Source organism: Sphingomonas sp. PAMC 26621 (genome assembly GCF_000251145.1).
GTDB lineage: Bacteria > Pseudomonadota > Alphaproteobacteria > Sphingomonadales > Sphingomonadaceae > Sphingomonas.
Genome location: NZ_AIDW01000004.1, coordinates 55400 through 166637, shown reverse-complemented (window position 1 = coordinate 166637; position 111238 = coordinate 55400). Strand labels below are relative to the sequence as shown.

Genomic DNA, 111238 nt, shown 5'->3' with positions numbered 1-111238 from the left:
GCCGGATGCCCAAGCCGTGGGTGTCCTTCAATCTCGAGACCGGCGAGCTCGTCACCGCCGACCGCGTCGAAGTCGGCAAGCCTGCGCCGGGCAAGTTCGCGGTGCCGGTGGCGGTGTGGGTCACGCCCAAGGGCTGATTCGCGCACCGGTCATGGCATCAGGACGCATCTCGCGGTAAGGGCCGGCGATGTTGCGCATTACCGAACTGGCCCTTCCGCTCCATCATCCCGATGAGGCGCTCCCCGCTGCGATCTGCAAGCGGCTCAAGATCAGCCCACGCGACCTGATCCGCTTCAAGATCGCGCGCCGTGCGCATGATGCGCGCGACAAGCTGGCGATCCTGCTGGTTTATTCGCTCGACGTCGCAGTGAAGAACGAGGCGACCGTGCTCGCCAAGTTCCGCAAGGACCGCACCGTCGGCACCACCCCCGACACGCGCTACAAGTTCACCGCGCAGGCACCCGCCACCCCGAGCGAGATCCGCCCGGTCGTAATCGGCGCGGGGCCATGCGGGCTGTTCGCCGGGTTGATCCTCGCGCAGATGGGGTTCCGCCCGATCATCCTCGATCGCGGCAAGGTCGTGCGCGAACGGACCAAGGACACCTGGGGGCTGTGGCGCAAGAGCGTGCTCAACCCCGAATCGAACGTCCAGTTCGGCGAGGGGGGTGCTGGCACCTTTTCCGACGGCAAGCTCTACAGCCGGATCAAGGATGCGCGACACCTCGACCGCAAGGTGCTGACCGAGTTCGTCAAGGCGGGTGCGCCCGCGGAAATCCTGACCGAGGCGCATCCGCACATCGGCACGTTCCGGCTCGTCACGATGGTCGAGAGCATGCGCGAAAGCGTCGAGGCGCTCGGCGGCGAATATCGCTTCCAGCAGCGCGTCGAGGGGATCGACATCGAGACGCGCGGCGACGGCACGCGGCATGTGCGCGGGCTCCACATCCACGACGGCAGCTATCTGCGCGCGGACCATGTCGTGCTCGCGATCGGGCACAGCGCGCGCGATACCTTCGCGATGCTTCATGAGGCGGGGGTCTATGTCGAGGCCAAGCCCTTCTCGCTCGGGGTGCGGATCGAGCATCCGCAATCGTGGATCGACACCGCGCGCTTCGGGCCGAGTGCTGGCAACCCGATCCTCGGCGCGGCGGATTACAGCCTGTCGCATCACTGCAAGAACGGGCGGACGGTTTACAGTTTCTGCATGTGCCCGGGCGGCACCGTCGTCGCCGCGACCTCCGAGGAAGGGCGCGTCGCGACCAACGGCATGAGCCAATATTCGCGCAACGAGCGCAACGCCAATTCGGGGCTGGTCGTGGGCATCGACCCCGAACGCGACTATCCGGGCGACCCGCTCGCGGGGATCGCATTCCAGCGGCACTGGGAATCGCTCGCCTATGTCGCGGGCGGATCGAGCTACAAGGCCCCCGCGCAGCGATTGGGCGACCTGCTCGAGGGCAAGCCGTCTTCCGCGCTGGGGCAAGTCGTCCCGTCCTATCGCCCCGGCGTGACGATGGGCGACCTGTCCGAATGCCTCCCCGAATTCGCGATCACCGCGATGCGCGAGGCGCTCCCGGTGTTCGGGCGGCAGATCCCGGGATACGACCACCCCGACGTGCTGCTGACCGGGGTCGAGACGCGCACCTCCTCACCGGTCCGCTTCAAGCGCGGCGACGATCTGCAAAGCCTCAACACACGCGGACTGTATCCGGCGGGCGAGGGGGCAGGCTATGCGGGCGGGATCCTGTCGGCAGCGGTCGACGGGATCAAGATCGCCGAAGCGGTCGCCGCGAGCCTGACGCAGACCGCGGTGCCGCTACCGGAGTGAACCGATCGCGTCCTTTTATGTTGTGCACTGCAACATCGATGGAGATTACGCATGGCCAGTGCGGCAAAGCCTTTCACCGCCGAACGTGCGATCCTGCTCCTCGGCTGGATCGCGACCGCGACCGCGGTGATGATGTACGTCTCGTACCTCTCGCAGATCCAGCTCAACCTCACCGGGCACAAGGGCTCGATGGTTCAGCCGCTCGCGACCGCGGTCAACTGCACCCTGTGGGTTGCCTACGGGCTGCTCAAGCCGCAGCGCGACTGGCCGGTCGCGCTGGCGAACGCGCCCGGTGTCGTGCTCGGCGCGATCACCTTCGCGACGGCGTTATGACCCCGCGACCACCCCGGGCACGGCGGCGGTTATTTGCGCGGTAGAAGCTGCCACACCTTGATCCGCCCGGTCGGATGCGGCGTGCCGTCGAGCCGGACCGCGCGTATGATCGAGACCGGGCGACGCAGCGTCTCGCCCTTCATCGGCCCCTCGCCGCCCTGACTGGTGGGCATCGCGAGAATCCGGCGGACGACGTCCATCCCTGCGACGACTCGCCCGAACACCGCGTAACCGGGCGAGCCCGGACGCGCGTCCATGTTGGGGAACGGTCCCGACATCAGCGAGAAATTGGCGGTTCCCGAATCCAGCGCGTCGTAGCGCGCCATCGAGATCACGCCGTCGACATGCCGCAGCCCGGTCCTGCTGGTCGGCTCGAGCGGCAGGGTGCCGAGCCGGCGGCGCGCATCGGTCCCGATCCCGCCCTCGATGAAGCCGAGTCCGGGCTTGCCCGGCCGCCGCGAGGCGCGGAAGAAGGCTGTGCCGTCGAGCCGCTGGTCATCGACATAGGCGAGGAAGTTGGTCGCGGTCCGGGGCGCATGCCGCGTATCGAGCGCGACCGTGATCGGCCCGGCCGACGTCTCCAGCCGCACCCGCACCAGCGGCGGTTCGGCAGGTGCCGCCCCCGTCAGCAGCGCAAGCGCCATCAGTCCCAGTAAACGCCGCATGCAGTGCTTCTCCGATCACCCGTCCCGTCCCCTAGGGGCAGTCGCGATGAAACGGAACATTTCCCCGGCAAACGGGGCCTGTGGCATGCCGAGCCGAGCCGAGCCGACGGCGGCGCGAGCGCGTGGCGGCGTCGGTTGCGCAAGGGCGGTTGCGCCGGAGCAGCCGCTAGCTTCTCCCCCGATTGCGACCGGCGGGCATGCGGCGCGTCTATAACGATCCAACGCCTGGCCGATGGGAGAAGCGCGTGCCGCCAGTTGCCGCCGTATCGTTCCTGTCCGCTCCGACCGCAACGCCGCTCGCCGCGGAGCCTGTGGGGGGCGACGGGTTTCAGGCCGCCCTCGCCGCAACCACAACCGAAAGCCCCGTCGCGAGCGGGTTGGCCGGAATTGTGCCGGCACCCGCACCCACCCCGAACACGCCCGGGCCAGTTGCAGCCGCGCCTGCCCTTCCCGCCGACACCTCATCGATCCGTCTTGGGCCAGACTCCCGTCACTCCACGTCGACGCCCATGCCATCCGATACGGTCGTGGCGCAGCCCGCGGCGGACGGCGCGATGCCCGTGCAAGCTGCGGGCGCCGGTCCGCAGCCCGCGAAGGCCCCACCCCGTCCAGATGCCACGACAGCGCCTGCGGGCCTCCCGAGCGCCGTCGGCGCGATATCCCCCCCGGGGTCGGCGGACGCGGTCGCGCGTCTTGCTGCGACCCCGCCAGCGCCGACGCGAACGCTCGCCAGGATCCCGAGCCGTTTCGCAACGCCTGACAAGGCGGTCTCGGCAGGGGACCCGACCGTGTTGCAAGCGGCGGGGGTGCCCGCCCTTTCTCCGGTCGCTTCTACCATACCGCCGGTCATGCCGGCGGGGGTCGTCGCGACTCAGGCACCGATCGCAACCAGCCAGTTGAGCGCCACGGCCTCTTCCGAAGCGCCGGCGGCCAATGGCACAGGGTCCGCGAAAGGGGCATCAACCACCGCGAACGGGCCGAGCCTTGCCGAAACGCCGACGCCCCCCGCGACGGCTGCGGCAGACGCCTCCGCTACATCCGGGCCAGCGGTCCTTCCGGCACCGCTCCCGGATGAAACGCGGCATGCGGTCGAAACGCCGTTACCCAATGCCGCGCTGCCGCCCGCACCGCTCTTGTCCCAGCAGCCCGCCACCGCCGCCCGCGCCGTTCCTGCCGGGCAGCGCGCGATCGATGCGGGATCGGCGCGCGCGGCGATGATCGGGCGGGATGTCGGGCTCGCGATCGCGCGCCACGTCGATCGCGGCGGTGCGAGCACCGTCACGATCCGGCTCGACCCGGTCGAACTGGGGCGAGTCGAGGTGCGGCTGCAGATCGATCCTGCGGGCAAGCTCCTCGCCGCGATCGCCGCGGATCAGCCGGCCGCGCTCGACCTGTTGCGCCGCGACTCCGCGATGCTCGCGCAGACCCTGTCGCAGGCCGGAGTCCAAGCCGACGTCGGCAGCTTCAGCTTCGATACGCGCTCGGGCGGCGGCGGGCGGGGCGGGACATTCCCGGCTCCCGCCCGGAACCCGGTCGACACCGCGGACGACCCCCCATCCGGACCGCAAACCCCTAAGCCCGGCACGTTGCACGCCAGCGGCCGCATCAATCTCGTTGCCTGAGGACCACCCGCATGACCTCGATCACCGCCCCCGCCACGGCCGCTTCCGCCGTCGCTCCGGCGTCCGCCACGTCCGGCGCGCTGGCGAAACTGAGCAGCGACTCGAACACCTTCCTCAAGCTGCTGACGACGCAGATGCAGAACCAGGATCCGCTCAAGCCGATGGATACCTCCGAATACACGCAGCAGCTCGTCCAATTCTCGCAGGTCGAGCAGTCGATCCAGCAGAACCAATCGCTGAAGAACATCCTCGCCAAACTGTCGTCCAACGACCTGTCGAACGCCGCCGCGCTGATCGGCAAGACCGCCAGCTTCGACAGCAGCATCGCCGGACTTCAGCCGACCGGTGGCAGCAGTTGGCGCTACACGCTCGACCGCCCCGCGCAGTCGCTCGTCGCGACCGTCAGCGACGCCGCGGGCAACACGGTCACGACACGCGCGGTCGATCCGGCAGGCGGCCGCTTCGACTGGGACGGGACCGACGATCAGGGCAAACGCGCTGCTCCCGGAACCTACACGCTGTCGCTTGCCGCGGTCGATGCGGGCGGATCGACCGTCCCCGCCAAGATCGCCGCGCAGGGCATGGTCGCCGAAGTCTCGGTCGATCAAGGGCAACTGACATTGCTGGCAAACGGACAAAGATATGGCGCCGCAAGCTTGCTTCAGCTCGGAAGCAATATGGCGAACCAGTAGCAATTCAGATATTGATGCTTCTCTGCCAAATTTTGAGATACTACTGACGCTGTTTCGTAGAATTAATTATACCGAAAAACTGCCATACACCTTCGATTGAGGCTATACGGCGCTTATGTTTACCAATTGTCACTCCATATAATTTAGAGATGTGACGGTAATCTTTATATTACATCCATACCGGATGAAATAACGCCGCAGGAAATTGAAAAGTCCATCGTGTTGCGGCGCGTCACCAAGAACATGACTGCTGGCTGGTGGGGCACGGGCCTTTTTGTAAAATCCGAAATGGTTTCAACGATCATCCCAATTAACGACATAACGTATTGGTATGGGGTATAGTGTTTAAACAATAAATTAACGAGACAGATCATAGGCAGAGGCCTGCTTGGGGTATAAGCAATGCCGTTTTCTCGAACCATCCCGAAAAATGATCAGCCGCTGGTCGTCGCCAAGATCCTGCACTTCCGGCGGCAGGCTCCGTGGATGTACGCCTTGCTGTCGATCAACGCGGCTGCGCTTGCTTACAGCCACATCGGCTACGCCCCGCGGATTCTTACGCATGCTATCCCGGCGATGCTGGTCCTGCTTGCGCTCTGGCGGGTCATTGCCTGGGTTCTTCCTCCGGGTGCGGCCATGCTGACGGAAGCGGGCGCGGCGCGGAAAATCCGCCAGACCACAGTGCTCGGCGCTTTCTTCGCGATCGCCTTCGTTACCTGGGCCTTGTGTCTCGCGCGCTATGGCGGGCCGTACCAACAGGGGCACGTCGTCGTCTTCATCGGGACGACGGTGCTGGGTTGTCTGTTTTGCCTGACTCACCTTCCCGCCGCGGCAACCGCGGTCGGGGTGCTCGTGAACGTCCCCTTCCTCCTGTACTCCGCGCTCAACGGCAACACCGTCTTCACCGCGGTCGCGCTCAACATCGCGCTCGTCACGGCGGTTTTTCTGATCGTGCTGAGAGACGCGCATCAGATCTTCGAAAACCTGGTGGCATCGCGCAATGCGCTGGTCGCGGAACGCCAGCAGGCGCAACGGCTGAGCGACGAGAATCGCGCGCTTGCGCATACCGATTCGCTGACCGGCCTGCCCAACCGCCGCTATTTCTTCGGCGCGCTCGAAACGTTGCTGGCGTCGCGCCAGGGTGCCGCGTCACCCGTGCCGCCCGCGCCGTTTTGCGTCGGCGTGCTCGATCTCGACCGGTTCAAGGCGATCAACGACACCTACGGCCATGTCTGCGGCGATCGCCTGCTCGGCGCGATCGGCGCGCGGCTCGCCGCCGATACGCACGCGCCGATGACCGTCGCCCGGCTTGGCGGGGACGAATTCGGCGTCCTGTACGACGGCCCCCCGGAGCAGGCCGAGCCTGCGATCCGCCACCTGTGCGAATCGATCCACCGCCCGATCGCGATCGACGGGCTGGAGGTCACGCTCGGCTGTTCCGCCGGGATCGCGGTCTACCCCGAGGCGGGAACCACCGCGCATGCTCTGTTCGACCGGTCGGATTATGCGCTGTACCACGTCAAGGCGCACCAGCGCGGCGGCTGCGCGGTGTTCTCGCACGAACAGGAGGCGCTGATCCGGGTCGAGCAGCGCGTCGAGGCGGCGCTTCAGGTCGCCTGCCTCGAGCGGGAACTGGAGGTCCATTTCCAGCCGATCTTCGACACGCGGACGATGACGGTGAGCAGCGTCGAGGCGCTGGCGCGGTGGAAGTCGCCGGTCTTGGGCGAAGTCCCGCCCGAAACGATGATCGCCGCGGCGGAACGGCTCGGGATCATCAACGCGGTCACGCTGACGCTGTTCGCGCGTGCGCTCGAAAGCCTGGCGGTGTTGCCCGACCCGATCTCGCTGTCGTTCAACCTGTCCGCGCAGGACCTGATGTCGCGTACGACGATGCGCGAGATCGTCCGGATGATCCTGGCGACCAACATCTCTCCCAAGCGGATCATCTTCGAAGTCACCGAGACATCGCTCGTCACCGACATGGCCACCGCGCGCGAGGCGCTCGAGCGCGTGCGCAGCGTCGGCGTACGGACCGCGCTCGACGATTTCGGGACTGGCTATTCCAGCCTAGGGTCGCTCCAGGAACTGCCGCTCGACATCCTCAAGATCGACCGCACCTTCGTCAACGGCATGGCGACGGGAACCGGGCGCAGCATGGTCGCGGCGATCCGCAACCTCGCGCAATCGCTGTCGCTCGATTGCACGATGGAAGGGATCGAGACGGAGAGCCAGTTGATCGAGGTCTCGCTGGCCGGCTATCGCTACGCCCAGGGGTATCTGCTCGGCCGCCCGATGCCGATCGACGCGCTGCTGATGACGCTGCGCGACCATCATGTGCAACTGCCCGATCCCGCCCCGCGGAGCCTGAGCGCAGTTCGGATCGGCTGACCGGTCGCGGTGCGCATTACGTAGAGACGTCCGCGCCCATCGCCGTCATCCCCACCCGCATGCCACGGAACCGATCGTCGGCAGCGTGGATCATGCCGGGCCGTGCGCGACCCGCAAGGGGAGACCGGACGTGCCGTTCAAGACCATGATGGTGCATGTCGCCGCGAGCGACGGCAATGCCGCGCTGCTCGCGCTCACCGCAGCGCTGGCCGCGCAACAGGACGCCCGCGTCATCGGTATCGCGGCATGCGAGCCCGTGCAGATCGGTTATGTCGACGGCGATTTCACAGGCGCGCTCGCGGTGGCCGAGCAGCAGATCGTCGATGATACGCTGACGGCCGCTGGTGTCGAGTTTCGCGCCTGCGCGGCGCTGCAGCCCTACGTTTTGGAATGGCGCGCGATCGCGACGCTCGAACCGATCGCGCATGTTGTCGCGACCGCGGCACGTTGTGCCGATCTCGTCATCACGGGACTGTCGACCGGCGCGCTCGACACGTCGCGCCGTGCCGATACCGGCGAACTGGTGATCCACGCGGGCCGCCCGGTGCTGGTGATCCCGCCGCGCGCGGTGTCCGCTGCGTTCGAGACGGTACTGGTGGCATGGAACGACACGCCCGAATGTCGTCGCGCGACCAGCGATGCGCTGCCATTCCTGGCGCGCGCGGACCGCGTGATCCTGGCCGGAGTCGGCAGCGATCTGGACGCAGCGCGCGCGCAGATCACCGATGTGGTCGCGTGGCTGCACCGGCATGGGATCGACGCCGACATCATCGTCACGCACGCACCTTCGGGCAACGCCCAGGCGCTCGCCAGGATTGCCGAGGACCATGTGGTCGACCTCATCGTCGCCGGTGCCTATGGGCACAACCGCCTCGCCGAATGGGCGTTCGGCGGCGTGACGCGCGCGCTGTTGCTCGAGGGAAACCATTGTGCGCTGCTCGCGCACTGAGCGGAAGGCGTCCCGATGAACCGACGGCAGCTGCTGATCGGCGGCAGTGCGGCGGCGGTGGCGGTCGGTGGTGCGACCTGGGCCGGGGTGGATCAGCTGGGGTCGATGACTCGCTACGTCGCCGCGGTGGCGGAATCGCGCGCGGCGCTCTCGGCCAACCCCGGGTTCGCCGAGCTCGTTCGGTTCGCGACGCTCGCCCCCAACGGGCACAATACGCAACCCTGGCGCTTCCGCATCACGCCCGGCGGCATCGGCATCCTCCCCGATTTCACGCGGCGCACGCCCGTGGTCGATCCGGACGATCATCACCTCTGGGTCAGCCTGGGCTGCGCGGTGGAGAACCTCGCGCTCGCGGCGGCGGCGACCGGTCATGTCGGCGAACCGCGATACGCGGTCGCCGAGACCGGGGCGATCGAGCTTGCGCTGCGGCCCGGTCGCGCCGTCGACAGCGCGCTGTTCGCCGCGATCCCGCAGCGCCAGTCGACCCGCGGCGATTATGACGGCAGCCCGCTCGAGACGGCCGACCTCCACCGGCTCGCGGTGGCGGCCGAAGTGCCGGGGGTCGAGACGGTCCTGATCACCGACCGCGCGGCGATCACGCGTGTCCGCGATCTCGTGATCGTGGGCAACAGCGCGCAGATGGGAGACGCGGCGTTCGTGCGCGAACTCAAGCTGTGGCTGCGGTTCAACCCGCACGATGCGCTGAGGACGCGCGACGGGCTGTTCAGCGTTGCAAGCGGGAGCCCGGCGGTACCGTCGTTCGCGGGGCCGTGGCTGTTCGACCGGATGATGACCGCCACGTCGGAACATGCGCGGTATGCCCGCCAGCTCGATACGTCGAGCGGCGTCGCGGTGTTCGTCGGCGCGGCGGCGACCCCGGACCATTGGGTCGCGGTCGGGCGCGCGTGCCAGCGCTTCGCGTTGCAGGCGACCGTGCTCGGGCTCAAATGCGCGTTCGTCAACCAGCCGGTCGAGGTGGCGGGTCTTCGCCCCGAGCTCGCGGCGCTGGTGGGAATGGCGGGACAGCGGCCTGATCTGGTGCTGCGGTTCGGGCGCGGCGCGGCGTTGCCCTATTCGGCGCGGTGGCCGGTTGCGGCGGTGCTGGCATAAGCGGCGCGCGCCAGCCGCCGGTCCGGCTTAGCCAAGCAGCGCGGCGACATGCCGCGCGATCTGCGCATTCTCCTGCGACGGCACGACCCGCATCGGCACGTCGCCCGCCCAGCGCAACGCGCCGAGGATGGCATCGCGGACGAGCGCGTCATGCTCGCCGATCCCCCCGGTGAAGACGATCAGGTCCGCACCGCCCAGTGTCACCAGCATTCCAGCGATCTGCTTGGCGACCGAGCGGCAGAAGATACGGATCGCGAGCGCGGCCGCGGGCGCGTCGGCGGCATGCAATACGCGCAGGTCCGCCGAAAGCCCGGACAGCCCGAGCAACCCCGAGCGCCGGTCGACCAGCGTTTCGACCGCGTCCGCGTCCATCCCATGTTCGCGCATCAGGTACAGCAACACCCCGGGATCGATGTCCCCGGTGCGTGTCCCCATCACGACCCCGCCCGCCGGGGTCAGCCCCATGCTGGTATCGACTGACCGCCCGCCGCGCACCGCAGTGACGCTCGCGCCATTGCCGAGGTGCGCGATGATCAGCCGGTCTGGCAACGCCTCGCCCAATTGCGCGAGGATCGATTCGCACGACAGGCCGTGGAACCCGTAGCGCCGCACCCCGTCGGCGCGGAACGCGGCAGGGATCGGCAGCGTCGCGGCGATCGCGGGCATGTCCGCGTGAAAGCCGGTATCGAAACACGCCACCTGCACCGCGTCCGGAAAGCGCGCCTGCGCCAGCGCGATCATCGCGAGCGCGGCGGGGCCGTGGAGCGGCGCGAACGCCGCCGCGTGGCGCAATTGCGCGATCACGGCGGGATCGATCACCACCGGCGCGAACAGCGCCGCCCCGCCGTGGACGATCCGGTGGCCGATCGCATCGGGCACGATCGCGCCGATCGTCTCGAACAGCGCGGTGTCCGCGCCGGCATGCTCGACGTCGCCCGAGGCGGTCTCGCGTACCGCGTTGCCCTTCTGGACATAGACCCCGTATTTGACCGAGGACGACCCGCCGTTGAGCGTCAGGATCGTGTGCGTCACCGCGACCAGCGCCAGTCGCGGATCTCGGGCAGGTCTTCGCCATGCTCGGCGATGTAGAGCTTGTGGCGCTCCATCGTCGCCCAATAGCGCTGCGTCTCGGCCTCAACCCGGTCGCGCAACCGCGGAATCCGGACGATCGCGTCGAGCGCGAGCCGGAAGCGGTCGAGATCGTTGAGCACGACCATGTCGAACGGGGTGGTGGTGGTGCCTTCCTCCTTGAACCCGCGGACATGGAAATTGGTGTGGTTGGGCTGGCGATACGCGAGCCGGTGGATCAGCGCGGGATAGCCGTGGAACGCGAAGATCACTGGGACGTCGGCAGTGAACAGCGCGGTAAAGGCGCGGTCGTCGAGACCGTGCGGATGCTCCGATTGCGGCTGGAGCACCATCAGGTCGACCACGTTGACCACCCGGATACGAATGTCGGGGATATATTCGCGGAGCAACTGCACCGCCGCGAGCGTCTCGAGCGTCGGCACGTCGCCCGCGCACGCCATCACCACGTCGGGCGTTGCATCAGGGTCGCTCGCCCACTCCCAGATCCCCGCGCCTGCGGTGCAATGCCGCACCGCCGCGTCGATCCCGAGCCACTGCGCCTCGGGCTGCTTCCCCGCGACGATCACGTTCACATACTGCCGGCTGCGCAGGCAGTGATCCGCCACCGACAACAGGCAGTTCGCGTCGGGCGGCAGATAGATCCGCGCGACGCTCGCGGTCTTGTTCGCGACATGGTCGAGGAAGCCGGGGTCCTGGTGCGACAGGCCATTATGGTCCTGCCGCCAGACATGCGAGGTCAGCAGGTAATTGAGCGAGGCGATTGGCCGCCGCCACGCGATCCGCGACGAGACCTTGAGCCATTTGGCATGCTGGTTGACCATTGAATCGACGATGTGGACGAACGCTTCATAGCAACTGAACAGCCCGTGCCGCCCGGTCAGCAGATACCCCTCGAGCCACCCCTGACAGAGATGTTCGCTCAGCACCTCCATCACCCGCCCGTCGCGGTCGAGATTGGTGTCGACCGGCTCGATCTCCGCCATCCACGCCTTGCCCGACACCTCATAGACCGCCTGCAGGCGGTTCGATGCGGTCTCGTCCGGGCCGAACAGGCGGAAGTTGGTCGACGTCAGGTTGAGCGCCATCACGTCGCGCAGATACCCGCCGAGCACCGCGGTCGCCGCCGCGGTCACCGCGCCCGGCGCGGGCACCGCGACCGCGGACGCGCGGAAATCGGGAAGCGCGAGCGGAACGAGCAGCTCGCCGCCATTGGCGTGCGGGTTCGACCCCATCCGGCGATGCCCGGTCGGCGCGAGCGAGGCGTACTCCTCGCGGAACTTGCCGTTCGCGTCGAACAGCGCGTGCGCGTCATAGCTTTGCAGCCACGTGTCGAGCTGGACGAGATGCTCGGGATTCTTGAAATCCGCGATCGGCACCTGATGCGCGCGCCAGGTTCCCTCGACCGGCTTGCCGTCGACCTCCTTCGGCCCGGTCCAGCCCTTGGGCGTCTTGAGCACGATCATCGGCCAGCGCGGACGCCCGGCGTCGTCCGCTCCGCTGCGCGCGATCCGCTGGATCTCCGCGATCCGCGCCAGCACCGCATCCAGCGTGGCGGCGAGCAACTGGTGGACCGTCTCGGGGTCATCGCCCTCGACGAACCACGGTTCGTGGCCATAGCCGTGCAGCAGATCGGTCAGCTCGTCGCGCCCGATCCGTGCGAGCACGGTCGGGTTGGCGATCTTGAAGCCGTTGAGATGGAGGATCGGCAGCACCGCACCATCGCGCGCGGGATTGAGGAACTTGTTGCTGTGCCAGCTCGTCGCCAGCGCGCCCGTCTCCGCCTCGCCGTCGCCGACGACGCAGGCGACGATCAGGTCCGGATTATCGAACGCCGCGCCATAAGCGTGCGCGAGCGAATAGCCGAGCTCGCCGCCTTCGTGGATCGACCCCGGCGTCTCGGGCGCGACATGGCTCGGAATGCCGCCCGGCCAGGAGAATTGGCGGAACAACCGGTCCATCCCGCCACGGCTCCGCTCGATCGCGGGATAGCGCTCGGTGTACGAGCCTTCGAGATAGGTATTGGCGACGATCCCGGGGCCGCCGTGTCCGGGGCCGACGATCAGGATCATGTCGAGATCGCGCTCCACGATCACGCGGTTGAGATGGACGTAGAGCAGGTTGAGCCCCGGCGTGGTCCCCCAATGCCCGAGCAGCCGCGTCTTCACGTCAGCGAGCGTAAGCGGCGTGTCGAGCAACGGATTCGCGCGCAGGTAGATCTGCCCGACCGATAGGTAGTTCGCGGCGCGCCAATAGCCGTGCATCCGGCGCAGCAGATCGGGTGACAACGGCGCATCGGCCGACGGGACCGGAGCGATGGGATCGGTCATACGGGTTCCTGTCGATGGCTGTCCCGATGCCATGCGCGCTTCCGCGACGCGGCGTCACTTGAGGAAAGTACGTAGCCGCGCCGCGCATTCCCTTCGTGCACGCGCTGCCCTAGGGACTGGAAATGCCCGCGCAATTCCCCTGGCAATTCGGCTCCGTGCTGCCGTGGCTCGACCTGTTCGGGATCGCCGTCTTCGCGATCACCGGCGCGCTCGCCGCGATCCGGCACCGGCAGACGCTCGTCACCGCGACCTTCTTCGCGCTCATTACCGGGACCGGCGGCGGATCGGTGCGCGACCTGCTGATCGGCGCGCCGGTGTTCTGGGTGCACGACCGGCTCGTCGCGGGGACGTGCCTCGCGGTCGCGGTGCTGGTGTGGACGACCCCGCAACGCTGGTGGAAGGGCACCGCGCTCGACTGGCTCGATGCGGTCGGGCTGGCGGCCTATGCGGTGTTCGGCGCGGCGAAGGCGCTCGCGTTCGGCATTCCACCGGTGCCCGCCGCCTTGATGGGCGTGGTGACGGCGTGCGTCGGCGGGATCATCCGCGACGTCCTTGCGGGCGAACCGTCGATCCTGATGCGGCCGGAATTGTATGTGACGGCAGCGGCGTTGGCGGCGGGATCATATGTGGTGCTGGTGACGCTCGGGGTCTCCCCCAACCTCGCCGCGCCCGTCGCGGCGGCGTGCGGCTTCGCGCTGCGGGCCGCGGCGATCCAGTTCAAACTGGCGTTGCCCGCCTACGGCAAGGCCCGCGAATAAACCCCGATCGTCCGGGCGGAGGGACAAGGGAACCCTCGTAACCGGCCGCGCGCTTACCTATTTCCCTATCTGGCGCTTCCATCAGAACAGAAGTAGAACTCGCTCTTATGCTGACTCATATTTCCGTGCGCGGCGCGCGCGAGCACAATCTCAAGGACGTGTCGGTCGATATCCCGCGCGATACGCTGACGGTCATCACCGGCCTGTCGGGGAGCGGCAAGTCGAGCCTCGCGTTCGACACGATCTACGCCGAGGGCCAGCGCCGCTACGTCGAATCGCTCAGCGCCTACGCCCGCCAGTTCCTCGAACTGATGCAGAAGCCCGACGTCGATCATATCGAGGGCCTGTCGCCTGCGATCAGCATCGAGCAGAAGACCACCAGCCGCAACCCGCGCTCGACCGTCGCGACCGTCACCGAGATCTACGATTACATGCGCCTGCTGTGGGCGCGCGTCGGCATCCCCTATTCCCCCGCGACCGGCGAGCCGATCGCCGCGCAAACCGTCAGCCAGATGGTCGACCGCGTGATGGCGCTCCCAGAAGGAACGCGGCTCTATCTGCTCGCCCCCGTCGTACGCGGGCGCAAGGGCGAGTATAAGAAGGAGCTGCTCGAATGGCAGAAAGCGGGCTTCACCCGCGTCCGCATCGACGGCGAGATTTACGAGATCGACGAAGCCCCCGCGATCGACAAGAAGTTCAAGCACGACCTCGAGGTCGTGGTCGACCGCCTCGTCATCGGTCCCGACATCTCGACGCGCCTCGCCGAAAGCTTCGAGGCCGCGCTGAAGCTCGCCGACGGGCTCGCTTATGTCGACCCCGCCGATCCGGTCGAGGTCCATACCCCCAAGCAGGAAGTGCTCGGCGACAACGCGCCCCCCGGCCGCATCGTGTTCAGCGAGAAGTTCGCCTGCCCGATCTCGGGCTTCACGATCGCCGAGATCGAACCGCGGCTGTTCTCGTTCAACGCCCCCCAGGGCGCCTGCCCCGCGTGCGACGGGCTCGGCGAGAAACTGCTGTTCGACGAGGATCTCGTCGTCCCCAACCATGCGCTCAGCATCAAGAAGGGCGCCGTCGTCCCCTGGGCCAAGTCCAACCCCCCGTCGCCCTATTACATGCAGGTCCTCGGCAGCCTCGCGCGCGAATTCGACTTCAGCCTCGAAACCCCCTGGGAAGACCTGCCGGACGAGGCGCAGCGCACGATCCTGCACGGCACCAAGGGCAAGCCCGTCACGCTGACCTTCATCGACGGCAAGAAGTCGTACGACGTCAAGAAGCCGTTCGAAGGCGTCATCGGCAACCTCAACCGCCGCATGCTCTCGACCGAGAGCGCGTGGATGCGCGAGGAACTGAACAAGTACCAGAGCGCCGCCCCGTGCGAGGTCTGCCACGGCGGCCGCCTCAAGCCCGAGGCGCTCGCGGTCAAGATCGGGATGCGCGACATCTCGAGCGTCACGCGCCTGTCGGTCGTCGATGCGCTCACATGGTTCGAGCAGGTCCCCGCCTCGCTCAGCGACCAGCAGCGCGCGATCGCCGAGCGGATTCTCAAGGAAATCCTCGAGCGCCTCGGCTTCCTCAACAACGTCGGGCTCGACTATCTCAACCTCGATCGCACCTCGGGCACGCTGTCGGGCGGCGAGTCACAGCGCATCCGCCTCGCGTCGCAGATCGGCAGCGGGCTGTCGGGCGTGCTCTACGTGCTCGATGAGCCGTCGATCGGGCTTCACCAGCGCGACAACGACATGCTGCTCAAGACGCTGCGCCGCCTGCGCGATCTCGGCAACACCGTGCTGGTGGTCGAGCATGACGAGGATGCGATCCGCACCGCCGATTATGTGATCGACATGGGGCCGGGCGCGGGCGTGCGCGGCGGGCATATCGTCGCGCAAGGCACGTTCGAGGAAGTCCTCGCCAACGAGAACAGCATCACCGCGGATTATCTGTCGGGCCGGCGCGAGGTCGCGGTGCCCAAGACCCGCCGCAAGGGCAATGGCAAGAAGATCACCGTCCACAACGCCACCGCCAACAACCTCAAGGGCGTCACGGCAAGCCTCCCGCTCGGAACCTTCACCTGCATCACCGGGGTCAGCGGCAGCGGCAAGTCGAGCTTCACGATCGACACGCTGTTCGCCGCCGCATCGCGCACCTTGAACGGCGCGCGGATCGTCCAGGGCAAGCACGACAAGATCACGGGCTTGCAATATCTCGACAAGGTCATCGACATCGACCAGTCGCCGATCGGCCGCACCCCGCGCTCCAACCCCGCGACCTATACCGGCAGCTTCACCCAGATCCGCGACTGGTTCGCCGGGCTCCCGGAATCGCTCGCGCGCGGCTACAAGCCCGGGCGGTTCAGCTTCAACGTCAAGGGCGGGCGCTGCGAGGCGTGCCAGGGCGACGGGCTGCTCAAGATCGAGATGCACTTCCTCCCCGACGTCTATGTGACGTGCGACGTCTGCCACGGCGAACGCTACAATCGCGAGACGCTCGAGGTGAAGTTCAAGGGCAAGAGCATCGCCGACGTGCTCGACATGACGGTCGAGGATGCGGTCGACTTCTTCAAGGCGGTCCCGCCGATCCGCGACAAGATGGCGATGCTCGAGGAAGTGGGCCTCGGCTACGTCAAGGTCGGCCAGCAGGCGACGACGCTGTCGGGCGGCGAGGCGCAGCGCGTCAAGCTCGCCAAGGAACTGTCGCGCCGCGCGACGGGGCAGACGCTGTACATCCTCGACGAACCGACGACGGGGCTGCATTTCGAGGACGTGCGCAAGCTCCTCGAAGTGCTCCACCAGTTGGTCGAGCAGGGGAATACGGTCGTCGTGATCGAGCACAATCTCGACGTGATCAAGACCGCGGACTGGGTGCTGGATCTTGGGCCTGAGGGCGGGGTCAAGGGCGGCGAGATCGTCGCGCAGGGGACGCCGGAGGTTGTGGCTAAGGCTAAGGGGAGCTTTACTGGGAAGTATCTGGCGCCGTTGTTGGGGAAAGTACGCTCATAATTATTTGCGGCATGTGTCAATTTATATCTGAAATGGAACATCGATAAGGCTTTAGCTGATTATGGAGCATCAAATTCGTTTTCATTGATTGATAACGGTTGAACGTTACCAGCGGGAACGGTGTAAAGAGTGTATGATATATGCATTCTCTTTATAATCGTTTCGAGATAATTGCTTTCTGTGATCGTTTGCAGCTGTTCTTGGTCAGGAAACTCCCCCGCCGCAGATAGTTCAACAAACGATTTGCAGCTTTTTGCAAGGTCGCCCCCAAGTGCGTACTGAATTCTAAATCGCCCATCTGGTATACCAAGCATTACCGCCTGATCGTTCTTGCCTATGAACATTGAAGCAAAGAGTTTACCGGAGAGCGCGTTTCGCACGTTCACGATAGCGCCACCACCGGAACCATTATCAATAGTCAAAGTGTGACCTTTACGGCGCAGGCGACTAGCCCCAATCAGAATTTTACCATTTTGTGGCATTCTTTTACACAATTGCGCGGGCTTCGGCACCATAGCAACGGAGGTGTCTTTAGTTGTTCCTAACGATGGTGGAACAACCTCGGTGGGCAAAGCACTGTAAAGTGGGGCTGACGATGAAGTAATCGGTAGGCTGCTACTGCTATGAATATCTTTGTTGTATATAAAGAATGTTAGGGTCAGAATTGCAGGAACAACAGATAACGCCCCCAGCTTTAGGCTAATCGCTGAAGGTTTTAGCACCCAAGGGTTCTTGAGTTTGACAGATGGCTTGAATCCTGCCGCCATCAGTACGCTCGCTAGATTAATCGCATCAGAGCGAACCGCCTCGTTTGGTGATTTGGCTAGCCGTTCTGTTAAGCCGTACGAAATAGCAATACTTCCAATTGCAGCAAATGCTTGAGCGTTATGCCAGAGAAGCGTATCTTCCACTTTACGGTCATAATGCCCTCCGAAGGCATCTTTTACTCCCTCAACCACGGTTAGAATTGGGCCCCACGGCAGACCTCACCACCCTAACGCGGCGGTATATAGACATGCACGCAGACTTTCCTTTTCCGCGCAAGAATAACAAAATACTTTCTGAATAGGAGTTCTTTTAGTTACTAGGATAAAACTAGAAACTTTCCAGAATGTTATATGCCTTGGTTGAGCCGTGATTTGGCAACATACTTCGCATTTTGATGGCTTAAGGCTTTTAGCGTTTGGCTTCGGATTTTCGCTATTTTTATCAAAGTTTTGCTCAACATTTACGTTTTGACGATCATAATGCGCTCGCTTTTGGAAATCACGTAAGACATTGTACGCTTCAGATATTTTTCTGAAATTATCCCCTCCATCCGTTTTCGAATTAACATCCGGATGGCTGCGCTTTTCCAAGTGACGAAAGGCTGCTCTTATTTCATCTGCAGATGCTGTATGGTTTAATCCTAACGCAGCATAATATCCGCTTCTATCCATAACCATGCTCGTCACCCCCGTATTCGAGCTAAAAACGGCCATTGCTAGATATTGTTACGGACAGTCAAGCTATCACCCTTGGGCCGAGATAACCCTGCGCCGCGTGGATAACCGCCCCGCCGCGTCGGCGACACGATCGCCATCCGCTTTCCGACGTTGACGCTTCCCCGGCGCAGGCCGGGGCCCAGTCGAGGAACGATTGGGGCATTGCACAGCGCCCGACTTCCGAACCCTGCGCGACTGGGCCCCGGCCTGCGCCGGGGAAGGGCTAAGAGGAGCAGGGTGAGGAGCGGGCCAGCGCCTCGCGCTCAGTAGACAAGCACCCGGTCCCGATCGATCTCGGCCTGCATCCTTGCCGAGCGCGCAGGCTCGACGACCAGATCGACCTTCGCGTCGAGCATCCGCGACACCTGCTCGCCCAACGCAGCGAAGCGAAACAGGTCGAACCCTGCCGCCGCATCCAGGGTCACCGCCAGATCGACATCGGACGCCTCGGACGCCTCGTCCCGCGCGACCGATCCGAGCAGCGAGACATGCTGCACCCCCAGGGCGGTCAGCCCGGCCTCGTTGCGCTTCACCCGGCTGATGATCGTCGCGCGGTTCATGGCTGGTTCGCCGAGCAGGACAGCGCGGCCCGGACGTCCGCCTTGACCAGATAGTGGAAATCCTCGAGGACCTCCGCCGTGCCCACGCCACCCGCGAGCATTTCGAGCACATCGGTCCCGCGCACGCGCGTTCCCGCGATGATGGGTCGCCCGCCGCAAGGGGCAGGGTCCACGATGATACGGGGAAAGCCGGGTAGCTTCATCCGCCAAGGGTGCGATCATAACGCCGGACGGTCAAGATCGCCGACGCCCCTTCCCCGCAACAGCGATCGTGCGCCCCGCTGTCCTACAGGCCCCCGAAAGCCTAAGCTCCCGCCCGCTCTTTGACAGCACCGCACCCCAAGGTTTCGCCCGACCCGCCGGGCGATCCGCACCCCGCGTCCGCCCGACGCCCTACCCTTCCGAAGCGCCCGCCGCCCCCGTCGCCAGCAGCGACCGCCGCCGCGAATAGCCGAAGTACAGCGCCGCCGCCCCGCCCAGCCACACCGCGAACAGCAGATACGTGTCCTTCGGCAACCCCGCGATCAGATACAGGCAGAAGGCGGCGCTCGCGATCGGCAGAACAGGGTATAAGGGCACGCGGTAGCCGCGCGGCAGGTCCGGGCGGCTGCGGCGGAGCAGGATCACGCCGATCGATACCGAGGCGAAGGCGATCAGCGTCCCCATGCTCGTCAAATTGACCAGCACGTCGAGCGGCACCAGCGCGGCGAGCAGCGCGACCCCGCCCGCGACCACCCAGGTGTTCTGCCGCGGCACCTGCCGCACCGGGTCGACCCGGCGGAAGAAGGCGGGGAGCAGCCCGTCGCGGCTCATCGCATACAGGATCCGCGTCTGGCCGTAGAGCACCACTAGGGTCACGCTGAAGATCGACGCGATCGCGCCGAGCGACAGCGCGAGCGCGGGCCACGCCGCCCCGGTCAGCGTGTGGAGGATCACCGCGAGCCCCGCCTCCTGGCCCTTGAACGCGGTCCACGGCTGCGCGCCGACCGCGGCGACCGCGACGAGGATATAGGCGGCGGTGACGATCAGCAGCGACAGGATGATCGCGAGCGGCAGGTTGCGGCGCGGATTGTCGACCTCCTCGCCCGCGGTCGAGACCGCGTCGATCCCGATGTAGGAGAAGAAGATCGACGACGCCGCCGAGCCGATCCCGATCAGCCCCTTCGGCGCGAACGGATGGAGATTATCGGTATTGAAATGCGCGAAAGCGACGCAGACGAACAGCAAAAGCACCGCAAGCTTGAGCAGAACCAGCACCGCATTGACGCTGGTCGACTCCTTTGCGCCGCGCAGCAGCAGCGTCAGGCACAGGCCGACGAGCACGACCGCGGGCAGGTTGACCACCCCGCCCGCCCCCGGCGGCCGCGCGATCGCATCGGGAATTCGCCAGCCGGTGGTGAGGCTTAGCGCCTCGTTGAGATACTGCCCCCACCCCACCGCGATCGCCGAGGCCGACACGCCATATTCGAGCAACAGGCACGCGCCGATCAGGAAGGCGGCCAATTCTCCCATGGTTGCATAGGCATAAGAGTAAGAAGACCCCGCCACCGGCACCGCCGACGCCAGTTCGGCATAGCACAGCGCGGTCAGCGCTGCGGTGATCCCGGCGATGACGAACGACACGCTCACCGCCGGCCCCGCCTCGGGCACCGCAGTGGTGAGCGCGACGAAGATCCCGGTGCCTATGGTGGCGCCGACGCCTAGCATGGTCAGCTGAAACAACCCGAACTTGCGCCCGAGGCCGTGGCTATGCCCTTCTCCGGCCACGACGAAGTCGGCGACGGGCTTGCAGCGGAACAGCGTCGTCCACAGGGTCGGTCTGGTCGTCAAGGCGGCGGTCCTTCCTGGCCGGGTCATGGGCCCAAGCCGCTCGCATAGGGCCGTTTCCCCCGCCGCGAAAGCACGCGACCACCCGTCCCACAGAAGCGCTTCCCCGGCGAAGGCCGGGGCCCAGGAGCGAGACGCCGAAGGTGAGGACCGCGCTTCGTTACCTCGGCCATCCCGACTGGGCCCCGGCCTCCGCCGGGGAAGCGGTTTCTGGATCGAAGCGCTTCCCCTCGCTACCCCCGCTTCGCCGCGATATAGCGGTTCACCGCTCATCCAGCACGTCGAGCGGTAGCGACCCCTGGCTCAGCACCGCCTCGTGGAAATCGCGAATATCGAACCGCGGCCCAAGCGCCTTCTCCGCACGTTTGCGCAGTTCGGTGATCTTGAGCTGCCCGACCATGTAGCTGGTCGCCTGCCCGGGCCAGTTGAAATAGCGGTCGACCTCGCGCGCGATGTCCTTGTCCGACACCGAACTGTTCGCCTTGAAATAGGCGATCGCCTGCTCGCGGGTCCAGTGCTTGGAATGGATGCCGGTATCGAGCACCAGCCGGATCGCGCGCCATACCTGCAGCGACAGCATCCCGAAGCGGGAATACGGATCCTTATAAACCCCCATCTCGTCCGCGAGCCGTTCCGAATACAAGCCCCAGCCCTCGCCGTAAGCCCCATAGAAGCCGAACTTGCGGAACTTGGGCAGGTCGGTCAGCGCCTGCTGCCGCGCGAGCTGGAAATGGTGGCCGGGCGCGCCCTCATGCGCGGCGATACCGGCGACCTGGACCTTTTGCGTCTGGTTCATGTCGACCAGGTTGACGTAATAGATGCCGGGGCGCGATCCATCCGCCGAGGGCGGGTTGTAGAAGGCGGTCGACGCGGTCCCCTCGCGCCATTTCTCGACCGCGCGCACCTCGAGCGGGATCTTGGGCAACACCCGGAAATAGCGCGGCGCGGCGACCATCACCGACGCGATCACCGCGCGCGCATCGCCCAGATAGGCATCGCGCCCCGCCTGCGTGTTGGGATATTTGAACTGCGGGTCGGTGCGGATCTTGGTGAAGAACTGTTCGAGCGTGCCGGTGAAGCCGACCTGGCGCTTGATCGCTTCCATCTCCTGCCGGATCGACGCGACCTGCCGCAGCCCGAGGTCATGGACCTGGTCGGGCGTGAGGGTGGTGGTCGTCGCGTTCTTGAGCTGGTCGGCATAATAAGCCGCGCCGTCGGGCAGGTGCCACGCGCCGTAATTGCCCGTCGACAACGGCTCGACCGCGTCGAGCGCGGCGAACAACGTGCCATAGCCGCGGCGGAACGGGCCGGTGAGCGCCGCCTGGGCGTCCGCCACCAACGTCGCCTTGGTCGCGGCGGGCGCGTCGAGCGCGCCGACCTTCTTGCGGAAGTCCGCGAGCAACGACGAATCCGCCCCGCCGTCGAACGGCGCACCGGTGATGACCGCGTGCGCATCGGCGCGCGCGGGGGCGAAATTGACCTTGTTGGGGATAATGCCGGCCGCCGCCTGCGACCGCATCGTCGCGGCGACCTCGGTCATCACCCGCTCGGTATCGCGCAGCCGCGCGATATAGGCGCGCGCGTCGGCGACCGTGTCGATCTTGTGGTTGTTGATCAGCATCACCGGAATATCGCCCGCCGGGCTTCCGTTGGTCGAAACCGGAAAGCGCAACGTGCGAAACCGGAACGAGTCCCGGTCGCGCGCAACGCGATCCTCGAACAATCGGTAGCTGACCCGCGCATTCTCGCCGAGTTGCTCGGGGCGGAACCGCGCGTGCAGCGCCTTCAGCTGTTGTTCTTCGAGCGCCTGTGCACGCACCGTCGCCGCATCGGTATAATCGTCGAGCCGGTCATAGTCGGTCTTGAGCCCGAGCTCGGTCTGCCGTTCCGGGCTGAGCGCGACCTGCGCGTCAAACGCGCGATCGAGAAATTGCAGCAGGGCCGCGTCCTGCGAAGGGGCCTGCGCCGTCTGGAGCGGGACCGGGGCATTTGCCTGGAGGAGGGGCACGACCGGCAACACGATCAGGGCGAAGGCAAGACGCATCGAATTCTCCTTGGAAAGCCCGCTTGTCGCGCGCACGCTGAAACAACGCAATCGCGCCCGGCAAATTCGCAGTCCGTCGTGCGATGGGCATCCAAGTCGATGGCGGATTGCAACCACTTCTCCCGCCTGTTTCGTGCCGGGGTCGAACCGTCGAAATCACGAATGTGCTTGCACCCGCGTGCATGCTGCCAGACGACCGCGAGGTGTCGACGATACAAACGTTCGCACACCCTATATACAGCGGGTCCGGACATTCGGTGCGCATCGTTCGAGGTTGGATTGTTCCAGAAACTGTTTCGTCGCGTCTCCGCCAACATCGCCCCCCGCGACTTCTCGGGCCCCGAAGGCCAGCGCGTCTATGCCGTCGGCGATATCCACGGGCGGCTGGATCTGCTCGAGGATCTGCTTGCGCAGATTGCGGACGATATCGCGCACCATCCCGTCGAAACGATCGGACTGGTGTTCCTCGGCGACCTGATCGACCGCGGCGCGGATTCGGCGGGCGTCATCGAACGGCTGCGCACCCTTCAGCATTTTCCGGCGAAAGCGCTGTTCCTGCTCGGCAATCACGAAGAGATCCTGTTGCGCGTGCTCGCGGGTGAGCCGGGGCTGGCCTATGACTGGCTCGGTTTTGGCGGCGATGCCTGTGCCGAAAGCTATGGCGTCTCCCCCTCGGCGTTGACCGGGATGAGCGAGGCGCAGATCGCCGAAGTGCTGACCGCCGCGATTCCGCCCGAGCATGTGACGTTCCTGAAGACGTTCGGAGACACCTTCCGCTTCGGCGATTACCTGTTCGTCCATGCCGGGATCCGCCCCGGCGTGCCGATCGAGGCGCAGCAACCGCGGGACCTGCGCTGGATCCGCGCCCCGTTCCTGACCGACGCGAACGACCACGGATTCCTCGTGGTGCACGGCCACACGATCAGCGACGGGGTCGAACGGCGCGCCAACCGGATCGGGATCGATACCGGTGCGTATCGCACCGACGTGTTGACCGCGATCGTCGTCGAGCAAAGCATGATCCGCTTCCTGCAGACGAGCTGATGCCTTTTCCCGCGGCGATCCAGATACGCCTCCCCAAGCGATAGTCTGCGGGTCCTCGCGCCAACTATCGGGCGCAGGCACGTCCTCAAGCACACGCACACCGACACTGTAGCGATTGTCGAGATATCATCCGCCCACCATCGCGCTTGCCGATCCACCCCGTCCTTCTCTACGAGGCGGCACCAACAGGAGTGATCGCATGCGGATTCTCGTCACCGGTGTCGCCGGATTCATCGGCTGCCACGTCGCGCGCGTCCTGCTGGCGCGCGGTGATACCGTGTTCGGGATCGACAACCTCAACGCTTATTACGACGTCTCGCTGAAACACGCCCGCCTTGCGCTGCTCGCGGAGGCGGGCGACGCGTTCACCTTCGCACAGGTCGATTTCTCCGACCATGAGGCGCTCGACACCGCACTCGACGGTCAGGCGTTCGACCGGATCGTCCACCTCGGCGCGCAGGCGGGCGTCCGCTACTCGATCGAGAACCCGCGCGCCTATCTCCAGTCGAACCTCGCGGGGCATCTCAACCTGCTCGAGGTCGCGCGGCATCGTACGGTCGAGCATATGGTCTACGCCTCGTCGTCCTCGGTCTATGGCGGGAACGACACGCTGCCATTCCGCGTCGAGGATCGGGTCGATCACCCGCTGTCGCTGTATGCGGCGACCAAGAAAGCGGACGAACTGATGAGCGAGACCTACGCGCATCTGTTTCGCCTGCCGCAGACGGGTCTGCGCTTCTTTACCGTCTATGGCCCCTGGGGCCGCCCCGACATGGCGATGTGGCTGTTCACCAAGGCGATCTACGAAGGTCGCCCGATCAATGTCTTCGGCGAGGGGCGGATGCGCCGCGACTTCACCTATATCGACGACATCGTTGCCGGGATCATCGCCTGCCTCGATTCGCCGCCCGCTGACGACGGGACGGTCAAGGCCGGCGGCAGCATCAGCCCGCACCGGATCTACAATATCGGCAACAGTCGCTCGGAAGACCTCGGCGAGATGATCGCATTGATCGAGCAGGCGTGCGGAAAGACGGCGACGCGCAACCTCCTGCCGATGCAACCGGGCGACGTGCGTGACACCTTTGCCGACATCAGCGCGATCCACCGCGATCTGGGCTACGAACCCCGCACCACCATTGCGGAAGGCGTCCCCCGCTTTGTCGACTGGTATCGCGACTATCACGGGCTTTGACCGGCCCGGAACTGGTCCCGCGCTGCGCCATGGTCTGCACGGAACCCGGCCCGACGTTCGGCAGTAACAGCTCCATCGTCCGCAAGACGAAAACCGGAACGCACGCGTTGTATCGCTCCAGTGGCGCGACCTGCGCAAGAGCGGCCAGCACCGCGTGCCCACCACAATTCCAGGACGGTTTGGTCGGCCAGGGTCGACAAGCCACGGCCCCCTTCGCTAGCGTCCGCCCATCCCGAAAGGACTGAACATGCGTCGTACGTTCCTGCTTGCCACTGTTGCCGCCGTGATCGGCACTGCTCCTGCCGAGGCCGCCAATCCGTTCGCGCAACGCAGCACCCTGCCCTATCAGGCGCCGCCGTTCGACAAGATCCAGGATGGCGATTATCAGCCGGCGATCGAGCAGGGGATCGCCGAAAGCCTCGCCGAAGTGCGCGCCATCGCCGATAATCCCGCGGCGCCGACCTTCGACAACACGATCCTCGCGATGGAACGCCAGGGGCAAATGCTGGCGCGCGCCCAATCGGCCTTCGGGCAGGTGACGCAGGCGAACACCAATCCGGCGCTGCAAGCCGCGCAGGCGGCGCTCGCCCCCAAGCTCGCAGCCTATGGCGACACGATCTACCTCGACCCGAAGCTGTTTGCGCGCGTGAAAACGCTGTACGATCGCAAGGCGTCGTTGAAGCTGGATGCCGAACAGGCGATGCTGGTCGAGGACTATTACAAGACGTTCGTCCGCGCCGGCGCGCAACTTTCCGCTGCCGACCAGACTACGCTGCGCGACCTCAACAAGCAGATTTCGACCGCCGGCATCGCCTTCCGCCAGCGGCTGCTTGCCGCCACCAAGGCGGGGGCGCTGGTGCTTGACGATCCGGCGAAGCTGGCCGGAATGTCGGCAGGCGAGGTCCAGTCCGCCGCGCGCGACGCCGCCGACCGCAAGCTGCCGGGCAAGTATCTGCTGTCGCTCCAGAACACGACCGGCCAGCCGGCGCTCGAGTCCCTCACCGACCGCACGACGCGCAAGGCGCTGTTCGACCAGAGCTGGACGCGCGCAGAAAAGGGCGACGCTACTGATACCCGCGCGGCGATCCTGCAACTCATCGCGCTGCGGACCCGCAAGGCCAATCTGCTCGGCTTCAAGACCTGGGCGGACTATTCGCTGGCGGAGCAGATGGCCAAGACCGCCGACACCGCGCGCGGCTTCCTCAACGCGCTCGACGCCCCCGTCGCCGCCGCGCAGGCGGTGCAGGTCGGCGAGCTTCAGCAGGCGATCGATGCGGACAAGGGCGGTTTCAAGCTCGAACCCTGGGATTGGGCGTTGTACGCGGAAAAGGTCCGCAAGGCGAAGTTCGACCTCCATCTCAACGAGACCAAGCCATATCTCGAGATCTGGAACGTGCTCGAGAACGGCGTCTTCTATGCCGCCACGCAACTGTACGGGGTAACGTTCAAGCGGCGGACCGACATCCCGACCTATCATCCCGACATTCGTGTGTACGAGGTGTTCGAGGAAAGCGGGAAGCCGCTGGGGCTCGCCTATTTCGACTATTGGAAGCGCGACAACAAGTCGGGCGGCGCGTGGATGAACATCTTCGTCCGCCAGGCGAAGATCTTCGGGACCAGGCCGGTCATCTCCAACACCGCCAATTTTACCAAGCCCGCGGACGGCCAGCCCGGGCTGGTGACGTTCTCGGACGTGCGGACGATGTTCCATGAATTCGGCCACGGCTTGCACGGTTTGTTCGCAAACCAGACCTATCCGACGCTGTCGGGCACCGCTGTGGCGCGCGATTTCGTCGAATTCCCGTCGCAGTTCAACGAGCATTGGGCGCTCGAACCGCGCGTGCTCGCGCATTACGCGCATCATTATCAGACCGGCGCAGCGATGCCGCAGGTGCTGGTCGACAAGATCAAGCGCGCCGAGACGTTCAACCAGGGATACAGCTTCGGCGAGACGCTCGCGGCGGCGCAACTCGACATGGCGTGGCACTCGGTCCCGGCAGCCGCGGTGCCGACCGACGTCGACGCGTTCGAGGCGAAGGCGCTGAGCGAGACCGGGCTGGATGCCGCGCACGTCCCGCCACGCTACCGCACGAGCTACTTCGCGCACATCTGGGGCTCGGGCTATGCCGCGGGCTATTACGCCTATCTATGGACCGACATGATCCAGCAGAACGTCTACGACTGGTTCGAGCAGCACGGCGGGATGACACGCGCGAACGGGCAGCGCTTCCGCGACCTGATCCTGTCGCGCGGGCATACCCAGGATTACACCGTCATGTTCCGCGCCATGACCGGCCACGACCCGCAAGTCGCCCCGCTCCTGCGCAAGCACGGACTGAACCCGGCGAAATCGTAACGGAGCGGCACGGCACCGCGCGCAACCCGCGCAGTGCCGTGCCGTGCCGTGCCGCTTAGAAGCGCGTCGAGATTCCCGTATAGAGCTGCAGCCCGGGGGTTTCGCGGTTGAGGCCGATATAGGCCGAGGCGTCCAGCTGGAGCGTCTTGGTAAGCTGGTAGGCCGCTGCGAAATCCACCGAATATTGCTGCGTATTCATGCGCGGCTCGAAGCTCTCCTTGGTCCACAGTTCGGCGTAGACCGTCGCTTTCTTGCCGACCGGGTGCGCCAGGTTGATCAGGTTGGCGAGTTCGACATGATTGCCATTCCCCATCGACTGGTCAGCGGAAATGTCGAGTTCCGGACTGGTGGTCAGCGTGAAGTCGAAGGGGAGCGGGATGTTCACCGGGACGACCGCCCCACCCTCCCAATGCCCGTTGCCGCGTGTCGACCCGGCGGTCGGCGCCTTGACGAATCCGACCAGCGCGACCTGGGTCTTCGACTTGTCGACGGTCAGTTTCTGTTTCGCGCGGAGATACAGGTCCCCGATCCCGCGATCGGTGGTGACCGAACCGTCGTCCATCCGCATGCGCACCGATTCATACGGGACGAAGTTGACTTCGACGTCGGTGTGCCTGCCTACGCCGTATTTCAGCGTGGGGTTCGTGAACAGGACGGTATCGGTCCGCACGCCGTCCGAGGTCTCGCGCGTCCAGTTGACGAGGTCGGTCTCGATCTGAACCGCTCCGGCGGGAACCGTGCAGGTCGTCGTCGCCTTGCTCGGCCGGTCGGTACAGATCGGCGTGGGGTCGGGCGCGACATTCGGCGGCAACGGCCCCGTGCCCTGCGCCGGATCGCCTTTGGCGGCTTCCTGCGCGAGCGCGGGGGCGGCCGATGCCACAAGCATCGTCGCGGCCAGCAAGGCGATTCGTTTCGGTGCAGCATATTTCATGCGCCCGCCCTGCAAAAACCAGCGGCTTCGAGCAAGCACCGACTGCTTGATGCAAATCGGCAGGCCATTGCCGCCGAGCGTCAGGGACTTGCGGAAATGGGCGGAGTTCAGGTCGGACTTTGCCAGAGGTCGCTTCAACCGGAGACCTCAAGCGGCCAACCGTACGGCGTTGCTCTGGGCCGAAGAGCCGATGGCGGAGACGGAGAGATTCGAACTCTCGGTACGGTTTCCCGTACGACGCTTTAGCAAAGCGTTGGTTTCAGCCACTCACCCACGTCTCCAGGTCACGGCGAGGTGGCTCTATAGCCGTGCTGTTCGCTGTGATCAACAGCCGGTTTGCGCATCAACCACCGTGAATTCGACTCGGACTGGCGCGGCGTTCATTGGCGCGTCATATGATCCGGCGCTAGAGATGCGGGACGTTGGGGAGAATGACGATGCGCGTGGGTTGGTTTGCGGTCCCGAAGGCAGGGGCCATGCTCGCTGTCATGCTGGCAACAGCCCCGCTCGCGGCGCAGGTGCGAACGATCGATCCGAACCAGTCGATCGATTCGGATCTCGCACCGGCACAGCCCGCGCGCTCGACCTCGCAGAACCCATCACCACGAGCCCAGTCCCGGCCCGCCCCCGTCCAGGGCGCAACGGAGCCGGTCCAAAACGCCTATCCGCCCAGTTCGGATTCCCCCCCGCCCTACCCGCAGGATACGGAATCGCCAGCCCCGGCTGCAGCGCCGACAGGCTCGCCACGCTATCCCGATCCCCCTGCGAACGATCCCACGACGCCGCCCCAGCAAAGCCCCGCCGACATCGCCGCGCAGGATGGCGCGCGCGCCGGCGCAGATGCCGCCGCGGCACAAGGCGAGACCTTCAAGCAAAGCGAAATCCTCGTCGCCGCCGAGGGCACGTTCGGCAAGGGCGCATCCGGGCTCGCGGGGATCCTCGAGCGCACGCTCAAGGAACAGGGCCAGCCGAACGCCTATATCTCGGGGCGCGAGGCGTCGGGCGCGATCGTCGTCGGGTTGCGCTACGGCAAGGGCACGATGTTCCACAAGGTCGAGGGCCAGCAGCCGGTCTATTGGACCGGCCCGTCGGTCGGCTTCGATCTTGGCGGGGATGCCAACAAGGTGTTCGTGCTGGTCTACAACCTGTATGACTCGGCCGAACTGTTCCACCGTTTCCCGGCAGCCGAGGGCCGCGTCTATTTCGTCGGCGGGTTTGCCGCGACCTATCTACGCCGCGGCAACACCGTGCTGATCCCGATCCGGCTGGGCGTCGGCTGGCGGCAGGGGGTCAATCTCGGCTACATGAAGTTCAACAAGACCTCGAAGTGGTTCCCGTTCTGACGGCGGACCAGGGTCCGTCCAGCGCGCTGCTAACCCGGCAGGTCCTGCGCGCGATCCTGGCGGTGGCGTATCTTGCGGCGGGTGTGCTGCACGTTGCGATCCCCGCGCCGTTCCTGGGAATCACCCCCGCGTGGGTCCCCTTCGCGCCACAGGTGATTCAGGCAACCGGCCTGTGCGAAATCGCGGGTGCGATCGCGTTGTTCGTGCCGCGGCTACGCTGGTGGGCGGGGGTGATGCTCGCGCTCTATGCAGTGTGCGTCTACCCCGCGAACATCAAGCACGCTGCCGATTACATCGCGCACGGCACCGGCGGGCTCAGCCTGTGGTACCATATCCCGCGTCTGGCGTTTCAACCGGTGATCGTCTGGTGGGCGCTGTTCGCCGGGCGAGTGATCGACTGGCCCTTTACCGCTCGAAAGCCCCGCGCATGACCGAACCGACCGACGAGATCCTGATCGACACCCCCGATGGCCCAATGACTTTTGCGGAGTGGAAGAAGAAGCACCCGGTCCAGGTCCCCTCGCGCCGTACCAAGGGCAAGGACCTGCCGGTTAAGGTCAAGCGCTTCACCGACAAGTAGTACGCGCGATCGTTTTTTTGATGGCACCAGCGCGCGTTTCAACCGTTGCGCTTCCGAACCATGCCCTGACGGCGTGGCCATGGATGAAAGGAACACTGTGATGAACGAGACCTCCCTCAAGGGCGATGCCCAGAATGTCACCGGTTCGCTCAAGGAAGCAGCGGGCAATCTGACCGGCAGCTCGAAGCTGCAGGGCGAAGGCATCGCGGATCAGGTTACCGGCACGGTCAACAAGGCCATCGGCGGCGTCCAGGACGCGATCGCGACCGGCCCGGGCCCGCTCGTCCAGCAGGCGCGCGATTTCGCCCGTGCCAAGCCATGGGCGACCGCAGCGCTCGTCGGCACGATCGGCCTCGCGCTGATCAACACGCTGCGCGGCAAGAAGTAAGTCGAGACGGGTGGAGCGGTTCGCCGGTCCACCCGCTTCACTCGATCAACCGAATTCGATCGCCTCGAACCGGATCGGTTCGCCGATCGCGGCCTCGGCCAGCGTATTCTCCCACATCACCCGGTGACCGCGTACGATCGTGCCGACCGGCTTCCCCGTCACGGTCATCCCGGTGAACGGCGACCAGCCGCAGCGCGACGCGAGCCACTCCTGCTCGATCGTCCAGCGCGCCTTCAGATCGACCACGGTGAAATCGGCGTCGTAGCCGACCGCGATCCGCCCCTTGCCGACAAGTCCGAACACCCGCTGCGGCCCTGCGCTGGTCAGATCGATCACGCGCTGCAACGTCGTGCGCCCCTCCGCGACATGGTTGAGCATCAGCGGCAGCAGCGTCTGCACCCCCGGCATTCCGCTCGGGCTGTCGGGATACGGTTTGCCCTTTTCCTCGAGCGTATGCGGCGCATGGTCCGACCCGAGGATGTCGACGACTCCTTGCTGCAACCAGTGCCACAAGCCGTCGCGGTGCACGCCCGAGCGGATTGGCGGGTTCATCTGCGCGAGCGTGCCCAGCCGCGGATACGCCTCTTCCCCAGCCAGCGTGAGATGCTGCGGAGTCACCTCGCAACTCGCAATGTCCTTGTTCTGCCCGAGCAATTCGAGTTCGGCCGGGGTCGTCACGTGCAACACGTGGATCCGCCGCCGTGCGGCGCGCGCGAGCCCCAGAATCCGGCGGGTCGCCAGCAGCGCGCTCTCGTCGTCGCGCCACACCGGATGCGACGATGCGTCCCCGGGAATCCGCTCCCCCGCGCGCGCATTCATCCGTGCCTCGTCCTCGGCATGGATCGCGACGCGGCGGTGCCCCGATGCCAGCACCTCGGCGAGCCGCGCGTCCTCTGACACGAGCAGGTCGCCGGTCGAGGCACCCATGAAGATCTTGACCCCCGCGGTCCCCGGCAAGCGCTCCAGCTCGGCGAGATCGGCGGCATTATGGTTGGTCGCGCCGACGTAGAAGGCGTGGTCGCACCACATCCGGTGATGCGCGCGCGCAAGCTTGTCGCCGATCGCTTCCGCCGAATCGGTGTTCGGCTTGGTGTTGGGCATCTCGAACACCGCGGTCACCCCGCCAAGCACCGCCGCGCGCGCCCCGCTCTCGAGGTCTTCCTTGTGGACGAGCCCGGGCTCGCGGAAATGGACCTGCGTGTCGATCACGCCCGGCATCACGTCGAGCCCGGTGCAGTCGATCGTCTCGCCCGCCTCGCTTGCCGCAAAGCTGCCGAGCGCGACGATCCGTCCGCCGGTTACCGCCACGTCGGTGCGCGCCGGGCCACTCGGCAAATGCACCGTGCCATTCTTCAGGATCAGATCGTACGCTGCCATCACTGCCTCTTATGCAAAGCCTCACGGCGTCCTATCTCGTCGGGATGACCGAAACCACCCTTCCCGCGTCCACCGGCACGATGCTCGCGGATCGCGCGCTGCTCCGCGTCGCCGGCGACGATCCCCGCGGCTTCCTCCAGGGGCTGATCACGCAGGATGTCGCGACGCTCGACGCCGCCGCGCCACGCTGGGCGGGATTGCTGACGCCGCAGGGCAAGGCGCTGTTCGATTTCCTGCTGTGGGCGGACGATACCGCAATCCTGATCGATTGCGAGGCAAGCGCGGCGGAGGCGCTCGCCAAGCGTCTGTCGATGTACCGGCTACGGCGCGCGATCACGATCGAACCGGTCGCGGGCGCGGTCCATTGGTCGCGCGAGTCGGGCCAGGGTGTCGCGGACCCTCGCCTTGCGGATCTGGGACACCGCTGGCTTGGCGAACCCGCCGAACCGACGGACGGCTGGCACGCGCACCGCCTGTCGCTCGGCGTCACCGAGGGCCAGCAGGAACTCGGCACCGACCAGACCCTGTGGCTCGAGGCGAACGCGCGCGAGCTCAACGGCGTCAGCTTTACCAAGGGCTGCTACACCGGCCAGGAAAACACCGCGCGGATGCATCACCGCGCCAAGGTCAACCGGCGGCTCGTCGTCGCGCCGCTGGCCGAACCCGGCGAGCGGACCCGTGCAACCTATCCGGACCTCGGCCTGATGGTCGAGCTCAGGCGCGTCGAGGCGCTGGGCGATGCACGCGTCCCGGCATGGCTCGCGACGGCGCTCGCCATGCCAGAACCCGTCTGACCCGTCAGCGACCGATCGAGCTGTAGGCGAACCCCGCCTTTTCGACGTCGACAGCGGGATAGACGTTGCGCAGGTCGACCATCACCTTGTCCGCCATGATCGTCCCCAATCGCTTGATGTCGAGCGCGCGGTAGGTATCCCATTCGGTCACGATCACGACGACATCCGCCCCCGTCGCCGCCTCATAGGCATCACGGCAATAGGTGATCGCGGGCATCATCGCCTTTGCGCTCTCCATCCCCTCGGGGTCGTGCGCACGGACCGTCGCGCCCGCATCGAGCAGGCTCTGGACGATCGCCAGGCTCGGCGCGTCGCGCATGTCGTCGGTGTTGGGCTTGAACGTGAGCCCGAGGATCGCGACGGTCTTGCCCTTGGCGTCGCCGCCGAGCGCCTTGATGACCTTGCGCCCCATCGCGCGCTTCCGGTTGTCGTTCACCTGCACGACCGCCTCGACGATCCGGACGGGCGTCTCGTAATCCTCGGCGGTCTTGAGCAGCGCGAGCGTGTCCTTGGGGAAGCACGAGCCGCCATAACCCGGGCCGGCGTGGAGAAACTTCGACCCGATCCGGTTGTCGAGCCCGATCCCGCGCGACACGTCCTGGACGTTCGCTCCGACCGCTTCGCACAGATCGGCGATTTCGTTGATGAACGTGATCTTGGTCGCGAGAAACGCGTTCGCGGCATATTTGATCAGCTCGGACGTCCGCCGCCCGGTGAACAGGATCGGGCTCTCGTTGAGGTAGAGCGGGCGATACACTTCGCGCATCACGCCCTTGGCGCGCTCGTCCTCGGTGCCGATCACGATCCGGTCGGGGCGCTTGAAGTCGCCGATCGCGGCGCCCTCGCGCAGGAACTCGGGGTTGGAGACGACCGCGATCGGGAAATCACCCGCCAGCTCGTGCAGGATCTCCTCGACCTTGTCGCCGGTGCCTACGGGCACGGTCGACTTGGTCACGACCACCACCGGACCGTCGATCGCCTCCGCGATCTCGCGCGTCGCGGCGAAGACATAGGTCAGGTCGGCATGGCCGTCGCCCCGCCGCGATGGGGTGCCGACCGCGATGAACACCGCGTCCGCGCCGCGGACCGCGGCCTGCAGGTCGGTCGTGAAACGCAGCCGGCCTGCCGCGACGTTGGTCGCGACCAGCGTATCGAGCCCAGGCTCAAAGATCGGCATCCGCCCCGCCTCGAGCGCGGCGATCTTGGTTTCGTCCTTGTCGACGCAAATCACTTCATGGCCGAAATCCGAGAAGCATGCCCCGGACACCAGGCCAACATAGCCCGACCCGATCATCGTAATCCGCATCGCGTATCCCCTGAACCCATCGCGCCGGCATGGCGGCTTCCGTGATGCCACCTATTCGCGGACATCGTGCAAACCCTCGTTTAGCCGATGCAAGCATAATTGCCAGCCACCGGGCGATGAAGCGACGTGGTTGGACCGCTCATCTTCGGCAGACAAAGAAAAAGGGAGACCGGCCGTGGCCGATCTCCCCAATTTCCGTGCCCAAAGGCCTCGAGCTTAGTTGCCCGAACCCGGACCGTACGTGACTTCCACGCGACGGTTCTGGACTTCGCGAACGCCATCGGCGGTCTCGACGCGCGGACGGCTCTCACCGAACGCTTCCGAGGTGATCACGCCAGCCGGGATCGAATGCGCGGTCAGGTAAGCCTGGACCGAGTCATCGCGACGCTGCGACAGACCAACGTTGTACGATGCCGCGCCCGAACGGTCGGTGTGACCTGCGAGCATAACACGTGCGTTACCGCAGTTCTGGTACTGGGCGATCGCGTTGTCGAGAATGCCGGCTGCCTCAGGCGTAACGTCCGACTTGTCCCATTCGAAGAACACGATGAACGGACCAGGCGAGCAAACGGGTGCCGGCGGGGGCGGCGGAGCTGCGGGTTCCGGCGGCGGCGGCGGAGCAGCGGGCTCCGGCGGCGGCGGGGGAGCTGCAGGCTCACCGAAGTTGTACGTCAGACCTGCGAGCAGGCTGTGCGTACGGAACTTGCTCTCGAACTGACGACCCGAGATGTCGACCAGCTTGACCTTGTCGGCGGTGAAGAAGCGATACTTCAACGACGCGTCGATGTGGCTGGTGATCGGCGCACGAACGCCGGCCAGACCCTGGTAAGCGAAGACCGTGTCGCTGTCGTTCAGGAACTGCGAGTTCGCAGCGATCTCGTAACGACCCTTGACGCGTGCTGCGCCGACACCGCCGCCAACGAAGCCCTGGATGCCGTCATCGTCACCGAAGTCGAGCAGGCCGTTGACCATGAAGCTGAGCGCCGAGGTACGGCCGGTTGCACCGTTGAAGTTGCCCGGAGCAAAGCTGCCATTGGCAACGCCCGACGGGGTGGTGACCGACGTACGGTACGCATCGACTGCTGCCGACTTGTAGCCGACCTCTGCTTCAACACGGAACATGCCGAGGTCGTAGCCGATCGTGCCATCGACGTCGTAGCCGTAATGGTGATCAACCGTGCCGGCGTTGTTCGCGCCAGCGATATCAAACTTAACGTCTTCCACGATCATGCCGCCACCCTCGACGCCGACGTACCACGAATTATCGCGGGCGAGGGCAGGTGTGGCGAGAGCAGTGGTCGCAAGCGCCATGGCAACGGCTAGCTTCCGCATAAAAAAACCCCTTCTTCTGGTTGTCACTCGGACAGCGCAAACTCCCTACCCAACAGAAGGTTTCCGCGCAAGCGAACAAATCGCCGGATCTGTTGCCGATATGCCACAGAAAGGGCCTCATCGTATCACGTTTCAATCAGGCCATGCTGTTGCAAAGTCGTGATAATATTCGTGATAGCGCGGCGCGCCAGAATGTCGATCACAGTGCCGCCGAACACCGGTGCGATCGCTGGCTGACGCGCCGTGATGACCCGTATCCCGTTGATAAGCACCTGCTGCGCACGGACTGAGCCGACTTCCCAATGCCCCTGAAGATAGCGCGCAACCGTCGTATCGGCGCGGGACCACACAGCCATTCCCTCGATCGCCGCCAGAAACCGCCAGCCGCCGCTCGTCCATGCCGCAAGTGCGTTGTCGCGACCGGTCCACGCGCCAGTCGCGGCAGTCCCGACGACCCAGCACTGCCCGGGCGTGGCAGCGGCGGGGGGCGCCGTCAGGCCAATCGTCTCGACAATTGGTTGCACTGCAACATCAAGCAGCGCCAAGGCCTCGTTGTGCGTCAGCTCTTTCTGCGCCTGGCCCGTCTGCAAAAACGGCAGCGCCAGGCGCGGGGTGGTATCGTCGCTCATCGTGATGCTCCTTCAGGCGGTCCAGGCAGGGATGTGGATCTCGGCGGCGCGTGACTCTCCGTTGGCACCCGTTTGCCGCACCGCAACATTCGTTCCCCCCCGCCGGTCATCGACGGCGAGCACGATGCCGGGTTCGAAAACCACAATGTCGCGTGGGGTATTGCCCCCCGCCCCGAGCGTGACGCGATACGCCTCGCGCTCCTCGGCGATCAGCGCATCGACAGCGTCGACCCAGTGCCATCCCGTACGGCTGCGGCGCACCCAGGTCACCGCCACCGACCCATCGCCGGTCTCGCGCGACCGCAGCAGGACCGGGGACGGCGGCACGACCGACGTCCCGCCGACCAGCACGGCCGCCGTCGCCGGTCCGGCGACGTCGCCCGGGCCCGTCGCAAGGATCTGGACGGTGGTGCCAAGCGCCGATGGCGGCAGGTCGATCGTGCTCGCGGTTTCCGGGGTCAGCAGCACGAAGCGGTCCCCCGGTCGCTGCGTGCCGATCGCTGCTTCGGTTGCCCGCCGCCCCCGCCACAAACGCGAAAGCCGCCAGCGCGTCGCCCCGATCTGGTCCGCGCTCCCAAACTGCAGAAGCTCGTCGCCGACCAGCGCGAGGTTCACCCCGCCCCCCAGCGCGGCGGCATCCGCCCCCGACAGCGCCATTTCGGCATGCGCAAGATCCACCTCGAACCCGTCGCCGCGATCGAGGAGCGCGGCGTTCGCCGCCGCAGGAGGCGTTACCACCCGACCGATCACGCCCGGCAGCGCGGTCGTCCCCGCAGCCTGCCAGCGCGCGCCGCCATCGGTGCTGTACAATAGCGCCGCACGCCGCCAGCCCGGCGCGGTCCCCGCCGCGACGATCGTCAGGCGTGGCGCGGCCAGGAGCGTATCGTCGAACGGCAGCGCTTCGAAGACGCTCAGCAGCGTGGTCCCCACCGCCATATCGGGGGCCGGAAGCACGCGTCCGGGGCTCGCGGTCGCCGCGGCGGTGCGCGCGGCAAGCCGCACGCATTCCAGCGTCGCCACCTCGCGCTCGAACGCCCAGCGCGTGACTCGCCATACGCCGGCCACGTCCTGCATCGTCACGCGCGTCCCCGGCAGGATGCCCAGCGCGGCGCGCCCGAACGTCACGGTCCGTCGTTCCCGGCCCGCCTCCGCCTGCGCCAGCACCTGTTCGGCGACCGTTTTCGCAGGTCCGGCGGCAATCGTCGCGGCGAGTTCGAGCTGGTCGTCGCGCGTGCCGGGGCCGGGTCGGCGTGCACGCTGCATGCCGATCTGGAAATCGCGCGCCGGATCGTAATGCGACATGCTGACCTGCCGCGCGACCGTTTCGAGCGCAGCGATGCTCCGTCCACTCGCCCCCTGCGTGGTGCCCGGGCCGACGGTGTCGCCCTGCGCGACGACCCGCTCGGGAACGCTCCCGCCGCGCAGGATCAAGCCGTCGTCCGACAGTCCAGGTGCCGGCGCGAACCACCCCCCGCTCGCCTGTGCCAGCGGTTCGATCACGCTGCGGACGCTGTCACCGTACGCCGCAAACCCGGTCAGCAGGAGCGTATCGCCTTCGGGCATGACCACGCCGTCCGAGAGTTCCGTCGCGATTCTCCCGACCGTTACCGGTGCCGCGTCCGCGATCACCTCGAAGGTCAACTGGGGAATCCGGTTGCCGTAATCCGCGAGCTGGAAATGCTCGAACACCACATAGGCAAGGCCACGATGCGCCGGAGTCAGCGCGACGCCCTCCGCCGCCGCGAGCAACGGATCCACCGGCTGGTCCTCGCTTCCGTCATGCAGGCGGAAGCCGGTCGCGCTCTTGAACACGCCGTCCGTGCCGCGCAGCAGCTTGCCGTCCGCCCAGATCCGCCCCACCCCGCCGATCCGTCGCGCTGACAGCGCCACCGCGAACGACACCGAATAGCTGTAGGTGGTCGTGCTCGGCTGCCCCTTGCCCCCGCCGCTCTTGCCGGTGCTCTCGATCAGCTCGGTCGACCAGATCACGCAGCCGCCGATCCGCATCGTCCCGAACAGGCGCTGCAGGGGCGTGCCATAGCTCGACGTCTGCACCTGTAACGCGGACAGCCGCGGTCCGTTGCGCCCCTTCGCCGGGAACAACACCGTGTGGTCGATCGCATTGCCGATCACCGCGCCGATCGCGCCGCCGACCGGGCCACCGATCGCCGTCCCGACCGCCGAGAGTATGAGGGTCGCCATCGATCATTCCTCCTGAACACCGGACAGATGCCAGCATCCCAGCATCGGCCACGGCGCCGCCCCCGGCCGTTCGACCACGCGCCGCAGCATCGCATCGGCATGGACGATCCCGCCCGGCACGATCACCGCGAGATGCACCTGCCCGACCCCGCTATCGAACAGCGCGATGCCACCCGGCTGCGCCCCCGCGCCACGGACGAACCCCGCCGCCGCGAACTGCGCACCGATCCGCGCGGCATCGCCCCCGCGCAGCGCATAATCGCCAGGAACCGCGCCCGAATAACCCGCCCCGCGCGCCGCCACCGCCGCCAGCCCGACGCAATCCAGCCCATAGGCCGGGTCGCGTCCATGCAACCGGAACCGCACGCCGATCGCCCCGCGCGCTGTCGCGACCACGGCACGGTCCTCGCGCGTCATGCGCCGGGGTAGCGCGTGAGCAGGTCGATCCCCGGCAGATACGGTTCCCCGCGAAAGTTCACGGCATTGCCAAACCGTGCCGCGCAAGTGGCGATACTCTTGTCGCATCCCTCGATCAGCTCGACCAGATCGCCGACCAGCACCGGCAAGGCCGGCTCGCGTCGCAACGTCACGCGCGCGCCGTCCGACGCCGCGATCGCCCCCTGCAACCCGCTGTTCGCGCCGCCGATCCAGCGTAGCAGGCCACCGCCATACGCATTGCCGGTCGGCTCGAGCGCATCCACCGTAATATCCTGCCCCTCCGCCGCCACCACCCGCACCATCCGCCGCCGCCCCGCCAGCGCGACGCGACACCGCGCGTCGCCGAGGTCCGCGCGACATTCCGCCGACGTCAGCTCGACCACCGGTCGATCGAGCCCGGCGCTCGCCCCGCGCAATTCGGCGGTGAAGCCGTCTTGGCGCGTCTCGACCGCACCGATCGTCCCCGCGCCCAATGGTACCAGGGTCGGATCCGCCCCGCTCCAGTCCGCCGCGAACAGCACGACCCGCGCGCCGTCCCAACGCCCCGCCACCAGATCCGCCGCGGTGATCGCGCTGCTCGTCAGCGCACCCGCGATATCCATCGTGTCGACGTCGAGCCCGTCGCTCCGCCGGATCGCCGACGGCCGCATGCCCGGCGCGGCGCGGTGGACGAGGCCGTCGATCAGCAGATCGCGGTCATGGTCGGTCAATCCGATCGCGATCCCGTCGCATCGCTCGACCCGCCAGCACAGCGCCATCGTCGTCAGCGTGCCCTCGAGGAAACTCACGCCGGGTCCTCGCGCACTTCGATCAGCGACACGCTCGCCGCCGTGCCCGCCAGGAAGGTCGCGCGCGACACGCTCAGCCGGTCTTCGGCGAAACGCACCGGCACGTCGAACTGGAACCCCGCGGTCACCACCACGCCCGCCGCCGGCGCGGTGTCGAGCGTCACCCATCCCCCCGCCTGGACCGAGAACGCGCTCGTCTCAACATTGCCGACCGCGACCCGGACGCTGCCAGCCACCGGCCGCGTGATCCGCCGCAGCGCATCGCCATAGCGCTTGGTCAGCGCGAACCGCACCGTGACTCCGTCCCCTATTCCAATCCGCTGGTCGAGCGGGGTCGGCGTGGCCGCACCCGACGTCGCATCGAACGGATCGCGCAGCCGGAACCCGCGCGCCGGGCCCATCCGCGCGCGGAAAAACCCGAGCAGTACCGCGATATCGGCTTCGGAGCGCACGCCGGGCCCGACATCGTAGCGAGTCCGCGATTCCGCCCAGCTCGCGTTGCGCGATTCAAACCCGCCCCCGCTCGTCACGATCGCGGTCGAGAATTCGGGGCTGACCTCCGCCTCCTGCCCGAGCGCGAGCGGGAACAGCACGTCGTCGAACGCGTCCATATCGTCTTCCCCCTGGTCGACCCCCTGGTCGAACTGCACGAACCCGTCACGCAACACCTGCGGCAGCGCCCAGACGAAGGTCCGCGCAGTCCCCCGCGCGCGTGCCGCCGCCGCTGCCGCGGCGATCTCGCGCCAGTCCGCCGCCTGGTCCGGGCGCAGCACGAAGCCCGCGAAATAGTGCGTTTCGCCCGTCGCATAGCCGAGCCGCGCCTGCATCGCGGCAACCCCGCGCGTGGTCGCCGCGGCATTGCCCGCCACGACGAAATCATAATCCTCGAGCTGGAGCACGTCGAACGCGGGCCGCGCCCAGCCGGGCGGCACGTTCGCGCGCTTCGCCTCGGGCATCGCGCCCGCGAGCACGGTCGGCATATATACCAGCAGATGCGTCTGCACCGCGGGCGCAACGCCCCGCACCGCCGCGACCAGCGCCGCGGTCGACGCCGCCAGCAATACCCCCGCGGCATCGAGCAATGCGCGCTCCGCCGGCAACGTCACATTCGCAAGGGTCGCGATCTGCACCGGCGCACCACCGAGCGCGGCCTTCGCCGCCGCATCGTACAGGCACGGGCGACCATCCGGCATGACCCACCACCACGGCTCGCCGACCTGGAACTTGGGGGCCAGCCCGGCGTCCAGCGCGATCTGGACGAACGCCCCCGCCACCGCGCGGAGATACGCCATCGCCCCGGCATGCGCGGGCGACAACAGGGTCGATGGCGGCGACCATCCGGTCAGCGCGGGCGATCCGTCCCATGCGCGCTGCTTCCAGTCGCCCCAGCAATAAGCGTCGAACAGTTCGTAACTGAGCGACCAGATCACGTCATAACCGAGCGCCCTGGCCCTGGCCGCGAAATCCCGGTGCCACGCCGCCGCCGCGACGTTGAGCACCCCGCCCGACAGGCTGGCATAATAGCCGCCGCCATTCGCCTCGAGCCGCATGTAATGGCTCATCCCGACATAATGGACGATGCTCCCGCGATACCCGAGCAGCAGCGCGTTGCGGAGCAACCGCGCGGGCGTCAGATTGTAACTGTCGTCATAGCCGCTCGCGATCCCGAGGCCGTGCTCGGGGACGATCGCATCGCCGATCGCGAGCATCGCGCCCGACCCGTCGCAGCGGACATCGCTCAACGCGACCCACGCCTCGACCGGGGCCGCCAGGGCACCGCCGCCTGCGACATAGCCTGGCGGGACGAGCGAGACGAACATCCGGTCGACATCCCCCGCCCACACCGGGTCCGCCTCCCCCGGCAGCACGAACCCGCCATCGAGCGCCACGAAGTCGAGCGTGACGGTCGCGTCGTCCGGCGACCCTTCCGCATAATTCCATAGCCGCACATACCACGCCCGCGCCACGCCGCTCGCGTCGCGCCCCTCGATCGTCAGCACCGGTCCGTTGATCGCGTCGAGCGCGATGACGCCGGACGACTGCCACCGGAACGACAGCTGGCACCCGCGAAAATCGCGCGCGGTCGCGTAGCGCAGCAGTGGATGATCGTGCGTGTCCTCCGCCTCCCAGATCAGCCCCGCCAGATCGCCGCGCGTATGGAACACCGCATCGACGCGCAGCGCATCGGGCGCGGTGGTCGTCACCGCCGCCATCATCGGGCGCGGGAAATTGACGGTCCAGAAGCGCGGATCGAACCGCGCGATCACGCCGCGCTCCTGCACCGTCCGTTCGGTCGCGAGCCAATAGGCCATTGTGGTCCTCCCTGGGCCTCTCCGTGCGCTTCGAGCGAGGAGGCCGGTCATCCGCAAATTCGCTTGAGCACCGTCACCCTGAACGCGTTTCAGGGTCCACCGCGCCGCAAATCCGGTCCGAGCCCGTTACGCGGTGGATGCTGAAACGAGTTCAGCATGACGGCAGTGAATGGTGGGCGGTGCTCCTAAACACCCCCCCTCACTCCGCGCTCAACGCTGCCTTAACCGCGCGCGCGACCTGTCGGCTCGACGCAGCCAGCGTTTGCGGCGCATCGCTTCCGCCCTGCACGGTGATCGACACGCGAACATCGCGCGCCCCGCCCCCGCCACCCGCCGCAACGATGCTCCCGCTCGCGGTCGGCACGAACAGTTCCGGCCCACGCTCGCCGACCCAATAGGGTCGCGTCGGCGAGACCGGCCCACCCGTGGCACGCCCCGGCGCCCCGCCGAACAGACTGCCGAGAGCAGACAGCAGCCCAACCGGATCGGTGCCACCCCCCCCACTGCAGCCGCAGCCCGCCGGATTGGTTCGCGGCAGTAGCGACGTTCCGGCACTTCCCCCGCCGAACACCGCGTTCAGCCCGCTGCGCAGCGCCGCTGCGGCGATGTCGTCGAGCACTGACAGCGCCACCTTGCGCAGATCCTCGAACCCGAGCGACCCCGACCGCACCGCCTTGACCAGCGCTGTCTCGATCCCGCGACCGGCGCGCTCCGCCCCGCTCACCAGCGACCCGTCGAGCGACGCGCGCATCGCCTCCACGTCGCGCGAAAACCCCGCGGTATCCGCGCGCACGCCCACCACCAGCCGTTCGATTTCATCCGCCATCGGGAAACGCCTCCTGCATCCGCGCGATCGTCGCCGCATCGGGCGGCACGACCGCATCGCCCCCACCCGTCAACACCGCCACCACCGCGCCCAGTTCGGCCGGAGTAGCGTGCCAGAACACCTCCGGCCCCCACCCCAGCACCGCCCCCGCCAGCCCGGCGAGCCGCACGCTCGCCTCGGCGAACCGCTCCATCACCGCCCGGCCAGGATCTGCCCGAGCAGCACGCGCAACACCGGAGTCGCCGCCGCCAGCCCCGCGCGCACGACGCTGTCCCCCAGCCGCTCGCGCGTGATCGCCTCGGGCGGATCGACGCGGCAATGCCAGAACAGCGCGACCATCTCGCTGAGCGCGAGCGACCCCGCCGCCGCGCGTTCCACCAGCGCGAACAGCGGCCCGAGTTCGCGCTCCGCCGCGCACAAAGCGGTGAAGCTCGGGCGTAACACCAGCCGCTCGCCCGCGACGCGGAGTTCCGCCTCGCCGCGCTCCGGGTTGGCGCTCATGCCGCCACCACCGCGCCCGAACTTTCCAGGCTGATCGTGTAGCTCCGCTCCCCGTTGTAATCCCCGGCATAATCGAGCCGTGCGACGAGGAACTTGCCGCTCAGCGTATCCCCGCCCTCGAAGCTCAGCCGATAATCGTCGAGCACCCCCGACAGCGCGCTCGCCTTGATCCGCAGCTCCGCCGCCGACCCGACGAACACCCCCGCCGCCGAAACGGAGACGCTGCGCACCCCCGCCCCCGACAGCAGGTCACGCCACCCGCCCGAATCCTTCGACGTTACCGCGACCAAAGCGCCGTTGATGCTGAGCTGTGTCGTGCGCAGCCCCGCGACCGTCTGATAGACGAGCGGCGACGCCCCATTCCCCACCTTCAGCAAGAAGGCACTGCCCCGTTCCACGCTCATAAAGCCTCCATCATGCGAATCCGGTAATCCATGCTCGCGCTCCACTGGCCGGGGCTGGTGCCCCAGCTCCGGCTGCGCACGAGCAGCACGCTTGCGACCCGCCAGCCGGTCAGGTCGCGCGGCACGGTTTCGATCGCCGCGCCGACGCTTGCCGTGAGCGTAGCCAGCCGCACCGCCGTCTCGCCGGCGTCGCGCAGCGTCACCAGCACGCGCAACTCGCGCCCGGCACGATCCTTCGCCCCCCAGTCGACCGCGATCGTCTCGCCCAGCTCGGCAAAGGGCGGCGTCGCGCGCACCGGGGGACCGAAATACACGCCGTTCAAGCCCGATACCGCGCGCAGTTTCGCCAGCACCGCCGCCTGCAGCACGCTCTCCGCGCTCATCGCAGCACGCTCCCGATCCAGCGAAGCCGCGGGTCGTCGGGCGTGATCCGCCCGGTCAGCACGACGTCGTCGCCGACCACATCCACCGCCACGTCCGGAAGCGTTTCACGCATGGTGGCGGCAACCCGCCCCCGCACGCGCGCCGCCGCTGCCTCGCCGATCGCGCGCGCGCGTTCCTCCAGCGTGTCCATCATGGATGCTCTCCCGCAAGAAGCGCGATCCGCCGGAACGGCCGCCACAGCGCGGTCACCGCGAGCGGCGGCGGCGTGTCCTGCGCACGCGCGTCGAACAGATGCGCGGCGAGCAGCACGACGCCTTGCCGGATCGGCCCCGGCACCCCCGCCCAGTCGCTCGCCATCCCGCTGTCGAACACGACGACGCGGATGCCGCTCCCGCCATCGCTCACGCGGACCCAGCCTTCGCCGTGCGCATCGATGTCGATCGCATAGGCCGTCGTCGCCAGCGCAACCCCCGCGGTCGTCTCGACCCGCGTGATCGCGCGGACCGGTGCCGCGCCGATCCGCTGCCACCCGCCCGTCGCCGTAAAACTCTCGCGCATCGTCCGGATGAGCGTCACCCGCCCCAGGAACCGCTCGGCCAGCCCCAGAGCGGTCTCGACGAACGCGGCGATCAAATCGTCCTCGTCCGCGCTCGCCACGCGCAGCACCGCCTTGACCGCCGCCACCGCCAGCGCACGATCCCCCGTGCCGAGCGTCACCACGCCCGGTCCATTACCCTCGATCATGTCGATCCCTCCGCCAGACAATCGCGGCGGCCGGCGCGCGATCCATTCCAACCCTGCCCCGGCCGCCGCCCCCGACTGCTGCTGGCGCTCAGGACACCGCGAACTTCATCAGCTTGATCGCCTCGCTGTTCGACACGCAGCCGCCGATCCGCTTGGTTGCGTAGAAATTGACGAACGGCTTGTTGGTGTAAGGATCGCGCAGGATCACGGTCTCGCGCCGCTCCGCGATCAGATAGCCCGCCTTGAAGTTGCCGAATGCGATCGACAGGCTGTTCGCCGCGATATCGGGCATGTCCTCGCTCTCGATCACCGGATAGCCGAGCAGCGTCCCCGGCGTCGCGCCGCTGAGGCTAGGGCTCCACAGGAACTGGCCGTCGCTGGTCTTGAACTTGCGGATCCGCGCGAGCGTCGTAGCGTTCATCAGGAACACCGCGCCCTGCCGATACGGCGCGCGCAGTGCTTGGACGAGGTCGATCAGCCGGTCCTGCGGCGTCGTTGGGAAGTCGCCCGCCACCCCGCTCGCCAGATATTGCAGCGTCCCGAACGCGCGCGACGCATCGGTGGTCGCGGCGGTCGTCGCCTGGAGGAACCCCTTGGGGCGGCTCACGCCGGTGCCGTTTATGAACGCGCTCCCCTCCGCCTTGGCGAATTCGAGCGCGATCTCGTTCGCCAGCCACGCCTCGACGTCGAACGCGGCATCGTCGAGCATCGCCTGGCTCGCGCTCGGGTTGGCGTAGAGTTCGCCCATCGGCGGCGCGATTTCGGTGAACACCGGGCTCGCGGTGGTTGGCCGCGCGTCGGTCTCCGCCGCCCAGCCCGACGGCGTGCCCCCGGTCGTCACCAGCTTGCGATAGCCCGCAGTGCCGACCTGTACGACGTTGGCGATCGCGCGCATCGGCGAGATCGCCTTCAGCGTCGCGTCGATCACGCTGTCGATCTCCTTGGGGATCGCATAGCCGCCCGCATCACCGGTCACCCCGGTAAACGCCTTCATCTCGACGCTCGCCCCACTGCGCAGGAACCCCTCGAACCCGCCGCCCGCCGAAGCACCACCGCCGCCCGCAAGCACCGGCCGGACCACCGGCCCGCCGAGCGGCTGCGTCTCGAAACTCGCTTCCAGTGCATCCATCGTCTGATCGCTCATGTCATTCTCCCACGCCAAGACACCCGGACGACACCGCCGCCGGGCAAAGAAACCTGTGATGTTGAACGTCCCGTGTTCCTGCGAAGCCAGGAACCCAGGGCCACGCGCCATAACGCCTGAAGGCGTGCGCGACTCCCGGCCTCCCGCCTTCGCGAGAGGTCTGCAAAACAGGCCGTCATCCTGAACTTGTTTCAGGATCCAGCCCTCAGCGAGTCCGGACCGTCCTTGTCGCCCGGTGGATGCTGAAACGCGTTCAGCATGACGGCAGCTCTTGGGGCGAGCGGTGACGGCACGAGGGTGAAACCTCAGCCCTCGATCGCGTGCACCCGCGCGAGCGGCTGCATCGGCTGCGCCACCAGGCTTACCTCGACCAGATCGAGCGCGGTCAGCTCCCGCACCGCCGAGTCCGTACGCACCCCGGCCCGCACGCGATACCCGATCGAAAGCCCCGAAACGCCCCCGCCGCGCACCATCCCGGCCAGCGCCGCATCGTCGATCCGCCCGATCACCCGCAGCCCGCGCGCATCGGGCACGACTCGCTCGACCACCCCCACCGGCGCGCCCCGGTGATGCCACAGCAACGGCACGGAACCGGAAACATCGAACGCCCCAGCCCGGATCACGTCCCCGCCCCGATCTACCCGGTCGAACACCGCGGCATAGCCCGCGAACCGCAGGCTCACTTGACCCAGTCCCAGAACCCCGTCTTCACCGCGATCCCCGTCAGCACCAAGGCCCCCAGGATCCGCACGACCCACCCGAGCGCCGCCTTCCACACGCGCTTCTTCGCGTCGCGCCAGGCGCCGAGCAGTTCGCGCAGCTCCGCCATGTCCTTGGGCGCCGCGCCATCGTCGAGCCCTAGCCGCGCGAGCGCGCGCGTCGCCGCGACCTCGCCCGCTTCCTCCGCGATCGCGCGCAGCGTCGCCAGGTCCGCGCCCTCGCTCGACCCTTGCGCGATCAACTGCGCCAGCAATGCACCACTCATTACGCATCTCCCACACCAACCGGCGCGATGCCGAGCATCGCGCGTTTTTCCTCAGCACTCAGGAAGTCCGCCGCGCCGACCTGCGCCCACAGCCGCTCGCGATCCTCCGCCAGCGCAGTGATCCGATCGAGATCGACCGACAGCGCCGCGCCCTCGAACCACCCGCCGAGCGCCTGGGCCAGCGACGCGAGGATCGACCCCGCCAGCGGCAGGATCGCGAGCCGCCACAAAGCGCGGTTCGCCTCACGGTAATTCGCGTAGGTCGCGTCGCCCGGCAGCCCGAGCAGCATCGGCGGCACCCCGAATGCAGTCGCGATCTCGCGCGCCGCGGTCGCCTTCATCTGCGTGAAATCCATGTCGGCGGGCGTCAGGCTGAGCGGTTGCCACTTCAACCCGCCCTCGAGCAGCATCGGTCGCCCGGCGTTGCGGGCGCCCGCAAAGCCTGCGTCCATCTCGCCGCGCAACCGCTCGAACTGTTCGCGCGACAGGCTCGATCCGTCGCCCGGATCGTACACCAGCGCCCCCGAAGGCCGCGCGGCATTGTCGAGCAGCGCGGTGTTCCACGCCGACGCCGCATTGTGCAGCGCCATCGCCCCTGCGGCACTCGCCAGGCTGCCCAGCCCGTAATGATCGTCGAGCGGATGGAACGCCTTGATATGCACGACCTGCGGCCGCCCCGCCGGATCCTCCGCAACCAGCCGCACCGACCGCTCGCCCACCCCGTAGCGATAGGCGATCGGCCACCCCGCCGCATCGGGCTCGACCGTCACCCGTTCCGGCCGCAGCGCGAACAGCTCGACCACGTCGCCGCGCGCATCGGTCAGCAATTGCACATACGCATTGCCGTGGAGCAGCAGATGCGCCGCGACGCTCGCGCACAACGCCTGCCCGCCCGAGCGCGCCTGCACCAGCGCGACGATCTCGGGCGCGCCCAGCAACGGCGCATCCCCGATTCCGTCCGCGATCAACCGCACCGCCCGCTGCGCGATCGCATTGCCCAGATACAGCGCGCGCACCTGCGCCTCGTACGAGCGCGGCACTTCCCCGACGCCAAACCCGCTCGCAAAGCGCGAACGCGCACGATCGAGCGCCGGCCGCGACTCCTCGCGACCGGCGGCTTTCCAGCCGAACCATTTCATGATGTTCTCCTGTGAGGAGGCGGGACGTCGATCCGCACGCCATGATCGGCGCGCAGTATTTGACGCCGCCGATGCCTGTTCAATCCGTCATTCTTTTACGCGCGCTGGCCGGACCAGGCTCATCACCGCCATCCGTTCGGGCTGAGCGAAGTCGAAGCCCCACGCGCAGCGCTGGCCCTTCGACTGCGCTCAGGGCGAACGGATGATGAAATGCGAACTCAGGCGGCGTGGGGGGCAATCCCCGGCGTTACCCCGCCCCCTCACCCCCGAGTCGCGAACCAGATCACGTGCCGCGGCCCCTTGCCGTTCTGCCGCGCCTTGACCGCGACCTCGTCGACCAGGAACCCCGCCGCCTTCAGCCGCGTGACGAAGCGTGCGTCGGGCGCCGCCGACCAGATCGCCAGCACGCCCCCCGGCCGCAACGCCATCCGCGCCGCCGAAAGCCCGCGCGGCGCATAGAGGCGGTTGTTCTCCGCGCGCACCAGCCCGTCCGGCCCATTGTCGACATCGAGCAGGATCGCGTCATAGCCGCCCTCGGGCGCCAGAATCGCCTCGGCGACATCGCCCTCGAACACCCGCACGCGGGGATCATCGAGGCACCCGTCCGCCACCGCCGCCATCGGCCCGCGCGCCCAGGCGAGGATCTGCGGCACCAGTTCCGCCACCACCACGTCCGCGCGCGACCCGACGACACCCAGCACCGCACGGAGCGTGAACCCCATGCCATAGCCGCCGATCAGCACACGCGGCGCTGCGACGCCCGAAACACGCGCGCACGCGAGCGTGCCCAGCGCCTCTTCGGAGCCGTTCATCCGCGTGCTCATCAATTCATTGCGATCGACCACGATCATGAAGTCGGCACCGCGCCGGTACAGCGTCATTGCGTCCCCGCCGGGGATCTGCGCCGTGTCGATCAATTCGCGCGGTACCATCGGACGCTCCAACCCTGCCGTCATCCGCAGACCGGGACGGCGGCGGAGGGTTGCGTCCCTACCGACCGGCGCGACGAAAAGCCACGCCGGTCGGCGGTGGGGATCAGCGTGCGGCGAGCACCGGCGCACCCGCCAGCATGTGCCGCGCGACCTGGTGCGACCAGATCGAATCGCCGGTCCGCGTCTCGAGCATCACGTTGTCGAGCGTCAGCGCACGGCGATAGGCCGTCGCGGCATCCCCGGTCCGTCCGGCACGGACATAGGCGTTCGCCAGTTCGATCTGCGCGCCACCGTCGCGCGGATCGACCTGCGCGCTTGCTTCGGTCGCGTGCACCGCATCGGCCGATTGCGGCGCGGCAACCGCTACGCTCGAAAAGCTCGCCACTGCAACCAATCCCAAAGCCAAGGTCCTGATCATCGCTCCGTCTCCATTTTCTTCTGTTGCAGTTTGATGACACATATACGGCACTTTTGTGAAATGGTTTTTGCAAGCCAGACCTAGACAATTAGACGTGCTCGAAACGAAGGAGCGAATTGACGAGACCAAGCGTTGTGGCAGTATCGATTTCGTCCAGGCCAAGGCTCGGATATCAAAGGGGAATGTCATGCTCGCTACGCTGCTCGCCGCCGCCGCTGCCGCGACCACGCCGACAGTCCTGCCAAGCCGCGGAATCGACGCGCCCTACCCCAATGTCGCCGAAGGCATCGTCTACGTCCCGACTCCGACCAGCATCTCGGCGGACATCACGCATCACAACCGCATGGTCGCGCTCCGCACCGAAGCGCTCGACCTGCAGGCGCGCGACGGCGGCATGCTGACCGCCGAGCACAAGGCGCTGCTCCAGCACAAGCTCGATCGTATCCAGTTCCGCTTTGCCGAGATGCGCCGCCGCGCGGACATCTTCTCGGTCGACGCCACCGGGCAGGCGATGTACACCGCCTATACCCGCCCGAAGGTCATCTATCCGCCCAACACCGGGCGAACCGGCGTCGCGAATTAGGTCGAATTCTCATCAAACGGACTGACCGCTAACGCCCAATGTCGGTCATTAAGACAGAAATGGTTCACGAGTGTATGGGGTCGTTCTAGGGGGGGACGGGTCGCACCTGCTTGCGAACATCGCCGCCCGCTCAGCTTTTAATCGGAAATCTATCTCGTTCCGTTCGGCTCCTGAAAAGACCGCTAAAATGAAATACAAACCCTGCTTAGGCAGATTTCACTAAATTTAATGCGGAGCGATCATGGGCATCAGCACGGCCAGCAGCCTCTCCATAGGTGTCTCGGCACCCTTCGCCCTTACCAAGCCGTATTCTGTGTCGGAACGCAACGAAGAGGCAGCGGCCAAGTCCAAACAAATCGTCGCCGACTTTCAGAAGGAAGCCAAAAAAAGCCCTATCGACCGCATGATAGAGAGGATTTTGAAGAGCCACAAACTAACGAAAGAGCAGTTCGACGCACTGCCGCGTGAGCAAAAGGAGGCCATCTCGAAAGAGATACAAGATGCTATCGAGCAGGCGTCCAAGCGCAAAGGGGGGACAAGTGCTCCGGGCGACAAGGCAAATGTGCTCGTGTGATCTGACTGTCGCCTTCCCACCAATTTTCGCCGTTCAGCCTGACGTCGCGGCCGATTTTCTAAGGGTCACGGCCACCTCCTTCCGTCATCCCCGCGACGGCGGGGATCCATACTGGCTGACTGCGCAGGACTGGACGAACGGTGCTAATGGTTTCCCGCCCCGGCGGGAATGACGGACCGGTGGCAGGACATTCCGCTCCCCGCCGTCACCCCCGCGACGGGCCGCTGCCCACCGCTCCCCGCCGCTCTGCCGTCGCGCGCAAAACAATTCGGTCACAGGTTCACGACCCAGGTCACGTCGGTCTGATCTGTGCCGTCCGACGTTTCGCGAGCATCAGCTCCCCCAGCGCCCACACCAGCGCATCCGCGCGGTCGGGCGAGCGCCCCGGCCCCTGATAGCCGCCCCCGACGACCAGCCCGCACAGTTCGGTCTCGAGGTCGGCAAAGACGCCGACATGCGAGACCCGCCCGCGCTCGTACAGGATCGACACCGGCTCGGCGCGCGCGACTTTCCCGTCGCCGGCGTGAACCAGCCGCAGCGGCAGCCCCGCATCCGCCGCGAGCAACACGCTCTCGACCATCTTGCCGCCCTGGTTCTTCTCCGCGATCACCCGGTCCGCGCGGTGCCGTGCCGCGCACGCCGCCACCGCCTGCGCCCAGCCTTCGGGCGACAGTCCCGAAACGCTCGCATCCTCCAGCACATACCCACGCCCGTCACGCCCCAGCGCGACCGCGACGATCCCGCACGCATCGCCCTGCCCCGAGTCGGTCCCGGCGGGCGGATCGACCGCGACGATCGTCCGCACCAGCGCAGGTGCTTCCGCCACCCGGCACGCGTCGAAATGCGCGCGCCGCCAGAGCGCCCCCTCGGCTTCCGCGATCAGCTCGCCCGCGATCTCCTGCCGCGCGAGCCGAGTCCCGCCATACGCCTCCTCCAGCGCCGCGAGGAACGTGTCGGGCAAATGCGGATTGTCCTGCGTCCGCCCGACCGTCTCGACCAGCCCCTTGAGCGCCATCACCCGCCGCATCAGCGGAATCGGCCTGGGCGTCGTCGTCACCAGCACGCGCGGCGTATCGCCCAGCCGCATCCCCAGCATCAGATTGTCCCACGCCGCGTCGCCGTAGCGCCACTTGGCGAGCTCGTCGCACCACGCCGCATGATGTTCCGGCCCGCGCAGCGTCTCGGGACTCGCCGCCGAGAAGATCGCCGCGCGCGCCCCCGAGGCGAACACGATCTCGCCCGCGTCGCGCCGGTAATCGACCGGCTCGTCGAACCGCGCGACCGAGACCAGCCCGCTTTCCCCCTCGATCATCACGCGCCGCACGTCCTCGATCGTCGCGCCGACCAGCGCGATCCGCGCCCCCGGCATCGACCGCGCGATCTCGCTCACCCATTCCGCGCCCGCGCGCGTCTTGCCGAACCCGCGCCCCGCCCGGATCAGCCACATGCGCCAGTCGCCGGGCGGCATCCGCTGTCCGGAATGCGCCCATGTCCGCCAGTCGTCGTTGAGCGTCCGGCGCTGCGGTTTGGTCAGGCCCCGCAACAGTTCGGCACGCTCCTCGATCGACAGCGCCAGAATGCGGTCGAGATATCCGACCGGCAGTTCCAGCGACCCGGGCATCGGCTTTCCCGGACGGCGCTGGCGACGCGGACGTCCGCTCATGCCCCACCCCGGCGTTTCTCGATCGCGCTCAGCTTCTTGAGGATCGCGGCGGCGGTGTCCGCCAGTTCGGCGCGTTCCAGGGGTCGGCCGATCTTGCTCGACGGCTTTCCGACCGAGCCGCGATGCGCGGTCAGCAACCGCAGGGCGGTTTCGACATCGAGTTTCGGTGCATCATGAGCGGTTTCGATCGCATCGGTCCGCGATCCGCCGGACAGGACGTGCCCCAGCAACATCGTCTCGAGCAGTTGATAGCCACTCTCCAGCGCCCCTTGCCATTCGCGGGCGAATTCGGGGTCGCGGCGTCGCAACCCGTACAGCGACAGGGGACCGACCCCGATCGCAGCAGCCGACGCGGTGACATTGCAGCTCGCGGCGAGATGATCGAGGAACTCGGCCTTCATCTGCAAATTCCATCGAACGCGCTTGCCGCGCACGATCGTGGTGGCGCTGGTTGCCGTCAGCGCCGTTGCTGCGCCTGCGGCGCGCGGTCGGTAGTCCATCCCAGCCCTCCTGTTCGGTGCGCGCCAACGCAAACGGGCCGGAAAGCGTCTCCGCCCCGGCCCGTCCCCATCGCCGCCGTTTCAACCCGCGGCGGCGGTGCGCAATTCTTCATCGTTCCTGATATGTACCTGAGGAGCGCGACGATGTCAAGCATTTTGTACCAGGTGGGTTCGTCGACGGCGTCTGCGTTCGATCCGTATCGCAAAAATCTTCTTCATCCCGACGGAGCGTTCCGGCGGTCCGGGCGTTCGGCGGCTGGTATCTCAGGAGACGGATTATGGCGAAGACACTGGCAGGGTTTACGGTCAGCCGTTCAGGCGAAGACTATGTCATTACGATCGAAGAAGAAGGCGGCGAGACGCAGGAATATACGGCGACGTACGACCAGCTCGACCTGATCGCCGACACGGTCGGCGAGACGCTCGACTCGGACGAGGAAGACATGCTCGCGGTCGACGACGAGGGTGAATCCAAGGACTGACGCCCACCCCACCGGGACGGCAGCGTCACGACTCGAAAAGGCCGCGCGGAGCAATCCGCGCGGCCTTGTTGTGTTCTGGAGAACACGCCACCGCCCCTCCCTCTCCCGCCGTCATGCTGAACGCGTTTCAGCATCCACCGGGCAACAAACCCGGACCGGACTCGCCTCGCGGTGGACCCTGAAACACATTCAGGGTGACGCCGGTACTGGAAGTACCGTCCCCCACCCCCCAGTACAAAAAAGGCCGCGCAGGTCCCCCCGCGCGGCCTCCCCACACCCGGTGCCAACCGCTCAGCGGCAGCGGACCTGCGCGTTGTTCTGGTCGACCGACTTGCCGACCACGCCGCCCGCGATCGCGCCGAGGATCGTGCCGACCCCGCGCGAATGGCCGCCGTCGATCACGTTGCCGAGCACGCCGCCGCCGACCGCGCCCGCGATCAGCCCGGTCGTCCCGTCGTTGCGCTTGCAATAATAGCGACCGTCGTTCCCGGCATAGACCCGGTCGTCCGGCCCGAGCACGCGCTCCTGGTAGCGCGAGTCGTTGCGGTAATAGCGCGCCGGGTCATAATTGCCCTCGTCGCGATTATCGTACTCGGGATCGGCATAGCGCTGGTCGTCATAGCCACGCGGCGGCGGCGCGCGATAGCCGCGCGTGCGCGCCTGCTGATAGCGATCATATTCGGCGCGGAACGTGCGCCACTCGCCGTCGAACCGCTGCTGCGCCTGCTGGAAGCGCGCCTCGTCCGCCTGGCTTTGCGCCATGACGGGGGTCGCGATGGCAAGGCTCGAGCCGGCCAGCAGCATCGCGACACGAACAAACCGATTCATAGAAATCTTCTCCGCTCCACCTTTGGAAACCCCCATACGCGCCCACACCGATGAACGGGACATTTCCGCCTCAGCGCAAACCCGATCGCACCGCATCCCACGCCGCGATTTCGTCTTCATAGCGTCGGGTGACCGTCACCGGCCCCGCGGTCGCGCTGGCCAGATCGACATCGACCGTCCCCGCCCATTCGAACGTCGCATTGCCCGACAGCCGTACCATCCCCGCTTCGCTCGCCTCGGCGCGCACCAGCCCGCCACGGTTGCGCACGACGATCTCCGTATCATAGCCGCAGCGCCCGGTCAGGCACGCGGCGAAGGTCGACGCCGCCATCGCGCTGCCGCAGCTGTCGGTCAGCCCGATCCCGCGCTCGAACGTGCGGACGAACAGCGTATCCGCGCCCCGCACCTCGACGAAGGAGACGTTGGCGCGGTTGGGCAGCCAGTCGGGCGCCGCCTCGCACGCCGCCCCGAGCGCGACCAGCTCGGCCTCGTCGATCCCCTCGACGAAGCTGACGAGATGCGGATTGGGCATCGCGACCGCGGTGAACCGCCGGTCGCTCGCCAGCGGCGGCACCGGCGCCTCGACGATCCGCGCCACACCCGCGTGGAGCGGCCACTGCGTCACGTCGAGCCCGGCCGGCCCCGCGACCTCGCGCACCGTATAGACCCCCGCCGCTAGATCCGGGTCGCGCGACACGTCCGCCGCGGATTGCTTGAGCCCGACCCGCGCCGACTCGATCCCGAGCGCCGCGAACCCCGCGCGCGCGACGCAGCGCAACCCGTTCAGGCACGTCTCCGATTCGCTACCATCCGAATTAAGCATACGCATTTCAAAGGGATAGCCATCCTGCCGATTGGTCAGCAGCAGGATTCCGTCGCCCCCGACGGTCCCCGCCCGGTCCGCCAGCGCGATCGCGACGCGCGCCCAGTCGGCATCGGAGAGATCGATCGCGCGCGCGTCGATCAGCGGGAAATCATTGCCCGAGCCGTGGCATTTGAGAATATCGAAGTGCATCGCACCGCCATAGCGCCTTCCCCCCGTCCAAGCGAGCGCTCACCCAAGCCCATAATGGTCCGCGAGCCGGTCGAGCGCGAGCGTCAGCACCACGCGCCCGCTCCGCTGCGGCCAGCCGAGCGCGCGTTCGGCGTCGGGCAGCCCCTCGCCCGCGCACACCACCCGCCACAGCACGTCGCGCAACCCCCGCCCCGCGCCGTCGAGCGCGGCATCGAACCGGCGCTTCGCCGCGATCTGCGCGAGCGTCGGGTCGAGCGCGTCGCCACCGCCGCCATCGACCCGCGCCACCCAGCGCATCGTTACCGAGGGCGCCAGCGCCGCGCGCTCGTAATCCGCGCGCAGCCGCTCCCCCGCCTCGACCTGCCGCGCGTCGACCAGCCCACGCGAGCGCAACCACCCCAGCGGCGATTCGCCGAGATTGACCGTCACCCGCCGCCCGCGCCCGCCCGGTGCGTCCGACAGCACCCCGTGCGAATCGATCCCGCGTTCCACCAGTTCGCGCATCCCGTCTCTCCCGTTCGAGTCGCCGGCGGGATTGCCACGAAGGCGCGATTGTAGGACAGTGGCAAACCGATTTGGTTTTATCATCGGCAGGAAAACCACGTGATCACCGCGATTCGCGAAGTCCGCCGCGCCAAGGGCATGACGCTCGAGGATGTCGCGCGGGCGTGCGTCCCGCCCACCACCGCGCAGACGATCGGCCGGCTCGAGACGGGGACGCGGACCGTGTCGGTTGGCTGGCTCAACCGGATCGCCGATGCGCTGGGGGTGCAGGGCGCGGATCTCGTCCGCCTCCCCGACCGGCCCGACATCGCGGTCGCGGCGCTGCTCGATTCCACCGGCGCGCACGCGCCCAAGCGCCCCGCCACGGTCGCGCCGCCGGTCGCCACCCCCGATCATCTCGCGATTCGCGTCGTCGCAAGCATCGGGGACTATCGCGCGGGCGACGAGATCTGGTGCGACCGGCTCGCCCCCGCTGCCTTCGCCCGCGCGCTCAATCGCGACGTGCTCGTCCCCCGCCCCGCGGGGCGGTTCCTGTTCGGGCGGCTGATCGGCCGCGAGGACACCAGGCTTCTCCTGCTTCCGCTCGGCCCCGGCACGCGGCAGCAGGTCGTCACCGATCCGCCATGGATCGCAACCGCCGTTCGATTGGTTCGCACCTTATGATCCTGTCCATGCTCCTAGCTGCTCTTTCGGCACAAGCCGTGTCCGCGGCGCCACCCGCGCCCGCGCCGCTGCCGGTCACCAAGGCCGAAATCGTCGCGACCTATCCGCATGATCCGCGCGCCTTTACCGAAGGGCTGCTGATCGATCGGGGGACCTTGTACGAAAGCACCGGGCGCGAGGGACAGTCCGACATCCGCCGCGTCGATCTCAAGACCGGACGCGTCGTCGCGCGCGTCAAGCTCGCGCCGCAGCTGTTCGGCGAGGGGATCGTCGCGTGGCGCAACCAGTTGCTCAGCGTGACGTGGCACGGCGGGCAGGGGTTCAAGTGGAGCCTGCCCGGACTGAAGCGCACCGGCGGCTTCAGCTACACCGGCGAAGGCTGGGCGATGACCGACGACGGGCGCAACCTGATCCTGTCGGACGGGACGCCGGTGCTCCGCTTCCTCGATCCGGTCACGCAGAAAGTCGTGCGGCGGCTGACGGTTACCGCCAACGGACGCCCGGTCGAGCAGCTCAACGAGCTCGAATATGTCGACGGCCAGATCTACGCCAACATCTGGATGACGCCCTATATCGCGCGGATCGACCCGGCGAACGGTCGTGTCGTCGGGGTGATCGACGTCTCGCCGCTGATCGCCAAGGTGGCGCTGAGCGACCGCGATTCGGTGCCGAACGGGATCGCGTACGACCGCGTGGCGCACCGGCTGTACGTCACGGGGAAGAACTGGCCGAGCCTGTTCGAGATCAAGCGCCCGCGATAAGGACTCGGAGCCGTTCGCCTGGAGCCCGTTCCCCGGAAACACCTTAAGGGAAGCACTTCCCCGGCGAAGGCCGGGGCCCAAGAGTAGCGGCCAATGTACCGTCGCGCCGTCCTCAGCCCTCTTCTGTTCCGCGATTGGGCCCCGGCCTTCGCCGGGGAGGTGTCAAAATCTGGAAGTGGCGGGCTGCGAAATGCCCCCCCCAGACGCAAAAACCCCGGCTGTCGCGCAACGCAACCACCGGGGCAATTCGAGACCGCCCGTCGCGCAGGGGCTGTCCAGAGTGGAATGCGCGAGGGGAGGCCCGGTCGGCCCCGCCGCCCTGGATAGGGGGGCGGGCGACGGGACCGGTCGGTTTAGCCGAGCAGCTTCAGCACGCCCTGCTGCGACTGGTTCGCCTGCGCGAGCAGCGCGGTCGACGCTTGGCTGAGGATCTGCGCCTTGGCGAGGCTGGTCGTCTCGGTCGAGAAGTCGACGTCTTCGATACGGCTGCGCGCGTCGGTCAGGTTAGCAACGCTCGAGGTCAGCGTGTTGACGACCGAATTGAGGCGGCTCTGGCCCGCGCCGAGCGAAGCGCGTGCGGTGTTGACGGCCTTGAGCGCGGTATCGAGCGTCGTGAGTGCGGTGGTAGCATCCCCTGCCGTCGCAACCGAAACGCCGCCAGTGACCGAATCGCCAGGCTGGGCGGGAACGAAAATCTTGTCCTTATCCGCCAAGGTCTTCGTCGTACCGATATCGTCCGTCGTTGCTGCCGCTCCGCCGAACGTTGCTTTGTATGCGACGTCCTCGATCGTGACCGTGTGGCTCTTGCCGATACGGGCGTCCGGGGGGGTGGTTGACGCGTCGATGGTCGACAGACCCGCCGTAACGGCACCGCCGCTGGTTCCGCTCACGCCCGACAGGTCAAGCGCGCTGAGGGTCAGCTTCACGGTGTCGCTCGAGCCCGAACCGGTCTGGATGTTGATCGACTTGGCCGCCGTATCGAACAACTTCACGTTGTTGAACGTGCTGCCGGCGATGGTGGTCAGCTGCTTCTGCAATTCGGTGACTTCGGTCTGCAGGTTCTGGCGATCGGTGTCCTGATACGTTCCCGATGCGGACTGCACGGCAAGCTCGCGGACACGCTGCAGGATATTTGCGGCTTCGCCGAGCGCGCTGTCGGCGGTCTGGGCGAGCGCGATGCCGTCGTTGGCGTTGCGGATGCCCTGGTTCTGGCCCTTGATCTGCGACGTGAACGAGGTTGCGATCGCGAGACCGGCGGCGTCATCCTTCGCCGAGTTGATGCGCTTGCCGGTCGACAGGCGCTCGATGCTGGTCTGCAGCGCGGTGTTCGCGGCGTTCGACGAGTTGCTCGCTTTCAGCGCGGCGACGTTGGTTCCGATAACGGTCATTGATGGTCTCCGAAAAGGTCCGGCAATCCCGCCGCCCCCTATCGGAGAGCCGAGCCGCCAAGCATGGTAACGACCGTTTCGACCGGGCATTAAGCGTCCGCCCGCACTTTTTCGCCATTGTGTCGGTGCCGCCAACTTGCGGGCGGCAAAGCGGAAAATAATTGCCGGTTTCACGCCCGGTTTAACGCAGAATTTACTACGCGAGGCGCAATCCCCGAATCGACAAGGGGGTTTCCATGCGATCCATCGTTCCATCAGCGGCCATTCTGCGCCAGCATTACGCGCTGGTCTCGTGCCTGCGCGCGCAGGGCTTCGCGATCGGCTCGTATGAAGACGGCAAGCGCACGCCCGGCGAGTTCTACCTCGTCGCCGCGGGCGAGACCCCGCCGGTTTCGGCCCGCACCGTCGTCCTCGGTCACGAAGGCCGTACCATCGTGCCATCGCGTGACGGCAGCCCGGCCTATGTCTCCTATGACGAGACCGACGCCGCGGTCGGCGCGGGCTTCGTCCGCGCGCTGCTCGCCGAGCCCGAGATGCCGACCGCCGCCGACCCCGAGAGCCTCGCGCTCCACACGCTCGCCGAGCGCGTGGCGACCGCCGACATCACGGTGCTGATCAACGGCCCGACCGGCACCGGCAAGGAAGTGCTCGCGCGCTCGATCCACCTGAAATCCAACCGCGCCGCCAAGCCGTTCATCGCGATCAACTGTGCAGCCCTCCCCGAGACGATGCTCGAGGCGTTGCTGTTCGGCCACCAGAAGGGCGCCTTCACCGGCGCGTCGTCGGGCGGCGAAGGCTTCTTCCGCGCGGCCGACGGCGGCACGCTGCTGCTCGACGAGATCGCCGAGATGCCGCTGCTGCTCCAGTCGAAGCTGCTCCGCGCGTTGCAGGAGCGCGAGATCATCCCGATCGGCGCGACCACGCCGCAGCCGATCGACGTCCGCATCATCGCCAGCGCCAACCGCGACTTGCAGGACGAAGTCGCCGCGGGCCGTTTCCGCGCAGATCTCTATTATCGCCTGTCGGTCTTCCCGCTGACGACCAAGCCGCTTGCCGACCGCGTGCAGGACATCCCCGCACTCGTCGCGACGCTGATCCTGCGGCACGCGGGCAACCGCACCACAATCCCGTGGCCGTGCGCCGAGGCGATCGACCTGCTGTCGCAGCACGACTGGCCCGGCAACGTCCGCGAGCTCGAAAACGTCCTCCAGCGCGCTTTGCTGTTCGCCGGCGGCGACACGATCCTGCCCGAACACATCGTGTTCGACCGCCCGAGCGCGCGGGCCGCGATCGACGTGAACCCCGCGCCCGCCCCCGCGACGCTCGGCAACATCGTCCAGATGCACGAATTCCAGGCGATCCGCGAAACGCTCGCCGCGTGCAACGGCAGCCGGATCGAGACCGCCAGGCGGCTCGGCATCTCGGAACGCACCTTGCGTTACCGATTGGCCAAGGCACGCGAGCAGGGCGACGACATCATCCGCGCGCATGACCGCACGGCGGTGTCGGCATGAGCGGCATCGGCGGCATTGGCGGCGCGGGCGGGATCGACCGCGTCATGGCGCTCCGCGCGCAGATTCTCGAGCGCAACCAGGCGCTCGCCCGCGCCAGCGCGACGCCCGCCGCGGCCCCGGTCGCCGAGACGAAACCCGCGACCCCCGCAAGCTTCGCCACGACGATGCAAACCGCGCTGGAAAACGTCAATCAGGGCCAGGCGCAGGCGGCAAAGCTCAGCGAAAGCTATGAGCGCGGCGAGACCGTCGACATCGCCAAGGTGATGCTCGCGCGCCAGCAGGCGTCGGTCGGGTTCGAGGCGACGCTGCAGGTCCGCAACAAGTTACTGTCCGCCTACAAGGACATCATGAGCATGCCGGTCTGACATGAGCAACGCCCTCACCCCCTCGCCCCAGCCGCAGCTCCCGAACGGCGTCGCGTCGCTCGTCCCCGAGCGCTTCGCCAACCCGATCGCACAGGTCCAGGGCCTGCTCGCGCAACCTGCGGTGCGGCGCAGCCTGCCGATGGTGCTGCTGGTCGGCCTGCTCGCCACCGCGGCGATCGCGTGGATGATGCTCGCCACCCCGACGCAGAAGACGCTGTTCTCCGGGCTGTCCGATGCCGACAAGGGCTCGGTCACCGCTGCGCTGACCACCGCCAACATCAAGTCGCACATCGACGATTCGACCGGCGCGGTGACCGTCAACGAGGAAGACTTCTCGCGCGCGCGCATTTTGCTGGCGGGCCAGGGCCTGCCCAAGGCGGCGCCCGGCGGCTACCAGATCCTCGACAATCTCCCGATGGGCGTCTCGCGCGCGGTCGAGGGCGAACGCCTGCGCCAGGCGCGCGAAACCGAACTCGCCCGCTCGATCCAGGAGATCGACGCGATCGCGGAGGCGCGCGTCCACCTCGCCACGCCCGAAGCCTCGGTGTTCGTGCGCGACAATGCCGCGCCGTCCGCGTCGGTGATCGTCAAGCTCCAGCCCGGCCGGAGTCTGGGCGACGCGCAGGTCGCGTCGATCGTCAACCTCGTCGCCTCGTCGGTCCCGGGGATGAAGCCCGAGAACGTCACGATCGTCGACCAGATGGGCGGCCTGCTCACCAAGGGCGCGAACGAAAGCGCGACGAGTGCGGCGAGCGACGAGCGCATCGCGCTCCAGCGTCGCGTCGAGGAAAAGTATCGCGCGCAGATCGTCCAATTGCTGACCCCGTTGATCGGCGCGGGCAATTTCACGACCGAAGTCCAGGCTGACGTCGATCTCAACGAGACGCAGGCGACCAAGGAAAGCTACGACAAGGCGGGCGCGCTGCGCGTCGAGCAGGGCCAGTGGACCAGCAACGGCAAGGACGGCGGGCAGGCCCCCGGCGGCATCCCCGGCGCGCTGTCCAACACCCCGCCGCCCGCCTCGACGCTGAGCGCACCCCAGCCCGCGCCCACCCCCGGAGCGCCCGGTGCGCCCGGTGCTCCGGCAGCGGCTGCCCCCGGCGCGGCGACCGGTCCCGCCGCCGCAGCGGCTGGCGCGGTCAGCGATGCGCTCAAGGCCAGCGACCAATATTCGCGCGCCTACGATCTCGGCAAGGAAGTGTCGGTCAGCCGCACCGCGCCCGGTGCGATCACGCATCTCTCGGTCGCGGTGCTGTTGCGCGATCCCGAAACCGGCAAGCCGCGCGGCACGGTCGAGATCCAGCAGATCACCCAGCTCGTCCAGAGCGCGGTCGGCTACAACCAGCAGCGGGGCGACGTCGTCACCGTCATCAGCCGCAAGTTCGCGGGGGCCGCCGCGCTCGACGACAAGCAGCCGTGGTATGAGGCGGGCTGGCTCCCGGTCGTCGCGCGCAATCTCACCGCGATCGTCGTCGCGCTGCTGGTGCTGTTCCTCGGCGTCCGCCCGCTGGTCAAGGCGATCTCGAAGAAGAAGGGCGACACCCCCGCAGATGCGACCGGCCTGCCGCGCGACCTGCTCGGCGAAGCGCAGGGCGGCGGGCTTGCCGCGCCCCGGACCGGCGAGCCGGTCACGATCGACGCGCTCGAAGGCGCGCGCAGCTATGACGAGCGGATCGGGATGGTCCGGGGCTTCACCCGCGACAATCCCGCGCGCGCCGCGCTCGCGGTCCGCGACATGATCAAGTCATGAACGCGGTCGTCCGCAGCTATACCGGGGTCGAGCGTGCCGCGGTGCTGATGATGCTCGTCGGCGAGGAAGAGGCCGCGGCGATCCTGCAGAAGCTCGATCCCGAGGAAGTCCGCCAGCTCGGCAAGGCGATGTTCGCGGTCGCGGACGTGAGCGAGGCCGAAGTCGCCGACGTGCTCGACGATTTCGTCGGCCACGCGCGCGAGCGCACCGCGATCGGCTTCGACCCGCGCCCGCGGATCGAGGCGGTGATGACGCGCGCGCTGGGGCAGGAAAAGGCCGACAGCGTCCTCGCGCGGATCGTGCCCGCGGAAGACGCGTGCCAGCTCGACCTGCTCGACTGGCTCGACGCAGGAGAGATCGCATCGATGATCGACAAGGAACACCCCCAGATCGCCGCCGTCCTGATCGCCAATCTCGACCCGACGATCGGTGCGCAAGTCCTTGAGATGATGCCCGATGCGGTCCAGCCCGACATCCTCCACCGGCTCGCGCGACTGGGGCCGATCACGCCCGAGGCGGTCGAGACGCTCAAGACCATGCTCGCCAACCGCACCGGCAGCGGCAAGGCGCAGGCGGGCGTCACGCTCGGCGGGACGAAGGACGCCGCGAAGATCCTGTCGAGCGGGCGCAAGGCGACCGAGCTGCGCGTCATGCCCAAATTGTTCAAGATCGACCGCGACGTCGCCAAGGCGATCGAGGAAGCGATGTTCGTCTTCGACAACCTGCTCGAGCTCGACGACAAGAATCTCGGCACGCTAATCCGCAACATCGACAGCGACGTGCTGACGCGCGCCTTGAAGGGCGTCGACGAAAGCATTCGCGCGCGCTTCCTCGGCTGCATGTCGAGCCGCGCCGCCGACGGCATTCGCGACGAAATGGAATCGCGCGGGCCGATGAAGCTCAGCGAAGTGCTCGATGCGCAGAAGATCATCATCCAGATTGCGCGCAATCTTGCCAAGGACGGCACGATCCAGATGGGTGGCGGGGAGGACGATTATGTCTGAGTTCGTCGCCGGTTTCTCGCCGCGCAGCCAGGGCATCGCCGATGCGCTGAAGGCCGCCTTCGCGCCGCGCGTCGGGGGCTTCGCCGCCGCCGACCTGCGTGAACGCGCAGGCGGGCGTGCCGGCCCGGTCGTCTTCGCCCCCAAGCCCGAGGGGCCGCGCCACTTCTCGCCCGCCGACCGTGATGCCAACCCGACCGAGGGCTGGGACCCGTTCGATGCGGAGGCCGCACCGACGACACCGTTCGTCGACCCGGTCGTCGCGGCGCACGCCGCCGGTTACGCCGAGGGCATGGACGCCGCACTCGCCGAAGTCGCCGCCAACGTCGAGCGCGACCACCGCCTGCTCACCGAACTCGCCGCCGCGCTCCAGGCGGGCGAACGCTTCGACCGCGAGGCGACTGCGCGCCGGTTGCGCCAGACCGTGATGTTCCTCGTCACGCAGATCGTCGGCGACGTCGGCATTTCGCCCGAGCTGCTCGCACGCCGGATCGATTCCGCCGCGGACCTGCTCAGCGACGGCACCGAATCGGCGATGCTGCGCGTCAACCCGGCGGACGTAGCGCTGCTCGAGGGCAAGTTGCCCAAGCAGGTCTTCGCGATCGGCGATGCCGCGGTCACGCGCGGGTCGTTCATCCTCGAAAGCGCGTCGACGATCGTCGAGGACGGCCCGGAACTGTGGATCGAACAGCTCAGCGCGGCGATCGACCGCGTCGCGGTACCGATGCACTGATGGCCCGGTCTTCGTCAGGCCGTGTCGCACGCACTCCCAACCCGTTCGGGCTGAGCGAAGTCGAAGCCCCGCCTGCCCAAGGTCCCGCCGCATGCTGAACCGTTTCACCGGCGATTATCTCGACGCGCTCGTCGTCCCCGATTTCACGCCGCGCCCCAAAGTCTCCGGCCGCCTCGCCTCGTTCGACGGGCTGCTGATGGAAGCGGTCGGCCTCACCGTGCCCGTCGGCACCGTCTGCCAGGTCGGGGATCGCACCGCCGCGGTCGAGGCCGAGGTGATCGGCTTTCGCAACGGGCGCACGCTGTTGATGAACCTCGGCGGCCCTGCCGCGCTCCTGCCGCAGGCCCCGGTGCGTCCGCTCGGCGCGCCGGGCGAGGCGGAGGTCGGCGCGGCGCTGCTCGGGCGCGTGGTCGATGGCACCGGCAAGCCGATCGACGGGCTCGGCCCGATCCGCGGTGCCGGGCGCTGGCCGCTCGCGGGAAAGATGCAGTCGCCGCTCGATCGCGGGCGCGTGCTCGAGCCGCTCGACGTCGGCGTCCGCGCGATCAACGGGTTGCTCACCGTCGGCCAGGGCCAGCGGATCGGGATCATGGCGGGCTCGGGCGTCGGCAAATCGGTGCTGCTCGGGATGATCGTCCGCGCGGCGCAAGCAGATGTCGTCGTCATCGGGCTGATCGGCGAGCGCAGCCGCGAAGTCGCCGACTTCCTCGAAACCAAGGTGGCGGGCGCTGCCCGCGCGCGTTCGGTCGTCGTCGCGGTCCCCGCCAACCATTCGCCGGTGCTCCGCATCCGCGGCGCCTTGCGCACCCACGCGATCGCCGAGGCGTTCCGCGCCGAGGGCAAGAAGGTCCTGCTCATCATGGACTCGCTCACCCGCGTCGCGCACGCCGGGCGCGAGATCGGGCTTGCGCTGGGCGAGCCCGCCTCGGCGCGCGGCTATCCACCGTCCGCGATCGCGATGCTTCCCAATCTGATCGAGCGCGCGGGCGTCGACGTCCACAGCGGCGGGTCGATTACTGCGATCTACACCGTGCTGGCGGATGGCGACGACGGCAACGATCCGGTCGTCGACAGCGCGCGCTCGATCCTCGACGGGCATATCGTGCTGTCGCGGCAATTGGCGGAACGCGGCGTCTATCCCGCGATCGACCTTGGCCCGTCGGTCAGCCGCGTGATGACCGACATCGTCGACAAGCCGCACCAGCGCGCCGCGCGCGTGCTGCGCCGCCACCTCGCGACCTATGAGGAGAATCGCGATCTCGTGCTGATGGGCGCATATCGCTCGGGCGCGGACCCCGCGATCGACGCCGCGATCGCGTGCCATCCGGCGGTGCTCGAATATATCAAGCAGGATCCGGACGAGACCGTCTCGCTCGGCGATTCCGCGATCGAGCTGATCGGCGTGTTCGGCGATGCCTAAGTCCAAGCTCGACCGGCTGCTGCGCGTCCGCACGCTGCAACTCGGGCTCGTCCAGGCCGACGAAGCGCGCGCGCGCGACAAGGCGCACGCCGAGACGACGCTCCACGGCCGCATCGTCCAGCTGTCCGAAAACGTCGCACCGACGGTCGCCCCGATCGGCGCGTCCGCGATGGGGGCTGCCGCGCATTTCCGCGAACGCCTCCACCGCTCCGCCGAGGCCGCCGAGGGTCGCCTCCGCGCAGCGCAAGCGGTCGCCACCCGCGCCTCCGAAGCCACGCGCGAGGCGCGCCGCGACCAGAGCGCGATCGAGAAACTGATCGCGCGCGCGGATGCCGAGGCGGCGCTCAAGGAATTGCGCGAGATGGAGGCGATGCCGCCCGCGCGCGTGATCCGGCACGATCCTTGCTGAACCGCTGACGGGTGCCGCTTCCGGCCCCGCTGGATGCCTCCATGACCGACCTGACCACCCTGCTGTCCCCGACTGCTACCGCTGCATCGTCGCCAGCGCCTGCCGCGCCCGCGTCGGTGACGGGCGTGCCCGGTATGGCGGCGCAGTTCGCGCAGACGCTCGGCGACATGCTGGCAGGCACGCCAGCGGTCGCCGCGCCCGCCCCAACGCCGGTTGCGGTCGTCCCGCCCGGCGCCGCGCAACCGCTCCCCATCCTGGGTCTGGTCGGACCGCTGCCAAACGGCAAGCTGCTGGCAACCGGCATCATCGACCGGCAAGCGCTTGCCGACGACGGCAACGCGGTGCCTGCCGACCCTGCGGTCCAGTTCCTCGCCAACCCGGCGTGGCGCGCGAGCGTCGTCGTGCCGCCGCCGCCCCGCACGCCCGTACCCTTGCACACCGCGCTCGAGCGTGCCGCCGCGCAACTGGCGACACCTGCGCTGGCCAAGGCCGCTCGCGGAACGAGCGCGACCGCAGACGCCCCCGCCGAGGATGCGGACCCGATATCGGTCCTGTCCGACACGCCGAGCAACGATCCGGCGGTCCCGACCCCCGACCTGCCCGCCAGCGCCCCCGCGGCACAGCCTGCGCTGCTGCCGATCTCCCCCTTCGAATCCAACCACCCGACCGATGCCGACGCGGCGGAAGACTCGCCCGGTCCGGTCGTGACGACGTCGGTCGAGCCTGCGCCCGGCAACCCGGTCGCCGTCGCGGGACCCGTGGCGACGCCAGCAGCACCGACGCGCACAAGCCTGCCAGCGGTCGCCTCCGCAGAGCTGGACTCTGTGGTACCCACGCTCGCGCGCCCGGTCCGTGCTCTGGCAACGGTCGGTGCGACGACGCCTGTGCTGCAGGCGGAGACCACCGCCATCGCCGGTCCCGCCCCCGCCCCCGCGCGCACGGGGCGTGCGCTGCCGTCCGACCGGGCGATCCTCGCCGCACTCGGGGCGCTGCCGATTGCAGGGCGCGACGCCGGCATCGTCCAGAACGCGGCCCCTGCCGCACTGACGACGCCGGTGCAGAGCGCGCCACCAATCCCCACCGCAACCCCGCCAGCGCCGTCCGACGGGTCCCAATCGCGCGCCACCGACGTACCGCCGCCCTCGCGACCTGAGGCACCCACCGGCGTCCCGGCGGCAGCCGCCGCGCTGCCGCTTGCGACCGCGACGACGTCCGCCACCTTGGCCGGGCGGACCGCCGCCACCGCGCCCGACGCGGCCGGGCGCGGCGAAACCATGCCGGTCCGCGCCGACCGAAGCGTCGTCCCGCCAGTCGTGGTTTCCAGCACCCCGCAACCCGCCGGGCAGGTCTTCGCCGCCGCGCTCGCCACCGCGGCCAACTGGCGCGACCGCCCGGGCCCCGACCCTCTGGCGTCCGAGCGCCCCGATCCCGCCGCCCCTACCCCTCCGCTCGGCTTCGCCACCGCCGTCGCCCCCGGCAGCACCACGCCGGTCCAGCCGACCGGCGACGCGCAGCGCGCACCGCTCGACCTGACGCAGGACAGCGGCGTGCAGCGGATGATCGACCATATCGAAGTGCTTCGCGACGACGCCGATTCGCGCGACACGCGGATCCGGTTGGTCCCCGATGCGCTCGGCAGCGTCGACATCGCGGTGCGGCAGGTCGGCGAGCGGATCCACGTCAGCTTTACCGCCGAGCATGAAGCCACCCGCGCGCTGATCGCCGACGCGCAGCCGCGCCTGACCGAACTCGCTGCCGAGCGCGGTGTGCGGATCGTCGGGACCAGCGTCGCGACCGACGCCAATCCGGGCGCATCGCAGTCTCCTGCACAGGGACAGGCGCAAACCCAAGGCCAGGCCCAGTCCCAGGCCCAGTCTCAGTCCCAGTCGCACCCCCAGTCCCAGTCGCGCCCCAATGCCCCGCAGCAGCCGCCCCGCGCGTCCGCGCGGGCGCAGCGCGACACCGAAACCCCCGAGGACCAGCGCCTCGCCTAACCCCCAAGGAAGCAGAGTATGAGTGAGATCGTCGAAGAGAAGGCCAAGAAGAAAAAGGGCGGGATGATGAAGATCATCCTGATCGCCGTCGGGTTGCTGGCGCTGGTCGGCGGCGGCATCGGCGGCACACTGTTCGCGGTCAACGCCGGCTTTATCGGCGGTGGCGGCAAGCATGCCGAGCCCGAAGGCCCGCGCCTCGTTCCCAAGAGCGAGCAGAAGCGGATCGGCGAGGGTGGCGAAGGCGGCGAGGGCCATGCGACCGCGGGCAACAAGCCGCCGATCGGCACCGGCGGCGACAAATATGCCTCCAATTACTATGCGATGGACAAGGAGTTCACCTCCAACCTGCAGGACAGCGTCCATTTCGTCCAGGTCGGGGTCGCGGTGTCGACCTCGTATGACGATTCGGTGATCCAGAACATCAAGACCAACGAGATCGCGGTCCGCTCGTCGATCCTGATGGCGCTGGGCGATACCACCGAGGAACAGGTCTTCACCAGCGAGGGCAAGCGCCAGCTCGAGCGCCGGGTCGCCAAGGCGATCAACGATACGCTCAAGGAAAAAGAAGGGTTTGGGGGGGTCGGTAACGTTTACTTTACCAGTTTCGTTGTTCAGTGACGCATGGTTAACGAGGCATCAGCAACGGCGGACGAACGCCGCGGACGGGCACGCGGCGCAGCCAAGGAGCGGAGCGCGCAGCACGTCGCGATGGGGGCGACGAACCTCAACCCGTTCGGCGACCTGCACACCGTCCAGCATCTCTCCGCGCGGCTCGCGCGCGGGGTGCGCGGCGTGTTCGAGCCGTTGCTGCGCCGCGAATGCCGCACTTGGGCGGAGCCGCTCGTCGTCCAGCGGCTCGCCGATTACCGGATGGAACGCCCCGAAGGGCTGACCGCATGGCTGCCGATGACGATGACGCTCGGCAGCGCCCCCGCAGGCCAGGCGCTGGCCGTCCTCGACGGGCGGTTCGTGCTCGAACTGCTCGACCTGTTCTTCGGCGGGACCGGCCACGCCCCCGCCGAGCTCCCCGCCGAATTCACCCCCGCCGCGGAGGTGATGGTGACGCAGCTCGGCAAGCTGCTCGCCGAACCGATGCGTGCGGCATGGGAGCCGCTCGCGCGCCTGTCCTTCACCCCCGGCAATGTCGAGCTCAACCCCGCGATGCTCGCGAACCTCGATGCGGACGATGCGCTCGTCATCACGCGCTTCGGGATCGCGGTCGGCACCGCCAAGCCCGTCTTCCTCGACCTGCTCTACCCGGTCTCTGCGCTCAAGCCGCACGGCCCGTCGCTGACCGGCAAGGTCCACGGCAAGACCGCCGAACCCGACCCGAGCTGGCGCAACGGCCTCACCCGCGCGGTGATGGACGTGCGCTTCCCGATCCGCTCGGTCCTCGCCGAGCCGATGGTCTCGCTCAGCCTGCTGATGGGGCTGAAGGAAGGCGACGTGATCCCGATCAACGTCGGGTCGGACGTGCCCGTCATGGTCGGCGGCGACCGGCTCGCGCTCGGCACCGTCGGCACGTCTAACGGCAAGGCCGCAATCAAGCTCAACACGATTTGTTACGACATCGACAGCGACTTCAGGGGCGATTTGCAATGAGCGACATGAGTTCAACCCCGTCGAGCGGCTTCCCGCTCGATGCCAGCCTGGCCGCGAACTTCCGCCTGTTGCAGGACGTCGACGTCAAGCTGACGGTCGAGATCGGCTCGACTTCGCTGACGCTGCGCGAATTGCTCGCTTTGGGCGAAACCAGCGTGATCGAGCTCGACCGCCAGGCGAACGAACTGCTCGACGTGCTCGTCAACGGCACTTTGATCGGCCGCGGCGAAGTCGTGATGGTCGGCGATCGCTTCGGCGTGCGGATGACCGAGCTGGTCTCGCCTGAGAAGCGGGCCTGATCCGCGATGATGTGGTCCTATGTCCTGAAGCTCGTCATCCTGCTCCCGCTGGTCTGCGGGTTGATGATCGGCTGCCTCTATCTCTGGCGCCGGCTCGAGGCGCGGATGCCCGGCCAGCCCGCCAACCGGCTGCTCAAGGTCACCGAGACGATGATGATCTCGCCGACCGTGCGGCTCGCTGTGCTCGATTTCGAGGGACGGCGGCTGCTCGTTTCGGTCAGCCGCACCGGCGTCGCGCTGGTCGATCGCGGGGGGCCGTCGGCATGACGCTTGGTCTCCGTTTCGACTGGCGGAAAGTTTTCCTGTTCACGATCGCGATCCTCATCGCGCTCGTGGCGGTCCACCCGGCACTCGCGCAGACGGCTGCAGCGGCGACACCCGCCGCGCCGGCCCCCGGCGTCGGTGACGCGGCGGACCGCGCTTTAAAGGATCTGGGCGGCGGCAACGCCCCGCTGTCGCTCAGCCTTCAGTTGCTCATCGTCATGGGGCTGCTGACGATCCTGCCCGGCATCCTGCTGATGATGACGAGCTTCACGCGGATCATCATCGTGCTGTCGATCCTGCGCCAGGCGCTCGGGCTTCAGCAGACCCCGCCCAACCAGGTGCTGGTCGGCCTGTCGCTGTTCCTGTCGTTCTTCATCATGGCGCCCGTCATCAGCCAGATCAACACGGTCGCGATCCAGCCCTATTCCGAGAGCCGGATCGGCGCGACCGACATGATCAAGGCAGGCGGCGTTCCCCTGCACGCCTTTATGGCGAAGCAGACGCGCAAGAAAGACATCACGATGTTCGCCGGAATCGCCAAGAGCGGCCCGTATCAGAACGCCGCGGACATTCCCTTCTCGGTGCTGCTCCCGGCCTATGTGACGAGCGAGCTCAAGACCGCGTTCCAGATCGGCTTCCTCGTCTTCCTCCCCTTCATCGTGATCGATCTCGTCGTCGCGACCGTGCTGATGTCGCTCGGCATGATGATGCTGTCGCCGACGATCATCTCGCTCCCGTTCAAGCTGCTGCTGTTCGTCCTCGTCGACGGCTGGGCGCTGACGATGGGGTCGCTCGCCAATTCGTTCGTGAGCTGAGCGCATGGACGCAGAATATTTCCTGACGGTCGCCAACCAGACGATGTGGGTGCTGGCGCTTGCCTCGGCGCCGATCCTGATCCCGGCGCTGCTCGCCGGGTTGCTGACCGGCATGATCCAGGCAGCGACCTCGATCAACGAGCAGACGCTGTCGTTCGTGCCCAAGCTGATCGTGGTCGGCATCTCGCTGCTGGTGTTCGGCGGGCTGATCATCGGGCTGCTGAGCGACTTCACGATCGGCATCTTCGAGCGGATCCCGGATCTGGTGCGATGATCGCACGCGCCCGCCCTCCGTTCGTCCTGAGCGAAGTCGAAGGGCCTGCGCAGCGCATGGGGCTTCGACTTCGCTCAGCCCGAACGGCGGTCGGGGCAACCCTCGCCAGCTCGGAGCGTCAATGGGCCCGCTAGGCCTCGGCCTCTCGATCGAGCCCCAGATGTGGGCGCTGATCTTCGTCATGGTCCGGATCAGCGCCGCGTTCATCGCCGCGCCCGTATTCAGCGCGGTGTCGATCCCGCTGGTGGTGCGCATCTCGCTGTCGGGCGCGATCGGCGTGCTCGTGCTCGGCGCGCATCCGATCACCCCGCCCGACCATATCTTCGCGCTCGCGACGATCCTGGCGGTCGCCGCCGAGGCGCTGGTCGGCCTCGCGATCGGCTTCGTCCTCCAGATCGCGTTCGCCGCGCCTGCGCTCGCGAGCGAATTGATCGGCACGTCAATGGGGATCGGTTTCGCCTCCGCAATCGACCCGCAGAACGGCAAGTCGACCCCTGCGCTCGGCCAGTTCTTCACGATGATGCTCACGCTGCTGTTCCTCAGCGTCAACGGGCACCTCGTGCTCGTCGAGATGATCGTCAAATCTTATGACGTGATGCCCCCGGGTGCCGCGTGGCTGAAGCCCGCGCAGCTCGAGAATATCGCGCTGTTCGGCGGCTACACCTTCCTTGCAGGACTCCTGCTCGCCTTGCCGGTCGGCTTCCTGTTGCTGTGCCTCAACCTGATCGTGGGCATGATCTCGCGCTCGGCCCCGTCGCTCAACCTGTTCGCGGTCGGCTTGCCCGCGAGCCTCGCGGTCGGCGTCATCGCGCTCGCGATGGCGTTCCCGACGATGGGCGATTACATGCTCGTGATCGTCCAGGAAGGCCTCGCCGCCGCGCAGAAACTGGTGCTCGGCTGATGTCGGAGGAGTCCGGCGAACGGACCGAAGCCCCAACCGCAAAGCGCAAGCGCGATGCGGTCGAGAAGGGCGACATCCTCAAATCGCGCGAATTCGCGACCGCGCTGGTGATGCTCGCGGGGATGGCGTGGCTCGCCCTGATGGGGCCGTCGCTGGTCGCCGCGTGCAAGGAGATCATGGCGACGAGCTTCTCGTTCGATCACCGCGACATCGAGGATTTCGAGCCGTTCCGTCCGCTTGCGCAAAGCGGCTGGAAGATCGCCCCCGCGCTCATCTCGCTGCTCGCGATCAGCTTCGTCGCGGCGATCCTCAGCCAGGCCGGGCTCGGGCATCTCGGGTTCAACGGCAGCCTGCTCGCGCCCAAGGCGTCGCGGATCAACCCCGCGTCGGGACTGAAGCGGATCTTCGGGCCGCAGGGGTGGATCGAGCTCGGCAAGGCGTTGCTCAAGGTCGGGCTGCTTGGCAGCATCGGCTGGTATCTGCTCGGCCAGGTCGCACACGTGTCGATGGGGCTGTCGTCGAGCAGCTTTACCACCGCGGTCGGCGCACTGACGGGAACGTTCCTCACCGTGCTGTTCACGATGGCGTTCGGCATGGTCGCGATCGCGGGGATCGACGTCCCGCTCCAGCTCTTCCAGCGGCTCAGCAAGCTGCGCATGTCGAAGCAGGCGATCCGCGACGAAAATAAGGAAACCGAGGGCTCGCCTGAAGCCAAGGGCGCGATGCGGCAGCGCCAGCGCGACATGTCGATGCGCAGCATGCGCAAGAGCGTTGCGGAAGCGCATGTCATCCTCACCAACCCGACGCATTTCGCGGTCGCGCTGCGCTACGATCGCGAGACCGATCAGGTCCCGGTCGTCGTCGCCAAGGGGCGCGGCGTGGTCGCGCTCGCGATTCGCGAACTCGGCGCGGAGACGCGGATCCCGGTGCTCGAATATCCCGCGCTGGCGCGTGCGGTCTATTACACCAGCCGCGAGGGGCAGGAAGTCCGCGACGACCTGTATGTCGCGCTCGCGACGGTGCTGGCGTTCGTGTTCGGGCTCAACGCCGAGGCGGGTGGCCTGCCGCCGCCGGTCTTCGTCCCCGAAACCGCGCGCTATGACGAGAATGGCGTGCAGGCGTGACCGGAGAGGCCGGAAAACCCCTAAAGGTTTCCGCGTCCTCGCCGTTCTACGTTGAGAGCAGAGCGACGGGACCGACCGCATGACGACCACCACCAGCGCCACCAGCGCGACGCCAACGCCCACGCCGACACCGACCGCTTCGACCACGATCGGCCAGTCGCTGATCAACTCGCTCAACGCGGGGTCGGGCGTCGATACCGCAAGCCTCGTCGCATCGCTCGTTCAGGCGCAGTTCGCGTCCAAGAACCTCCAGCTGACCAGGCAGGACACCACCCTCACCGCGCAGATTTCCTCGGTCGCCAAGGTCCAGAGCGCGATCACCAGCTTCGCCTCGGGGCTCACCACGTTGGTCAAGGGCGGCAGCCTCCAGACCCAGCCGACCAGCAACGATACCAGCGTCCTCACCGCCAGCGCGCTGCCGGGTGCCAAGCTCTCGGGCCTGTCCGCGTTCGTCGAGGTGACGCAGCTCGCCACCGGCCAGACGACGACCAGCACCACCAAGTTCGACAGCCGCAGCGCAACCGTCGACACCGGCACGCTGACGCTCACGCTCGGCACCGCCAAGGACGCCGCGGTTTCCGGCTTCACCAGCAACGCCACGCCGATCAAGATCACGATCGATTCGACCAACAACACGCTCGATGGAATCGCCAAGGCAATCAACGCGGCGAACAGCGGCGTTTCCGCGACGATCATCACCGATGTCGACGGCAAGGCCCGCCTCTCGCTGAAAGGCCCGACCGGCACCGACAAGGCGTTCACGCTCAGTGGCGATTCGACCGGGCTCGCCAAGCTCAACGTCGGCGGGAGCGCCCCCGCGAGCACGATCGGCGCCGCCGCCGGCAACGCCAAGCTCTCGCTCAACGGCACGACGGTCGAGCGGTCGAGCAACACGATTTCCGATCTGGTCGACGGCGTGAAGCTGACGCTTTCCAGCGTCACCACCGCGGGCAAGCCGGTCGTCCTCGGCAGTTCGACCCCGACCGACGGGCTCACCCAGGCGGTCACCGATTTCGTCGATACCTACAATCAGCTGCTGGCCGAGCTGAAGACCGAAACCGACGTCTCCTCCGGACCGCTGAAGAACGATTACAACGCGACCAACCTGCTCCGCTCGCTGCGCGGCCTCACGCTGACCAGCCTGACCACCGGCGGCGCGGCCGGTGCCCCCGACACGCTCGCCGCGATCGGCGTCAAGACCAACAAGGACGGGACGCTCAGCGTCGACCAGACCCAGCTGACGGCGGCGCTCAACAAGACCCCCGAAGCGGTCGAGGCGCTGTTCGCGGATGGCACCGGCGCGACCGGTGGCGGGATCGCGGCCGCGCTCAACGCGATCTCGACCGCCGCGGTCAGCAACAAGGTCACCGTCAACGGCCAGACCGAAACGACCGGCCTCGTCGCGAGCACCGCGCTCTATACCGCCGCCAAGGCCAAGGTGACCGACGCCGAAACGAAGGTGACCAGCGATACCGCCGCGTACCAGGAGCGGCTGACCAAGCAATATGCCGCCTCGGACGCGAAGGTCGCCGCGTACAAGGCGACCCAGACGCAGCTCCAGAACCAGATCGACCAGTGGAACAAGTCGGGCCAATGACCGTCGCCTACGCCTCCCCGTTCGGCCGCAACCCCGAAGCGACCTATCGCCAGATCGAAGTTGCGGGCCAGACCGCCGAGGCCGACGGCCCGGCGTTGGTCCAGTTGCTTTACGACCAGGCGATCCGCGCGTTGCGCGGTGCCGCCTGGGCCGCGGAGAACAACAATTACAAGATGAAGAGCGACAAGGTCACGCGCGCCACCGCGATCCTGTTCGCGCTGGAAGCCGGGCTCGATTTCGACAATGGCGGCACGGTCGCGCCCGCGCTCGCCCGGCTGTATGCGGGCACGCGAATGACCGTCGTCAACGCGGCGGTCCATAATGATCCGACCCCGTTCCGCGACGTAGCCGATACGCTCGACGAGATCGGCCAGGCCTGGCGCACGGTGCGCGCGGCGTAGCGCAAAAGCTGCCGTCATGCTGAACGCGTTTCAGCATCCACCGCGCAGCAGGCGTCGTCCGGACTCGCGGACGGCTGGATCCTGAAACGAGTTCAGGATGACGCAGGAAGGCAGCCCGCTACCCGAACCACCGTTTCGCGCTGAAATAGCCGATGATCCCGACCGTGATCGTGATGCACACCCCGCCGATCAGGTCGAACGCCCAAGGCTCCTTGGCGAACGGCAGCCCCTCGACGTTCATTCCGTAAAGCCCGGTCAGGAACGTCAGCGGCAGGAAGATCAGCGCCACGATCGAGATCAGCAGCGAGCGCGAGTCGATCTGTTCCGCGCGCAGGTCGGTCAGCGCCTCGTGCATCAGCGCGGAGCGTTCGCGGATCGCCTCCAGTTCCTCCGCCATCCGCGCGGCGCGGTCGGCGGCGGAATTGAGGTGGAGCCGGTCGTCGTCGTGCAGCCAGTCGCACGGCAGCGCGGCCAGCTTCTCGAGTGCGGCGCGCTGCGGCTGGACGAACCGACGGTAGCCGATCGCGGTGCTCCGCACCTTGGTCACCTTGCGGCGCAGCTCGAACACCTTGTCCGCGTCGAGATCCGCCTCGCAATCGTCGAGCTCGTCGCCGAGCTCGCCGACTTCGGGGTCGAGCTCCTCGGTAATCGCGCTCGCGAACGCCGCGATCAGGTCGCCCGGATCCGCGATCGTGCCCTTTTCGACCGCCTTGGTCACCGCCTCGACCGCGGTCAGCGAGCGGCGCGTGACCGAGATCACCCGGCCCGCCACCGCCCAGATCCGCACCGATGCAAGCGGATCCGACGCGGTCAGTTCCTCGTCCGATCGCCCGCGCAGGTTGAGGAACGCGCCATCGCCGAGCGCATCGCAGCGCGGGCGCGACTCGGTCGTGGTCAGCGCATCGACGACATAGTCGGGGACCTTGGCGACATCCGTCAGCCAGTCCTGTGCGTGCGCGTTGTTGGTCGTCATATGAACCCACACCAGGTCGCCCGGCGTGTCCAGCGCGGCCTTGATGTCGATCCGCGTCGCCTTGCCCCCGGCGACGCAATAGGCAAACCCGCTCATCGAGGCTCCATCCAGATCGTCAGTCCCGCTTCGCCCACGACCGGCGGCTGTTCCGAAACGATCCGCACCGCATCCGCGCGCGACCGGTCAAGAATCGCGGGCGGGGTCGCGGCCGGCGCATAGATCCGGTCGGCGAGCGCGAGCGCGCGCGCCTGCCCGAGCGTCAGGTCGTCGGGGTCGTCCGAGGTCAGCCGGATCGTGACCAGCCGGTCGGGCGAGGCGGTCGCGTTCGCGAGCCATCCCGGCACAGACTCGGGCGCCGCCGTCAGCGGGTCGAGCGCCCCGCCTTGCGCAAACGCCCGCCCCAGCGCGCGCCGACGGTCGTCGAGCGCGGGCAGCACCAGCCGGATCGCGCTGCGCATCGCGTTCAACCGGTCGGCGAGCGGCCCCAAAGTCGCGGGCAGCATCGCCTCCAGCCGTTGCCGAAGCGCCGCCGCCAGCCCCGCCGACGCGCCGCCCGTCCCGATCGCGATCAGCACCGGGCTGCGATCGATGATCGCAGGCAGCGTGAAGTCGCAATCGTCGGGCCGGTCGACCGCATTGACCAGCACGCCCCGCGCCTTCAACCGGTCGATCGCGCCGCGCGCCTCGGCATCGTCCTCGATCGCCACGATCGCGAGCGACGCCGTCGCCGCCTCGCCGACGATCACCGCGCCCGCGCGTTCGAGCAGCCGCCGCTTGGCGTCCGCAGGTTCGCCTTCGCCGAGCAACATGACCGGCCGCCCTGCCAGCCGGACGAACAGCGGAAGACTGTGGAGTGTCATGCCGTGGGCTTGAGCCATTCGGGCAGGCGTTCGGCGGCAAGGATCGTCTCGGGGTTGATCCGGTCCGCGACGACCGCGAAGCGATCGCCGTCGACCAGCACCTCGGGCACCAACGCCCGACTGTTGTACGTGCTCGCCATCGTCGCGCCATAAGCGCCCGCGGTACGGAACACCGCGAGATCGCCGCTCACCACTTCGTCAATGTCGCGCCCCATCGCGAAGGTGTCGCCGCTTTCGCACACCGGACCCGCGATATTGGCCATCATCCGCCGTCCGTTCGGGCGGACCGCCGCGAAATCATGCCACGCATCGTACAAGGCAGGCCGCGCGAGATCGTTCATCGCGGCGTCGACGATGACATAGGGGTTGGTCACCCCCGGCTTGACCCAGATGACCTTGGTCAGCAGCACGCCGGCATTGCCCGCGATCACGCGCCCGGGTTCGAACATCAGCGTGACGCCCCAGTCGCGCGTCACCCGCGCGACCATCGCGCCGAACTCTGCGGGGCTCGGGAACACTTCGCCCGCGCGGTACGGCACGCCGAGTCCGCCACCGAGATCGATCCGGTCGATCGTGTGCCCCGCACCGCGCAACTCGGCCATCAACGCGCCGACCCGGCGGTAGGCCGCTTCCATCGGGGCGAGGTCGCCGAGCTGGCTGCCGATATGCACCGCGACCCCGCGCAGGTTGAGCCCCGGCAAGCCCGCCAGCCGCGCGAAGATCGCAGGCGCCTGATCGATCGGCACGCCGAACTTGTTCTCGCGCTTGCCGGTCGAGATCTTGGCGTGCGTGCCCGCATCGACGTCCGGATTGACGCGGAGCGTCGCGTGCGCGGTCACACCGCGCTCGGTCGCGAGCTGCGCGAGGACGACGCCCTCTTCCTCGAGCTCGAGGTTGAACTGGCCAAGCCCGCAATCGAGCGCGCGGACCAGCTCCTCGCGCGTCTTGCCGACGCCGGAGAACACCACGTCAGCCGCCGGGATCCCCGCCGCCAGCGCGCGCGCGAGTTCCCCGCCCGAGACGACATCCGCGCCATAGCCCGCATTGGCGAGCAGGCGCAGCACCGCGAGATTGGGATTGGCCTTGATCGCATAGGCCAAATGGACGTCGCCCGCCGCCGCCAGCCCCTCGCGGAACACGCGCGCATGCCGCTGGAACGTCGCGGACGAATAGACATAGACGGGCGAGCCCACTGCCTCGGCGATCGCCGGCAACGGCACGCCCTCGCAGTGCATCACGCCGTCGACGAGAGCAAAATGGTCCATGGGAAAATCAGCCGATCAATTGGGCGGGGGCAGGTCGAATTCGTCGCCGCGGCGTTCCTGCGATTGCTTGAGCAGTTCGTCGCTGCGCTCGGGGCGCGCCTGGTTGCTCGGGGTCAGCAGATCCTCCGGGGTCGGGGTCGCCTTCGCGCCATAAGGCGCGACCGGGAGCGACCGGCCTTCCGCGGGTTTGAGCGCGGACGATGCGCCGCACCCGGCGAGCAGCAACGCCGTACCCAAAGCGAGGGGAACCAGCAGGGGCTTCATCGTTGCGATCCTTCCCGCGCCGCCGCGACGGCCGCGCGCACATTGTCGGGCGCGGTCCCGCCGAAGCTGGTCCGGCTCGCGACCGACGCGTCGACGCTCAGAACGCCGTAGACCCGTTCGTCGATCCGCGCATCGATCGCGCGCAGATCGTCGAGCGAGAGCGCATCGAGCATCACGCCCAGCGTCTCGGCGCGCCTGACCGCCTGCCCGGTGATATGATGCGCCTCGCGGAACGGCACGCCCGCCTCGCGCACCAGCCAGTCGGCGAGATCGGTCGCGGTCGCGAACCCCGATTCCGCGACCTGCCGCATCCGCTCGGTCCGGAAAGTGGCGCTCGCGACCATTCCCGTCATCGCTGCGATCGACAGCTCGAGCAGGTCGTGCGCCTCGAACACGGGTGGTTTGTCGTCCTGCATGTCCTTGGAATAGGCAAGCGGCAGGCCCTTCATCGTCACCATCAGCGCGGTCATGCATCCGAGGATGCGGCCAGCGTGCCCGCGCACGAGTTCAGCGGCGTCGGGATTGCGCTTCTGCGGCATGATCGAGCTGCCGGTCGACCATTGGTCCGACAGCGACACGAAGCCGAACGGCTGCGACGCCCATAGCACGAACTCCTCGGCCAGCCGGCTGAGGTGCAGCGAGCATTGCGTCGCCGCCGTCAGGTAATCGAGCGCGAAGTCGCGGTCCGACACACCGTCGAGCGAATTGCGCGTCGGCCCGTCGAACCCGAGCGCCTGCGCGGTCATGGTCCGGTCGATCGGGAAGCCCGTCCCCGCCAGCGCCGCCGACCCGAGCGGGCACAGGTTGCCCCGCTCCCGCGCATCGGCGAAGCGGCTGCGGTCGCGCGCGATCATCTCGTGATACGCCATCAGATGATGCCCGAGCGTCACCGGCTGCGCGCTTTGCAGATGCGTGAAGCCGGGCATCACGCTCGCGGCATGTTCCTCGGCGCGGGTCAGCAGCGCATCCTGGAACTGGCCGAGCGCCGCATCGATCTGATCAATCGCGTCGCGCACCCACAGTTTGAAATCGGTCGCGACCTGGTCGTTGCGCGAGCGCGCGGTGTGGAGCCGCCCCGCGACCGGCCCGATCGCGTCGGCGAGCCGCGCCTCGGTCTGCATGTGGATGTCCTCGAGGACCATGTCCTCGGTCACGCCGTGTTCGGCATAATGCGCCGCGACCGTGTCGAGCCCCGCCGATATCGTCGCGGCATCCTCGGGCGAGACGATGCCCTGTTGCCCGAGCATCGCGACATGCGCCTTGGATCCCGCGACATCCTGCCGCCACAGCCGCTTGTCGAACGGGATCGAGGCATTTATCGATCGCATGACCGCAGCCGGACCCTCGGCAAAGCGCCCGCCCCACATCGCATTGGATGTTTCGTTCATGTCAGTCTCGACCATTTTGGTGTTCCGCTCGGCGATCGTCCCGGTCCTGCTGCTGGGCCTTGTCGCGGGTTGCGATAAGCAAGTCTCGAGCAACCGGCAAGCCGAGGCGACTCCGGTCGCATCCGCGCCCGCCCCGGCAAAGGCCGAGAAGATCGACCGCACCCACAAGGGCGACCCCGCGCCGTCGGTGAGCTTCGAGGGGCCGGACGGCAAGCCGATGACGCTCGCGCGGTTCAAGGGCAAGCCGGTGCTCGTCAACCTGTGGGCGACGTGGTGCGGCCCGTGCGTCAAGGAAATGCCGACGCTGGATGCGGCGGCGGAGACCATCACCGTCGCGGCGATCAGCCAGGACAAGGACCGTCCGACGATCGAGGCCTATTTCGCCAAGAACGGCTTCAAGCGACTGAAGCCGTATCTCGACAAGAACGTCGCGCTCAGCGTCACCTATGAGGCGAGCCTGCCGATGAGCATCCTGTTCGATTCGACCGGCCACGAAGTGTGGCGCTCGACCGGCGGGATGGACTGGACGAGTGCCGAAGCGAAAGCGCTGCTGGCGGAGGCGAAGTAACGGCGCTCCGCCCCCTCCTGAAAGTAAGAGCGCGCTCCGCCCCCCCCCCGTTCGCCCTGAGCGAAGTCGAAGGGGCTTGCGCTACGCATGGGGCTTCGACTTCGCTCAGCCCGAACGGGAGGAGTTGATCATCCGGGTTACAAACAGCGCGAGTCCCGCTCCGGAGCCCCCGCCCCACGCGTCATCCACGCGCCGCCCGGCGCGCGATACTTGTCGCCCGGCGACGTCTTCGCGATCAGGTTGCACCCCGAGGTGAACGCGAAATCCTCGACTGTCGCGTTGCTCGCCGCCGCTTCGCGCGTGTAGACCGCCTTGCGCTGGATGTTGACGTGCGCGACCAGCGCCGACAGCGCGGGCGTCGACGCCCCCACCACGCCGAGATAGCCGTCGGGCTGCTCGCCGATCTGCCCGGCGGCGCGCGCCGCCTTCCAGTCGTCCTGCGCCAGCGCGACGCCCGCGGTCCCGAGCAACACTGCCGCGGCGAGCATCGCCGCCATTTTCCACGTACGCATTCAGAAGATTCCCGGGTTGGACTGGATCACCGTCTTGGCCTGATTGTCGAGCCGGTAGACGACTTCCTGCTTCACATTGATGTTGAGATTGATCTCGATCGGCTTGTCGGGCGCATTGATGCTGACGCAGCCCGCCAGCGCCATCGCGGCACCCAAACTCGCGGTCGATACGATATGTTTCATGCGTGCCGTGCTCGGTATTCCCATGGCCGTCGTCAATCCTGTTTCGCTCATGGCACGATTCTGCTTTCCGGGGGCTGAATAACGGGGGGTTTCGACTGCTTGTCCTGCTCCTGCAGCAGGCTCGGCAGATTGCGTTCGATCAACCGCTTGGGGTCGTAGAAGCTCTGCGCCGAATCGATCAGCTGGCGGAACGGCGCGCGCACGCGGATATTGAACGCCAGCGGCAGCTTCTGGAGGCGGTCGAACAGGAAGTTGCGCTTGGCCCCCGCCCCCTGGCTGATCCCGGCGAACTTGACCTCGGTGATCATCTCGCCCGCGAGCGGCCCGTTCATCACCAGCGACAGGTTGCGGTAGCGCAGCGATTTCAGCGCCTGGAACGCGTAATTGCCCCAGAAACCGACATCCTTCTGCGTGATCTCGCCGACATAGGCGATCGTCCCGCCGCCCGGCCGCACGACCAGCGTGCCGTCGGTGATCCGCCCCCCGGTCGAATCGAACACCATCGGCAACACGCCGTCGAACACCCCGGTCGCATCGAGGTTCTTGAAATCGAACTGCTGGAGGAATTGCGCCGCCTCCATGCCGGTGACGCGGAACGTCATCCGCCGTTCCTGCGGCGATCCGAAGTCGAGCAGCGTCGGCTCGAGCCGCAGCGTGCCCCCCGCGAACGGCCAGCGCCCCTCCTCGACCGCGATTCGCGTGCCCGGCAGCAATTGATACCGGATCGTCCCGTCGGTCACCGCGATCCCCGGGTTGATGCTCTTGACCGTCGCCACCTGCCCCCGCGCGGTGGCAAGCCCGAGCAGGTCGGTAAAGCGGATCTCGCCCGCGATTCCCGTCACCGGGCCGAACGCGGCGGCGAGATCGGTGTTGGCGGTGCGGAAAACGCCGTCGCTCGTCAGCCCTTGCGGGGTCCAGCGGATATGCCCCGCGCCCGAGACCGTGCCGACGACATCGGCGACCACGCCGAGCGTCAGCGGGGTCAGCAGCTCGGGCTGGACCTTCGGCCCGAAGACGATCCCCGGTACGCTCAGATCGGCATGGCCCGTTCCGGCGGCAAGATCATGGACGATCGTGACGTCCGCCACCCGGACGGTCCTGCTGGGTTCGACCAGCGTGCCCGCCGCCGTGATCCGCCCCGCCTGCAACGCCAGCGTCACGCCCTGCGCGGCAAGCGGCCGGAAGCGCGCGACCGCCGCCGCATCCGCGACCGTCATCGTCCCGTCGAGCCCCAGCACCCCTTGCGCGAACCGCCACCCGCCAGTCGCGCCCGACAACACCAGCGGCACCGCGCCGATCTGCCCGCCTGCGCCGGCAAAGCGCCCCGCCGCGCCGCCGCCCGCCAGCGCGCCGCCTAGATCGGCGATGTCGAGCCGGGTCACCCGATCCGGCGCGCCAAGTCGCAGCGCGACTCCTCCCGCGGCAAAGTGCCCGTCCGCCAGCGTCCAGGCGGCGCGCTGCAATGCCAGCGTCAGCGGCGACGACCCGAGCGCCCCCGCCAGCCGCGCGCCACCGATCCGCCCGCCGCCGCCGAACTTGCCGTTGACCAGCCGCAGCATCGCGCCATCCTGCGGACACACCGTCACCGCCGAGCGCGGCAGGTCGACGCCGTTGGTCAGCAACCGCGCGAACCCCACCGCCGAACACATCGGATTGACCACCAGCCCGCCACGCCCCCAGGTCGCGTCCAGCGGCACCGCGAGATCATCGACTCGCCCGTCGCCAAGCGGTCCGCTGAGCGTGACCCGCGTCGTGATCCGGCTGGCACCGCCGCCGCCCGCGCTGAACCGGACCGGTGCAAGCGCCAGCCGCGCGCCCGACGCGTCATACGGTGCGATCACCGCGGTCCCGACGATCGCCGCGCCGGGTGCCGCCTGCGCGAGCTTCGCGCGGATCGCAGGGAGCCCCCCGCCGCGCACCTCGGCATCGCCTTCGATCCGCAGCCCGCCGGGCCAGCGCCAGACGATCCCGCTCCCGCCCGAAACGCTCGCGCGCGCGCCCGACGCGCTGGCGAGATCGAGCCGCGACACCACGACCTGCCCGCGCGCGCCATCGACGATCGCCGACACCGCCGCCCCGCCCACGATCGACCGCGCGGCGGCCTGCAAAGCGGTCGAAAGCCGCGCGGCAAGCGGGGCGATCGGCGTCCCCGCGCCCGCCGTCCGCAACGGCGCCAGTCGCGCGAGCAGCGCGGGCGGGACGACACCGCGTTCCGCGCGCACCTGCCCGTCGAACGCGAAACCGTCATCGGCATAGCGGTAGCGCCCCGAAACCCCGGTGCCACCCGCCGCCGCGCGCTGGCCCGATGCGGCATTGGTCATCGTGGCATTGGTCATCGTCATCGGGCCCGAATTGAGTTCGAGCGTCCCCGAAACGTCGCTCGCCGATCCGACGAACGTCACCGGCCCCGCGACCTGCCGCGCCACCACGCCAGCGCCCGCGACCTCCCCGACCGCCAGCAACGCCTTGCCCTTGAAGTGATCGAGCGTCAGCCCGAGCGCGACCGACAGGTCGGCGCGCGCGCGCGTGACCGAAGTTCCGCCGCACGCGCCGCGATCGATCGCGACCGGCCCTGCGAGACTCGGGCGCGCGGCATCGATCCGCACCGCAACGTCGGCGTCCAGCGAAGCGATGCGGCACGCGCCGATCTGCAGCAGCGCGGATTTTGCCGCCAGCGTTCCGCGGAACCCGTCGTCGAGCCGCCCCTTCCCCGCCACCACGAGCGCGACCGGCCCATAAGGCGTGCCGAGCGCAATTCTCGCGTCGCCGATCTCGGCGCGGATCGCGGGCAGCGCGAACGGCTTGCCCGACGGTGCCGGCAGCAACCGGTCGATCGCGCCGAACGACACCGTGCCCTTCGCCAGCGTCGCACGAATCGCGACGTGTCCCGCGCGGATCGCGGTCACGCCGACGCCGGAGAACCACAGGCTGGTATCGACCTCGACCCAGTCCGCCACCAGATCGGGCCGCGCCGGATCGCCGATCCGCACGTTGGTCAGCCGCTGCGTACGCAGCCCGATCCGCGAGATTTCGTACCGCGCGGGCACGTGCGCGGCGCGGAGCGCGTCATCGATGAAATGCTCCGCCACCGGTTTGCGCGCGAGCCACACCGCAGCGAGTACGACGATGACGGCCAGTATGACGCCGGGCACGATCCATCGCCACAGCGCGCGACCCCGCTCGGTTGCCACGGGCGAAACCGATTCCTCGGAAATATCGTCCGTCACGCCGTCTTCGTCACCCGCATTGCCTTGCGCTACGACCTTAGACGGACAAACGCCCCCCCGTCACCCCGGCGAAGGCCAGACCTCAGCGAAACCTCCATTCAGCGTCACCCTGAACGCGTTTCAGGGTCCACCGCGCCACAATGGCTGACTGTCCGGGCGGAGGGCTGGATGCTGAAACACGTTCAGCATGACGACGGTTGGGGGCGGCGCGGACGAGCATCACCGCAACAGAGCCTTCCGCGGAGGTCTCGCCTTCGTCCGAAAACACGAAGCGTGACCTCCATCGACAACGTCCGCAGACGGCGCGCCGCCGCGGTGACGACGCCAATCCCGTCCCCGCTACTTCGACCAGCGCACGAAGATCGCGGTCGGCAACAGCAACCCGCGCGCTTCCTCGCGCACCGCCATCTCGCCGACCTCGACCGTCCCGCCCAGATCGCCGAGCGCCTGCCGCACCAGCTCGCCGATCGCGAGCGCCGACATCCGCACGGCATAGACCGTCAGCACCAGGAACTTGCTCTCCGCATCGAGCAGCGCGCGGCAATCCGCGATCAGCGCCGGCAAATTCTCCTCCAGCCGCCACACCTCGCCCTCCGGCCCGCGCCCGAACTTGGGCGGATCGAGGAAGATCCCGTCGTAGCGCCGCCCGCGCCGCACCTCGCGCGCGGCGAACTTGGCGGCATCGTCGACCATCCAGCGGATCGGCCGATCCGCCATGTCGGACAGGAACGCGTTGGACTTGCCCGCCTCGACCGACTTCTTCGAGGCATCGACATGCGTCATCCGCGCGCCCTTCGCGGCGAGCGCGAGCGTGCCGACCCCGGTATAGCCGAACAGGTTGAGCACCTCGTCGCCCTCGGCCACGCGCCCGCGCATCCACGCCCATTGCGCGGCCATGTCGGGGAAGAAGGCGAGGTGCCGGAACGGCGTGTTCTGCGCGAGGAACAGCAGTTCCTCCCAGCGCACGTGCCAGCCACCGCGCGGCACGTCCTTCGACAAATGCCACTTGCCACCGCCATCCTCGTCGGACGCGCCGATGAAGTCGCCGTCCGCTTCCCAACGGTCGGACGCGGGGGCCCACATCGCCTGCGGTTCGGGCCGGATGAAGCGGAAGCGGCCATAGCGCTCGAGCTTGCGGCCATGGCCGGAGTCGACCAGCCCGTAATCGGCCCAGGGTTCGGTGATCAGAGTCGTCAGGGTCATCGTTCAGGCCTTCGCCACCGCCCGCTCGGAGATATACGCTGTCACCGCCGCGAACGTGCCTGGCAAACTATCATAGCGTTCCTCGCGGTCGAACAGGTCACCGATCCGCGCGGGCAGGCTCGGACGCTTGCCGGTCGCGCGCTCGACCGCATCGCGGAACTTGGCGGCATGCGCGGTCGCGAGCGTTACCACCGGCACGTCCGCGGGGAGCCCGGCGCGATGCGCTGCCGCCAGCCCGATCGCGGTATGCGGGTCGATCACCTGCCCGCTGCGCTCGCTCGTCCGCCGCATCGCGAGTGCCATGTCGTCGAGATCGACGCTGTCGCTCGCGAACAGCGCGGACGCGCCGTCGCGCTGCGTATTGGTCAGCTGCATCGCGCGCGTCGCCTCGAACCCCTGCATCTGCGCCGCCAGCGCATGGCCATCGCGCCCGCCGAGATCGAACAGCAGCCGCTCGAAATTGCTCGACACCTGGATGTCCATCGACGGGCTTGGCGTCGGGATCACGCTCCGGCTCGAATAATCCCCGGTCGAGAGCGCGCGGGCGAGGATGTCGTTGACGTTGGTCGCCACGATCAGCTTGGCGACCGGCAACCCCATCTTGGCGGCGACATAGCCCGCGAACACGTCGCCGAAATTGCCCGTCGGGACCGAAAAGGCGACCGGCCGCTCGGGCGCTCCCAGCCGGACCGCGGCGTAGAAATAATAGACCACCTGCGCCATCAGCCGCGCCCAGTTGATCGAATTGACCGCCGACAGCGCGAACTTCCCCGAGAAGGCGCCGTCGTTGAACATCGCCTTCACCAGCGCCTGCGCATCGTCGAAGCTCGAATCCTCGAGCGCGATGTTGTGGATGTTGGGCGCGATCACCGTCGTCATCTGCCGCCGCTGGACGTCCGACACGCGCCCCTTGGGGTGGAGCATGAACACGTCGACCCCGGCGCGCCCAGCAAGCGCATCGATTGCCGCCGACCCGGTATCGCCCGAGGTCGCGCCGATCACGGTCAGTTGCTGGCTGGTGCCCGTGAGGAAGCGTTCGAACAGCAGCCCGAGCAGTTGCAGCGCGACGTCCTTGAACGCGAGCGTCGGCCCGTGGAACAGTTCGAGCAACCAGTGCTGCGCATCGAGCTGCACCAGCGGGACGACCGCGGCATGCGCGAACCGGCCATAGGCCTCGGTGCACAACCCGCGCAGATCTTCCTCGCTCAGCGCATCGCCGACGAACGGCAGCATCACCTGCACCGCGGTCTCGACATAGGAGAGGCCGCGCATCCCGGTGATCTGCTCCGGCGTGAACTGCGGCCAGCTTTCGGGGAGGTACAATCCGCCGTCGCTCGCCAGCCCGGCGAGGGTCACGTCACGGAAATCGAGGGTCGGCGCGGAGCCGCGCGTGCTGATATAGCGCATGGAGACTTCGGTTAGCGGGCCGCGGGCGACTCGGCAACCGCGCGCCGCCTGAGCGCAAGCGCATAGATTATTGCGGCGATCGCGGCGAAGATGAACCATTGTACCGCATACGCGAGGTGGTTGTTGGGCACCGCCGACAGATCGGGCTGCGGATTCGGGTCGAGGCCAGCCAGCGGCGGGTCGGCCACCAGCATCAACGTCTTGGGCGCGGCGCTGCCGAACAGGCCAGCGATCAGCGGCTGATGGTCGGGCGCGTGGCTGATATAGCCGCGGACCGGCCCGCCTTTCCACGATGGCTTGGCGTGCGGATCCTTGCCGAATCCGAGCTGCACCGTGAAGCCGGGGCCCTCTGCCCCGGTGCGGCACTGCGCGATCTGGCGCCAGCCCGTACCGCCGCGCGCATTGCGCCCGCCCTCGATCGCAAAGCTCACGGGCTCAAGGCATAAGGCACTGGAACGACGGAACAAAAGCCCGTCATCGATGGGGATCGCCGGGAAGGCGACCGGCGGCAAAGTGACGTTCCGCGCGTAATGCGCGAGCAGCGCGGCCTTGTCCGCCCGCCGCCCGAGCTGCCACACGCCAAGTGCAACCATCGCCACGATTGCCAGCGCGACTAGGATCGTCGCGAAGACCGGAACGCGCTTCATGGCGGGGTGATTCGTCCCTCATGCGCGGCATTGCGATACTCCGCGCCAAGCAACGCCGCCTTGGCGACGCGGAGCGCCCCGACCACACTGAACACCGTGATCGGCAACCAGATGATCAGTTGAAGCCAGATCGGCGGCCCCCACGCGAGCTGGATCGTGATCGCCAGCCCGACGACCAGCGCGCCCAGCACCAGCGTCAGGATCGCGGCCGGCCCTCGCCGACGTTGAACGCGCTATAATCCAGCTTGCAGCGCGGGCATTTGGCAGCGAAGTCGAGCCACCCGCGGAACAGCCCCGGCGCGCCGCAGCGCGGGCAAAGCCCCTTCACCGCGGCGGCGACCGGGTCCGGCGCGACGAAGGTCTCGGCCCGCTCGGGCGGCATCACCCGCTATGGACCGGCGCGCCCCAGCCGCCCCAGACATAGACGGTGACGAACAGGAACAGCCAGACCACGTCGACAAAGTGCCAGTACCACGCCGCCGCCTCGAACCCGAAATGCTGCTTGGGGGTGAAGTCGCCGCGATAGGTGCGGATCAGGCAGACGATCAGGAAGACCGTCCCGATCATCACGTGGAAGCCGTGGAACCCGGTCGACATGAAGAACGCCGCGCCATAGTTGAGCCCCTTGAACGGGAACGGCGCTTCCGAATATTCGAACGCCTGGATCGAGCTGAAGATCAGCCCAAGGATGATCGTCGCCCACAGCCCCTTCTTGAGCCCGTCGCGATCGCCATGGATCAGCGCGTGGTGCGCCCAGGTGACGGTGGTGCCGCTGGTGAGCAGGATCAGCGTGTTGAGCAGCGGGAACTTGAACGCGTCGATCACCTCGAGTCCCTTGGGCGGCCACTGCCCCGCGCCGCGCGCGACGTCGGCGATCAGGCTGACCTTGCCGTCGAGCACCTGGATCCCCGCCGGAAACAGCGAGAAATCAAAGAACGCCCAGAACCATCCGACGAAGAACATCACTTCCGACGCGATGAACAGGATCATTCCGTAGCGCAGGTGCAACTGCACGACCGGGGTATGATCCCCCGCATTCGCCTCAAGGATGATCTGCCGCCACCAGCCGTACATCACCGCTAGCACGCCCGCGAGCCCGGCATAGAAGATCAACCCGCCGCCAACGGCGGAGTGCATCCACATGATCCCGCCAGACGCCATCGCCAGCGCCGCCATCGATCCGGCCAGCGGCCAGATGCTCGGCGGCAGGATATGGTAATCGTGGTTCTTGGCACCGGCCATGTTGCATCCCCGTCGTATGATCGTTGGATCGATCGGTTTTTCGTACCCTAGCTTTTGGCTTTCGCCGAATCCACCGGGTAAAACGTGTAGCTTAGCGTAATCGTCTCGACGTCGTTCGCGTCCGGATCTGCGAGGATCTTGGGGTCGACGAAGAAGATGACCGGCATCCGTGCGGTCTCGCCCGGTTGCAGCGTCTGCTGGGTGAAGCAGAAACACTGGATCTTGGTGAAATATTTGCCCGCCTGTGCGGGCGTCACGTTGAACGTCGCGGTGCCGGTGATCGGCTTGTTCGACGTGTTGGTCGCGGTGAAGAACGCCATGTCGCGCGCGCCGACGTCGACCGTGTCGTACGGGTTCTCCGGCATGAACTTCCACGGCATGTGCGGTGCGACGTTGGTGTCGAAATCGATCCGGATCTGGTGGTTCTTGACCGCTCCCGGCGCGACCGTCCCGCGTTGCGTCGTGCCGTTGAGGCCGGTCGCCTGGCAGAACATCCGGTACAGCGGGATGCTCGCCCAGCCGAGGCCGGACATGAAGCAGATCCCCAGTACCGCGAGCAACGCGGTGCGCAGCTTGCGATCCATCCGGGCGATCCGGCCGATCATTGGTGCGGCATCCCCGCCTTGATCTTGGCGATGCTGATCGCGAACACGAGGATCACGAACGCGAACAGGATGATCGCGAGCGCCGTCGCGCGCGCGCGTTGCCGCTTGCGGACCAGCGCCGCCTGGATGGTCGGGTCTGGAAGCTCGTTCATGCGAGGCACCGATCGGTCGCAAGGGTCGCGAAGATCGCGAGGATATAGCCGATCGAATAGACGAACAGCCAGCGTTCGGCCTTCATCGTCGCGGGCGTCTCCGCGCGCTGGATGACGACCCAGACGGTCAGCCCGAGGAAGACCGCCGACAGCACCGAGGCGACGATGCGTAGAGCGACCCCGCTAGCCCAAGCGGCCACGGGGAGATTGCCGCCGCGGTCATCAGCACCGCGTAGAACAGCATCTGTGCGCGCGTCGTCTTCGCGCTCGCGACGACGGGAAGCATCGGGACGCCGCCCTTGGCGTAATCGTCGCGGATCAGCAGCGCGAGCGCCCAGCTGTGCGGCGGGGTCCACAAGAAGATGATCGCGAACATCAGCAGCGGCAGCGCGGAGACCGACCCCGTCGCCGCGACCCAGCCGATCAGCGGCGGAAATGCGCCCGCCGCGCCGCCGATCACGATGTTCTGCGGGGTCAGTCGCTTGAGGCCCACGGTATAGACGAGCACGTAGAACAGGATCGATACGGCCAACAGCGCGGCGGCCGGGATGTTGATCGCCAGCCCCATCAGCAGAACCGAGAACACCCCGAGCGCGACGCCGAACTGGAGCGCAGTCTCGCGCTCCATCTTGCCGGCCGGGAGCGGGCGCTTGGCGGTGCGCTTCATCAGCGCGTCGATGTCCGATTCATACCATTGGTTCAGCGCACCCGCCGCGCCCGCCGCAAGCGCGATCGCGAGGATCGCGGTGAAAGCGAGGACTGGGGGCAGCGATACCGGCGCGGCGAGCATGCCGCACAGCGCGGTGAAAACGACCGAGCGCATCACGCGGGGCTTGGTCAGCGCAAAGAAATCGCGCCAGTCGGCGGGAAGGCTCGGATTGGAAACGGTCACAACGGTCATTTACAAAATCCTCCCCTCCCGCTCGCGGGAGGGGCTGGGGGTGGGCTCGCGCTATCCCCTCGCGGAATCGGTCGGAGCGGAGCGCAGGGCCACCCCTACCCCTCCCGCACGCGGGAGCGGAGTTAAAACGTCAGTCGATCCGGGGGAGCGTCTCGAACTGGTGATAGGGCGGCGGGCTCGACAGCGTCCATTCCAGCGTGGTCGCGCCTTCGCCCCACGGGCTGTCGCCGGCCTTCTTGCCGGACATCAGCGAGATGATGACGTTGACGAAGAACACCACCATCGAGGCGGCCATGATCATGTAGCCAATGCTGGCGACCCAGTTCCACTGCGCAAGCGCGTCAGCATAGTCGGGCACGCGGCGCTGCATGTTCTGGAGGCCGAGGAAATGCATCGGGAAGAACATCACGTTCACGCCCAGAAAGAACACCCAATAATGCACCTGGCCGAGGAACTCGTTGTACATCTTCCCCGACATCTTCGGGAACCAGTAATAGAAGCCGCAGAACAGCGAGAACACCGCCCCCAGCGACAGCACGTAGTGGAAATGCGCCACCACATAATAGCTGTCCTGCATGTAATCGTCGATGCCGCCGTTGGCGAGCACGACGCCGGTAACGCCACCGACGGTGAACATGAAGATGAACCCGATCGCCCACAGCATCGGCGTCTTGAAGCTGAGCGAGCCACCCCACATCGTCGCGATCCACGAGAAGATCTTGATGCCGGTCGGCACCGCGATCACCATCGTCGCCGCGGTGAAGTACATCTTGGTGTTCACCGAAAGACCGGTCGTGAACATGTGGTGCGCCCACACGACGAAGCCGACCACGCCGATCGCAACCATGGCGTAGGCCATGCCGAGATAGCCGAAGACGGGCTTCTTCGAGAAGGTCGAGATCACCTGGCTGACGATGCCGAAGCCCGGCAGGATCATGATGTAGACCTCGGGGTGGCCGAAGAACCAGAACAGATGCTGGTACAGCACCGGATCACCGCCGCCGGCCGGATCGAAGAAGGTCGTGCCGAAGTTGCGATCGGTCAGCAGCATCGTGATTGCCGCGGCGAGCACCGGAAGCGCCAGCAGCAGCAGGAAGGCGGTGACCAGCACCGACCACACGAACAGCGGCATCTTGTGCAGCGTCATGCCCGGCGCGCGCATGTTGAAGATCGTCGTGATGAAGTTGATCGCCCCGAGGATCGACGACGCACCCGCAAGGTGGAGCGCGAGGATCGCCATGTCGGTCGACGGCCCCGGCTCGCCATAGGTCGAGAGCGGCGCATACAACGTCCAGCCATTGCCCGCACCGCCGAAGAACGGCGACGCCAGCAGCAGCGTGAAGGCGGGGATGAGCAGCCAGAACGACACGTTGTTCATCCGCGGGAACGCCATGTCGGGCGCACCGATCATGATGGGCACGAACCAGTTGCCGAACCCGCCGATCATTGCGGGCATCACCATGAAGAACACCATGATCAGCCCGTGCGCGGTGATCAGCACGTTCCACAGATGGAGCGAATGATCGAGCCCCTGCTCGCCACCGGGCAGGAAGCTTGCCCAATAACCGAGATACTGGATCCCGGGATGGGCCAGCTCTGCGCGCATCAGGCCCGAGATACCGCCACCGATGATCCCCGCGACGATCGCGAAGATCAGGTACAGCGTCCCGATGTCCTTGTGGTTGGTCGACATGAACCAGCGCGCGAAGAATGACATCTGGTGCGTGTCATGCGCATGGGCATCGTCATGATGCGCCTCGAAGGCGCTCGGGGTCAAAGCGGTGTCGGTCATGACTCAGTTCCCTGCGGAAGCGTTGGCAGCGACGGGGCTGGCACCGGGGACGGGGGCCTCTGCCGGCAGCGCCGCGGCGGCGGCATTGCCGATCGCGGTCGGCTCGCCGGTGGCGACGGCGGCGGGCGTCGCGGCGACCGGTGCGGCGGCTGCGCCGTTGCCCGGCATCGTGCCACCCTTCGCCTTGACCCAGGCAGCGAACACCGCCGGCTTCACCGCCTGTACCGTGATCGGCATATAGCCATGCCGCGCCCCGCACAGTTCGGAACAGACGCCGAAATAGACGCCCTCCTTTTCGATCGTGAAGCTGGTCTCGTTAAGGCGACCCGGGATCGCATCGAGCTTAATCCAGAACGCCGGGATTTCCCAACTGTGGATCACGTCGTTCGAGGTGGTTATCAGGCGGACCGGCACGCCGACCGGGAGCACGACGCGATTGTCGGTCGCAAGCAGGCGCGGTCCGTCGATCGCGGTGCGGGCGCGCTCGCCCTTGCCGACTTCACTGGCTTCTTTCAGCATGTTCGACGTGATCGAAAAACCGCCGTTGCCGGGATATTCGTAAGACCAATACCATTGGTTGCCGATTGCTTTCAGCACGACCGCATTCTTGGGCGCAGGCTTGTACTGTGCCTGGAGCAGCCCGATCGACGGCAGCGCGAGCCCCAGCAGGATCAGCACCGGGATGCCGGTCCACGCGACTTCGAGGATGGTGTTGTGCGAGGTCTTGGACGCGACCGGGTTGGCGGCACGACGAAACTTCACGATCACGAGGCCGAGCAAAGCGAGCACGAACAGCGAGATGACGGTGATGACGGGCATCAGCAACGCATTGTGGAACCACGCCGCCTGACGGCCGGTCTTGGTCACCTGCGGCTGAAGCGTAATGCGGCCCGGAACGGGCTGGCCGATCGCCGGGTCGATCGCCATCGCGGGCGCGCCGTCGACCGCGAGCATCGGGTCGGTCGGTTGTGCGGCGGCGGGCGCGGCGGCGGGGGTCGCGGCAGGCGCAGCGTTCTCGGGTCTGGTGACAGTCACGACCGGAGCAGCTTGCGGCGCGGCCTGGAGAGCGCCCGTACCGATCATCGCGAGGCCCGCTGCCATCACGATCGATTTCATGCCGATCATACGCATCCTCTGCATCTACCCTTTGCGACTCTGCCGGCTTTTTGGACGACGACCAGGCGGGGATACGCCCTTTTCTTTTAGGGCTATAAGCGGAAGGGACGGATGCCTCAACCCGCGCCAGTCCTTTTTCTAGCACGATCGTTGCGTCGCTGCGCCCTCGCCCGTAATCAGGCCCCGAAATCCCGGGCGCAATCACTGGACGCAAGCAATGACCGAAGACGACGTTCTCGCCGAATTCCGCGCTGCCGAGGCATTGCTCGAAGGGCATTTCATCCTGTCGTCGGGCCTTCGATCGTCGCGCTATCTGCAGTGCGCGCGCGTCCTGATGGACCCGGCGCGCGGCGCGCGGCTGGCGGAGGCGCTGGTCGCGCGGCTCCCGGCGGACGTTCGCGCCGGCATCGCCGCGGTCGTATCGCCCGCGATGGGCGGGGTGATCGCGGGGCATGAGATGGGCCGCGCGCTCGGCGTGCCCGCGATGTTCCTCGAACGGCCCGACGGCACGTTCGAGCTGCGCCGCGGTTTCCGGCTGGAACCTGGCACCCGGGTGTTCATGATGGAGGACGTCGTCACCACCGGCCTGTCGTCGCGCGAGGCGATCGCCGCGATTGCGCGGGCGGGCGGCGAAACGGTCGCGGCAGGCGCGCTGGTCGACCGGTCGAACGGCACCGCCGATCTCGGCGTGCCCTTCTACCCGCTGATCCGGCTCGACGTGCCGACCTACAACGCCGATGCGCTTCCCCCCGAACTCGCGGCGATCCCCGCGATCAAGCCCGGCAGCCGCGCGGCATGACCGACACGCTCCGCCTCGCCGATGAGAGTCTGCTCCGCCTCGGGGTCAACATCGATCATGTCGCCACCGTCCGCAACGCCCGTGGCTCCGGCTATCCCGATCCGGTCCGCGCGGCGTTGCTCGCCGCCGAATCGGGTGCGGACGGCATTACCGCGCATCTGCGCGAAGACCGCCGGCACATCACCGACGACGATATCGCGCGCCTCTCCTCCGAATTGACGATCCCGCTCAATTTCGAAATGGCCGCGACCGCAGAGATGCTCGCGATTGCGTTGCGGCATCGCCCGCACGCGGCGTGCATCGTCCCCGAGAAGCGAGAGGAACGCACTACCGAGGGCGGGCTCGACGCGGCGGGGCAGTTCGCGATGCTGCAGCCGCTGGTCGCGCAACTGGGCGCTGCCGGAATCCGCGTCTCGCTGTTCGTCGAACCAAGCGCAGCGCAGATCGACGCCGCGCTCCGGCTCGGCGCGCCGGTCGTGGAACTCCACACCGGCCGCTATTGCGATCTCGAGGGCGAGGCGCAGGCCGTCGAACTGCGTCGCATCGCGGATGCCGCGGCGCTCGCGGTCAAGAACGGGATCGAAGTCCACGCCGGCCACGGCCTGACCCTCGCCAACGTCGCGCCGATCGCCGCGATCCCGCAGATCCGTGAACTCAACATCGGACACAGCCTGATCGCCGACGCGATCTTCGTCGGGCTTGGCGACGCAGTCCGCGCGATGCGGGACGCGATGGACTCGGCGCGATGAAGCGCGCCACATTCTCCCTCTCCCCCCGGGGAGAGGCAGTAAGATGATCATCGGTCTAGGCTCGGACCTGTGCAACATCGAGCGGATCCAGGCGTCGCTCGATCGCTTCGGCGAGCGCTTCGAACAGCGCGTCTTCACCCCGGTCGAGCGTGCCAAGGGCGATCGCCGACCGTTCACCAAGGCGGGCACGCTCGCCAAGCGCTTCGCGGCGAAGGAAGCCTTTTCCAAGGCGGTCGGAACCGGCTTCAAGCGCGGGGTGTTCATGAAGGATATCGGCGTCGTCAACGCTCCCTCCGGCGCGCCGACCTTGCACTTGCAGGGCGGAGCGCAGGCGAGGCTTGACGCGCTGACGCCCGACGGCCACGTCGCGCGCTTACATTTGACGATGACCGACGATCATCCCTGGGCGCAGGCGTTCGTGATTATCGAAGCGGTGCCAAGGGACGAAACATGAGCGAGGAACTGGCCCTGAGCGCCGACGAAACCAAGCCGCGCGCAGGCGCCGAGGATCTCCGCGCCACTCCCGGCGGCAAGCAGACCAAGAAGCCCGGCACCGACTGGGCATCGGAAATTCGCGGCATCTTCTGGCTGATCCTCGCGGTGCTGGGCTTCCACAGCTTCATCGCCAAGCCGTTCTACATTCCGTCCGAATCGATGCTCCCCGGGTTGCTCGTCGGCGATCAGCTTGTCGTCAGCAAGTTTCCCTACGGCTGGTCGTTCGTCTCGCCGACGTTCCACCTGTTGCCGTTCATTCCCGGTCGTCTGCTCGGTCAACTGCCCGAGCGCGGCGACGTCGTCATCGTCACGCCGCCGGGGACCAAGACCGATTACATAAAGCGACTGATCGGGCTCCCAGGCGACCGGCTCGAGGTGCGGGACGGCACCGTCATCCTCAACGGCGTGCCGGTGAAGCGCGGCCCGCTGCATTATGTCGATATCCCCAATTACGGCAATGCGCCGCTTCCCTCCCCCGAAGCGGGCGTGACGTGCGACCCGAGCCAGTATGACAACGCGCTTCACACTGCCGCAAACGGCAAGAGCGTCTGCCGCCTGCCGCTGGTGACCGAGACACTTCCGAACGGAAGGCATTACGACACGGTCGACCTCGGCAGCTATCCGGGTGACAATTATCCTGCGGTCACGATCCCCGCGAACCACGTGTTCCTGATGGGCGACAATCGCGATCGCAGTGCCGACAGCCGTTTCCCGCTTTCCGAACAGGGCCTTGGTGGCCCCGTGCCGTGGGAATATCTCGGCGGGCGCGCGGAGTTCATCACTTTCTCGAAGACCGGGCTTGGTTCCTGGAATCCCCTGACCTGGGGTCAGTCGTTCCGTGGTGGACGCGCTGGCACCTCCTTGCATGCGAGCCGTAGTAAATGAGTGAGTCCAAAAGCGCCGAACTGGTCCGCGAACCCGCCCCCAACGAGCTCCGCGACCCGTTCGTCCGCAAGGAACTGACTCGCGCGACGGTGTGGCTCGGGCTGGCCAGCGCGATCGCGCTGTTGGTGTTGCTGATCCATCCGCTGCTGATCATCTTCGGTGGGCTGGTGTTCGCCTCGATGCTCGACGGTGGCGTCCGGCTGCTCGGCCGCGTGCTGCCGATCGGACGATCGTGGCGGCTGGTGATCGTAGTTTTGCTGACCGTGCTGTTCCTCGTCGGTCTGGTGTGGTTGACCGGCGTTCAGGTCACCGCGCAGTTCGCGCAGCTGCAGCAGACGCTGATCAGCCAGGCGTCGCGCCTTGCGGCCTGGGCCACGAACAAGGGAATCATGCCGCAACAGCCCGACATCAACGGCATGTTGCAGCAGGCCCTCGGGTCGTTCGGCAAGCTGACGGGGTATGTCGGAATCGCGTTCAGCGCGTTCGCCAGCCTCGTCATGGTGCTGGTCATCGGCCTGTTCGTCGCGATGGAGCCGCGCCTTTACGGCCGCGGCCTCGAGTGGATGATCCCGCGCGAGGCGCGTCCGCGGTTTGCCGGGACGATCGACGAGATGGCAAAGACGATGCGCCGCCTGCTCGCCGGTCGTCTGTTCGGTATGGCGCTGGAAGGCGCGATGACCGGCGTTGCGCTGGCGTTCGCCGGCGTGCCAATGGCGCTGGTGCTGGGCATCATCACCGGCCTGCTCGCGTTCATCCCCAACATCGGCGCGATCACCAGCGGCGTCCTGATGGTCGCAGTCGGGTTCAGCGCCGGGACGCAGACCGGCTTCTGGGCGATCGGCATCTATATCTTCATCCAGGCGGTCGACGGTTATGTCGTGATCCCGATGGTTGCCAAGAAGACGGTCGACTTGCCACCCGCACTGACCTTGTCGTCGCAGATCCTCGCGGGCACGCTGTTCGGGCTGCTCGGGCTGACCCTCGCCGATCCGCTCACCGCGATGATCAAGGTCGCGCTCGAGCGCAGCTCGGAGGCCGAAGAGCAAGCGGACGCGGCATGACGCCGGTCCTGTACGATTACTGGCGCTCGTCGGCAGCGTATCGCGTCAGGATCGTGCTGAATCTCAAGCGGATCGCCTATCACAGCGTCGCGATCGACCTGACCAGCGGCGCGCAAAGGTCCGCCGAGCATCTTGCCCGCAATCCGCAGGGGCTCGTTCCCGCGCTCGATATCGGCTTGGTCGTGCTGACGCAAAGCCTCGCCATCATCGACTATCTCGACGCCGCCCATCCGACACCCGCGATGCTGCCCGCCGATCCGCTGCCCCGTGCGCAAATATTGGCGGCGGCGCTGTCGGTCGTCGCGGACCTTCACCCGATCACCAATCTGCGGGTCCTCAACCGGCTGACCGACCAGTTCGGTGCCGATCCCGCCGCGCGAGAAGCATGGTATCGTCATTGGGTCCAAACGGGTCTCACCGCGCTCGAGGCAATGAGCGCTACGGCCGCGGGACCGTTCCTGGGCGGCGAGTCGCCTAATCTGGCCGACGTCTGCCTCGTTCCGCAACTCTACAACGCGCGCCGCTTCTCGGTTCCGCTGGATCGCTTTCCCCGGCTGGTGGCGGCGGATGCGGCAGCGGCAGCGCTTCCGGCCTTCGCGGACGCGCACCCCGACCGGGTCAGGCCGTCGGCCTGAACCCGCGCTTGAAGCGGTGTTCCAGCACCGTTTCGTCGAACAGATCAAGATAGGCGGTCGCGGCATCCTCCCCCGGTTGCGGGATCGGGTTCGGGCGGGAACGTCCCGGTGCAAGCCAATGCTCGAGGGCTGCGACCAGTCCGGCCGCATCTCCCGGAGCGACCACGCTGCCGACCGCCGCGCTCGTTACGATCTCGCGCACCGCGACGCTGGAGTCGGTCGCAACCACCGGCGTCCCGACCGCGAGCGACTCGCGCAGCACGCCGGGAACGCCCTCGAAATCGGACACGAGCGCGAGCGCAGTCGCCCGCGCGATCGTCGGAGTCGGGTCATCGACATGCCCGGGCAACCGCACCCGGTCTCCCAGACCATAAGCCGCGACTTGCGATTCGATCGTCGCGCGTTCGGCCCCCTCGCCCAGGATCATCAGCGATACGTCGCGGGCGTCGATGTCCGCAAAGGCGTCGATCAAGCGATCCCAGCGCTTCTGCGGCGCAAGCCGCCCAACCCCGACCAGGAAACGGCCGTTGGGCACGAGCGGCGAAGCCGTCCCGGGGGCCGGGCGCGGCGGCGGGTTGGGAATGACGCTCACCATCGCGTGGGGCACCCCCATCATCCGGCATGCTTCCTCCGCCATCGCCGGACTCATAGCGACCAACCGGTCGACGAAACGCGGATGCCAGCGCAACCATTCCCGGTACGTCGCAGCCACCGCGGCGTTCTGGTCGCGCCGGACCAGCGCATTCGAGATCTTCGCGACAATCGGCGGGCAGCGGAACCCGAGCCGCAGCCGCGTCCAGGCGGCAAGCGCGGTGTAATGATTCCCCGGGCAGAACAGGACGTCAGGCGCAACCGCTTCGGTTTGGGCCGCGATCGCGCTCATCCCCAGCATCGTCTTGGTCCCAACCTGGCGGACCTCGACCCCGTCCGGAAGGTCCCGCGCGAGCGGCCCCGCGACATCGCCGACGATCAGCGTCACCCGCCGTCCCAATTGCGCCCAGCTTCCCGCCAGCCGCAGCAACGTCTTCTCCACGCCCCCGCCGTCCAGCGTCTGCGCATAAGCGAGGATATGGGCGGCGGGTGGACGTGGGCTGAGCATGATCGACGTGTGTAACTAAGCTATGTCGCGAATGTGTCCCAGCCGTCCCGTTCGCCACGCGATTTTACGGTCGCCGTAACATGTGACCTGCGCGACGCACGACATTTGCCGCGCCGACCGGTTCGGGGTAAGGCGCGCCATTCGATCGCCCCCGATCGGCGTATAAGCGGACACTCTCGCCACGTGAACAAACTGACGACCGGGCCGGGAATCGGGACTGCGGCGCAAGCGTCGCCCACGCCTCTCCCCGCGCCATCGCTCCCCGGACTTTCCGGCACGCAGGATCTTGCCGGTCTCGAACCGATGGCCCCGCGCCGCCGCCGTTGGCCAGCTTATCTCGGGGCCGCCGTGACCTTGCTGATGATCGGCTGGCTCGGGCTCAAGCTGCGCGCGATGGGGGTCAACACCCTCTGGTCGGCGCTGCCGACCAATCCGTTGTTCTATCTCTTCTTCGCGCTCCTCTATCTGGCACCGGTAACCGGCGACTTCATCATTTTCCGGCGGCTGTGGGGCATTCCGGCGGCGGGCTATGTCGCGCTCGCCAAGAAGCGAATCGCCAACGACATGCTCAACTATTCGGGCGAGACATATTTCTACGCATGGGCGCGGCAGCGCGCGTCAATGGTGGCGGCACCGTTCGGCGCGGTGAAGGACGTCAGCATCCTGTCCGCCGTCGCCGGGAACATGATGACGCTCGCGATGATCGCGGTGGCCATGCCGCTCGGGATCGGCCTGCTGACCCCGCGGGGGTTGCAGAACGCGATCTGGTCGGTGGTGATCGTGTTCGGCATGTCGTTGCCTTTCCTCATCTTTTCCAAGCGGGTTTTCTCGCTGCCGCGGCGTTCGCTGTGGTGGATCTTCGGCGTGCACTGCCTGCGGCTGATCGCCGGGTCGGTGTTGCTCGCGTTCGCATGGCATTATGCGTTGCCGACCGTATCGCTCGGCATGTGGCTGTTGCTCTCGGCAGCGCGGATGATCGTCGGGCGGTTGCCGCTTGTGCCGAACAAGGACCTTCTTTTCGCCACCTTCGCCACCCTATTGATCGGGCAGGACGCGCAACTGTCCGTGTTGCTCGCGATGACGGCAGCCTTGCCGTTGCTCGTCCACGTCGTGCTGGTCGCGCTGTTCGGACTGGTCGACCTGATTAGGAAAGCGTGACGATGGTGCGGAAGCTGGTGATGACGACGGTACTCGCGGGCATGATGGTCGCGGCGGGCCCGGCGTTCGCGGCACAGGCGGCGATCGGGAGCGACGCGGCCGCGTGCAGCAGCGGCGGCCCCGCGATCCGCGTCACGGTCGACGGGCTCAAGGACCGGACCGGCGAGCTCAAGCTCGAGCTGTACCCCGCCAACGAAGCGGACTTTCTCAAGGACGACCGCGACCTGATCAAGGAAGGCAAGTTCTTCCGCCGCGTCCGCCTGCCGACGCCCCCCTCGGGGCCGGTGATCCTGTGCATCCGGGTGCCGGCACCCGGCCCCTATGCGCTGTTGTTCACGCACAATCGCGACGGCCGCAACAAGTTCAACTTCTGGGCGGACGGCGCCGGCTTCCCCAGCAACACCAAACTCGGGCGTTCGCGCCCCAAGGTGTCGCAGGGACGGATCGTCGTGCCCGAGGGTGTTGTCTCGGTCGACATTCACGCCCAATATCTCCGTGGCCTGAGCGGTTTTGGTCCTATTCAAGGCGGTTGATCGGCATGCGGATCGTCGACGTCAACGAATTCTACTCGCCGACCGGCGGTGGCGTGCGGACGTATATCGACCGCAAGATGGGGATCATGGCCGATCTCGGACATGAGCTGATCGTGATCGCGCCGGGGCGCGAACCGGGCATCGAGGAACGCCCCGGCGGCGGGCGCGTGATCACCGTCCAAACCGGGCATCTCCCGCTCGACGCCAATTACGGAATCTTCTGGGATGGCGCGCCGGTGCTCCGGTTGCTCGACCAGCTGCAGCCCGACGTGGTCGAGACGTCATCGCCGTGGCGGCTGCCATGGGTCGTCGGCAAATGGCAGGGGAATGCGGTCAAGGCGTTCTTCATGCACAATGACAATATGGCGGCCTATGCGCTCCGCTGGCTCGAGGGGCTCGCGCCGCAGGAGCGGATCGAGCGCGCGTTCAACTGGTACAGCCGTTACATGGACAGCTTCCTCGTCCATTTCGACACGGTCGTCACCAATGGTCCGGCACTCGAGAAGCGGTTGAAGAACCGGGGCGTGCGAATCGACGTATCGATGCCGCTGGGGATCGAGCGCGGACATTTCTCGCCCGAGCTGCGCGACGAACGGCTGCGCGCGGCATTGCTCGCGCAGTGCGGCCTGCCGGCGACCGGGCATCTGCTGCTCGGGCTCGGGCGACACCATCCCGAGAAACGCTGGCGGCTGGTGATCGACGCGGTCGAGCGCGCCGGGTCGGAGCTGCCGGTCGGGCTGATGCTGCTCGGCAATGGCGTCGAAAGCGCGAAGATCGAGGCGCGGATCGCGGGATCGCCGCACATCCGCATGTTCCGCCCGGTCTATGACCGCGAACGCCTCGCACGGATCGTCGCGAGTTGCGACGCGCTGATCCACGGGTCGGAAGCCGAGCCGTTCGGGCTGGTCGCGTCCGAGGCGATGGCGGGCGGCTTGCCGCTGATCGTCCCCGATACCGGCGGGTGCATGGAAGTCGCCGATCCGCTGTCGTCCGAATTCTACACCGCGCGCGACGCGCAGAGCGCGGCGAGCGCGATCCACCGGCTGTTCGCGCGCGACCCGCGCGTGCTGCGCCGCGCCGCGCTGGTTGCGGCAACGAAAGTTCGCAGCGACCGCGAGCATACGATCGAGCTGATGGACTATTACCAGGGTCTGGTCGACGCCAAGCGCGCGGGGCGGCTGCTCAGGGCTGCCTGACATAGAGGCGGAAGCGCGGCGACGCGACCGGCTCCAGCCGATAGTGATGCGCGATCGCCCAATGCTCGAGCCGGGCATCGAGCGCGGGGTTTCCGCTGGTCCACTTGGCCTCGCCGCCGATGAGGATGGCGGCAGGCATCAACGTATCGCTTCGTTTCACCGTCCCCGGCGAAGCGCGCAAGGGAAGCCTGCCCAGGGCATCCAACCGATCCCCCGAGACGAGGTGCAACCCCGCCTCCGCCCCCGGCGCGACGAGCGCGTGGCTGCGAAAATAGAACGGCCCCGTCGCAAAGCGCCGATCCGGCAACCGCCCGGTCGCGGCCAGAAACTGTGGCGACAGCGTCGCAACCGGTCCCGCCACCCCCGCCCTATCAAGCGCTGCCCGCACGGCCCGCCCGTCGCGCAACGCGGCCAGCACCGGCAATCGCCCGGTTCCGCCATCCCCACCGACGATCAACCCGGCAACCGTCGGCGCAAGCCCTGCACACCCGAACACCACCGCCACGAACCGCACCCAGCGCGCCGGCGGCCGCTGCTGCCACGCCAGCGCGAGCAATACGAACAGCGGCGGCAGCATCGGCAGCAGATATTGCCGCCAGGTTGGAAACGGCAGCACCGCTGCGACAAGCCCCGCCGCCGCCATCACGGCGATGACCGGCAATCGCCGCCATCCCCCGCGCGCCGCAAGCACCAGCGCGAGCAGCGCCGGCCCGAGTGCGAGGAACTTCAGCGCATCGACCGCCTTGGCCAACCATGACAATTTCCACGGTGCCGTGCGGTAATATTCGGCGGGCGCGCGCGCGGGAAAGGTGAGCGTGCCGAACACGAAACCGGCGGGCGCCTGCGCCCAGGTCCAGCCGACCAGCGCCACGATCGGCAACGCCCCGGCAAGGACCGCAAGGGGACGATGCCGCCGATCGAACAGCGCATAGATTCCATAACCAACCGCCGGCAGCGCATAGGAAATCTTCGCCGCCGTCGCCCCGGCCAGCAGCGCCCCCGTCAGCACCCCGCCCAACGTGCCACCACGTCCCGCAGCCGCGCGGACGATCAGCACCAGCGCGCCCCCGAGCAGTGCGGCGGGCAAGGCATCGTTGCGCGCGGTTGCGATGCTGAACAGGAAGGCGTCGCACGTCGCGAACAGCACCGCCGCCCAAAACGCGATCCGCGCCCCCGCCCCCGCCTCACGGCTCGCCCGCCAGACGCACCCGACCAGGGCCGCCCCCAGCACCACATTGGTCAGCCGCAGCACCGGCCACGCCCATGCCCCCGCGACCCAGGCGAGCGGCGCGAACAGCAACGGCTGGAGCGGGGTCTGCAGATAGGCGTAATCGCGATACGGCAGATACCCATGCGCGCTCAGCACCGCTGCGGCGACATACTGGCTTTCGTCGTGATCGATCGGTCGCAGCAGCGCCAGCAGCGCGAACACCACGAACACCGCGGCGAAAAGCCGGAGCGGCAGACCGATACGCACGGGAACGGTTGGCTCCATCCCGCAGGCGCTAGCATGCGGTTTCGGTACTGTCACGAACACGCCATATCCGCGCGGCAAGAGCGGCGTTGTATCAGCAGGAGCCTCAAGATGACCGCCCAGATCGACCGCCGCTCACTCCTTCTGACGGGGTCGCTCGGCCTCGGCGCGTTCGCGGTGCCCGGCTTCGCGCAGAGCCCCAACGTCACGCAGGCACGCGGCTTCACCCATTCGGTCGCGAGCGGCGAGCCCGGCAGCGACACGATGCTGCTGTGGACCCGCTATGTCCCCGCGACCGGCGACACCGCCGAACTGCGCGCCGAAATTGCGGAAACGCCCGATTTCGCCCGCATCGTTTCGGGCGGCGCGCAGATCACCGGGGCGTGGCGCGATTTCACCGCCAAGATCACGGTCGACAATCTCAAGCCCGGCACGCGCTATCATTACCGCTTCGTCGCGCCCGATGGCACATTCTCGCCGGTCGGAACGACCAAGACGCTCCCGGTCGGCCCGGTCGAGCGCTTCCGCACCGTCACCTTCTCCTGCTCCAACATGCCGTACGGCTATTTCAACGCCTATGCGCACGCCGCCGCGCGCGACGACATCGATCTCGCGATCCATCTCGGCGACTATTTCTACGAATATGAAACGGGTGATTATCCCGCGGTGAAGGACCAGGTCGCCGGGCGCGTGCCCCTCCCCACGACCGAGCTGCTGCATCTCGCGGATTACCGACTGCGCTATGGCAGCTACCGCAGCGATCCGGACCTGATGGCGCTCCACGCCAGGCATCCGATGATCGTCCAGTGGGACGATCACGAATCGTCGAACGACAGCTGGGAAGGCGGGGCGCAGAACCACCAGCCGAACGAAGGCGACTGGAATGCCCGGCGGGCCGCGTCGATCACGGCGTATCGCGAGTGGATGCCGGTCTCCGACGAGCCGTGGAAGGCGTATGAGATCGGCACGCTCGCCACGCTGTTCCGCACCGAGACGCGGCTGCTTGCGCGGACGAAACAGCCCGACGTCGCGCCCTTGTTTGCCTCGACCGACCCGACCGCCGCGCTGAAAGCATTCCGCGACGGCGCTTGGATGGACCCCGGTGTCACTATGATGGGGTCGCAACAGGAAAGCTGGCTGGCGCATGCGATGGCCGGGTCGGTCAGGCAGGGGCAGCAATGGCAGGTCGTCGGCTTCGGGACGATCATGGGGCAGACGGTAATGCCGGCCGAGGCGATGAGCTGGCTCTCCCCCGATTCGCCGGAGCGCGCGCGCGGCTATCTGCTCGCTGGGGTGGCAGCGGCGAAGGTCGGGCTGCCGTTCAACTACGACAATTGGGGCGGCTATCCCGCAGCGCGCGCACGCTTCCTGCGCAAGGCGCAGGGCCTCGGCGCGAACCTCGTCGTGCTGTCGGGCGACAGCCACAATGCCTGGGCCTATGATCTCGGGCAGGACGGCAAGCCCGTGGGCGTCGAGTTTGCCGGGCATGCGGTCACGTCGCCGGGCTATGAAGCGGCGAGCCGGACCGACCCCAAGATCGTCGCAGCGGCGCTGGTCCGGGCCAACCCTGAGCTCAAATGGTGCGACACCAGTCGCCGCGGCTACATGGCGATGACGCTGACGCCTGCAACCGTCAAAAACGACTGGATCATGGTCGACACGATCAAGGCGAAGTCTTCCGCCGGTCGCGTCGGGCATAGCGCGACGGTCCACCGCGGGCGCAATATCATGGCGTGAAGGTTGCCGTTCCGCGCCCGCTGCGGCACACCGGGCGCAGGCCCGGGGGTGGCCGCGGGGGGCACAGGAATTGCGCGTAACGATCAAGGACGTGTCGCGGGTGTCGGGCGTGTCGATCAAGACCGTCTCGCGCGTGCTCAACAACGAACGTTATGTCGGCGCGGAAACCCGCGCGCGGGTCCAGGCGGCGGTGGCAGACCTCAAGTTCCGCCCGAGCACCGCCGCGCGCTCGCTCGCCGGGCGGCGCAGCTTCCAGATCGCGCTGATCTGCGACAACCCCAGCCCCTATTACGTCTACGAAATGCAGTCGGGAATCCGCGACCGCTGCGTGCAGGACGGGGTGCGGATGATCGCGCAGCCGTATGACCGCAACGCCACCACCCTGCTCGACGAGCTCGAAAGCCTGGTCGACGCGACGCATGTCGACGGGCTGATCCTCACGCCCCCGGTGTCGGACAATCCCGACGTGCTCGACCTGCTCGCGCGGCGCGGGGTGCGGTTCGTGCGGGTCTCGCCCGGGAGCGGCCCCGAGCTTGGCCCCGCGACCTTCATCGACAATGAGGCCGCCGCCGGAGTGATGACCGCGCATGTCCTCTCGCTCGGGCATCGCCGGATCGGGTTCATCGCGGGGCACCCGAGCTATGCGACCAGCGCGCAACGGCTGCGGGGCTATGCGCGCGCGCTGAGTGTGCAAGACGTTGCGTTCGACCCCGCGCTGGTCCGTGACGGAAGCTACGACTTCGCCTCGGGCGCAGCGGCGGCGGCGGTGCTGCTCGACCTGCCCGAGCCACCGACCGCGATCTTCGCGTCGAGCGACGACATGGCGGCGGGGGCGCTGACCACCGCGCATCGGCGCGGACTGAAGGTCCCCGAGCAGCTCTCGATCGCGGGGTTCGACGATACCGAGATGGCGGGGTTCGTCTGGCCGCCCCTCACCACGATCCGCCAGCCGACGCGCGACATGGCGTATCAGGCGGCGGACCTGCTGCTCGCGCCGGTCGAGGCGGACGCGCCGGCGGAGCAACGCGAGCTGCCGTTCGAGCTGGTGGTGCGGGAATCGACCGGGCCGGTCGCGGGTTCACGCTGAACCGCCACCGCGGACCGTTCGGTTGACTGCGGCGGGCGGCGACGGAAGGTCGTGGCCGCGATCGGCATCCGAACCGCCATCATTCCTGCTTTCGCCAATTCCGCCAGACGCCTAAAGCGCGGTTCATGACCAGTATCCGTCGCGTTCGCCCAGCGCTTGTCGCTGCCGCCACCCTGTTCGCCGCGAGCAGCGCAGCGCCTGCCGCTGCCTATTGGGAATATGGCCACCAGACGATCGCGCAGATCGCCGAGGCCAACATTCGCCCGCAGACCCGCATCGCGATCCGCCGCTTGCTCAAGCAACAGGCGCTGCTCGAGACGCCGACCTGCAAGGCGGGGACGATGACCGAGGCAAGCACCTGGGCGGATTGCATCAAGCCGATCAAGGGCGCGGACGGCAAGCCACGCTTCGGCTATGCCTACACCTGGCATTTCCAGGACGTCAGCATCTGCCGCCCCTTCTCGCTCACCGACGCGTGCAAGGACGGCAATTGCGTCTCGGCGCAGATCACGCGCGATGTCGCCACGCTCAAGGACCGTCGTGCCCCGGCGAAGGACCGCGTCGAGGCGCTGGTGTTCCTGATCCACTTCGTCGGCGACCTGCACCAGCCGCTCCATGCGGGCGAAAAGGACGACAAGGGCGGCAACGACGTCAAGGCGTCGTACGACCATTATGCCCCGCCGCGGCTCAACCTCCATTCGGTGTGGGACGGGCTGCTCGCCGAGCGCGCGATCACGTCGGGGCCGGGGCTGGTGCACCGCTACGCGCCCGCGGTGCGCGCGAGGATCGCGGCGGGCAACGTCACCGACTGGAGCCGCGAAAGCTGGCAGGTCGCGCATGACTCGACCTACGCCAGCGTAATGGCGGACCCATGTGCGCCGACCCCCGAACGCGTGACGCTCGACGAGGCGACGATCGAGACGCTGGTTCCGGTCGCGCGGCTCGAGGTCGAGCGCGGCGGACTGCGGCTGGCGAAGCTGCTGGATGCGGCGCTGGGGTAAATCGCACGAGGCTCGCCTCCGAACGGTTGAGGTGGTGCCCCTACCCTCGCCCGCCCCAACGCCAGCTCCAGCCGCCACGCGTCTTGCGGATCGCCACCAGCGCGAACAGCAGCAACAGCGCGACCAGCACCCCGATCCGCGCGACGCGGTTCGGCATGCGGGTCATGTCGAGCACCGCAAGCGCCACGAATCCGAGCGTCAGCGCCCAGCCCTGCCATGTCACCGGGGTCGCGCCGATCCCGAACGCCTTGGGCGCAAACCAATAGCCATCGTCTGAATTAGCCATCGTCATTCTCCTTGGGTGGCCGCCCGCGGCGGGGCGGATTCGGCACGTCCAGCTTTACCCCCCGCCGCGCGAGGGCTTCGCGCAGCAGGCATTCGACCTGCGCGTTGACGCTCCGCAATTCGCCCGCCGCCAGCCGTTCGACCGCCGCATGGAGCGCGGGGTCGAGCCGGAGCGCGAACGCCTTCCTGGGCGGAGCCGTCACGGACCCGCGCCTATTGGTACAGCGAGCCGGTGTTGACGACCGGCTGCGTATCGCGCTCGCCGCACAGCACGACCATCAGGTTGGACACCATCGCCGCGCGGCGCTCGTCGTCCAATTCGACCACACCCTTTGCGGACAACAGGTCGAGCGCCATCTCGACCATCCCGACCGCGCCCTCGACCAGCGTCTTGCGGGCGGCGACTACTGCCTGTGCCTGCTGCCGCCGCAGCATCGCGCCCGCGATCTCGGGGGCATAGGCCAGATGCGTGAAACCGCATTCGTCGACCGTGATCCCCGCCGTCACCAGCCGCGCGATCAGCTCGGTGCGGAGTTCCTGTGCGACGTGGTCATGGTTGCCGCGCAGCGTGACTTCCTGATGCTCGTAATCGTCATACGGATAGCGCGCGCCGATCGTGCGCACCGCCGCCTCGATCTGGACGATCACGAACGCCTTGTAATCGTCGATGTCGAACAGCGCCTGCGCGGTATCGGTGACACGCCAGACAACCTGCGCGGCGATCTCGATCGGGTTGCCGCGCAGGTCGTTGACCTTGAGTCGCTCCGAAATCATGTTGTTCGCGCGCAAGGAGACGCGTTTGCGCCCGAGCCACGGCAATACCCATCGCAGGCCGGTCTTGCGATCGGTCCCCTTATACGCGCCGAACAGCGTGATCGCGGTCGCCTGATTGGGTTGCTGCATGTAGAAACCGCCTGCAACGAACACGCAGACCAGCGCCGCGGCGGTGATCATCACACCGCCGAAATCCGACTCCTGGCTAAGGCCGGTCACACCGAACGCGGCCAGCCCGATCGCGGCAACCATCACCAGCAACATCGCGTACCCGCTCGACGTCGTCGCCGCATGTTCGGCGGACAAGGTGAGCGCGGTGTTGCGTGCGATCGACTCGGACATGCGGACCTCCCGGTTTATTATGATATCATATTTATATCATTTTGGGGTGTGACGCAATCGGGCGGCGGCGGCGGCCGTGCCCACCCGTCATCCTGAACGTGTTTCAGGATCCACCGGTGTCCGCACCCAACGCCTGCAGAGTCCGCGGCGCGGTGGATGCCGAAACGCGTTCGGCATGACGGCGGTGTGGAGTCAGAGAGTGCGCCCCACCGCCGTTCGGGCTGAGCGTAGTCGAAGCCCCCTGCGCAGCGCATGCCCTTCGACTGCGCTCAGGGCGAACGGGAGGTGACGCAAAAAGGGCGGCGTCCTCCCGGACACCGCCCTTTCCCAACCGATCCGCAAACGGATCAGTTCAGGACGATCGTCACCGCGCGACGGTTCTGCGCGAGGCTCTGCTCGTCCGAGCCGAGCGCGATCGGGCGCTCCTTGCCGTAGCTGATCGTCGAGATCCGCCCCGCCGCGACACCGCGCGCAGCAAGATAGTTCTTCGCCGAATTGGCGCGACGGTCGCCGAGCGCGAGATTGTACTCGCGCGTGCCGCGCTCGTCGCAATGGCCTTCGAGGCTGACCGTCACGTTCGGATATTTGGCGAGCCACGCCGCCTGGCTGTCAAGGATCGCGCGGGCAGGCGAGTCGATGTCATAGCTGTCGAGCGCGAAGTTGACGGTGTTGCTCGTGACCGAGCGTTCGAAATCGGCGCGCGAGCCCGGCGTGATCACGCCGTTGGCACCGGCATTGGGATCGACCGGCGCGGTATCGCTCGGCGCGGGCGGAATGACGGCGGGGCGCTTCTTGCTGCACGCCGCAGTGGCGAGCAGCGCGGTCGCGATCAGGATCGAGGTCGTTACTTTTGCCATCGGGATTCTCCTTGGGGAATGGAAACGAACACATCCGGTTACACGACAGGATTACACATCGTCCGGCGCATGCATGAAAATCGCTATCAGGGGCGTAACGGTCCCCACGCCGGATCGGATCCATCGAGCACGGTCGGCACGCGCCGCACGTTGACCCCGGTGAGATCGACCGACCACAGATCCGCCTTGCCGCTGCCGCCGCCGGTCGAGCGGAAGAACATCAGCACGCGGCCGTTGGGCGACCAGCTCGGGCCCTCGTCCTGCGATCCGTCGGTCAGCAACTTCTCGTTGCCACCCGCCGGGCTCATCACGCCGATGCGGAACGATCCACCGATCTTGGTATAGGCGATCAGGTCGCCGCGCGGGCTCCACACCGGGGTCGCATAGCGCCCCGAACCGAAGCTGATCCGCTGCTGCTGCGATCCGTCCGCGTTCATCACGTAGAGCTGCTGCGTCCCAGAGCGATCGCTCTCGAACGCGATCCGGCTGCCGTCGGGCGAATAGGTGCCGCCGGTGTCGATCGCGGTGGACTGGGTCAGCCGCTGCGGCGTGCCGCCGCTCAGGGGCACGCGGTAGATGTCGGTATTGCCCGCGCGCGCCATCGAGAACAGCACCCAGCGACTGTCGGGCGAAACGCGCGGCGCGAAGGTCAGGTCGTTGTTGGCGACGAGCAGTTTCTGCCGGCCCGACGCCAGATCATAGACATAGATCGCGGGACGATCGTTGAGATAGCTCATGTAGACGATCGAGCGCTGGTCGGGCGACAGCCGCGGAGTCAGCGCGATCGCCTGGCCGTTGGTGAGGAAGCGGTGGTTCTCGCCATCCTGGTCCATGATCGCGAGCCGCTTGATCCGGTGCCCCTTGGGGCCGGTCTCGGAGACATAGACGACGCGGCTGTCGAAATAGGGGCCTTCCCCGGTCAGCTTGGAATAGACCATGTCCGCGCATTTGTGCCCAGCACGCCGCCAGTCGCTCGGTGGGACGACATAGCCGGCCCGCGCGATCTCGTTGCGCGAGGTGACGTCATACAGATAGCAGCCGACCGTCAGCGTCCCGTCGCCGGTCGCGCGGACATAGCCCTGCACCAGCGCGGACGCCCCCGCCCCGGTCCAATACTCGAACGTCGGCGCGGTCACTTCGGAGAAGGCGACCGGCTTCACCCCCGCCTCGAGCGGTTTGAACAGGCCGGAATTGCGCAGGTCGGTCGAGATGATCTTCGACAGCTGGACGCCGAGCGCATCGGTGCGCCCCGCGGGCGTATCGACCGGCTCGGTCGTCGGCATCGTCGGCACCGCGATTCCCAGCGGTGCGGCGATCCCGCCGACGACGTCGACGACGAGTTCGCCCCCCTGCTGAGAATTGGGTTGCTGGGGGTTGGCGGCCCCGGTCTGTGGCGCAGGTGCTGGTTGCGGCGCGGGCGCATCCTGCGCCGCCGCGGTCCCCGCGATCAGCGCGGCACCGGACACCGCCAGCAGGGTCTTGAGCATCATCTTGGGAAGCATCGGCAATTCCTCAGCCCGGAAGTTTGTAGCGCAGGGCAAACTTTTTCCACCCGTGCGGCACGTCGTAAAGCTCGGGCGGAAGACCGCGGAGCGGCGCACACCCTGTAAAAGTCGCGATCGCGTTGCGGTCGACCACGTCGACATACCGCCGATTCTCATCATCAACGCCGAGTCGGTCATCCGAAATTGTTGGTCGAGCGGCAAGCGATCCATCGCGGTTAAGCAGCAGGTGTACCAGCACGATGATGCGCGACGCACCCGGACCCGGAATGGGCTGACGATCCGCGCATGGCTGAACCTGTCGCTTGATCGCCGAACCGATATCGGCGGCCGCCTTGCCATTCATCGTCGCGCCGGGCGCGGCTTCGGACGCCTTGGCCTTGCTCGGGCTTTGCGTCAGCCCCTTGCGGAAATCGTCGTCGAGCAGCGATCCGGTCGCGCGCGCCTTGGTCGACTTCGCGTTCGCGCCATTGCCCTTCGCCGCCGCGCTCTTGCTGGCAGCGGCCTTTGCGGCGGCGGCGGCGGCTTTGGCAGCCTTCGCGTCCGCCACTGCCTTTGCGTCTGCTGCTGCCTTCGCCTGAGCAGCCTTGGCTTGCGCGGCCTTCTCCTGCGCCGCCTTGGCGAGGTCGGCCTTGCTCGGCTTGGCTTCGGCCTTCGGTTCGGGCCTGGGCTTGGG

The 111238-nt window shown here is 67.4% G+C and carries 117 protein-coding genes, 1 tRNA gene and 1 pseudogene (2 of these 119 cut by a window edge); 54 read left to right on the top strand and 65 right to left on the bottom strand.

From position 1 onward, the window contains the following. The 3 genes in view from RI03_RS02095 to RI03_RS02085 are tightly spaced (at most 51 nt apart) and all read left to right on the top strand, a layout consistent with a single transcriptional unit that may run on beyond the window. A protein-coding gene (locus RI03_RS02095) for a hypothetical protein (protein WP_010214848.1) crosses the window boundary here: on the top strand, nucleotides 1-137 show its 3' portion. It extends 64 nt beyond the left edge of the window; only the last 137 of its 201 coding nucleotides appear in the window; its start codon lies beyond the left edge, outside the window; its stop codon occupies nucleotides 135-137. A gap of 50 nt (nucleotides 138-187) precedes the next feature. After that, complete coding sequence (locus RI03_RS02090) at nucleotides 188-1828, top strand: NAD(P)/FAD-dependent oxidoreductase (RefSeq protein WP_010214846.1); 1641 nt, start codon at nucleotides 188-190, stop codon at nucleotides 1826-1828. 51 nt (nucleotides 1829-1879) lie between these two features. Then, a complete protein-coding gene (locus tag RI03_RS02085; protein WP_010214845.1) occupies nucleotides 1880-2161 on the top strand; it encodes a SemiSWEET family transporter in 282 nt (93 codons plus the stop codon). Nucleotides 2162-2190: 29 nt separating this feature from the next. Here the strand turns inward: RI03_RS02085 and RI03_RS02080 are convergent, their stop codons facing one another. After that, the gene (locus RI03_RS02080) at nucleotides 2191-2805 is read right to left on the bottom strand and encodes a peptidylprolyl isomerase (RefSeq protein ID WP_010214843.1); all 615 of its coding nucleotides are present in this window, start codon (nucleotides 2803-2805) and stop codon (nucleotides 2191-2193) included. Nucleotides 2806-3335: 530 nt separating this feature from the next. On the opposite strand from RI03_RS02080, the gene RI03_RS23385 reads away from it, so the two are divergent. From RI03_RS23385 to RI03_RS02050, 5 genes are all read left to right on the top strand, one after another. Further along, nucleotides 3336-4448, top strand: coding sequence for a flagellar hook-length control protein FliK (locus tag RI03_RS23385; protein ID WP_170318331.1), 1113 nt, complete (start codon nucleotides 3336-3338; stop codon nucleotides 4446-4448). An 11-nt stretch (nucleotides 4449-4459) separates the two neighbouring features. Next, a complete protein-coding gene (locus RI03_RS02065; protein WP_010214840.1) occupies nucleotides 4460-5140 on the top strand; it encodes a flagellar hook assembly protein FlgD in 681 nt (226 codons plus the stop codon). Between the two features lie 402 nt (nucleotides 5141-5542). Further along, nucleotides 5543-7528: a putative bifunctional diguanylate cyclase/phosphodiesterase gene (locus RI03_RS02060; RefSeq protein ID WP_010214838.1), complete on the top strand. Its 1986-nt coding sequence runs from the start codon at nucleotides 5543-5545 to the stop codon at nucleotides 7526-7528. Between the two features lie 130 nt (nucleotides 7529-7658). Then, on the top strand, nucleotides 7659-8477 hold the full coding sequence (locus RI03_RS02055) for a universal stress protein (RefSeq protein WP_238542197.1): 819 nt from the start codon (nucleotides 7659-7661) through the stop codon (nucleotides 8475-8477). A 15-nt stretch (nucleotides 8478-8492) separates the two neighbouring features. Then, complete coding sequence (locus tag RI03_RS02050) at nucleotides 8493-9587, top strand: Acg family FMN-binding oxidoreductase (RefSeq protein WP_010214835.1); 1095 nt, start codon at nucleotides 8493-8495, stop codon at nucleotides 9585-9587. A gap of 27 nt (nucleotides 9588-9614) precedes the next feature. On the opposite strand, the gene RI03_RS02045 is transcribed toward RI03_RS02050, so the two are convergent. Continuing rightward, entirely contained in the window at nucleotides 9615-10619 is a 1005-nt protein-coding gene (locus tag RI03_RS02045; RefSeq protein WP_010214832.1) for an acetate/propionate family kinase, read from the bottom strand. Continuing rightward, on the bottom strand, nucleotides 10616-13003 hold the full coding sequence (locus tag RI03_RS02040; protein ID WP_010214829.1) for a phosphoketolase family protein: 2388 nt from the start codon (nucleotides 13001-13003) through the stop codon (nucleotides 10616-10618). Before RI03_RS02040 ends, RI03_RS02045 begins: the two co-directional genes overlap by 4 nt. A 122-nt stretch (nucleotides 13004-13125) precedes the next feature. Here RI03_RS02040 and RI03_RS02035 point away from each other — a divergent pair, with 122 nt between their 5' ends. Together RI03_RS02035 and uvrA are read left to right on the top strand one after the other, a co-directional pair. Then, nucleotides 13126-13761 (top strand): trimeric intracellular cation channel family protein, encoded by a 636-nt coding sequence (locus RI03_RS02035; RefSeq protein ID WP_010161159.1) that lies wholly within the window; start codon nucleotides 13126-13128, stop codon nucleotides 13759-13761. A gap of 107 nt (nucleotides 13762-13868) precedes the next feature. Then, nucleotides 13869-16757 carry an excinuclease ABC subunit UvrA gene (uvrA, locus tag RI03_RS02030; protein WP_010214826.1) on the top strand — a complete coding sequence of 963 codons (2889 nt, stop codon included), beginning with the start codon at nucleotides 13869-13871 and terminating at the stop codon, nucleotides 16755-16757. A gap of 59 nt (nucleotides 16758-16816) precedes the next feature. Here uvrA and RI03_RS23380 read toward each other — a convergent pair whose 3' ends face one another. The 6 genes from RI03_RS23380 to RI03_RS02010 form a co-directional block, all read right to left on the bottom strand. Next, complete coding sequence (locus tag RI03_RS23380) at nucleotides 16817-17716, bottom strand: hypothetical protein (protein WP_138995582.1); 900 nt, start codon at nucleotides 17714-17716, stop codon at nucleotides 16817-16819. 27 nt (nucleotides 17717-17743) lie between these two features. Beyond that, nucleotides 17744-18196, bottom strand: coding sequence for a DnaJ domain-containing protein (locus RI03_RS22505; RefSeq protein ID WP_170318330.1), 453 nt, complete (start codon nucleotides 18194-18196; stop codon nucleotides 17744-17746). A 308-nt stretch (nucleotides 18197-18504) separates the two neighbouring features. Further along, nucleotides 18505-18801, bottom strand: a complete 297-nt coding sequence (locus tag RI03_RS02025; protein WP_010214824.1) for a nucleotidyltransferase family protein — start codon at nucleotides 18799-18801, stop codon at nucleotides 18505-18507. Continuing rightward, entirely contained in the window at nucleotides 18798-19004 is a 207-nt protein-coding gene (locus RI03_RS25035; RefSeq protein ID WP_026046373.1) for a DUF433 domain-containing protein, read from the bottom strand. Before RI03_RS25035 ends, RI03_RS02025 begins: the two co-directional genes overlap by 4 nt. Nucleotides 19005-19194: 190 nt before the next feature. Beyond that, a complete protein-coding gene (locus RI03_RS02015) occupies nucleotides 19195-20631 on the bottom strand; it encodes an APC family permease (RefSeq protein WP_010214821.1) in 1437 nt (478 codons plus the stop codon). 259 nt (nucleotides 20632-20890) lie between these two features. Continuing rightward, on the bottom strand, nucleotides 20891-22672 hold the full coding sequence (locus RI03_RS02010; protein ID WP_037514617.1) for a DUF885 domain-containing protein: 1782 nt from the start codon (nucleotides 22670-22672) through the stop codon (nucleotides 20891-20893). 279 nt (nucleotides 22673-22951) lie between these two features. Between RI03_RS02010 and RI03_RS02005 the strand changes: the two genes are divergently transcribed. From RI03_RS02005 to RI03_RS01995, 3 genes are all read left to right on the top strand, one after another. Next, nucleotides 22952-23716, top strand: a complete 765-nt coding sequence (locus RI03_RS02005) for a metallophosphoesterase family protein (protein ID WP_010214817.1) — start codon at nucleotides 22952-22954, stop codon at nucleotides 23714-23716. 199 nt (nucleotides 23717-23915) lie between these two features. Next, nucleotides 23916-24911 carry a GDP-mannose 4,6-dehydratase gene (locus RI03_RS02000; RefSeq protein ID WP_010214816.1) on the top strand — a complete coding sequence of 332 codons (996 nt, stop codon included), beginning with the start codon at nucleotides 23916-23918 and terminating at the stop codon, nucleotides 24909-24911. Nucleotides 24912-25158: 247 nt separating this feature from the next. Then, nucleotides 25159-27267 carry a M3 family metallopeptidase gene (locus RI03_RS01995; protein ID WP_010214815.1) on the top strand — a complete coding sequence of 703 codons (2109 nt, stop codon included), beginning with the start codon at nucleotides 25159-25161 and terminating at the stop codon, nucleotides 27265-27267. Between the two features lie 55 nt (nucleotides 27268-27322). Here the strand turns inward: RI03_RS01995 and RI03_RS01990 are convergent, their stop codons facing one another. Beyond that, complete coding sequence (locus RI03_RS01990; protein WP_010214813.1) at nucleotides 27323-28336, bottom strand: transporter; 1014 nt, start codon at nucleotides 28334-28336, stop codon at nucleotides 27323-27325. A 53-nt stretch (nucleotides 28337-28389) separates the two neighbouring features. After that, nucleotides 28390-28479 (bottom strand) — tRNA-Ser (locus tag RI03_RS01985). A gap of 150 nt (nucleotides 28480-28629) precedes the next feature. On the opposite strand from RI03_RS01985, the gene RI03_RS01980 reads away from it, so the two are divergent. The 4 genes from RI03_RS01980 (at nucleotide 28630) to RI03_RS01970 (ending at nucleotide 30509) form a co-directional block, all read left to right on the top strand. Beyond that, nucleotides 28630-29541 carry a DUF1134 domain-containing protein gene (locus RI03_RS01980; RefSeq protein WP_010214811.1) on the top strand — a complete coding sequence of 304 codons (912 nt, stop codon included), beginning with the start codon at nucleotides 28630-28632 and terminating at the stop codon, nucleotides 29539-29541. After that, nucleotides 29526-29972: a DoxX family protein gene (locus RI03_RS01975; protein WP_010214810.1), complete on the top strand. Its 447-nt coding sequence runs from the start codon at nucleotides 29526-29528 to the stop codon at nucleotides 29970-29972. Before RI03_RS01980 ends, RI03_RS01975 begins: the two co-directional genes overlap by 16 nt. Beyond that, nucleotides 29969-30121, top strand: a complete 153-nt coding sequence (locus tag RI03_RS23985) for a hypothetical protein (protein WP_170318329.1) — start codon at nucleotides 29969-29971, stop codon at nucleotides 30119-30121. Before RI03_RS01975 ends, RI03_RS23985 begins: the two co-directional genes overlap by 4 nt. Before the next feature lie 100 nt (nucleotides 30122-30221). Then, a complete protein-coding gene (locus tag RI03_RS01970; RefSeq protein WP_010161234.1) occupies nucleotides 30222-30509 on the top strand; it encodes a CsbD family protein in 288 nt (95 codons plus the stop codon). 45 nt (nucleotides 30510-30554) lie between these two features. Here RI03_RS01970 and RI03_RS01965 read toward each other — a convergent pair whose 3' ends face one another. Further along, on the bottom strand, nucleotides 30555-31886 hold the full coding sequence (locus RI03_RS01965; RefSeq protein WP_010214807.1) for a dihydroorotase: 1332 nt from the start codon (nucleotides 31884-31886) through the stop codon (nucleotides 30555-30557). An 11-nt stretch (nucleotides 31887-31897) separates the two neighbouring features. Between RI03_RS01965 and ygfZ the strand changes: the two genes are divergently transcribed. Continuing rightward, nucleotides 31898-32680 (top strand): CAF17-like 4Fe-4S cluster assembly/insertion protein YgfZ, encoded by a 783-nt coding sequence (gene ygfZ / locus RI03_RS01960; RefSeq protein WP_010214806.1) that lies wholly within the window; start codon nucleotides 31898-31900, stop codon nucleotides 32678-32680. Nucleotides 32681-32684: 4 nt separating this feature from the next. Here ygfZ and RI03_RS01955 read toward each other — a convergent pair whose 3' ends face one another. From RI03_RS01955 to RI03_RS01860, 20 genes are all read right to left on the bottom strand, one after another. Beyond that, a complete protein-coding gene (locus tag RI03_RS01955; protein ID WP_010214805.1) occupies nucleotides 32685-33986 on the bottom strand; it encodes a UDP-glucose dehydrogenase family protein in 1302 nt (433 codons plus the stop codon). A 216-nt stretch (nucleotides 33987-34202) separates the two neighbouring features. Then, nucleotides 34203-35318, bottom strand: coding sequence for an OmpA family protein (locus tag RI03_RS01950; RefSeq protein ID WP_026046370.1), 1116 nt, complete (start codon nucleotides 35316-35318; stop codon nucleotides 34203-34205). Nucleotides 35319-35443: 125 nt separating this feature from the next. After that, nucleotides 35444-35947 (bottom strand): DUF2793 domain-containing protein, encoded by a 504-nt coding sequence (locus tag RI03_RS01945; protein WP_010214803.1) that lies wholly within the window; start codon nucleotides 35945-35947, stop codon nucleotides 35444-35446. 12 nt (nucleotides 35948-35959) lie between these two features. Beyond that, nucleotides 35960-38149, bottom strand: coding sequence for a phage tail protein (locus RI03_RS01940; protein ID WP_010214801.1), 2190 nt, complete (start codon nucleotides 38147-38149; stop codon nucleotides 35960-35962). 3 nt (nucleotides 38150-38152) lie between these two features. Further along, nucleotides 38153-38566 carry a hypothetical protein gene (locus tag RI03_RS01935; protein WP_010214799.1) on the bottom strand — a complete coding sequence of 138 codons (414 nt, stop codon included), beginning with the start codon at nucleotides 38564-38566 and terminating at the stop codon, nucleotides 38153-38155. After that, the gene (locus RI03_RS01930; protein ID WP_010214798.1) at nucleotides 38563-39375 is read right to left on the bottom strand and encodes a DUF2163 domain-containing protein; all 813 of its coding nucleotides are present in this window, start codon (nucleotides 39373-39375) and stop codon (nucleotides 38563-38565) included. The genes RI03_RS01935 and RI03_RS01930 overlap by 4 nt, the downstream gene beginning before the upstream one ends. Continuing rightward, nucleotides 39372-41687, bottom strand: coding sequence for a DUF2460 domain-containing protein (locus RI03_RS01925; RefSeq protein WP_010214797.1), 2316 nt, complete (start codon nucleotides 41685-41687; stop codon nucleotides 39372-39374). The genes RI03_RS01930 and RI03_RS01925 overlap by 4 nt, the downstream gene beginning before the upstream one ends. Nucleotides 41688-41886: 199 nt before the next feature. Next, nucleotides 41887-42513, bottom strand: a complete 627-nt coding sequence (locus RI03_RS01920) for a hypothetical protein (protein WP_010214795.1) — start codon at nucleotides 42511-42513, stop codon at nucleotides 41887-41889. Then, on the bottom strand, nucleotides 42503-42706 hold the full coding sequence (locus RI03_RS01915) for a phage tail assembly chaperone (RefSeq protein ID WP_010214794.1): 204 nt from the start codon (nucleotides 42704-42706) through the stop codon (nucleotides 42503-42505). The genes RI03_RS01920 and RI03_RS01915 overlap by 11 nt, the downstream gene beginning before the upstream one ends. Continuing rightward, nucleotides 42706-43014 carry a gene transfer agent family protein gene (locus RI03_RS01910; RefSeq protein WP_010214792.1) on the bottom strand — a complete coding sequence of 103 codons (309 nt, stop codon included), beginning with the start codon at nucleotides 43012-43014 and terminating at the stop codon, nucleotides 42706-42708. Before RI03_RS01910 ends, RI03_RS01915 begins: the two co-directional genes overlap by 1 nt. Further along, nucleotides 43011-43418, bottom strand: coding sequence for a phage tail tube protein (locus RI03_RS01905; RefSeq protein ID WP_010214789.1), 408 nt, complete (start codon nucleotides 43416-43418; stop codon nucleotides 43011-43013). Before RI03_RS01905 ends, RI03_RS01910 begins: the two co-directional genes overlap by 4 nt. Next, complete coding sequence (locus RI03_RS01900) at nucleotides 43415-43801, bottom strand: tail completion protein gp17 (RefSeq protein WP_010214788.1); 387 nt, start codon at nucleotides 43799-43801, stop codon at nucleotides 43415-43417. The genes RI03_RS01905 and RI03_RS01900 overlap by 4 nt, the downstream gene beginning before the upstream one ends. Beyond that, nucleotides 43798-43995: a hypothetical protein gene (locus RI03_RS01895; protein ID WP_010214786.1), complete on the bottom strand. Its 198-nt coding sequence runs from the start codon at nucleotides 43993-43995 to the stop codon at nucleotides 43798-43800. Before RI03_RS01895 ends, RI03_RS01900 begins: the two co-directional genes overlap by 4 nt. Next, a complete protein-coding gene (locus tag RI03_RS01890) occupies nucleotides 43992-44546 on the bottom strand; it encodes a head-tail connector protein (protein ID WP_051007220.1) in 555 nt (184 codons plus the stop codon). The genes RI03_RS01895 and RI03_RS01890 overlap by 4 nt, the downstream gene beginning before the upstream one ends. Before the next feature lie 88 nt (nucleotides 44547-44634). After that, nucleotides 44635-45690 carry a phage major capsid protein gene (locus RI03_RS01885; RefSeq protein ID WP_010214783.1) on the bottom strand — a complete coding sequence of 352 codons (1056 nt, stop codon included), beginning with the start codon at nucleotides 45688-45690 and terminating at the stop codon, nucleotides 44635-44637. 305 nt (nucleotides 45691-45995) lie between these two features. Further along, nucleotides 45996-46373: an HK97 family phage prohead protease gene (locus RI03_RS01880; protein WP_010214781.1), complete on the bottom strand. Its 378-nt coding sequence runs from the start codon at nucleotides 46371-46373 to the stop codon at nucleotides 45996-45998. Then, on the bottom strand, nucleotides 46370-46675 hold the full coding sequence (locus RI03_RS01875) for a DUF6127 family protein (protein ID WP_010214779.1): 306 nt from the start codon (nucleotides 46673-46675) through the stop codon (nucleotides 46370-46372). Before RI03_RS01875 ends, RI03_RS01880 begins: the two co-directional genes overlap by 4 nt. After that, the gene (locus RI03_RS01870; RefSeq protein WP_010214778.1) at nucleotides 46675-47814 is read right to left on the bottom strand and encodes a phage portal protein; all 1140 of its coding nucleotides are present in this window, start codon (nucleotides 47812-47814) and stop codon (nucleotides 46675-46677) included. Before RI03_RS01870 ends, RI03_RS01875 begins: the two co-directional genes overlap by 1 nt. A gap of 260 nt (nucleotides 47815-48074) precedes the next feature. Then, nucleotides 48075-48746 (bottom strand): spermidine synthase, encoded by a 672-nt coding sequence (locus RI03_RS01865; protein ID WP_010161256.1) that lies wholly within the window; start codon nucleotides 48744-48746, stop codon nucleotides 48075-48077. A gap of 103 nt (nucleotides 48747-48849) precedes the next feature. After that, a complete protein-coding gene (locus RI03_RS01860) occupies nucleotides 48850-49164 on the bottom strand; it encodes a hypothetical protein (protein WP_238542196.1) in 315 nt (104 codons plus the stop codon). Between the two features lie 187 nt (nucleotides 49165-49351). Between RI03_RS01860 and RI03_RS01855 the strand changes: the two genes are divergently transcribed. Both RI03_RS01855 and RI03_RS01850 read left to right on the top strand, forming a co-directional pair. After that, entirely contained in the window at nucleotides 49352-49747 is a 396-nt protein-coding gene (locus tag RI03_RS01855; protein WP_010214775.1) for a hypothetical protein, read from the top strand. A 241-nt stretch (nucleotides 49748-49988) separates the two neighbouring features. After that, a complete protein-coding gene (locus tag RI03_RS01850; protein WP_010214774.1) occupies nucleotides 49989-50321 on the top strand; it encodes a hypothetical protein in 333 nt (110 codons plus the stop codon). Nucleotides 50322-50613: 292 nt separating this feature from the next. On the opposite strand, the gene RI03_RS01845 is transcribed toward RI03_RS01850, so the two are convergent. Both RI03_RS01845 and RI03_RS01840 read right to left on the bottom strand, forming a co-directional pair. Then, nucleotides 50614-51942: a DNA-packaging protein gene (locus tag RI03_RS01845; protein ID WP_026046368.1), complete on the bottom strand. Its 1329-nt coding sequence runs from the start codon at nucleotides 51940-51942 to the stop codon at nucleotides 50614-50616. A 38-nt stretch (nucleotides 51943-51980) separates the two neighbouring features. After that, on the bottom strand, nucleotides 51981-52484 hold the full coding sequence (locus RI03_RS01840) for a hypothetical protein (RefSeq protein WP_010161260.1): 504 nt from the start codon (nucleotides 52482-52484) through the stop codon (nucleotides 51981-51983). Between the two features lie 278 nt (nucleotides 52485-52762). Between RI03_RS01840 and RI03_RS01835 the strand changes: the two genes are divergently transcribed. Beyond that, the gene (locus tag RI03_RS01835) at nucleotides 52763-52966 is read left to right on the top strand and encodes a hypothetical protein (protein WP_010214772.1); all 204 of its coding nucleotides are present in this window, start codon (nucleotides 52763-52765) and stop codon (nucleotides 52964-52966) included. Between the two features lie 291 nt (nucleotides 52967-53257). On the opposite strand, the gene RI03_RS01830 is transcribed toward RI03_RS01835, so the two are convergent. From RI03_RS01830 to RI03_RS01820, 3 genes are all read right to left on the bottom strand, one after another. Then, entirely contained in the window at nucleotides 53258-53770 is a 513-nt protein-coding gene (locus RI03_RS01830; protein ID WP_010214771.1) for a glycine zipper 2TM domain-containing protein, read from the bottom strand. A 94-nt stretch (nucleotides 53771-53864) separates the two neighbouring features. Then, nucleotides 53865-54809 carry a diaminopimelate epimerase gene (dapF, locus tag RI03_RS01825; protein WP_010214770.1) on the bottom strand — a complete coding sequence of 315 codons (945 nt, stop codon included), beginning with the start codon at nucleotides 54807-54809 and terminating at the stop codon, nucleotides 53865-53867. Nucleotides 54810-54848: 39 nt separating this feature from the next. Beyond that, a complete protein-coding gene (locus RI03_RS01820) occupies nucleotides 54849-55313 on the bottom strand; it encodes a DUF6456 domain-containing protein (protein WP_010161264.1) in 465 nt (154 codons plus the stop codon). A gap of 99 nt (nucleotides 55314-55412) precedes the next feature. On the opposite strand from RI03_RS01820, the gene RI03_RS01815 reads away from it, so the two are divergent. Continuing rightward, nucleotides 55413-55976, top strand: a complete 564-nt coding sequence (locus tag RI03_RS01815) for a helix-turn-helix domain-containing protein (RefSeq protein WP_010214768.1) — start codon at nucleotides 55413-55415, stop codon at nucleotides 55974-55976. Continuing rightward, complete coding sequence (locus tag RI03_RS01810) at nucleotides 55973-56737, top strand: glutaminyl-peptide cyclotransferase (protein ID WP_010214766.1); 765 nt, start codon at nucleotides 55973-55975, stop codon at nucleotides 56735-56737. The genes RI03_RS01815 and RI03_RS01810 overlap by 4 nt, the downstream gene beginning before the upstream one ends. A gap of 353 nt (nucleotides 56738-57090) precedes the next feature. On the opposite strand, the gene RI03_RS01805 is transcribed toward RI03_RS01810, so the two are convergent. Further along, nucleotides 57091-58125: a flagellin N-terminal helical domain-containing protein gene (locus RI03_RS01805; RefSeq protein ID WP_010161268.1), complete on the bottom strand. Its 1035-nt coding sequence runs from the start codon at nucleotides 58123-58125 to the stop codon at nucleotides 57091-57093. Between the two features lie 236 nt (nucleotides 58126-58361). On the opposite strand from RI03_RS01805, the gene RI03_RS01800 reads away from it, so the two are divergent. The 18 genes from RI03_RS01800 (at nucleotide 58362) to fliS (ending at nucleotide 74588) form a co-directional block, all read left to right on the top strand. After that, a complete protein-coding gene (locus RI03_RS01800; protein WP_010214765.1) occupies nucleotides 58362-59639 on the top strand; it encodes a sigma-54 interaction domain-containing protein in 1278 nt (425 codons plus the stop codon). Next, nucleotides 59636-60004 (top strand): flagellar hook-basal body complex protein FliE, encoded by a 369-nt coding sequence (gene fliE, locus RI03_RS01795; RefSeq protein ID WP_010161270.1) that lies wholly within the window; start codon nucleotides 59636-59638, stop codon nucleotides 60002-60004. The genes RI03_RS01800 and fliE overlap by 4 nt, the downstream gene beginning before the upstream one ends. Nucleotide 60005: 1 nt before the next feature. Further along, on the top strand, nucleotides 60006-61754 hold the full coding sequence (gene fliF / locus RI03_RS01790) for a flagellar basal-body MS-ring/collar protein FliF (protein ID WP_010214763.1): 1749 nt from the start codon (nucleotides 60006-60008) through the stop codon (nucleotides 61752-61754). After that, nucleotides 61751-62758: a flagellar motor switch protein FliG gene (fliG, locus tag RI03_RS01785; RefSeq protein WP_010161272.1), complete on the top strand. Its 1008-nt coding sequence runs from the start codon at nucleotides 61751-61753 to the stop codon at nucleotides 62756-62758. The genes fliF and fliG overlap by 4 nt, the downstream gene beginning before the upstream one ends. Then, on the top strand, nucleotides 62751-63488 hold the full coding sequence (locus RI03_RS01780; protein ID WP_010214761.1) for a FliH/SctL family protein: 738 nt from the start codon (nucleotides 62751-62753) through the stop codon (nucleotides 63486-63488). Before fliG ends, RI03_RS01780 begins: the two co-directional genes overlap by 8 nt. A gap of 91 nt (nucleotides 63489-63579) precedes the next feature. After that, a complete protein-coding gene (locus RI03_RS01775; RefSeq protein ID WP_010161275.1) occupies nucleotides 63580-64908 on the top strand; it encodes a FliI/YscN family ATPase in 1329 nt (442 codons plus the stop codon). Further along, nucleotides 64901-65317: a hypothetical protein gene (locus tag RI03_RS01770; RefSeq protein WP_010214758.1), complete on the top strand. Its 417-nt coding sequence runs from the start codon at nucleotides 64901-64903 to the stop codon at nucleotides 65315-65317. The genes RI03_RS01775 and RI03_RS01770 overlap by 8 nt, the downstream gene beginning before the upstream one ends. Nucleotides 65318-65358: 41 nt before the next feature. Further along, on the top strand, nucleotides 65359-67311 hold the full coding sequence (locus tag RI03_RS01765) for a flagellar hook-length control protein FliK (RefSeq protein WP_010214756.1): 1953 nt from the start codon (nucleotides 65359-65361) through the stop codon (nucleotides 67309-67311). An 18-nt stretch (nucleotides 67312-67329) separates the two neighbouring features. Continuing rightward, entirely contained in the window at nucleotides 67330-67929 is a 600-nt protein-coding gene (locus RI03_RS01760) for a flagellar basal body-associated FliL family protein (RefSeq protein WP_010214754.1), read from the top strand. 3 nt (nucleotides 67930-67932) lie between these two features. After that, nucleotides 67933-68913 carry a FliM/FliN family flagellar motor switch protein gene (locus RI03_RS01755; RefSeq protein ID WP_010214752.1) on the top strand — a complete coding sequence of 327 codons (981 nt, stop codon included), beginning with the start codon at nucleotides 67933-67935 and terminating at the stop codon, nucleotides 68911-68913. Continuing rightward, entirely contained in the window at nucleotides 68910-69212 is a 303-nt protein-coding gene (fliN, locus tag RI03_RS01750; RefSeq protein WP_010161280.1) for a flagellar motor switch protein FliN, read from the top strand. The genes RI03_RS01755 and fliN overlap by 4 nt, the downstream gene beginning before the upstream one ends. A gap of 6 nt (nucleotides 69213-69218) precedes the next feature. After that, a complete protein-coding gene (locus RI03_RS01745; RefSeq protein ID WP_010161281.1) occupies nucleotides 69219-69479 on the top strand; it encodes a flagellar biosynthetic protein FliO in 261 nt (86 codons plus the stop codon). Further along, nucleotides 69476-70291, top strand: coding sequence for a flagellar type III secretion system pore protein FliP (fliP, locus tag RI03_RS01740; protein ID WP_010214750.1), 816 nt, complete (start codon nucleotides 69476-69478; stop codon nucleotides 70289-70291). Before RI03_RS01745 ends, fliP begins: the two co-directional genes overlap by 4 nt. A gap of 4 nt (nucleotides 70292-70295) precedes the next feature. Continuing rightward, the gene (fliQ, locus tag RI03_RS01735; RefSeq protein ID WP_010161284.1) at nucleotides 70296-70565 is read left to right on the top strand and encodes a flagellar biosynthesis protein FliQ; all 270 of its coding nucleotides are present in this window, start codon (nucleotides 70296-70298) and stop codon (nucleotides 70563-70565) included. A gap of 121 nt (nucleotides 70566-70686) precedes the next feature. Then, a complete protein-coding gene (gene fliR, locus RI03_RS01730; RefSeq protein ID WP_026046366.1) occupies nucleotides 70687-71466 on the top strand; it encodes a flagellar biosynthetic protein FliR in 780 nt (259 codons plus the stop codon). Next, nucleotides 71466-72590: an EscU/YscU/HrcU family type III secretion system export apparatus switch protein gene (locus RI03_RS01725; protein ID WP_010214749.1), complete on the top strand. Its 1125-nt coding sequence runs from the start codon at nucleotides 71466-71468 to the stop codon at nucleotides 72588-72590. The genes fliR and RI03_RS01725 overlap by 1 nt, the downstream gene beginning before the upstream one ends. 79 nt (nucleotides 72591-72669) lie before the next feature. Further along, nucleotides 72670-74187 carry a flagellar filament capping protein FliD gene (gene fliD / locus RI03_RS01720; protein WP_010214748.1) on the top strand — a complete coding sequence of 506 codons (1518 nt, stop codon included), beginning with the start codon at nucleotides 72670-72672 and terminating at the stop codon, nucleotides 74185-74187. Beyond that, the gene (gene fliS / locus RI03_RS01715) at nucleotides 74184-74588 is read left to right on the top strand and encodes a flagellar export chaperone FliS (RefSeq protein WP_010161288.1); all 405 of its coding nucleotides are present in this window, start codon (nucleotides 74184-74186) and stop codon (nucleotides 74586-74588) included. The genes fliD and fliS overlap by 4 nt, the downstream gene beginning before the upstream one ends. Nucleotides 74589-74706: 118 nt before the next feature. Here fliS and RI03_RS01710 read toward each other — a convergent pair whose 3' ends face one another. The 5 genes from RI03_RS01710 to argH are packed head-to-tail and all read right to left on the bottom strand — an operon-like array spanning nucleotide 74707 to nucleotide 79317. Further along, the gene (locus tag RI03_RS01710) at nucleotides 74707-75657 is read right to left on the bottom strand and encodes a zinc transporter ZntB (protein WP_010214747.1); all 951 of its coding nucleotides are present in this window, start codon (nucleotides 75655-75657) and stop codon (nucleotides 74707-74709) included. Continuing rightward, the gene (locus RI03_RS01705) at nucleotides 75654-76421 is read right to left on the bottom strand and encodes a precorrin-2 dehydrogenase/sirohydrochlorin ferrochelatase family protein (protein ID WP_010214746.1); all 768 of its coding nucleotides are present in this window, start codon (nucleotides 76419-76421) and stop codon (nucleotides 75654-75656) included. Before RI03_RS01705 ends, RI03_RS01710 begins: the two co-directional genes overlap by 4 nt. Then, nucleotides 76418-77686, bottom strand: a complete 1269-nt coding sequence (gene lysA, locus RI03_RS01700; protein ID WP_010214745.1) for a diaminopimelate decarboxylase — start codon at nucleotides 77684-77686, stop codon at nucleotides 76418-76420. The genes RI03_RS01705 and lysA overlap by 4 nt, the downstream gene beginning before the upstream one ends. 15 nt (nucleotides 77687-77701) lie before the next feature. After that, on the bottom strand, nucleotides 77702-77950 hold the full coding sequence (locus RI03_RS01695; RefSeq protein WP_010161293.1) for a hypothetical protein: 249 nt from the start codon (nucleotides 77948-77950) through the stop codon (nucleotides 77702-77704). Further along, nucleotides 77947-79317: an argininosuccinate lyase gene (gene argH, locus RI03_RS01690; protein WP_026046365.1), complete on the bottom strand. Its 1371-nt coding sequence runs from the start codon at nucleotides 79315-79317 to the stop codon at nucleotides 77947-77949. Before argH ends, RI03_RS01695 begins: the two co-directional genes overlap by 4 nt. Before the next feature lie 19 nt (nucleotides 79318-79336). Between argH and RI03_RS01685 the strand changes: the two genes are divergently transcribed. Beyond that, nucleotides 79337-79906, top strand: a complete 570-nt coding sequence (locus tag RI03_RS01685) for a TlpA family protein disulfide reductase (protein ID WP_010214742.1) — start codon at nucleotides 79337-79339, stop codon at nucleotides 79904-79906. Between the two features lie 137 nt (nucleotides 79907-80043). Here the strand turns inward: RI03_RS01685 and RI03_RS01680 are convergent, their stop codons facing one another. The 14 genes and pseudogenes from RI03_RS01680 to coxB form a co-directional block, all read right to left on the bottom strand. Then, nucleotides 80044-80418, bottom strand: a complete 375-nt coding sequence (locus tag RI03_RS01680) for a YdbL family protein (protein WP_010214741.1) — start codon at nucleotides 80416-80418, stop codon at nucleotides 80044-80046. After that, nucleotides 80419-80601, bottom strand: a complete 183-nt coding sequence (locus RI03_RS01675; protein ID WP_010214739.1) for a YnbE family lipoprotein — start codon at nucleotides 80599-80601, stop codon at nucleotides 80419-80421. A gap of 47 nt (nucleotides 80602-80648) precedes the next feature. Then, nucleotides 80649-83828, bottom strand: coding sequence for an intermembrane phospholipid transport protein YdbH family protein (locus tag RI03_RS01670; RefSeq protein ID WP_010214737.1), 3180 nt, complete (start codon nucleotides 83826-83828; stop codon nucleotides 80649-80651). A 339-nt stretch (nucleotides 83829-84167) separates the two neighbouring features. Further along, complete coding sequence (locus tag RI03_RS01665) at nucleotides 84168-85031, bottom strand: class I SAM-dependent methyltransferase (RefSeq protein ID WP_010161299.1); 864 nt, start codon at nucleotides 85029-85031, stop codon at nucleotides 84168-84170. Between the two features lie 3 nt (nucleotides 85032-85034). Continuing rightward, nucleotides 85035-86438 carry a threonine synthase gene (gene thrC / locus RI03_RS01660; protein ID WP_010214735.1) on the bottom strand — a complete coding sequence of 468 codons (1404 nt, stop codon included), beginning with the start codon at nucleotides 86436-86438 and terminating at the stop codon, nucleotides 85035-85037. Nucleotides 86439-86449: 11 nt separating this feature from the next. Further along, nucleotides 86450-87085 carry an SURF1 family cytochrome oxidase biogenesis protein gene (locus RI03_RS01655; protein ID WP_010214734.1) on the bottom strand — a complete coding sequence of 212 codons (636 nt, stop codon included), beginning with the start codon at nucleotides 87083-87085 and terminating at the stop codon, nucleotides 86450-86452. Beyond that, on the bottom strand, nucleotides 87082-87276 hold the full coding sequence (locus tag RI03_RS25305; RefSeq protein WP_010214732.1) for a DUF983 domain-containing protein: 195 nt from the start codon (nucleotides 87274-87276) through the stop codon (nucleotides 87082-87084). Before RI03_RS25305 ends, RI03_RS01655 begins: the two co-directional genes overlap by 4 nt. Nucleotides 87277-87281: 5 nt before the next feature. Beyond that, nucleotides 87282-87467, bottom strand: coding sequence for a hypothetical protein (locus RI03_RS25300; RefSeq protein ID WP_010214731.1), 186 nt, complete (start codon nucleotides 87465-87467; stop codon nucleotides 87282-87284). Beyond that, nucleotides 87467-88327 (bottom strand): cytochrome c oxidase subunit 3, encoded by an 861-nt coding sequence (locus tag RI03_RS01645; RefSeq protein WP_010214728.1) that lies wholly within the window; start codon nucleotides 88325-88327, stop codon nucleotides 87467-87469. The genes RI03_RS25300 and RI03_RS01645 overlap by 1 nt, the downstream gene beginning before the upstream one ends. Before the next feature lie 47 nt (nucleotides 88328-88374). Beyond that, entirely contained in the window at nucleotides 88375-88932 is a 558-nt protein-coding gene (locus RI03_RS01640) for a cytochrome c oxidase assembly protein (protein ID WP_010214725.1), read from the bottom strand. Beyond that, the gene (locus tag RI03_RS23980) at nucleotides 88929-89084 is read right to left on the bottom strand and encodes a hypothetical protein (RefSeq protein ID WP_170318328.1); all 156 of its coding nucleotides are present in this window, start codon (nucleotides 89082-89084) and stop codon (nucleotides 88929-88931) included. The genes RI03_RS01640 and RI03_RS23980 overlap by 4 nt, the downstream gene beginning before the upstream one ends. After that, nucleotides 89081-89985, bottom strand: a pseudogene (locus RI03_RS01635) (heme o synthase). The gene RI03_RS23980 and the pseudogene RI03_RS01635 overlap by 4 nt, the downstream one beginning before the upstream one ends. Before the next feature lie 130 nt (nucleotides 89986-90115). Continuing rightward, on the bottom strand, nucleotides 90116-91777 hold the full coding sequence (gene ctaD / locus RI03_RS01630; protein WP_010214720.1) for a cytochrome c oxidase subunit I: 1662 nt from the start codon (nucleotides 91775-91777) through the stop codon (nucleotides 90116-90118). A gap of 3 nt (nucleotides 91778-91780) precedes the next feature. After that, the gene (gene coxB / locus RI03_RS01625) at nucleotides 91781-92902 is read right to left on the bottom strand and encodes a cytochrome c oxidase subunit II (protein WP_010214717.1); all 1122 of its coding nucleotides are present in this window, start codon (nucleotides 92900-92902) and stop codon (nucleotides 91781-91783) included. Nucleotides 92903-93110: 208 nt separating this feature from the next. Here coxB and pyrE point away from each other — a divergent pair, with 208 nt between their 5' ends. From pyrE to maiA, 6 genes are read left to right on the top strand one after another with little or no spacing between them, the layout of a single operon-like run. Next, nucleotides 93111-93692 (top strand): orotate phosphoribosyltransferase, encoded by a 582-nt coding sequence (gene pyrE, locus RI03_RS01620; RefSeq protein ID WP_010214716.1) that lies wholly within the window; start codon nucleotides 93111-93113, stop codon nucleotides 93690-93692. After that, entirely contained in the window at nucleotides 93689-94441 is a 753-nt protein-coding gene (locus tag RI03_RS01615; RefSeq protein WP_010214714.1) for a pyridoxine 5'-phosphate synthase, read from the top strand. The genes pyrE and RI03_RS01615 overlap by 4 nt, the downstream gene beginning before the upstream one ends. A 43-nt stretch (nucleotides 94442-94484) precedes the next feature. Continuing rightward, nucleotides 94485-94895: a holo-ACP synthase gene (gene acpS, locus RI03_RS01610; RefSeq protein WP_010214712.1), complete on the top strand. Its 411-nt coding sequence runs from the start codon at nucleotides 94485-94487 to the stop codon at nucleotides 94893-94895. Further along, a complete protein-coding gene (lepB, locus tag RI03_RS01605; protein WP_010161312.1) occupies nucleotides 94892-95821 on the top strand; it encodes a signal peptidase I in 930 nt (309 codons plus the stop codon). The genes acpS and lepB overlap by 4 nt, the downstream gene beginning before the upstream one ends. Further along, the gene (locus RI03_RS01600; RefSeq protein ID WP_010214710.1) at nucleotides 95818-96882 is read left to right on the top strand and encodes an AI-2E family transporter; all 1065 of its coding nucleotides are present in this window, start codon (nucleotides 95818-95820) and stop codon (nucleotides 96880-96882) included. The genes lepB and RI03_RS01600 overlap by 4 nt, the downstream gene beginning before the upstream one ends. Continuing rightward, nucleotides 96879-97517, top strand: coding sequence for a maleylacetoacetate isomerase (maiA, locus tag RI03_RS01595; protein WP_010214708.1), 639 nt, complete (start codon nucleotides 96879-96881; stop codon nucleotides 97515-97517). The genes RI03_RS01600 and maiA overlap by 4 nt, the downstream gene beginning before the upstream one ends. Here the strand turns inward: maiA and RI03_RS01590 are convergent. After that, a complete protein-coding gene (locus RI03_RS01590) occupies nucleotides 97501-98616 on the bottom strand; it encodes a glycosyltransferase (protein ID WP_010214706.1) in 1116 nt (371 codons plus the stop codon). The two genes, maiA and RI03_RS01590, sit on opposite strands and share 17 nt — an antisense overlap. Before the next feature lie 183 nt (nucleotides 98617-98799). On the opposite strand from RI03_RS01590, the gene RI03_RS01585 reads away from it, so the two are divergent. Genes RI03_RS01585 through RI03_RS01575 form a run of 3 tightly spaced genes read left to right on the top strand, consistent with a single transcriptional unit; the run spans nucleotide 98800 to nucleotide 101503 of the window. Beyond that, entirely contained in the window at nucleotides 98800-99774 is a 975-nt protein-coding gene (locus RI03_RS01585; RefSeq protein ID WP_010161316.1) for a hypothetical protein, read from the top strand. Next, entirely contained in the window at nucleotides 99771-100307 is a 537-nt protein-coding gene (locus tag RI03_RS01580; RefSeq protein ID WP_010214705.1) for a DUF2141 domain-containing protein, read from the top strand. The genes RI03_RS01585 and RI03_RS01580 overlap by 4 nt, the downstream gene beginning before the upstream one ends. Nucleotides 100308-100312: 5 nt before the next feature. Next, complete coding sequence (locus RI03_RS01575) at nucleotides 100313-101503, top strand: glycosyltransferase (RefSeq protein ID WP_026046362.1); 1191 nt, start codon at nucleotides 100313-100315, stop codon at nucleotides 101501-101503. Here the strand turns inward: RI03_RS01575 and RI03_RS01570 are convergent. Next, entirely contained in the window at nucleotides 101490-102980 is a 1491-nt protein-coding gene (locus RI03_RS01570) for a DUF2029 domain-containing protein (RefSeq protein WP_010214702.1), read from the bottom strand. The genes RI03_RS01575 and RI03_RS01570 overlap by 14 nt on opposite strands. A gap of 108 nt (nucleotides 102981-103088) precedes the next feature. Between RI03_RS01570 and RI03_RS01565 the strand changes: the two genes are divergently transcribed. The 3 genes from RI03_RS01565 (at nucleotide 103089) to RI03_RS01555 (ending at nucleotide 106802) form a co-directional block, all read left to right on the top strand. Beyond that, nucleotides 103089-104714 (top strand): alkaline phosphatase D family protein, encoded by a 1626-nt coding sequence (locus RI03_RS01565; protein WP_010214701.1) that lies wholly within the window; start codon nucleotides 103089-103091, stop codon nucleotides 104712-104714. A gap of 70 nt (nucleotides 104715-104784) precedes the next feature. Beyond that, nucleotides 104785-105801 carry a LacI family DNA-binding transcriptional regulator gene (locus tag RI03_RS01560; RefSeq protein WP_037514589.1) on the top strand — a complete coding sequence of 339 codons (1017 nt, stop codon included), beginning with the start codon at nucleotides 104785-104787 and terminating at the stop codon, nucleotides 105799-105801. A gap of 125 nt (nucleotides 105802-105926) precedes the next feature. Then, nucleotides 105927-106802, top strand: a complete 876-nt coding sequence (locus tag RI03_RS01555; protein WP_010214699.1) for a S1/P1 nuclease — start codon at nucleotides 105927-105929, stop codon at nucleotides 106800-106802. A 40-nt stretch (nucleotides 106803-106842) separates the two neighbouring features. Here the strand turns inward: RI03_RS01555 and RI03_RS01550 are convergent, their stop codons facing one another. The 6 genes from RI03_RS01550 to RI03_RS01525 form a co-directional block, all read right to left on the bottom strand. Next, the gene (locus RI03_RS01550) at nucleotides 106843-107088 is read right to left on the bottom strand and encodes a hypothetical protein (RefSeq protein WP_010214697.1); all 246 of its coding nucleotides are present in this window, start codon (nucleotides 107086-107088) and stop codon (nucleotides 106843-106845) included. Next, entirely contained in the window at nucleotides 107081-107290 is a 210-nt protein-coding gene (locus RI03_RS01545; RefSeq protein WP_010214695.1) for a toxin-antitoxin system HicB family antitoxin, read from the bottom strand. The genes RI03_RS01550 and RI03_RS01545 overlap by 8 nt, the downstream gene beginning before the upstream one ends. Nucleotides 107291-107300: 10 nt before the next feature. Beyond that, nucleotides 107301-108203 carry an SPFH domain-containing protein gene (locus RI03_RS01540; RefSeq protein ID WP_010214693.1) on the bottom strand — a complete coding sequence of 301 codons (903 nt, stop codon included), beginning with the start codon at nucleotides 108201-108203 and terminating at the stop codon, nucleotides 107301-107303. Nucleotides 108204-108550: 347 nt separating this feature from the next. Beyond that, complete coding sequence (gene pal / locus RI03_RS01535) at nucleotides 108551-109060, bottom strand: peptidoglycan-associated lipoprotein Pal (protein WP_010214690.1); 510 nt, start codon at nucleotides 109058-109060, stop codon at nucleotides 108551-108553. Between the two features lie 86 nt (nucleotides 109061-109146). Next, complete coding sequence (gene tolB, locus RI03_RS01530; protein WP_081504186.1) at nucleotides 109147-110562, bottom strand: Tol-Pal system beta propeller repeat protein TolB; 1416 nt, start codon at nucleotides 110560-110562, stop codon at nucleotides 109147-109149. 10 nt (nucleotides 110563-110572) lie between these two features. Next, nucleotides 110573-111238: the 3' portion of a hypothetical protein gene (locus tag RI03_RS01525; RefSeq protein ID WP_010214686.1), read on the bottom strand. It continues 417 nt past the right edge of the window; only the last 666 of its 1083 coding nucleotides appear in the window; its start codon lies beyond the right edge, outside the window; the stop codon is at nucleotides 110573-110575.

Bases quoted from the DNA above. Each gene is read 5' to 3' on its own strand.
- fliN (WP_010161280.1), top strand. From the start codon at position 68,910: ATGAGCGACATGAGTTCAACCCCGTCGAGCGGCTTCCCGCTCGATGCC.
- RI03_RS01805 (WP_010161268.1), bottom strand. From the start codon at position 58,125: ATGACCGTTATCGGAACCAACGTCGCCGCGCTGAAAGCGAGCAACTCG.
- RI03_RS01600 (WP_010214710.1), top strand. From the start codon at position 95,818: ATGAGTGAGTCCAAAAGCGCCGAACTGGTCCGCGAACCCGCCCCCAAC.
- tolB (WP_081504186.1), bottom strand. From the start codon at position 110,562: ATGCTTCCCAAGATGATGCTCAAGACCCTGCTGGCGGTGTCCGGTGCC.
- RI03_RS01875 (WP_010214779.1), bottom strand. From the start codon at position 46,675: ATGAGTGGTGCATTGCTGGCGCAGTTGATCGCGCAAGGGTCGAGCGAG.
- lysA (WP_010214745.1), bottom strand. From the start codon at position 77,686: ATGGACCATTTTGCTCTCGTCGACGGCGTGATGCACTGCGAGGGCGTG.
- argH (WP_026046365.1), bottom strand. From the start codon at position 79,317: ATGTGGGGCGGGCGCTTTGCCGAGGGTCCGGCTGCGGTCATGCGATCG.
- RI03_RS23385 (WP_170318331.1), top strand. From the start codon at position 3,336: ATGCCATCCGATACGGTCGTGGCGCAGCCCGCGGCGGACGGCGCGATG.
- RI03_RS01770 (WP_010214758.1), top strand. From the start codon at position 64,901: ATGCCTAAGTCCAAGCTCGACCGGCTGCTGCGCGTCCGCACGCTGCAA.
- pal (WP_010214690.1), bottom strand. From the start codon at position 109,060: ATGGCAAAAGTAACGACCTCGATCCTGATCGCGACCGCGCTGCTCGCC.
- RI03_RS01780 (WP_010214761.1), top strand. From the start codon at position 62,751: ATGTCTGAGTTCGTCGCCGGTTTCTCGCCGCGCAGCCAGGGCATCGCC.
- RI03_RS01820 (WP_010161264.1), bottom strand. From the start codon at position 55,313: ATGCGCGAACTGGTGGAACGCGGGATCGATTCGCACGGGGTGCTGTCG.
- uvrA (WP_010214826.1), top strand. From the start codon at position 13,869: ATGCTGACTCATATTTCCGTGCGCGGCGCGCGCGAGCACAATCTCAAG.
- RI03_RS01835 (WP_010214772.1), top strand. From the start codon at position 52,763: ATGGCGAAGACACTGGCAGGGTTTACGGTCAGCCGTTCAGGCGAAGAC.
- RI03_RS02065 (WP_010214840.1), top strand. From the start codon at position 4,460: ATGACCTCGATCACCGCCCCCGCCACGGCCGCTTCCGCCGTCGCTCCG.
- fliS (WP_010161288.1), top strand. From the start codon at position 74,184: ATGACCGTCGCCTACGCCTCCCCGTTCGGCCGCAACCCCGAAGCGACC.
- RI03_RS01550 (WP_010214697.1), bottom strand. From the start codon at position 107,088: ATGGCTAATTCAGACGATGGCTATTGGTTTGCGCCCAAGGCGTTCGGG.
- RI03_RS01900 (WP_010214788.1), bottom strand. From the start codon at position 43,801: ATGAGCGCGGAGAGCGTGCTGCAGGCGGCGGTGCTGGCGAAACTGCGC.
- fliQ (WP_010161284.1), top strand. From the start codon at position 70,296: ATGGACGCAGAATATTTCCTGACGGTCGCCAACCAGACGATGTGGGTG.
- RI03_RS23980 (WP_170318328.1), bottom strand. From the start codon at position 89,084: ATGAACGAGCTTCCAGACCCGACCATCCAGGCGGCGCTGGTCCGCAAG.
- RI03_RS02050 (WP_010214835.1), top strand. From the start codon at position 8,493: ATGAACCGACGGCAGCTGCTGATCGGCGGCAGTGCGGCGGCGGTGGCG.
- RI03_RS01885 (WP_010214783.1), bottom strand. From the start codon at position 45,690: ATGAGCGATCAGACGATGGATGCACTGGAAGCGAGTTTCGAGACGCAG.
- lepB (WP_010161312.1), top strand. From the start codon at position 94,892: ATGAGCGAGGAACTGGCCCTGAGCGCCGACGAAACCAAGCCGCGCGCA.
- RI03_RS01645 (WP_010214728.1), bottom strand. From the start codon at position 88,327: ATGGCCGGTGCCAAGAACCACGATTACCATATCCTGCCGCCGAGCATC.
- RI03_RS01895 (WP_010214786.1), bottom strand. From the start codon at position 43,995: ATGATGGACACGCTGGAGGAACGCGCGCGCGCGATCGGCGAGGCAGCG.
- RI03_RS01775 (WP_010161275.1), top strand. From the start codon at position 63,580: ATGCTGAACCGTTTCACCGGCGATTATCTCGACGCGCTCGTCGTCCCC.
- RI03_RS01745 (WP_010161281.1), top strand. From the start codon at position 69,219: ATGATGTGGTCCTATGTCCTGAAGCTCGTCATCCTGCTCCCGCTGGTC.
- fliG (WP_010161272.1), top strand. From the start codon at position 61,751: ATGAACGCGGTCGTCCGCAGCTATACCGGGGTCGAGCGTGCCGCGGTG.
- RI03_RS01920 (WP_010214795.1), bottom strand. From the start codon at position 42,513: ATGGCGGATGAAATCGAACGGCTGGTGGTGGGCGTGCGCGCGGATACC.
- RI03_RS01925 (WP_010214797.1), bottom strand. From the start codon at position 41,687: ATGGCCTATTGGCTCGCGACCGAACGGACGGTGCAGGAGCGCGGCGTG.
- RI03_RS01940 (WP_010214801.1), bottom strand. From the start codon at position 38,149: ATGGCGACCCTCATACTCTCGGCGGTCGGGACGGCGATCGGTGGCCCG.
- ctaD (WP_010214720.1), bottom strand. From the start codon at position 91,777: ATGACCGACACCGCTTTGACCCCGAGCGCCTTCGAGGCGCATCATGAC.
- RI03_RS01995 (WP_010214815.1), top strand. From the start codon at position 25,159: ATGCGTCGTACGTTCCTGCTTGCCACTGTTGCCGCCGTGATCGGCACT.
- fliR (WP_026046366.1), top strand. From the start codon at position 70,687: ATGGGCCCGCTAGGCCTCGGCCTCTCGATCGAGCCCCAGATGTGGGCG.
- RI03_RS01905 (WP_010214789.1), bottom strand. From the start codon at position 43,418: ATGAGCGTGGAACGGGGCAGTGCCTTCTTGCTGAAGGTGGGGAATGGG.
- RI03_RS01725 (WP_010214749.1), top strand. From the start codon at position 71,466: ATGTCGGAGGAGTCCGGCGAACGGACCGAAGCCCCAACCGCAAAGCGC.
- RI03_RS01840 (WP_010161260.1), bottom strand. From the start codon at position 52,484: ATGGACTACCGACCGCGCGCCGCAGGCGCAGCAACGGCGCTGACGGCA.
- RI03_RS01860 (WP_238542196.1), bottom strand. From the start codon at position 49,164: ATGATCAGGACCTTGGCTTTGGGATTGGTTGCAGTGGCGAGCTTTTCG.
- fliE (WP_010161270.1), top strand. From the start codon at position 59,636: ATGAGCGGCATCGGCGGCATTGGCGGCGCGGGCGGGATCGACCGCGTC.
- RI03_RS01830 (WP_010214771.1), bottom strand. From the start codon at position 53,770: ATGCTGCTGGCCGGCTCGAGCCTTGCCATCGCGACCCCCGTCATGGCG.
- thrC (WP_010214735.1), bottom strand. From the start codon at position 86,438: ATGCGCTATATCAGCACGCGCGGCTCCGCGCCGACCCTCGATTTCCGT.
- RI03_RS02010 (WP_037514617.1), bottom strand. From the start codon at position 22,672: ATGCGTCTTGCCTTCGCCCTGATCGTGTTGCCGGTCGTGCCCCTCCTC.
- RI03_RS01565 (WP_010214701.1), top strand. From the start codon at position 103,089: ATGACCGCCCAGATCGACCGCCGCTCACTCCTTCTGACGGGGTCGCTC.
- RI03_RS01850 (WP_010214774.1), top strand. From the start codon at position 49,989: ATGGGCATCAGCACGGCCAGCAGCCTCTCCATAGGTGTCTCGGCACCC.
- RI03_RS01855 (WP_010214775.1), top strand. From the start codon at position 49,352: ATGCTCGCTACGCTGCTCGCCGCCGCCGCTGCCGCGACCACGCCGACA.
- RI03_RS01970 (WP_010161234.1), top strand. From the start codon at position 30,222: ATGAACGAGACCTCCCTCAAGGGCGATGCCCAGAATGTCACCGGTTCG.
- RI03_RS02040 (WP_010214829.1), bottom strand. From the start codon at position 13,003: ATGACCGATCCCATCGCTCCGGTCCCGTCGGCCGATGCGCCGTTGTCA.
- RI03_RS01755 (WP_010214752.1), top strand. From the start codon at position 67,933: ATGGTTAACGAGGCATCAGCAACGGCGGACGAACGCCGCGGACGGGCA.
- ygfZ (WP_010214806.1), top strand. From the start codon at position 31,898: ATGCAAAGCCTCACGGCGTCCTATCTCGTCGGGATGACCGAAACCACC.
- RI03_RS01890 (WP_051007220.1), bottom strand. From the start codon at position 44,546: ATGATCGAGGGTAATGGACCGGGCGTGGTGACGCTCGGCACGGGGGAT.
- RI03_RS01965 (WP_010214807.1), bottom strand. From the start codon at position 31,886: ATGGCAGCGTACGATCTGATCCTGAAGAATGGCACGGTGCATTTGCCG.
- RI03_RS02025 (WP_010214824.1), bottom strand. From the start codon at position 18,801: ATGAACCGCGCGACGATCATCAGCCGGGTGAAGCGCAACGAGGCCGGG.
- RI03_RS01680 (WP_010214741.1), bottom strand. From the start codon at position 80,418: ATGCGTACGTGGAAAATGGCGGCGATGCTCGCCGCGGCAGTGTTGCTC.
- RI03_RS01590 (WP_010214706.1), bottom strand. From the start codon at position 98,616: ATGCTCAGCCCACGTCCACCCGCCGCCCATATCCTCGCTTATGCGCAG.
- RI03_RS01705 (WP_010214746.1), bottom strand. From the start codon at position 76,421: ATGACACTCCACAGTCTTCCGCTGTTCGTCCGGCTGGCAGGGCGGCCG.
- acpS (WP_010214712.1), top strand. From the start codon at position 94,485: ATGATCATCGGTCTAGGCTCGGACCTGTGCAACATCGAGCGGATCCAG.
- RI03_RS01810 (WP_010214766.1), top strand. From the start codon at position 55,973: ATGATCCTGTCCATGCTCCTAGCTGCTCTTTCGGCACAAGCCGTGTCC.
- RI03_RS02035 (WP_010161159.1), top strand. From the start codon at position 13,126: ATGCCCGCGCAATTCCCCTGGCAATTCGGCTCCGTGCTGCCGTGGCTC.
- RI03_RS01640 (WP_010214725.1), bottom strand. From the start codon at position 88,932: ATGATCGGCCGGATCGCCCGGATGGATCGCAAGCTGCGCACCGCGTTG.
- RI03_RS01540 (WP_010214693.1), bottom strand. From the start codon at position 108,203: ATGTCCGAGTCGATCGCACGCAACACCGCGCTCACCTTGTCCGCCGAA.
- RI03_RS01685 (WP_010214742.1), top strand. From the start codon at position 79,337: ATGTCAGTCTCGACCATTTTGGTGTTCCGCTCGGCGATCGTCCCGGTC.
- RI03_RS01695 (WP_010161293.1), bottom strand. From the start codon at position 77,950: ATGAAGCCCCTGCTGGTTCCCCTCGCTTTGGGTACGGCGTTGCTGCTC.
- RI03_RS25035 (WP_026046373.1), bottom strand. From the start codon at position 19,004: ATGAAGCTACCCGGCTTTCCCCGTATCATCGTGGACCCTGCCCCTTGC.
- RI03_RS01765 (WP_010214756.1), top strand. From the start codon at position 65,359: ATGACCGACCTGACCACCCTGCTGTCCCCGACTGCTACCGCTGCATCG.
- RI03_RS02000 (WP_010214816.1), top strand. From the start codon at position 23,916: ATGCGGATTCTCGTCACCGGTGTCGCCGGATTCATCGGCTGCCACGTC.
- RI03_RS01945 (WP_010214803.1), bottom strand. From the start codon at position 35,947: ATGAGCGACGATACCACCCCGCGCCTGGCGCTGCCGTTTTTGCAGACG.
- RI03_RS01845 (WP_026046368.1), bottom strand. From the start codon at position 51,942: ATGCCCGGGTCGCTGGAACTGCCGGTCGGATATCTCGACCGCATTCTG.
- dapF (WP_010214770.1), bottom strand. From the start codon at position 54,809: ATGCACTTCGATATTCTCAAATGCCACGGCTCGGGCAATGATTTCCCG.
- RI03_RS01950 (WP_026046370.1), bottom strand. From the start codon at position 35,318: ATGCGGAAGCTAGCCGTTGCCATGGCGCTTGCGACCACTGCTCTCGCC.
- RI03_RS01915 (WP_010214794.1), bottom strand. From the start codon at position 42,706: ATGGAGCGGTTCGCCGAGGCGAGCGTGCGGCTCGCCGGGCTGGCGGGG.
- RI03_RS01655 (WP_010214734.1), bottom strand. From the start codon at position 87,085: ATGAAGCGCGTTCCGGTCTTCGCGACGATCCTAGTCGCGCTGGCAATC.
- RI03_RS01710 (WP_010214747.1), bottom strand. From the start codon at position 75,657: ATGAGCGGGTTTGCCTATTGCGTCGCCGGGGGCAAGGCGACGCGGATC.
- RI03_RS01555 (WP_010214699.1), top strand. From the start codon at position 105,927: ATGACCAGTATCCGTCGCGTTCGCCCAGCGCTTGTCGCTGCCGCCACC.
- RI03_RS02060 (WP_010214838.1), top strand. From the start codon at position 5,543: ATGCCGTTTTCTCGAACCATCCCGAAAAATGATCAGCCGCTGGTCGTC.
- RI03_RS01665 (WP_010161299.1), bottom strand. From the start codon at position 85,031: ATGACCCTGACGACTCTGATCACCGAACCCTGGGCCGATTACGGGCTG.
- RI03_RS01910 (WP_010214792.1), bottom strand. From the start codon at position 43,014: ATGAGCGCCAACCCGGAGCGCGGCGAGGCGGAACTCCGCGTCGCGGGC.
- RI03_RS01955 (WP_010214805.1), bottom strand. From the start codon at position 33,986: ATGCGGATTACGATGATCGGGTCGGGCTATGTTGGCCTGGTGTCCGGG.
- coxB (WP_010214717.1), bottom strand. From the start codon at position 92,902: ATGATCGGCATGAAATCGATCGTGATGGCAGCGGGCCTCGCGATGATC.
- RI03_RS02080 (WP_010214843.1), bottom strand. From the start codon at position 2,805: ATGGCGCTTGCGCTGCTGACGGGGGCGGCACCTGCCGAACCGCCGCTG.
- RI03_RS02090 (WP_010214846.1), top strand. From the start codon at position 188: ATGTTGCGCATTACCGAACTGGCCCTTCCGCTCCATCATCCCGATGAG.
- RI03_RS01615 (WP_010214714.1), top strand. From the start codon at position 93,689: ATGACCGACACGCTCCGCCTCGCCGATGAGAGTCTGCTCCGCCTCGGG.
- pyrE (WP_010214716.1), top strand. From the start codon at position 93,111: ATGACCGAAGACGACGTTCTCGCCGAATTCCGCGCTGCCGAGGCATTG.
- fliP (WP_010214750.1), top strand. From the start codon at position 69,476: ATGACGCTTGGTCTCCGTTTCGACTGGCGGAAAGTTTTCCTGTTCACG.
- RI03_RS01980 (WP_010214811.1), top strand. From the start codon at position 28,630: ATGACGATGCGCGTGGGTTGGTTTGCGGTCCCGAAGGCAGGGGCCATG.
- RI03_RS01800 (WP_010214765.1), top strand. From the start codon at position 58,362: ATGCGATCCATCGTTCCATCAGCGGCCATTCTGCGCCAGCATTACGCG.
- RI03_RS01935 (WP_010214799.1), bottom strand. From the start codon at position 38,566: ATGACGCGCGAGGACCGTGCCGTGGTCGCGACAGCGCGCGGGGCGATC.
- fliD (WP_010214748.1), top strand. From the start codon at position 72,670: ATGACGACCACCACCAGCGCCACCAGCGCGACGCCAACGCCCACGCCG.
- RI03_RS01575 (WP_026046362.1), top strand. From the start codon at position 100,313: ATGCGGATCGTCGACGTCAACGAATTCTACTCGCCGACCGGCGGTGGC.
- RI03_RS25300 (WP_010214731.1), bottom strand. From the start codon at position 87,467: ATGCCGCCCGAGCGGGCCGAGACCTTCGTCGCGCCGGACCCGGTCGCC.
- RI03_RS01675 (WP_010214739.1), bottom strand. From the start codon at position 80,601: ATGAAACATATCGTATCGACCGCGAGTTTGGGTGCCGCGATGGCGCTG.
- fliF (WP_010214763.1), top strand. From the start codon at position 60,006: ATGAGCAACGCCCTCACCCCCTCGCCCCAGCCGCAGCTCCCGAACGGC.
- RI03_RS22505 (WP_170318330.1), bottom strand. From the start codon at position 18,196: ATGGATAGAAGCGGATATTATGCTGCGTTAGGATTAAACCATACAGCA.
- RI03_RS01865 (WP_010161256.1), bottom strand. From the start codon at position 48,746: ATGGTACCGCGCGAATTGATCGACACGGCGCAGATCCCCGGCGGGGAC.
- RI03_RS01760 (WP_010214754.1), top strand. From the start codon at position 67,330: ATGAGTGAGATCGTCGAAGAGAAGGCCAAGAAGAAAAAGGGCGGGATG.
- RI03_RS23985 (WP_170318329.1), top strand. From the start codon at position 29,969: ATGACCGAACCGACCGACGAGATCCTGATCGACACCCCCGATGGCCCA.
- RI03_RS01870 (WP_010214778.1), bottom strand. From the start codon at position 47,814: ATGAAATGGTTCGGCTGGAAAGCCGCCGGTCGCGAGGAGTCGCGGCCG.
- maiA (WP_010214708.1), top strand. From the start codon at position 96,879: ATGACGCCGGTCCTGTACGATTACTGGCGCTCGTCGGCAGCGTATCGC.
- RI03_RS02085 (WP_010214845.1), top strand. From the start codon at position 1,880: ATGGCCAGTGCGGCAAAGCCTTTCACCGCCGAACGTGCGATCCTGCTC.